Here is a 103,108-nt window from a genome sequence, read left to right on the forward strand (position 1 = left end):
TATAATTGAGCTCACCAGCAGAGGGCACTTCAGTTGAGGTGCGAAACTTTTGTAAACAGGCACCACTTAAATCAACAAACATAATATGATGATAGCTTGGTGGCTGAGTTATTTGGTGAATATAAATACGCTCGTTATTTTTTAGCGTAACCATATCGTACTGTTGCCATTTTGAGGCTGGGCTTAAATCAGTTAGCTCACGAGTAAATAACTGCTCGCTAAGCTCTATTAATTTATCACTGTAAACTAAGCTACCTCCTTGTCTAAAATCTCCAAGATACACATCTGCGGTAATCGCGACTTCTTCGCCTCGCATTAAGCGTTGAATATTAAACGGCTTTGATTTTACTGTAACTAACTCAGCGTCACGTACTAAATCTAAAAATGGAATATCAGATACATCTACCTTGTACATAACATGTACATCATAAGGAAGCTCAAAGCTTGGAATGTTAATCGCGTATACACTTGAACCCTTATTAACTAATACCATGGCATGCTCTGCTTCATACTTGGGGTTTAATGGCGGAAGTTCTGGTGGCTCTTCGGCATTAGCAAGCGAGCTGGTACAAAATATAATGCTGATAAATAAATATACGAAGTAGGGTAGCCGCATAATAACCTCAATTAATTTATAGATATAAAGTGTAGTATACATTTATACATAATTATCTTTAGTTATATTTTAGTAAAGCTTAAACGTGATACACACTAAAGCTTTAGCGTGTATCAGTACATTTAGGGTTAGCTATTATCTAATTGCTTTTTTCACTTCGCGCCAGTCAATAATTTTAAAGTTTTGTGGTTGGAGAGGCATACGATTGTAGCCATCTTGTACTATAAGCATGCCTTCAGGATAACCAGGCACAGCCGTTGCTGTAACGGTTAAACCGTCAGTTTCACCTACGCCATCAATGCCTTTATCTAGGTTTGCAATTACATTAAACTTACCTGCAAAGCTTAGACTAGGCTCTGTGTCATCTGAGATTTTATAAAGCACATAGCTATTATCGCCTTGGCTTGATACTACTAAATAGCGAGCATCATTAGCATGATAAATTTCCATACCTTCAACATCTGCCACCAGTTGCTCATTAACACTTTGTAGCTTTACTGCTTTGTTACCAGCGGTAGGCTCTGCACCGATATACCAAATGCCTGCATCTTCTTCACCTGCAAATAGTTGGCCTAGATTATCATCAGCGCTACAGCCTTCAGGTTGGCTTGGTAGAGTAAACTCTCTAACCAGTTCACCACTTAAATTACTTTGCTCACCGATGAGTTTATATTGCTGAAATAAACCTGATTTATCATTAACAAACACGTAATGGCCAGACTCAGAGGAATACATACACATACCGTAAATCTCAGGTAGGTTAGTGGCTATTTCTGTCACATGGTTTACTTGGTTATCGCCATCTACAGTAAATACGCTAATGCTATTAAGAGTACGGTTACTGGCAGTGATCCACGTATGGGTCTGGTTGTTTATGTCTTGATGTTGGCGCACATCAACATTATTTAAACGCCCAACATTAAGCGATTGTACTTTGCTGCCAGCAAGGTCATAAACCATCAAGCCGCGACGTTTATCAGTGCCTAAAATTAAGCTTTTTTTAGCGTCTTGCTCATTAATCCAAATAGCCGGATCATCTGCTGCATCACCAAACGCAGCAACCGGTGTACTTTGTGCGCTGGCATGAAGGTGAGTCATCGCGACATTGTTTTGTGAAGTCGCTGTTTGCGCTGTGTAGTTAACGTTTGCTTGAATATAGGCGCCTGTTTCATCATCAATTAATATCAGCTGGGCTTGACTGTCATTGATAAAGCTCGCCGCAACAGACTCTATTGTGTGCTCACCTGCCAGTGACCATTGGCTTAGCTTGTCTGTTTGAGCTTGGTAAGCATAAACCACATTACCATCAGTGGCACTGAGCCATAAAGTACCGTCTTGTGATACCGATAGAGCCCCGATTTCACTGTTTAATTCGCCGTAGGGTTGTACCAAAGCCACAGGCTGCTTATTGGCATCAGATTCTGCATCCGCGTTAATGGCCCACACTCCGAGCTCTGCCTCACCCACATACAGGGTTTTTGTGTCGTCATTTACTGCACAACCTGAAGCCTCTGTGACTGCAGAGAACTCACGTACTGCGATATTTTTAGCTTGGTTAGTGGCTAAATCATAAATAACCGTTTCGCTGATCAAGCCGCGAACATCTGGCACAAATGCTGATACAGTTTTGTTATTGCTGTTTTTAAATAAACATACGGCATCGGGCTGGGCTTGAGGTGGACTAATGCGAGTGAGTTCATTTAGCTGCCAAGTTTGGCCATTTTTTATAAGCTTAAAAATAACCACATTATCTTGGTTGTTATCTAGAGTTGCCAATAAAAATTGCTGCGTTGCTATTTTTTTCAGTGAAATTGACTCAAAGTTACCGGCGAGCAGCACACTGTCTTTCTCGTTATCGGCAAGAAATAAGCCTTGGCTTTCGCTCGCTATTAGCCATTGATTATTACCTAGCGATGCAGCTTGTGAGCCTTGCATGTTTTGTTGTGGGCCGAATAATTTGGTTTCAATGTCTGTTTTTTCAATATATGGTTTTGTAACTGCTGCATTATTTTGCGTATCGTTATTACGTGTACAGCCGCTTATAGTAGTCAATAGAAGTGCACTGCCAAGCACAGCTGAAATTGTATTTAGTTTAAAGTTCATTATTTTATCCTTTACTTATCTAGGTGCTTTTCAGTGCTAAAACGTACTTCACCAAGGTGGTTAATCGCGCTCATTGTTAGCGTTTCACCATTGATTGAGATACTTAAAAAACCCGGTGTTGCTTCTGCGTAGCGGGTAAATTCACGTTGTTTTACAAACCGTGCTTCACTGCCACCACCAGAGACAAAGTGAGCCACCTTGCTATTTTTTGGTTGATTGTATTGCAAGTCGTGCTCGTGCCCTGCGATATAAACGTGCACGTTATGGCGTTCTAAAATAGGTTCTAAAATGTCGCGAAGACCTTGGTTGCGACCAAAGCGTTTACCGCTAGAGTAAAGCGGGTGATGGCCAACAACAATTTTCCATTTTGCGTTACTGCCGGCAAGTTGAGTTTCAAGCCATGCCAATTGTGTTTCATAGCTTTGACTTTGAGTTGAGCGGTATTTTTCACGGGTTTTATATTCAGGTTGAATCGGGTTGGTATCTAAAAAAACCATTAACACTTGCTCGTTGTTTTCAAGTGCAAATGTTTTACTGTAGTACCTTGCTGGTAATTGCCAGCGCTGACTTTTTGCTGTGTAGTCAATTTGTGCTTGAGCATTACCAAGGTAATCGTGATTACCCAAAACAACATACCAATCTTCAAATGTGTGAGGGCCGTGGTATATATTCTCAAAGGCTGATTGCCAAAGAGGATCGTTCACACTTGCCACACCATTTGGGTAAAAGTTATCGCCGGTCGAGACAACAAAATCGGCATCGGTTTGGTACATGGCGATTTCTAGCTGATGAGCCACCTCTTTTTGATAAAAGTGGCCGTTGTGTCCCCAATCACCAATAACCATAAAGTTAAGGCTATTAGGTAACGTAGTTAACTTGGCTATTTTTTGTTGTTGATATAGCGCATCTTTATAAATAACGGGTTCGCCAGCACTAAGCGCTGATGAGCACAGTAGCGCGGCCATTATGAAAGACAATTTAAACATGTTTTAACTCCAAAAAAGCACGCGATGGCTTGCCAATACGTGCTTAAAATGACAATACGTGTGATTAGAATGCGTAACGTAGCATTACTTGAATCACTGGACCTGCTTCTTCAGACTCAAGCTCGTACTCATCAAAGTTACGATTATTTTGATCATCAAGAGAGTCAAACTTGTTGAAAACTTCATCTTTACTGGCATCAAGTAGGTTTGAACCAACTAGGCGAAGCGTTACATTTTCCCAGCGTTTTTCTACGAATAACTCTAAATCAGCACCATAAGAGGTTGTCACTTCTTCACCCACAAAGCGTCCGTATGCATCACCTTGATTACGGTACGTTGCACCAAATGATGCGCCAAGTGTTGGTAAATCTTGGATAAAGCCTACGTTATAAACATAATCAGATTGGTCATTAAATTTACGCTTACCAAAGCTGTCTTCAACTTCACTGTCGAGCCAAGAGTAATTTAAGAAGATACCAGTGTTAGGCATGTTCAAGGCGCTTAGTGGGGTTGATAAATCAAACTCAATACCTTGAACCGTGCCATCGCCGGTATTTTGTGGTTGCAGCACAAATGTGCCTTCGCCTTCTGAGCCTTCAACACCGATACTGGCAATTTCAATAAGGTCGCTAACGTCACGGTAAAATACGTTTACACCAACAACACCACTTTTACCTAAACGGTATTCGTAACCCAAATCGATACCCCAAGATGATTCTGGCTTAAGGTTTGAGTTACCTAAAAAGTCATTATCGGCGAGCTCTTTTTCAAGTAAGGCGGGTGTCATGTAGTCAAAGTCAGGGCGGCGTAAGCTGCGAGCAACAGAGGCACTGACTCGGCCGTTATCGCTGATGCTATAACGAAAGTGAGCCGACGGTAAGAAAAAGTCATAATCATTCTCGGCAGTAACGCCTTCATTGGTATCAGTAATACTTGAATCAGTTGACTCCCAGCGCACACCCATCTCCCACGAGAACACATCGGCTTCGTGTTTGATTAGCGCAAATAAATCAAAACGGTCTTCTTCTAGGGTATTAACGCCACCAGCCACTGATTCAAAGGCGTTGTCAAAACCGGCAAGGGTCAGTGGATTCTCTGTAAATTGATCCCAATTGGTAAAGTCTTTTTCAAGCTCATCTTCAGCGACAAAAATAGCGGTATCGCGCTCTTTGCCTTGTATAAAAGCACCAAATTGAATTTCTTTTGAATCACCTACTAGTAAGCTGTGCTGCCATTGTAATGACCATTCTTTATCATCGATATCAACGGTTTCTTCTGCTTCTTCAAATACCATAGGAAGTTCTGAGGTATCAAGCTCAACTTCTTGTTCGTAAACAGACTCTTCAAAGCTGGCGTAACCCACTTTAAATTTACTGGTGCCGCCGAGCAGAGGTAATTCATAGCCAGAGTTAATGTTGTAGTTGGTTTGATTAATAAACGAAACGTTTGCGTTATCTGAGAGTAAATTACCCCCTTCAACAACAGAGCCTGACGTTGCCGTTGGGTTGTCGTATTCAAAAGAGCGTTCGTCTTCAGTACGGTCGGTATCAACCCACATAGCACTAATGTCAAACTTACCGCCATTATCAAATACCTTCTCAAAGCTGGCATTTAAAGAGGTATCATCGCCATCACGGGTATCAGATTGATCTTCACGGTTATCAAAATCGTCTGTTGCGTAATTCGGGTTATTTTCAGGGCTATCGCCATAACGTCTGCTTGATTTTTGTTTTGGGTTATAACGACCTTGTAAATTAGCGCCTAACAGTAAACGCCCACCTGCAAACTCAGTGCCGTAAACGCCCGCAAGGCTCTCTTTTATTTCGCCATCATCATAACGTAAGCCACCAGCGCGAATATAACCGCCGTCTAAGCTATAGCCATCGCGTAGTACAATATTAAGCGTACCTGCTATGGCATCGGCAGAGCGGTTGGCACTAGATGAGCGAATAATTTCTACACGCTCAATTAATTCTGCAGGAATACGGTCAACAAAGAATGAACGGTCAGCACCTGCGCCCGGAACTTCCTCGCCATTAATAAGTACTTTTGTGTAAGCAGGGCTTAAACCGCGCATACGTGCGCCGTCTGATTCCAGTACATCAGATAAAAAAGTAACACTAGGAACACGCTTTAATGCATCACCTGCGGTGAGTGGTTCAAAACGCTGAAAGTATTCTTGTGAGTATTCAAGCGTGGGCGCTAGTTCTTGCGAGCGGTTGCGATAACCAATCTCGCCATATACCACAAGTTCTTCAGAAACCTTTACTTTAGGTTCTCTTGGTGATGTTTGTTCTTGTGCATTCACGCTAACACTAAATTGGCTTAGTGCTAACGCCGCCACAACAGCATTTAACTTAAATTGTTTCATTGATTTGCTCCGGTTGTCCTTGGTTTGGTGAGCAAACTAAAAAAAGTTAATGACGCTAATGTGACAGTTTTACCGTTAATTCCTGACAAAACGCCAACTTAGTGCTTTTTAAACAGACATTTGAGCTGTTTAAACACGGCTCCAGCGCACTAAAGATAGTTATTACTAGGTTAAATACCTATAAATTTTAATCTCAATGTCATATCAATGAGCCAATATGACCCTGACGAACACAGCATGACTAAGCTAGCATGCAGACCAACATAGACTAAAGAAGCCACCCTAATGCGATATAACCCATTTACCAACCATGCAAAATTAACCAACACCATCATTTTATTGTTAGTTATGGCTGTAGCAATATGTACTTATTTTGGCGAACTTAAGCAATGGCAAGACATTGCGTGGCTCGATATTGTCGGTGAGGGCGGGATTGTGTTGATGACTCTCAGCTGGATAGTTGCATTACTTATTTCACGTCCGCCAGGCAAAGTAACCACCTTATTGGTGCTAGGTTTGGGTTTGTTTATGTTCTCCGCCACGCTCGATTTACTCGATGAGTGGTTAAAACAACCACCACAATTATGGCTCACTTGGTTTGAATCACTGCCAGCGCCGTTTGGTATGTCGCTTACCAGTGTTGGGCTTTATTATTGGCATCAAGAACAATTTGTTTTAAATCGTCAATTGCGTCGTCGAGAAGCGCATCTACGAGAGCATGAAAAAGTCTGTCCTGTAACAGGGTTATACCGAGTTAACTACTTACATTCACTGATGCAGCAACGCCAAACAGAGCAGCAATCCGCCACTTTAGGTGTTATTGATATTCGTGATTTTGCAAAGTTTAATGCGCAGTTTGGTTTTAGTGAAGGCGATAGGTTACTACGAGAAATTAGTGATTTATTAGTAATGAATTGCCGATTAAACGATGTGCTATGTCGCTATGCCGGTGATTGCTTTATTGTACTTATGCCGAATACCAGCCAAAGCCAAGCCAAAGAGCTATTAGCGCAAATGAAAGCGGCGCTTAATCACTGTGCGTTTAAAGTCGCAAAAAGCAAAGGTGCACAGTTTCAGCATATTTTAACCGCCACCATGGCAATGGATTTAGAGCAAGATCCAGTGCAGCAAACCAGCCAGCTACATCAACAATTACAACAACAGAAGGCGCTTGTAGGTGCAGCAGTATATTAGCTTAGACGATAAATACCTCAGCGCCGAGGGGATTATCACTGCGCTGGTGGAGCTTGCTCAAGGACGAGGGATCCCGCTGCATAAATTGCTGCGTGGTACGGGTATTTTTGAGCAAGATTTATATGACCTATCACAGCGTTTTAGTTTATCGCAGTTATTGGCTTTAATTAGCCAGTTTAAAACCTTAATGAAGAGTAACGACAGTGGTTTTTTACTGGGTCATCAATTGGTTAATGATGTTAGCCCTGCGGTGCAAAGTGTGCGTTTAAGCCCAAGTTTAGGTATGGCTTTGAAGCAATTACAACAAATTCGCACTGTTATTGCGCCTTTATTTTTTACCCGTAAGCATATTTTTCAAGATGATTTTTATCTGTACTTGCAACCGAGTATCGGTATGGACGAGTCATTAAAAAATTATTGTTTTGAAATATATAGTGCCGCGTTAATTAGCTTACTTAAAAGAGTGAGTGTTCACTACCCACAGTGTTATTTTGATTTTACCTGTAAGCGCCCGCGGCATATTCAAGAGTATGAGCAGCACTTAGGCTTACGGGTTCGGTTTGAACAACCCTACACCCGTTGGCACTTTAATAAACAATTACTTAAGTGCTCAAACCCAGAGTCAAGCCCATTGCGGTGGCAGCAGTGCATAGCGCAAAGTCAATTGCCTAAAAATGTATCTTTGTCTTTTGTTGAGGCGGTTTGCCTATCCATTTACCACAATACAAACAATAATCTCGTTAGTACTGCAGAGCAATTTGCTATGAGCTCGGCGACTTTTAAGCGCAAACTGAAACAGCATGGTTTTAGTTATTCACAATTACAAGATGAACAAAACAAACTTAAAGCGCTTTATTTACTGGGGGTGTGTCAGCAAGGCAATGAAGAAGTCGCGATGCGTTTAGCATTTTATGATATTCCTAATTTTCGCCGTGCATTTAAGCGTTGGACAGGTATTACGCCGAGTCAGTTAAAAGTATAATTAAAAACTGGCAGCTTGCTCTATAACAATGCCATGACGTTTTGCTAGGCGCTGATGATCTCTGTCATAGCCTCCACCAATCACAGTGGCCACTGGGGTGTTATTTGCAAGGCAACGCTTAAGCACTATGTGGTCGCGCTTTTCTATTCCTTGCCAACTAATATCCAGTTTACCTAAGCCATCCTCTTGCCAAATATCAACCCCAGCATCATATAAAACCAGATCTGGGTTAAGCTCGTGTAATAAAAATTGCAGCGTATCGTCAACAATACCTAAGTATTCAGCGTCTTGCATATTATTGGCTAAACCAATATCTAAATCGCTAGGGGACTTTCTAAATGGGAAGTTTTTCTCACAATGTATTGAACAGGTAAACGCATAAGGTTGATGAGCCAGCATGGCTGCGGTGCCATCACCTTGGTGAACATCTAAATCAAAAATCAGTACGTTGGTCACTTCACGATTTTGAATTAACGTTTGTGCGGTAAAAGCTAAATCGTTCACCATGCAAAAACCCGAACCAAAATCACTATGGGCATGGTGAGTGCCGCCCGCTAAATGGCACGCAAGCCCATTTTTAAGTGCTAAACGCGCGGTTTGCAGTGTCCCTAATGGTGCGGTAAATGTGCGGTTCATTAGTGCTTGTGACCAGGGTAAGCCTATACGGCGCATGGCTTTTTCATCTAGGCGGTTATGCCATAAATCGTGAATATAGTTTTCACAGTGCACTATTTCTAACTCTTCAACACTACCATGTGGTGGCTCTATGATATTGCTGCCAGCAAGCCCAAGGGTTTTAACATGCTGGTGTAGCTGTGCAAATTTACTCATTACAAAGCGGTGTTTGGGATCAAAACTAAACGAGTAATTAGGATGATAAACTAAAGGTAGACTGGGATTTAAACTCATATCTGCGTCGTTTAATTATTTTTGGTTATGGTAATCAACTTCACGCAGTGCGTCTATTTATGTTTGGTAAATAAGCGTTTCAAGCTCACGGTGTAATAATGTTTCATCAGCAAGGTTTAGTTCAACCAAGCGCTTTAAATGCGTAATGCTGTCTATATCAATGTTATGACATTTAAGACCAATATGATTTTCTTCTATATGACGAATAACCACCGGCATTTTTATTTCAATATCGCTTTGTGGCAAGGTAAAACGTAATATTGCTTCGTCATTTTTGTTGCCTGTAAAGGCATCGCTTTTAGTAATAAGTGCACCATGTAAAGAAATATCTAATAGGGTACATGCATACTGGGAGCTAGCCGTTTCCAATTGCGCTGCTGTAGAGAACATAATACGAGAAAATTGCCGACGGTTTTGCATAATAATCTTATAAAGTTGTTATTTATAATAAGCATAGCTGGTAATGCTCAACACGCCAATTTGCTCAAAGATAAAAATAGCTCGCATAAAAAAGCCCCGCATAAAATGCAGGGCTTTTAACTTATTCACTGTGGCTGTTAGCCAATTTTTTTGTACTTAATACGCTTGGGCTGTGCAGCTTCTGCGCCAAGGGTCTTTTTAAGCCACTCTTCGTACTCAGTGTAGTTACCATCAAAGAAGTTAATTTGGCCTTCGTCACGGTAATCTAAAATGTGTGTAGCAATACGGTCAAGGAACCAACGGTCATGCGAGATACACATGACACAACCAGGGAATTCTAAAATAGCATTCTCAAGGGCACGTAATGTTTCAACGTCCAAGTCATTGGTTGGCTCATCCAGTAGTACTACGTTGCCGCCTGCTTTTAACAGCTTAGCTAGGTGTAAACGGTTGCGCTCACCACCTGAAAGGTCTTTAACAAACTTTTGTTGATCGTTACCTTTAAAGTTAAAACGGCTAACATAAGCACGGCTTGGGAACTCAAAGTTACCAATTTTTAGTACATCTTGGCCATCAGAGATTTCTTGGAATACCGTTTTGCTTTCGTCCATGTTGCCACGGAACTGATCAACAGTTGCCAGTTCTACTGTTTCACCAATGCTGATATTACCGCTATCTGGCTGCTCTTCACCGCTTAGCATTTTAAATAGCGTTGATTTACCTGCACCATTGGCACCAATAATACCCACAATAGCGCCTTTAGGCATGCTGAAGCTTAAATCATCAATTAAAACACGGTCGCCAAAGCTTTTACGTAAGTTATTTACTTCTAATACTTGGTCACCTAAACGTGGGCCAGGTGGAATAAACAATTCGTTGGTTTCGTTACGTTTTTGGTAATCAGACTGTTGTAGCTCGCTAAACTGTGCCATACGCGCTTTTGATTTAGCTTGACGACCTTTAGGATTTGAACGCACCCATTCAAGTTCTTGAGCAATTGATTTTTGACGTGCTTTTTCAGATTTTTGCTCTTGCTGTAAGCGGGCATCTTTTTGCTCAAGCCAAGACGAGTAGTTACCTTCCCACGGAATACCTTCACCACGGTCAAGCTCTAAAATCCAGCCAGCAACATTATCAAGGAAGTAACGGTCATGCGTTACTGCCACAACGGTGCCTTCGTAGTCATGTAAGAAGCGCTCTAACCAGGCAACCGACTCAGCATCTAAGTGGTTAGTTGGCTCATCGAGAATAAGCATGTCTGGCTTTTCAAGTAACAAACGACAAATAGCAACACGACGACGCTCACCACCCGATAGGTGCTCAATTTTAGCATCCCACTCAGGTAAACGCAGTGCATCGGCAGCACGCTCTAATACGTTATCGATATTATGACCATCATGCGCTTGAATAATCGCTTCTAATTCACCTTGCTCTTTTGCCAGTGCGTCAAAGTCAGCGCCTTCCATTGCGTATTCGTTATACACTTCGTCAAGGCGGTTAAGGGCATGTTTTACTTCACCTACAGCTTCTTCAACAATTTCACGAACTGTTTTGCTTTCGTCCAAAACAGGCTCTTGCGGTAAGTAACCAATTTTAGTGCCTGGTTGAGGGCGAGCTTCACCTTCAAAATCTTCATCAACACCTGCCATAATGCGTAGTAATGATGATTTACCAGAACCATTTAGACCTAGCACACCAATTTTTGCGCCTGGGAAAAAATGCAACGAAATATCTTTTAAGATAGTGCGTTTTGGTGGCACAACCTTAGATACTCGACTCATCGAGAATATAAACTTATCAGGTAAAACCATAGAAGAAGCCTTCAATAATAATAAAAATTTCAATGCTGTATTGTAGTGGCTCACAGGTGAAACAGTCAACGAATGGGGCTGTTTTAAAGTACATATTCAATTTGTACAAACCGCGTGAATAAATTTCATTTAGACATCTATACATCTAGAGGTTGATATTTTTCACATTCTGTTCATAATGAGAGCGTATTAATTCTCGGTTTTTATGAGCAGGAGCTTTAAGAATGCCAATTACAGTAGAAGACGAATTGCCAGCTATTGCACGTTTACGTCATGAAAACGTGTTTGTAATGCCAAAAACACGTGCAAAAACGCAAGAAATACGCCCTATGCGTTTGGCTATTCTTAATCTTATGCCTAATAAAGTAGAAACCGAAGTACAGTTTATTCGCTTGTTGGCTAATTCTCCGCTGCAAGTAAATGTAGAGCTACTGCGCCTAGACACGCACCGTAGCAGTAGTAACTCAGAGCAACACTTAGATACCTTTTATCGTTATTTCTCAGAAGTGAAAGACAACAACTATGATGCACTATTAATTACCGGTGCGCCGCTCGCACATTTAGAGTATGAAGAGGTGGCGTATTGGGAAGAATTCAAAGTGATTATTGATTGGGCCGAGCAGCATGTAACCTCTACCTTGTTTTCTTGCTGGGCTGCCCACGCGGCTTTATATCACCGTTATAATTTAAAGCGCGATTTAAAAGAAAATAAACTGTGTGGGGTGTTTACCCATCAATGCTACTTTGCCCATGGTGCACTTACCCGCGGCTTTGACGATACCTTTTTAGTGCCGCACTCACGCTATGGCCACATAGATATAAATAAAATAAACGCCTGTGAAGAGCTGGTGGTATTAGCGGGCTCTGAACGAGTCGGGGCTTATTTACTTAAAAATAAATCGGGCAGCCAAGTGTTTATTACCGGCCACCCAGAATACGATGCCGACAGTTTAAAAGCCGAATATGAGCGCGATTTACAAAAAAGCCCTGATGCGCCAAAGCCCGAAAACTATTTTCCTGATGACGATGCCAGCAAGCAACCATCTAAAACATGGCAAAGCCACGCGTTTTTGCTGTTTTCAAACTGGTTAAATTATTACGTTTACCAAACCACACCCTATGATATTAACTTAGTTAGCCAAGACGTAAGGACTAACAACTATGCCGAATAATCCTCAAAACAATAAGCATCAAGAGCTGAGCGCTGCGCTCAAACAGCGCATTTTAATTTTAGATGGTGCAATGGGAACCATGATCCAAGCGCATAAGCTTGAAGAGCAAGACTACCGTGGTGAACGTTTTAAAGATTGGCACGTGCTTATTAAAGGCAACAACGATTTATTAAGCCTAACCAAGCCAGAAATTATTACTGATATACACCGCAGCTTTTTAGCCGCTGGTGCCGATATTATCGAAACTAACACCTTTAACTCTACCACCATTTCGATGGAAGATTACGACATGGCGAGCATAAGCCGTGAAGTCAATTTAGAGTCGGCTAAGTTAGCCCGCGCTTCATGTGATGAATTTAGCGCCAAAACCCCAGAAAAACCGCGCTATGTAGCCGGTGTGTTAGGGCCAACGTCTAAAACCTGTTCGTTATCGCCGGATGTAAACGACCCCGGCTATCGTAATATCACCTTTGATAAGTTAGTGACTGCGTATGTTGAGTCAACCCTTGCGCTTATGGAGGGCGGTGTAGATATTATTTTAATCGAAACCATATTCGACACGCTTAATGCAAAAGCCGCCTCGTTCGCAGTAGAAGAAGCGTTTGAACAAGCAGGGCGCACATTGCCAGTGATGATTTCAGGTACTATTACCGATGCCTCAGGCCGTACGCTTTCAGGGCAAACAACCGAAGCATTTTATAACTCTATTCGCCATATTAAGCCGCTTTCAATCGGCTTAAATTGCGCCCTTGGGCCAGATTTACTGCGCCAATACGTTGAAGAGCTATCGCGTGTGTGCGAAACCTTTGTCTCTGTTCACCCTAACGCGGGCTTACCTAATGAGTTTGGAGAATACGACTTAGAAGCAGACGACATGGCAAAAGAGATCATAGATTGGGGTAAATCGGGCTTTATTAATATTGTTGGCGGTTGCTGCGGCACTACGCCTGCGCACATTCGTGCCTTTGCCAAAGGGCTTGAAGGCACAGCACCACGAAAATTACCTGAGCTTGAAGTGCGTATGCGTTTATCAGGCCTAGAAGCCTGTAACTTAAATTAAGGAGCCGCCAATGACCCAACAAATTGCAGTATTTACCAATGTCGGCGAGCGTACTAACGTAACTGGCTCGGCGATGTTTAAACGTTTGATCATGGAAGAAGACTACGAGACCGCCCTTAATGTGGCCCGCGAACAAGTAGAAAATGGCGCACAGGTTATTGATATCAACATGGACGAAGCCATGCTGGACTCAAAAGCGGCCATGGTTAAGTTTTTAAACTTAATTGCCTCAGAGCCTGATATTTCTAAAGTACCTATAATGGTCGACTCCTCTAAATGGGAAGTAATAGAAGAAGGCCTAAAGTGTATTCAAGGCAAGGCCATTGTTAATTCCATTTCACTAAAAGAGGGTGAAGAGCCGTTTATTCGCCAAGCTAAAATTATAAAACGCTTTGGCGCCGCCGCTGTTGTGATGGCATTTGATACCGACGGCCAAGCCGATACTGCAGATAGAAAATACGAAATATGCGAACGTAGTTACAGAATATTAGTCGACGAAATTGGCTTTCCGCCAGAAGACATTATATTCGATCCCAATATATTTGCCGTTGCCACCGGCATAGAAGAGCACGACAACTACGCCGTAGAATTTATTGAAGGCACCCGCCGTATTAAGCAAAACTTACCGCACTGTAAAGTGTCGGGTGGGGTATCAAACGTATCGTTTTCGTTTAGAGGTAATAACCCAGTACGTGAAGCGATTCACTCGGTGTTTTTATACCATGCTATAAAAGCGGGTATGGATATGGGCATAGTAAACGCAGGGCAGCTTGCGGTTTACGACGACATCCCCGAGGAACTTCGTAAAGCCGTAGAAGATGTAATTCTTAACACCGACTCAGGTGCGGGCGAGCGCCTTGTTGAACTTGCGCCTAAATATTCAGGCATGGCACAAGCTGAGCGGGTAGAAGATTTAGAATGGCGCACTTGGCCTGTAGAGAAGCGCTTGGAGCATGCCCTTGTAAAAGGCATAACCACCTTTATAGATGAAGATACAGAAGAGTGCCGTGCTGGCGCCGATAAACCTATTCACGTCATTGAAGGGCCACTCATGGATGGCATGAACGTGGTTGGGGATTTATTTGGTGCCGGTAAAATGTTTTTACCCCAAGTGGTTAAATCGGCTCGTGTGATGAAGCGAGCCGTAGCCTACCTTGACCCATTCATTGAAGCCGAAAAAGAAGAAGGCGCCACCAACGGTAAAATTGTTATGGCTACCGTAAAAGGTGACGTGCATGACATAGGTAAAAACATCGTAGGCGTAGTACTACAATGTAATAACTACGAAGTAATCGACCTTGGGGTAATGGTACCAGCAGATAAAATACTGCAAACCGCCATTGACGAAAAAGCCGATATTATAGGCCTTTCAGGTTTAATTACCCCATCGCTTGATGAAATGGTACACGTAGCCAAAGAAATGAAACGCCGAGGCTTTGAGCTACCGCTCATGATTGGTGGGGCAACCACCTCAAAAGCGCATACCGCAGTAAAAATAGAGCCGCAGTACGACAAAGGCGTGGTGTATGTAAATAACGCCAGCCGCGCTGTGGGTGTAGTGTCTAACTTACTTTCTAAAGAGCATAAAGCAGAATTTTTAGCTAAAACCACCGCCGAGTACGACAAAGTACGCGAACAACAAGCACGCAAAAAGCCGCGCTCAAAACCAGTTACCATACAGCGCGCCCGCGATAATGCTGCAAAGCTCGATTGGGATAACTACACACCACCCGTGCCGAAAAAGCTGGGCGTGACCGAGTTTAAAAATGTATCAATCGCGACTCTACGCAAATACATAGACTGGACGCCGTACTTTATGACCTGGTCAATCGCCGGTAAATATCCGCGCATAATGACCGACGAAGTAGTGGGTGAACAAGCACAAAGCTTGTTTAAAGACGCCAACGACATGCTCGATGAGCTTGAAAAGTCAGGCACTTTGCAGCCATTGGGTGTAATTGGTTTATTCCCTGCAAACCGTGTGGGCGATGATATAGAAATTTACACCGACGAAACGCGAAAAGAGCTATTAACTACCTCATGCCATTTACGTCAGCAAACCGAAAAAACCGACTTTGCTAACTACTGCCTAGCCGATTACATTGCGCCAAAAGGCACACCCGATTACTTTGGTGCGTTTGCGGTAACAGGCGGTTTAGAAGAGGACGACCTCGCCAATGCGTTCGATGCCAAGCAAGACGACTATAATAAAATAATGGTAAAAGCCGTAGCCGACAGACTCGCTGAGGCGTTTGCCGAATACTTGCACGAACAAGTGCGTAAAGAGTATTGGGGTTATGCACCGGATGAAAACCTGGGTAACGATGAGCTAATCCGCGAAAACTACCAAGGTATTCGCCCAGCACCGGGTTACCCAGCGTGCCCAGAGCACACTGAGAAAAAGAAAATTTGGCAGTTACTCGATACTGAAAAACGCATTGGTATGCAGCTCACCAGCTCGTACGCCATGTGGCCAGGTGCTGCGGTGTCGGGTTGGTACTTTTCACACCCACAAGCAAAATACTACGCCGTAGCGGCAGTACAACGTGACCAAGTGGAAGACTACGCCAAGCGAACAAATATGACGCTCGCAGAAGCCGAAAGGTGGTTATCGCCTAACTTGGGGTATGAGCCGGAGTAAAGCGAAGTGGTTAAATAGCGAAGCGGTCAGCTATCAGTTAAAACAAAAACGAGCCAAGTTAGGCTCGTTTTTTATTTTTGTATCTTTTTATCGCAATAAATATCGATAACTCAATTGTTTACATAATAGGCATTAGATGTGACTATTGAATGAATTGAACGTGTAGTCTAGGTATTAATTTTTTGGACTAAGCATAAAGAATACTAAGTTTTAGTTACTCTAATTAAGGAATTATAATGCAGACAATTACGGAAGATCAGCTATCTCTTGAATATTACGGTGCAGCAGTTGAAAAAGGGCAGCTAAAAGCGAAAGATGTTGCTCGCTATATTTTAGCACTAGATGAATTTATGAACGTGATTACAACAGAAGCTTATGGTAAAGATGCATCGCTATGTATGGATGTCTCAGGTTTTAGAGGGCAATCATTTGATATTGATTTTTTACTACAGGTGGTAGGTTTATCCTCTGGAGCATTATTTTGTACTAGCTCCCCCAAAGACCTTATTACTCTGGCTACTGACTCAATTAAATTATGTATTCATTTAGCTGGCAATCAACCGAAGCAGTGCACACCAGATAGTAATGCGAATACAGTTAATATCGAAAACTCTAATGGTCATACTCAGGTATTTCATATTCAAACGCTAAACGTTCTTTCTGATCCAAAAGCTGCTAATTCGTTAGATACATTTATTAGGGAGCCTTTGGTTAAAGGATTAAGCGAAGTAAAGTTAAAATCTTCAAAGTTTGATATCCAAACTAAAGCTTCGGCTAATGATGCTGAATTTTTTAAACCTCTTGATTTCGATTTACCAATTTCAAAAAATACAATTACTACAGGTTTAACGATTGAATCTCCATCCTTTAAAGATGGAAATAAGTGGAAATTATTTGATGGACAGTCCAGTTTTTATGCAGAAATTACTGATAGAGAGTTTATTGATACTGTTGATAAGGGAGAGAGGTTTGGAAAAGGGGATCTATTAATAGTTGAAATGGAAATAATTCAGACTAAAACACCGCAAGGTTTGAAGATCGAAAAACTTATTACGAAAGTTACCGATCATAAAGAAGCGCCTCAACAGAAAGGTATGTTTTAAGATTTTAGGTCAAAGTATTAGCACATAACGAAAGTCAAAATTGAAGGTTTTTTAATGAAGTATCTAAATTACATATTGCTTTGCCTATCCCTATTTTTCACATCGAACACATTTGCGCTTGAGCAAAAGTATCACGAGAGTGTTTTACCTGTTATTACTGCTTTTAAAATGCATGATAAAACTGCGATTGCTGCGCATATTCGCTACCCTCTAAAAAGGCAATATCCATTGCCCGACATTAAAAATGAAGTTGAGTTTATTACCCGCTTTGATGAAGTGTTTGACGAAGAACTTGTTGGCGTTATTGCCAGTTCAAATATTGATACTGATTGGGATAAAGTGGGTTGGCGCGGCATTATGCTCAATAACGGCATAGTGTGGGTAGACAAAGACGGCAAAATTATTTCTGTGAATACACAAAATGCCACTGAGCAAGTGCGTGTTGAAAAGCTAATTTCTCAAGATAAACAATCACTCCATTCAAGTATTAAAACCTTTCAAAAACCAATACTCGATTGGGACACAGCAAAATACCGAGTTCGTGTTGATGATTTAGGCGATGGAAACTTCCGTTATGCGTCGTGGAGCATTGATAAAAGCCCAAGCGATAAGCCTGATATCGTTTTAATTAATGGTGATATTACCTTTGAAGGTAGTGGCGGCAATCATCACTATACGTTTAAAAACGGACGTTACAGTTACGTATTGCAAGTAACTGTAATTGGTTGTGATACCTCACCACCAGGTTGGCTTGAAGTATATAAAGACGATAAGTTGTTATTGTCTGACGCTGTGATAAGTGCAGTTAATAAAGCTAATTAAGTTTCTAGTGAAGAGCGGCTATTTTTAACTTACTGTGAAACGTAAACTGCGATCGAGAGAGGGAACTAGCTATGAAAACAATCGGCATGCTCGGAGGTATGAGTTGGGAGTCAACAGCCAGCTATTACAAAGTTTTAAACGAAGGCGTTAAAAACTCATTGGGTGGACTACATAGTGCCAAAATTTGTATGGTGAGCGTCGATTTTGCAAAAATTGAAGCGCTACAGCATCAAGGTGATTGGCAACAAACAGCTAAGTTACTCACCAAGGCAGCTAAATCTGTAGAGGCTGGTGGTGCCGAGTTTTTACTTATTTGTACCAACACTATGCATAAAGTGGCCGATGAGATTGCCAGTAATATTACTATTCCTATTTTGCATATTGCCGATGCCACCGCTGAGCAACTAAAGCACGATAACATTACGCGAGTAGGGTTGTTGGGAACGCAATTTACAATGGAGCAAAACTTTTACAAAGAGCGTTTAACTAATAAGCATAACATTGAGGTATTAATACCTGAGCCTAATGAGCGAAAGCGAGTGCACGAGGTTATTTATTCGCAGTTATGCCAAGGGATTATTGATGACGATTCGCGAGCTGATTATATACGCATTATAGAGCGATTATTTGCACAAGGCGCGCAGGCCATCATTTTAGGCTGTACTGAAATCGCCTTGTTGGTAAAGTCACAACATACGCAGGTTCCGCTTTACGACACCACCAAAATACATGCCGAGGCAGCAGTGAAGTTAGCACTGGCAAAATAGTTAAGCTTGAGATAACAAAAAAACCGCCAATTGGCGGTTTTTTATTAGCAAGTAAAGCTGTTAACACGCTTATATTAATGACCTTTCTCAAAGTCATTTACTTCGCGCTCGGCTTAACTTCCTTTAACCTATACATCTGAAGCTTTAATTATTGTATTTTATATAGGCTTGTTTATCATATGAGGTCTATTTACAAAGGCATGTGAATATTTAAGCTTATAGGGAATCATGTAGCAACCCTCCACAAAATGTTCACGGCCTATTTTTAAGGCTTCTTGTTTATGTCATTTTTAACGACACTTAAAAAGTTTGGTAATCATATTGGTGCTTACAAAGTGCACTTGTGCCCTGAGGTGAAAGGCCAAGTTAGTGAAAAGGGCAAGCCTTTATCTAATGTGAGAATAGACAGAGTATTAAATTTTTCTGATGGCAAATGTGCTGAAGATTTCACTTACACCGATAAGAACGGAAGTTTCTTACTACCTGAAATTAATATCCGTTCTAATCAACCAGCAGTCCCACTTGCTGAGATTTTTACTTCTCAAGCTATTTATTTATCCTACAATCATGAAGAATATTGCCTTTGGGGTTCCAGATTGTCAGGCGCTAAATACCGAGAGGAATATGCAAAAAAATTAAGGCAATTAATAGCCGATACCACTGATGAAAAGGTTCTTTTTAAATTTGAGAATAAAAAAACTGAAGGCTATAAATTTGAAGCTTTAAGTATCTGTCGTTGGTCTGATGATTTTGAAGTAGTGGAAAAAAATGCTTATTTTGACCTTTCAGAAATTGAAACGGATGAAAATTAATAAAACAAAACCTAAATTATAAGGAAATATTGATGAATGTTTTAAGCCCTGCAATAGCTGCTAACTTTGCTGCTATCTCATACGAAAGCCTTGATAAAAGAGGCTTAAGAGCTAATCCATATTTTGAAAGGATTAGCTCTTTATTTTCATTCGAATCAGAATCTATAAAAGGTGTAAGTGGTTCTATTCTTGAGCGAGTTTTTAATCACTCGACCAATTTTGGCTGTATTGCAAAAGGTAAGAAGGGTGCATATGAAGATGATTATGTTTTAGCTTTACGTGGCACGGCAAAAATACGTGATGTTGTTACTGACTTACATTGTGGTTTAAGTACTTGTAGTAATAATCAACCTGTACATGCAGGCTTCAACCATACATTTAACTCTTTCAAAAATCAGTTAGAGCTGTATTTTAAACAAAGCACTAAGAAAAAATTAAACATTCATGTTGTAGGTCATAGTTTAGGTGGTGCTTTAGCAAACTTAGCTGCTAACTGGTTAAAGCAACGTTTTGGAGCGAATGTAAAATTATATACTTTTGGTGCGCCGCGAGTTGGTTATAATAGTTTTGCAGTAAAAACTGAGTCCGCAACAGATAATAGCATTTATCGTTGTGTACATGCAGCCGACCCAGTTCCTTTAGTGCCTGTGTGGCCATTTATGCATACGGAGCAAGAATATATTTTACACGGTGCTGCCACTATTACTCCAAAAGCACATAGTATGACTAAGGATACGCCAGGATATTTGCATACAGCTAGCAACTTCAAAAGTTATTCTGCTATTAACAAGGGAATGGAAAAACGAATTCAAGAAGAGGTAAGGCTTGATTATGATAGACGACTCGAATGTAGCCGCACCTCTAAATGGGCTCGGAAAATTGGTGCAGCTTTAATTACTCATTTACGTGAGACTGGTAAATTATATGCGATACAAAATCATTTTTCGAACGCTCTCACAGTATACGATCAGATAGCTAAAGCATTAGCTGATAGCATTGATTTTTCTAAAAATTGTACTAAAGATGTAAAAGGGATTTTAGGGCATATGCTGACATTTTGTGGCTATCCATTTCAGGTGATTTCTTTTACTTACGCTTCTATTAGGCATATTTTGCAATTAATGCTTAAAAATATTTTTGCACTTGCTGGCGAAGCGCTAGCATTAGCAAAACCTTCCTAGAATTAAGGTATACAAAAAACCGCCAATTGGCGGTTTTTTATTAGCAAGTAAAGCTGTTAACACGCTTTATTTTAATGGCCTTTCTCAAAGTCATTTACTTCGCGCTCGGCTTCCTCTTTCGATTTACCGTATTTTTGCTGAATTTTACCAACAAGCTCGGTACGGCTACCTTCAATTTTATCTAAATCATCGTTGGTAAGATCGCCCCATTTTTGCTGCGCTTTACCTTTAAGTTCTTTCCAGTTTCCTTCGATACGATCGCTATTCATAATTAGCTCCTTATTAAGAGTGATGATTTTTCATTTTAAAAGCGTTACTAATAAAATGATTTTTAACGTTCACTTATAAAGTTGCAAAGGCTATACCAGAAAATAAAACTTTTAATTTCATTTATATATCAACTGCTTATGGTTTTTTGATGCGTAAAGTCTTTTAGCTGGTGGCGAGCTTTATAAAAATTCTGCAGGGTGGCTTGTAATTATTGCAGGGACTGTGACTTCAGGGGCTGTTACTTCAAGGGGGATTATTGCAAGTACACTGTGCTGGTTTTTATAAGTACAAAAAAAGCGAGCTATTAAAGCTCGCTTTGGTGTTTAATAAAGGAATTAATGTCTAAAGCTTGGCATTAGCGCAGGAATGCCTGGCAGCATACCTACCAGTGCCATTACACCGGTTAATAACACAAACATAATAAGTGGGATGATCCAGCGGCTCATTCGTGATAAATCAGCACTTCTTTCTTTACAGCCAATAAGGCCCAAGTTATCCAAAAGCATAGTCAGTGACCAACCAAATGCAGGGTTTACTAAGCTTGAGGCAAACACCACAATAGCTGCCGACTGCGTGGTTTTACCTTCACGGGTCATTTCCATACCCGCTTCAAGTAGTGGAATAAACACCCCTACAATTAAGGCAACACATAATACTGGCTGCCAAATAGCTAAGTCCATTGGATAGCCCCAAACACCCGCGATAATACAAAATAACGCAGTTAAAATAGCGCCTGCAGGAATAGGGCGTTTTGCAATAGCAGCAGGAACAATGTAAGTGCCCCAAGATGATGCAAAGTTAGCACCGCCTAATAGCGAGCCAAAGGTTTGTCTTGTTGATGCGCTAAGCATGGTATCGTCAATATTCATTTGTACTTTTTCAGTACGCTCTGGGTAACTAATTTTTTGAAATACTTGATGGCCTAAAAAGTCAGGCGACCACATAGCAACCGCTAAAACTGCAAAAGGAAGTACAACTACAAAGCTTTCAGCGGTTGGTAAACCAAGCATCCAACCAGTGTTTTCCCCCCACCAGTACATAGGGTTCATGTTTGGTAAGCCTGGAGCTGTATGAAACTCAAACGGTGCGCCCAATGCAAAAGCAGTAAAACCACCAATTAAACAGCTCAGTGGCACGGCTAACCAGCGTTTTTTGTAATGCTCCAATAAAGCATAAAGTAAAATTGTGGCTAAGATTACGATAAAAGCAATATGGGTCATTTGAATTTCTTCAGCCCATGCAAACAGCTTTTTAACTTGTGAAATGGTACCCACAAAGCCTAAATAGAGGAGTAGGCCACCACACACCCCTTTACTGGTGAGCTTGGCCATGAGGCTGCCGCCTTTACTAAATGCTAATATCAATCCAAAGGCACCTATGAGTAAACCAAAGGCCATAGGGTGTCCGCCTGCGGCAACTACAATAGGAATTAATGGAATGAGTGGGCCATGAGTACCCGCTAAGTTAGCGGTCGGTAAAATAAAGCCCGAAAATAGTAAAATAAATAGCGAAACAATTAAAAGTTCGTAGCGTACGTTTTCAAGTACAAAGCCATCACTTAAACCCAAAGGGCCTGCAAACGTGGCAGCAATGGCTGCAACCATGACTACTTTCCCTATAGTAGCGGCCATCGCAGGAATGGTGTCTTCAAATTCAAAGCGATAATCTCTAAATGGTAAATTTGGACGCCAGCGTTTTGGCTGCATAATTTGCAGTTCGTGCTCTAGGTAAGCGTCGCGGCTTTCAAACTCAGAGCTGGGCTTATGAAGATTTTCATAGCTATCGGACACGGTTTGAGTATCCGCTCCTGGTATAGCATCAGATGAATTATCATCTAGCGGCTTGGTGGTCATGACTTCTCCTGCAACTTAGTTGCTAACTCAAAATAAAAATACAGCTTTTACAAAGCAAATGAACATTGAGTGCGCAGGGTAAAACAGCTTGCTACAGATTGTAATTAGGCAAAAGGTCGTGCATAGCCCAGTTTAACGCTTTGTAAGTGTTAACAAAAATGGCAAAGGGATGTGTTGTAACTGGCTTGTTAAATCTAAAAGATATTTAAATTCAATGTCTTATGTTTTTGTTTTTACAGTGTGATCTTGCCATGCAGAATAGCAAAAAGGTCATAAAATCAGCAGGTTCAGCAGCAATCATTCTTTAGTCTAATAAAGGTGGCGTTAGCCGCTATTTGCTTATTATAAATACAATTAGCCGCAAAGTTGCACAAAAGCTAACAATACTAAGCTTTAACGGAACGACTATTTTTGGACTCAAGATAGGATTTTGAAAGGTAATAATAGGAGTAAAGTAAAAATATGGCGTAAAGTGACTAAACAAGAAAAAGCCTTTATGTAACGTATTTATAAAGGCATTTCTGGGTACGCTTGTTTGTTTTCACCGCCAGTTAAACGCTGTAACAACCGACGTTGGCTTGACAGTAATTGCCCTGAGCGTTCATTCATTATTTTGCAGGTTTTGGTTTTTAGCTCAAGTTGGTGTAATAATTTTGTGGTGAGCGAGTTTATATCAGCAGGCAGCAACGCGGTTAATTGTGCTAAGCCTTCTTTGCCACCTTGCAGGCCTAAACTCACCAAAAAGCCATCGCGCTGGTTATGCGATTCATTTAAGCTTTCTAAAAAGCCAAGCATTTTTTTATTGTGTGTTTCTAGCTGCACATTACGTTGGCTTAGCAATTCGTATTGCGTTTCAAGTAATTCAATTAATGCGTCTAGCTTAGTAATGTCTTGTTGCAGACTTACAATATACTCTTTTACAGTTTTCATTTTTTATGAAGTTCAACCATAGCGTTAACGGTTTCATCAATATTAATTTTAAATTCACCACTGGCAATTGCCGCTTTCATTTGGGCTACTTTATCCATATCAACGTCTGGCTTTGCAGCTAAATCTTGAAATGTTGAGTCTATTGATTTACTTAATGCACTCACTGAATTTACTTGCTCTTGTTTAGCCGCTACAGTTTGTTGCTCTGGTTTTGCATCCAGTGATGAACGCTGGTTTGTTTTTTGACTTTGCTCAACCGCAGTGGTCGTTATTGCGCTTATATTCATTGTTTGTTACCTAATTCGTTTATCGAATTTATATTGCTTAGTTTATATCAGCGACCAAGTACAAGCATTACTTAACTTTTATTTCGACATTTTTTAAAACGCCGCCTCTGCCACACCTTGCGCAATTACTCTGCCTTGAACAACTTTTTTTGATGATAAATTTTTTACATTAATAACCTCACCAAGTTGACCATCTTCAAGGGCAATAGCTTTAACATTAGCTGAGAAAGTTGCGGTCGTTATTTGCAGTGAAATATGCTCATTTTTATTGATTAAATACTGCTTTTCTAGGTACCGGTTGGAGATCACCGTGCCTTTATCAATCTCGCGTTTAACGGTGAATCCAACGAGCTGGTCAATACCTGTTTCGCCTTGATGGCGGTGCTTGCCTAAATCCACGCTTTTATATTCTAAGTCTTGCTTATTAAGCACTTTACCTCGGTTTAAAGTGTGCTTAGCAGCTACTAGGTTTATCCACACACTTACTTTGGCGCTGGCTCTAAAGCGCCAAGCAGGCGATGGGCAAGATACAGAAACACTTACTCTGCCTGCGGGTGGCGTGTGACTTTGTGAGCGAGTGATTTGCAATTCATCACAGCTTAAATTTTCGCTGCCTTTAGGAATAAATAATTCTATATCTTGTCGCTGACTTTGCGAATTAACCGAGCGCAAATAGCTCTTAATTTCACTGTGCAAAAACTGCTGAATTTCTTTATCAAAATTAATGGGGGTGGCCATAGCATGAGCTGGCAGTAGTCCAATAGTTAAAAGCAAGCGGAAAAACCAACGCTTCCCTTGGGGAAGTTTAGCTTCCGTATGTTGGGCTGTTTTTTGCTCTTTTTTTATATAAGTCATTGAAAAAATATACTTTTAAAAGTTGGCATAAAGGTTGTTATACACAAGGTAGAAAGTGTATGCGAAGCGCGAAAGCATACAAGAAACAAAAATTAGAGGCAACAATGGAACTATTTGATAAAGCGTTAGGTGTTCACCCTTTTTCAATGAAATTAAGGTTAGACAGAGCAGAAATCATTGCCAGTAACTTGGCTAATGTTGACACGCCAGGGTTTAAATCTCGAGATGTAGATTACCGTCAAATTATGCAAAGTGTTTCATCCAGTTTTTCGCAAAACAGAGATGTTGATTTTGCTGGCGTACAAACAGATGAACTTAAATATCGCGTTCCTTATCAACCATCAAGTGATGGTAATACTGTTGAGTTAAATATTGAGCAAGCAAAATTTGCTAGCAACAGTATGGATTTTCAAACCAGTTTGACCTTTTTAAATATGAAAATAAATGGCTTACATAAAGTTATTTCAGGGAAATCATAATGTCTTTTAATTCAATTTATGACGCTAGCGGCAGCGCCATGCGCGCTCAAGTTATTCGCCTCGATACCATTGCATCTAACTTAGCGAATGCCGATACCGCAGCCGGTTCAGAAGCCGACGCTTACAAGGCACTTAAACCGGTATTTTCTGCTTTGTACAAACAAACTCAAGACAGCCAATCAATTTCAGCCTCGGTTGATGTACTAGGGATCACTGAGTCAAACCGAGCGGTAGAGCAGCGCTACGAGCCAAACAACCCAATAGCTAACAACGATGGTTATGTATTTTACTCCAACGTAAATGCACTCGAAGAAATGGCAGACATGATGTCTGCAAGTCGCAGCTATCAAACATCTGTTGAAGTAATGGGGCGTGTAAATAGCATGCAGCAAAGCATTCTTAAGTTAGGGCAATAATATTATGCAAGTTAATTCAGCCGTTCCAAGCGCTGCAGACGCCACAAAAAACACCACGAATATTGCCGGTAATAGTTCTGCAGATGAAATGTCGACCATGTTTTTAGAGTTACTCGTTGCGCAAATTAGTAATCAAAATCCATTACAACCTATGGACGGCACTCAGTATGTAAGCCAGCTTGCAGAGTTTTCGAATGTTGAGTCGTTACAAAGCATTCGCCAAAACACCGCCGATGGCTTGGATTATGTCAGCAGCTTAGCGGTGCTTGAAGCCACTAATATGGTTGGTCAAACGGTTGATGTGCAAGCAAGCAGTATTGCCCTTGAGCAAGATGGCAGTGTCTCAGGCATGGTTAATTTAGGTGAAGCCGCAGACTCTGTCACTGTACAACTTTATAACCAAGATGGTGAGTTAGTTGAAGAAAAACAACTGCCTTATTCAGGAGTCGGTTCGCTGCGTTTTGAATTTGAAAACCAAGAAGCCGGTGCGTATGCAGTCAGAGCGTATGCCACTACAGCCGAGGTGCCAAAGCAGCTTGATACTTGGTTAAGCGGTGAGGTTGAGCGTGTTTCTGTAGGTAAGTCGTTAGAAGATATTTTATTGCAAGTCGATGGTTTGGGTAATTTTGGTATCACTGAAATTAATCAAGTGGCATAAATAAGAGGAATAAATAATATGTCTATGTTCAATATAGGATTAAGTGGTCTTAAAAGTACCCAAGCAGGATTAGAAGTAACCAGTAATAATATTGCTAACTCGGGTACTGCTGGTTATAAAAATAACACTGCAGAATTTGCCGCGGTTTATAACGGTAGCCAACGCGGTGGTGTAAAAGTTGCCAATGTTAAAGAAGATTTTGTTACCGGTGGTGAAATTGTGCGCACTGGTAATGCGCTGGATATTGCTATTGATGGCCAAGGGTTTTTTGCCATATCAGAAAACGGCCGAACGGCTTACACCCAAGCTGGCCAGTTTCAGTTAGATAACGACTTAAATGTTGTTAATGCCAACGGCGGCAAACTGCAAGGCTTTGGCGTGTCTCAAGTTGATGGTGGTGATCCGACAATTGTACCGGGTGTATTAACCGATTTAAAAATTGAAGCCTCAAACATAGAAGCGCAAGCTAGTACAAACATTAATTTTAACGGTAACTTAAGTTCTTCTAGCGACGTGATTGCTTATCCAACAGCTCCTGCGGTATTTGATCCTAAAGATGGTAGCCAATATAACTTTTCTCAATCTACCGAAGTGTTCGACTCATTAGGTAATAGCCATGTGATGACCCAGTACTTTAACCATACGGGTAGTAACGAATGGCAAGCGATGTTTTTCTTAGATGGTAAACCCCTTACTCAAGGTCAGCTCTCAGCGCTTGGTGCTACGACAGGTACTCAAGCTATTGATGATGGTGCGGGTGGTTCAATTAACGCCGGTACCATTACACTTAACTTTGATACCGATGGCCAAATGGTGCCGTTTTCAGGCGATTTAACGGCGGTTGATTTAGAAGTGCCTATTACTTCAACACCAGGTAATGCAGAAATAACCAGTGGTGCTGCAGCATTAAATATCGCACTTAAATTCGATGGCACTACGCAGTTTGGTTCAAGTTTCAGTGTTAACGAAAATGATGCCAACGGCTATACCTCAGGAGCGTTCTCTGGTGTGAAAGTTGAAGACGATGGCCGTGTATTTGCGACATTTACTAACGGTGAATCTAAATTACAAGGCCAAGTTGTACTTGCCTCGTTTGCGAACGTTGATGGTTTAGAGCAAGGCAGCAATACCGTGTGGTATCAAACTGAAGAGTCTGGCTCTGCACTCTACGGCGAGCCAGAAAGTGGCTCTTTGGGTAAATTGCTATCGGGTTCATTTATGGGCTCAAATGTTGATATTAGTGAGCAGCTGGTTGGCTTAATGTCATTTCAACAAAATTACCAAGCCAATGCTAAAACCATCAGCAGCGCTGATGAAATGATGCAAATTTTATTTAGTAACACCTAAGGAAGCTGAGCGTGGAAAAGTTAATTTATACCGCCGTCTCGGGTGCTGAACTTAATAATACCGCCTTACGTGTTGCTGCAAATAACCTAGCAAATGTTAGTACGGTGGGCTTTAAAGCCGACTTAGAGCAAGCGCAATCAATGATGGTACAAGGCGAGGGGTTTCGTACTCGTTACCACGCGCAACTAACGCCAGTAACTACTGATTTATCGTCAGGGCCAATCATGGACACTGGCCGTAACCTTGATATAGCGCTGAGCAATGGCGGTTATTTAGAAGTGATGGATGACAATGGCGAACCGGCTTATACCCGCGCGGGTAATTTAGTGGTTGATGCCGATGGCTTTGTTACTGTTAATGGCCGACGTGTGCAAGGTGACGGTGGCGATATTCAACTTCCTGAGTTTGGTGATATTGAAATTGGCTCAAACGGCATGATTAACCTAACCCCCATTGGTGGCGGTGTAATTGCAGAAGATGCGCAAATTAAATTAGCCAGCACCGATGCAAATTTAATTAAAGGTGCTGATGGCTTACTCAGAGCTAACGATTTACAGCCTCTTGAGGCCGACGAAACAATCACAGTAAGAACTGGTGCTTTAGAAGGCTCTAATGTGAATGCCGTGGCTGAAATGATCAAAACCATGAATATCAGTCGCCAATTTGAAATGAACGTAAAAATGATGAAGTCTGCTGACGAATTAGCGACCAGCGGTAATAAGCTCATCAGTGGACGTGGATAAACAGGAAGCCAAACATGAATTCAGCATTATGGGTGAGTAAAACTGGTCTTGCAGCGCAAGATTTAAGAATGACAACAATATCTAATAACCTCGCGAACGTGAGCACTGCCGGTTTTAAAAAAGACAGAGCGGTATTTGAAGACTTATTTTACCAAGTACAAAAACAACCTGGCGCGCAGGTAGATGAGCTTAATCAGCTGCCATCTGGGATTCAGGTGGGAACCGGTGTGCGTATTAACGGCACGCAAAAGCAATTTACTGAAGGCAGTTTTGAAACAACCAGTAATCAGTTAGATGTGGCCATTGCTGGGCAAGGTTTCTTTCAAATTGAAAGCCCTGACGGCGAGTTATTATTTACCCGTAACGGTCAGTTTCAGCTTAACTCTGAGTCATTACTGGTAAACAGCAACGGCTTACCATTGGCACAAAATATTGCGCTGCCAGAGGGCACCACTAAAGTGAGTATTGGCACCGATGGCACCGTTACTGCGGTAGTGGGTAAAGATGCGCAAGCGGTAGAGTTAGGTCAAATGTTAACGGTTAACTTTGCAAACCCTGCAGGCTTACAAAGTTTAGGTGGCAACTTGTACCGCGAAACAGCGGCATCCGGTGAACCTGTTGAGGGTATCCCTGGCGAAGATGCTTTTGGGGGCTTACAACAATTTACTATTGAAGGCTCAAACGTGAGCGTCGTTGATGAAATGGTGAGCATGATTGCCGTACAGCGCGCTTACGAGATGAACGCTAAAGTAGTCTCTGCGGCAGATGAAATGCTGCGCTTTATAAACCAAAACGTATGATTATGATGAATAAGTTAACATTATTTTTGCTGCTTTTAGGTGTTGCTGGTTGCAGCAACACTCCATCAAAAACCCAAATGGTGGAATGTGAAGTGGTGTATGGGGAAGTGAAATGCCCACAAAATACCACTCAAAAATCAGTTCAAGACTATGAAATAAGCCAAGATGCCTATGCACAGGGTTTGAATCAGCAAGATGGTAGCTTATTTCAAGATAACTATATGTTTTCTTTGTATGCAGATAAACGTGCTTACCGGGTTGGCGATATTTTAACTGTGGTGCTTAACGAGCGTACGCAATCGAGTAAAAGTGCCGATTCGAGTTTAGATAAAAGTACCGACTTGGATGTTTCGGTGCCAGTAGCTGGTGCACTCAATGTAGCTGATTTTAATTTGGGTATAGGCTCGAGTGCTAAGTTTGACGGTGAAAGCAGTGCCAGCCAGCAAAACTTCCTCAGTGGCGCTATTACTGTACGGGTTAATCATGTTTTATCTAATGGGTCGCTGGTTATTAAAGGGCGTAAGCAAATTAAGCTCAACCAAGGTGATGAATACATTGAAATTGAAGGGTTGGTTCGCCCAGGCGATATTGATGTAAGTAACCGTGTTTCGTCGCTTCGTATTGCAGAGGCACAAATAAGTTATACCGGCAAAGGCACTTTGGCAGATGCGAATCGCCCAGGTTGGTTTACCACTTTATTTACCCGATTCTTAAATCCGTTTTAAGGGATTACTGAGGTTTTAATGAAATATTTACTATTAATGCTAGTGTGCTTTTTTAGCCTATTAGCGCCTGCAACTGTAGCCGCCAAAGCACGTCCATTACTAGATATTGTTGATGTGCTAGGTGTGCGAGAAAACCAACTGGTAGGTTACGGACTAGTGGTAGGTTTACCGGGGTCGGGTGATAAAGCCCAAGTGAAATTTGCCGGCCAATCATTAAGTAATATGCTAAAGCAATTTGGTGTCTCTGTAGATGAAGAACGATTACCAAAATCAAAAAATATAGCGGCTGTTGCGGTACATGCTACGTTGCCGCCAATGGGAAGCCCAGGCCAAGCCATTGATGTAACTGTGAACTCATTAGGCGATGCAAAAAGCTTACATGGTGGTAGCTTAATGTTGACCCCGTTAAAAGGGGTTGATGGCAAAGTGTATGCGCTAGCACAAGGTAACTTAGTGGTAGGGGGTATTAATGCCAGTGGTAAAAGTGGCTCCTCGGTGACTGTCAATGTGCCTACTTCGGGGCTTATTCCCAATGGCGCCATCATTGAGCGCAGTGTTACGGCTATGTATGAAAGCCAAAGCGATGTGATTCTTAATTTAAAAGATCCAAATTATCAAACTGCTCGCAATGTCGTGCGCGCAATAAACAAAGTATTTGGACCCGATGTGGCCACTGCTGAAAATTGGGCGCGTTTAGTGGTCAGTGCGCCAAGCGATGCCAATAGTCGCAACACGTTTATGTCGATGCTACAAGACATTAGTGTAGAGCAAGGCTCTGAGCGTCCTAAAATCGTATTTAATAGTCGCACCGGTACTGTCGTAATGAACGATACTGTACGGGTGAATCAGGCGGCTGTTAATCATGGCAATTTAACCATTACCATTAGCGAACAAGAGCAAGTGTCGCAACCTGGGCCGTTTTCAAATGGCCAAACCACAGCTACACAATCAAGTGATATCACGGTAGATCAACAACAAAGAAATATGCTGCTGTGGCCTGAAGGCACCTCATTAGATGAGATAGTAAAAGCGGTAAATGCACTTGGCGCAACGCCAGCCGAGTTAATGTCGATACTAATTGCACTAGATAATGCTGGGGCTCTAGAAGCCGAGCTATTAGTTATTTAAAGGAAATAGCCATGAAAATAGAGTCATCAACCCAATTATCTCAGTCATTAGCGATAGACCCCACTCACCTAGAAAATATTACCGGCAACAGTGAAGCAGGCGTAAAGCAAGCGGCAGAGCAGTTTGAAGCGATTTTTTTACAACTCGTGTTAAAAAGCATGGACAGCACCACCAAAACTATGGCCGGTGACAATGGTTTTTTTAATAGTAACGAGCAAGCCCAATTTAGAGACATGCATAACGCCCAAACTGCGCAGCACTTGGCCTCAACTCATCAATTGGGTTTAGCCGAAGCGATTATTAAGCAGTTTGATGAGAAAATTACCCCGATAGAAAATACATTTAAGAATAGCCAAACCTTGGTCGCTAATGATCATCATAAAGATGCTGAAAATGTTGAACCCACCAAAAGCTATGATATTTATGCAGGGTCGGCGTTTGTTCAGCCATTGAATGCTAATACGATTAGGTAGTTAATTATGTCTATGTTAAATAACGCGTTAAGCGGCCTCAATGCTGCAAATATTGCGCTGACTGTGTCAGGGCAAAATGTCGCGAATGCAGCCGTTGAGGGTTATTCGCGTCAGCAAGCTCAATTTAAAACCTCTAATGTATATTTAGGCGGGGTTGAGGTGGCGTCTGTTGATCGGGTTGTTGACGCCTTTTTAAATGACGATATTTGGCGCACTAATTCTGATACCACTTATTATGAAAACAAACAGTCATATCTAGGTTTTATTGAGCAAATCATTGGTACCGACTCGTTAAACTTAAATAACTCCCTTGCAAGCCTAACAGATGCACTCAATGCTGCAGCAACCAAGCCTGATTCACAGGCTTTCAGGCAACAATTTTTATCCTCTGCAGAGGGCTTTATGCAAGATATTGCGCAAATTAATGGCGCTTTGGCAGGACAAGCAACAAAGTTAAATGCACAAATGAGTAATGTGGCGCTTAATGTGTCTTCTATTACTAAGCAAATAGCCGAAATTAACAGTAGCATTGGATTAGCAACAGCAAACAAGCAATCAACCGCAGAGTTAAAAGATAATCGAGAACGCCTAGTAAACCAGTTATCAGGGCATATTGGCGTATCTATTGTTGAGCGAGATAATGGCTTTATTGATATTAGTACCTTAAGTGGTGCCCCGCTGGTGGTAGGGAGTAAAGCGGCATCAATCTCAGTAAATGGAACAACAGTAACGAGTAACTTTATTGGTCAAGAATTCACCCTTGATAAAAACGTTGGTGGTCAATTTGGTGGCTTAATAAGCGTTGATAACGATGTAATAAAACCAACCCTTGCAACCTTAAATAGCTTAGTTGCCGACCTTGCCGATGATATGAATGGCGCATTACAAAGTGGTTTTGATTTAAATAACGACCCCGGTGAAGCACTGTTTACATACAATCCATTAAACCCATTAGGGACGATTGAGATTAACCCTGCGATCACCACTGATAAACTTGGCTTTAAAGACAGTAGTACCTCAGGACCTGGTGATAACTCTAATATTGCTAATATTGTTGCTTCAATGGCAGGAAAAGGCGATAAGTTTACGTTATTAGTAGGAGATCTTGCTATTACTAGTAAGCAAAACTTAAATAGCATTACCACCGCTACTAATTTAAGTGAAAACGCCATTGCTGCGCGCGATAGCTACAGCGGGGTGAACCTTGATGAAGAGGCGGCAAACTTAATGCATTTTCAACAAATGTACAGTGCCAATGCCAAAGTAATTAGCACGGCAGATCAAATGTTTAAATCTTTACTGCAAATGTTTTAAAAGGGCAATGTTATGCGAGTTAGTAGTCATCAGTTTCATTTAAATTCAATCAAAAACATTCAAAGTAATACTGAAAACTTTAACGAAAAATCAATTCAGTTAGCAACCAATAAGCGTATTCTTAAGCCCTCAGATGATCCGCTTGGCACTGTAATGATCATGAACCTAGGTTCAGAAATAAAATCGTTAGAGCAATACAAAACCAATATGGATGCAGTTAACTTTTCATTAGGTCAACAAGAAGTACAGCTAACCGGTATTGTTAACCAAATATATTCACTGCAAAGTTTAATTACCACCGCAGCTGATGGTTCAATGGGCGAGGCAGAAATTAAAGCACTCGGCCAAGAAATGAGTGTGGCTTTTCCGGCAATTGTTGATTTACTAAATGCAACCGACAGCGATGGACAATATTATTTTTCGGGTAGTAAAACCGATGAAAAACCGTTTCAAATTGATGCGACGGGTAATTATGTTTATGCCGGTGACGATATTGTCAGAGAAGTCGCTGTATCTGACGACTCAAGTGTAAAAAACAATATCGTAGGTAATGATTTAGACCCCGGTGCAGGTTTTTTAAATGCCATGCAAGACTATCTTGTTGATGTAAATAATCCGCCAGCAGGTGGTGTTGGCAATCAATCACGGGTGATGATAGATAAATTAGCTGACTTTTTAGGTACTATTAGTAGCCAAGTGACCACCATAGGCTCTACTATGGCTTCGCTTGATTCGATTACTACCAGTAATCTAGATATCACCACATTTACGGTTAACTTGCAGGACGATTTGAGTGCTGTAGATTATCCAGAAGCGTTTATTTCGATGAATGAATCTATGGCGGCGTATGAATCATCGATGCAGGTTTACTCGACAGTAAGTAAACTTTCATTGTTTTCATACATTTAAAATTATAATACTTTCAGGAACTAACTATGCTGGTTAAAAGTAGCGAAAAAGCGCAAGCAATTGACTTGGTTAATACCAATAAATCGGATGCACTCGTTACATCAACAAAGGATTCTGCTAACAATTTGTGGAAAAACAAAATTGTTGCCAGAGAGGAGCAAGTTAAAGTACTGACTGGCTGGGCGCAGCGCGGGGCACTGAGTCAAGCGCTAGCAAAAGCCGAGCAAAGCGAAAGCACTATTCGTAATTTGTATATGGGACTTGAAAAATTAGCACAACAATTAAATACCCAAGCTGCTAATACTCAGCCACAACCTATGCAACAACAGCAAATTAAAGTGCAAATAGGGTCATTACAAAACATAGCAAATAAAAAAGGCTCAGGACTTGATACCCAGCTAAAAATAACAGATCCAAATCGCGCTATTAGCAAACAGCTTAATGCAAATATAGACCTGCTTAGCGCACGTCCACATGAAGAAAATATCCAGTTAGTGATGGGTCGTTCGGGCAAATCATTAAGCTTAAAGATACCAGCCTATCAAGATGAAAAAACCAATTTAACTGCCATTCAAAATGCGTTTGCACCACATCATATAAATGTTGAGCTTAATCGTGAAAACCGTCTGCTTTTTAGTGCGCAAAAAGATAATGCGGCTCCACTTTTAGAGCCTTGGGTGATGAGTGGTCAAGGTGTACGAGTTGCTGCAGGAAACCCGATTTCGTTGCAGCTCAATGATTTAGATAACCCTCTGAATGAACTTGCTAAAATAGCCGATAAAAATGCCACTATTGCTCAGCACCGTGAGCAAATTCAAACTGCGCAGCGCCATTTAAAAGCGAATTTAATAAAAATTCAGGCACAAAAACAACAATTACAAAGCCAACTAGAGCAGCTTGACTCTGCTAGTTCATTAGCTAACACTGATGAACTACTTGCTTTAAGTCTAGGGGTTAAACAGCACATGCAAAACCCAAGTGTAAATAGTGTGGCTGCGATTATGTCGCAAGCAAACATTACTCGTAATATGGTGCAATACTCACTCACCTAATTTTTTAATGCAGCAATTTAGTATTGCTGCATCGTTTTTTATTTCTGCTATTCCTCTTATCTGCTTTTAGCCAACGAAAATGCCTATTTTACTCGCTTTGAACACATAGCTTAAAAAAATATAAAAATAATTAGAAAAAAGTTTAGGTAATTAAAAATATGGTCGCTCTTAGTTATTAGAAGGTGATTTAGGTTCACTAATTACTTTAGCTATTCATTTAAAGAGGAAATAAACATGGCTTTATCAATTCAATCAAACATGGCTTCAATGTCAATCCAAAACCAACTTGGTCGTAGCAACAACGATTTATCTACAGCGCTTGAGCGTTTAGGTTCTGGTTTTAAAATTAACTCTGCAAAAGATGATGCGGCTGGTCTACAAATCGCTTCACGCTTAAATGCACAAGTACGTGGTCAAGACGCTGGTTTATACAACGGTAACAACGCTATGTCTATGATGCAAACTGCTGAAGGTGCGTTTGATGAAATGACTAACATTGCTTACCGCATGAAAGAACTTGCTACCCAAGGTTCAAGTGATACAAACGGTGCAAAAGAATGGGCTGCACAAAGTGCAGAATACACAGCACTAGCTACTGAGCTTACAAACATCATGGACAACACATCGTTTGGTGATGGAACTAAACTTTTAGCAGCTACTGGTAAGTTTGGTGCAGGTGCGGTTAACTTCCAAGTAGGTTCAAGTGCAGCAGAAACCCTTAATGTTGATATTTCTACTCAGTTAGGTGCTGTAACAACAGCCATTGGTTCTGCTGCTGCATTTACTGACGTTGCAACAGCACAAGCGCAGATTGCGTTTGTTGATACTTTAGTTGGCGAAATTGGTACTGCACGTTCAACGCTTGGTGCATCAATGAACCGTCTTGACCATACAATGACTAACGTATCTAACATGAAGCAAAACACTCAAGCTGCTGTAGGTACGTTAATGGACGCTGATTTTGCTGCTGAAACATCAAACATGACTAAGCAACAATTGCTAATGAACTCTGGTATCTCGGTACTGAGCACAGCTAATAGCACAACACAAATGATTGGTTCACTACTTCGTTAATAGTGATTAATCAATTAAGTATGCATAGCTACACCTAAGGTGTAGCTATTATTGTTTATAGTCATAAGTAAAAATATTTACTTTAGATTTTTTTGCTTATAACTAAAATGCTTGGAGATTAAAATGAGCTCTGCAATAGGAATCAATCCTGGGCAATTAGCCTCACAATATACACAAATTGAGCGTAGCGCTAAAGATCAGCAATTAAGTACTAAAAGTAGCCTTTTTAGCAATCAAATTAAGGCGTTTGATAGCCTGAAAAGTAATTTATCAAACTTTTTTGATGACTTACAAACCAATCTTAAAGATACCAGTAGCTTGTTTGCTAACACAGCTACGGTGAGCAATTCATCCGCATTAGCAGTAACAGCAAGCGGCACAGCAGCCAGCGGTGAGTACGATGTATTTGTCGAGCAATTAGCACAAGCACACCAAGTGGCATTGAGTTTTGATCCGGCTAAAGCTTTAACCACGGATGGTGAGTTGAGTATTGATTTGGCAGGCAGTGCGTTTAGTGTTGACTTTGCAAGCCTTGGCGCCGATGCATCATTAACTGATGTTGCTAATGCCATCAACTCACATGTTGATAATAGCGGTGTTAAAGCCTCTGTTGTGCGCTCTGGCACAGAAACCTTTTTAACTTTAACTAGTGCTGAGTCGGGTGCTGCTAATCAGGTGGGGGTGAGCTTTACTGAAGGTACGGATGCCAATGGCAGTGATATCACCAATGCTATAACAAACAAACAAGATTTAACCTTAGCGCAAGATACGATTGTCAAACTAGGGGCTAACTCAGCACTTACAATCACTTCAAGCAGTAATAAACTCGATACGGTTATTGATGGGGTAACGATTGATTTAACGCAGGCGCAGTCGCTGGGCGATCAGCCAATTCATATATCAATTAGCCAAGATCAAGACAGCTCTAAAGAAAACATTCAAAGTTTTGTGGATAAGTTTAATTCGCTCACCAATGGCATTACCAGTAACCAGTACTTAAAACGAGATAATATGGCTGCCGGCCTTGCTCGCTCTTTACGCAACGATTTTCAGGGTACGTTTGAAGGTAAAACCTTGTTCTCTGTGGGTATTGAGTTTGATCGTAGCGGTAACTTAAAAATAGATAATAAAAAACTTGAAGAAGCTATGGCTACTAATCCTGAGCAGTTAACCAGCATGCTGACAGGTGAAAACGGGTTGTTATCTAAGCTGGAAACCCGCGTTGAGCCTTTCACTAAAAGCTATGGTTTGATGACGGATAAAAAGCAGTCATTGCAAGCGAGCTTAAATATAGTCAATAGGCAACAAAAAGATCATGAAGTGTCTATGGAGCAAGTGTACCAACGCTACTTGTCGCAGTTTACACAAATGCAACAGACTATTGCACAATTAGAATCTACAATGGGTCAATTTGGGAGCTAAACATAGATGTTAGATTTAAATGATGGCTTTTCAGCCTATAAAAGTACATCAGTAGATGCAAAAGCGGCCAGTGCCGATATTCATAAATTAGTATTGATGTTATTTGATGGTTTTTCAGATGAGCTTGAAAAAGTCACAGGCCACATAAAACAAAAAAGATACGATAAAAAAGCCGAAAGCATCGAAAAACTAATGCGCATTTTAGGCGGGCTTGAGGCCTCATTAGATCTTGAAAAAGGCGGTGAAGTAGCGCAAAACATGCAAAACCTTTATCAGCATTGTGGGCAAGCATTATTGCAAGCCAGTATAAAAAATGACTTGAGCTATATTGACTCCACCCGTGTAGTGATGACCAACTTGCAAGAAGGGTGGCAAGGCTTAGGTACACAATAAACAAATCTAAACCAGCTACCAATAGCTGGTTTTTTCATTTTTAACACGGCTTTTTTATATCTCCCCCCACTGCCTAAATAATTATTCAATTCATTATTAATAACATATCACTTCCTTCCGATGTGGAAGTTCCGCTTCCGCTTTTTGGGTTTTTATTTTATTTTTTGTTATAAAACAGCGGCTTAAAGTTGGCTTGTTTATTGCTAAATGAAACATGAACTTATAATGAATTTAGTATTGCTAATGGAACACTCTCAAAAATACGCAGCGCAAAAAATGGAACAATTACTTAGCACCATGGAAGATGCTATCCATGAGAGTAATTGGTATGAGGTTAAATCAGCCGATAAGCAGCTGCTTGCATTTTATAATGAGCTGCAAAATATGCCTTGCTTTAGTTCAATGAAGGCTGAACAAAATAACTTAAAAGCACGTTACGTTGACTTAATCGACCTAGTGAGCCAAAAACAAGCGGCCATTAAAGTGCAAATGCAGCGCCACCAGGAAGATAAAGAAGGTTTAATTGCGTATAAAAAAGTACAACAAGGACAGTCATTATGAGTATCCAAGCAAATACTATGGCGACAAAGACTGACTTTGGCAGTGCCACTAATAAACCAACCATATTAAAAAGTAGTACGCCTGCAGATGCGCAAGAACAACAGAGCGAGCTTGAGCCGTTTACGCTTTCTTCAAAGCAACAGCAAACAAAACAGCAAAATGTGCAAGGTGAACAACCTCAAGAAAGTTCAGAACAACTAGTGCAAGAAGATGCCATTACAGAAACACAAGAAATAATAAATCCGTACTTTTTAAACACTGCAAATTATAATCTTGATAGCAGTAAAATAAACGCGCCTGTCACAAATTTACTCAACTCAAATAGTAACCTTGCTCTTGATAACGGCACTGCAGCAGTGGAAACACCACCAGCACAACTTGTTATTGATGAGCAGTTAAAGAGTAAGCCTTTAGAGACTCTGCATGAAGAAGGCATTATAACTCAAGAGTCAGCTAAAACTGCGTCTGTACAAAATATGACAGTGCATAGTGATGTTTTAACTGTGCCTGCTGCAGCTATAAATGTAACGCCAGCGAATACACCCGTTAATAAAGAATTAAATACACTCGATTTAGCCAAAGCACCACAAACATTGTATTCGCAAGCGCTTTTGAATCGATTAAATCAACCTTCGGTAGTGTTGAATACTTATGGACACGCGCAATCAAGTAGCCCAACCAATGAGCAACTAGCTGCACAACCGAGTATTGGGCTCAGTAAGCTCGAGCTTGCTGCACTGACACAAAACACGCAATCGAAACTTCTCAACGTTGAATCTCGTGAAGGCAGCAGTCAAAAATCAGCATTAGTGAATGCTTTTTCATCTGCCGCCACCGCGCCAGAAACATTTGAGTGGCAAAAAGAGAAATTAAAAGAGGCTCCCAGTGAATGGGGGCAGCGCTTATTGCATGTACTTGGCGACAAGGTAAAACTGCAAATAGGCCAACAACTACAACGCGCGCAAATTAGATTAGATCCTCCTAATTTAGGCAGTATTGAAATATCGATAAATATTGAAGGTGATAAAACCTCAGTTAGTTTAACTACGAGTAATGCGCAGGTTAGAGATGCCATAGCGCAAACTTTAGAGCAGTTACGTCAGTCTTTGTCGCAAAACTCAAATACCACAGTGGATGTTAATTTGAGTGATAAACAGCAGCAACCTCAACAGCAAAGCGACAATAGCGACATTGCAAATAATCATACCGAGATGCCTTCAATGGATGATGACAACAACACTCGCACGCCTAAATCGCCATTAGATTGGTTGGATTTATTAGTATAACTACCTTGGATTAAGAGAGATAAAAGTGAAAAAAATAATAATAGCCCTAACTGTAATTGCACTTATTGCGGCTGCCTTTTTTGCGGGACAGTTTTTTAACGACAGTGACTCATCAAAAGAAGGTCCGCAAGCAGATATAACAAAAGTCGAATACCACGAAATGGAGCGCTTTATTATAAGCGTATCAGAGGACTCAATTGCCCGTTATTTAGTGCTCGACTTGGTACTTGTGACTTCACCATCTGTATACAACACAGGCACAGAGGCGATGGAGCCGCTTGTAAGAAATGTACTGGTAAAACAGTTTGCCAATATGAGTCATAGCCAAGCAAAAGCCGCTTTTAAAGATATAGATGCGGTTCAAAAAAACTTACTCGAGCAGTTTAATTTAGTGTTAGCGAATACGGTATCTGTTCGATTGGATAACGTACTTATTACGAACGTCTTCATTCAATAGGCCATCGCCATGATGTTGCAAGAAGAGTGGGGCGAGTTAATAACAGAACCACCAGTCACCTTAACGCCACAAAAAGAGACGCAACTATTATCGCAGTACGCTTTTTTGGTGAATAGAGCGGCTGCGCACATGCGTACTCAAGTGGGTGTTATTGTCGATAATGATGATATTTATCAAATAGGCATTATTGCGCTGTTGTCGTCTATTCGTCGCTATGGTCGGGATTTAGATGAGAAGTTTGCTGCATTTGCGTTTAAGCGTATTCGTGGTGCTATGTTAGATGAGTTTAGGCGTGTCGATTGGCGCCCACGACAGTTAAGGCAGCAGTCTCATCAGCTTCGTGATATGAGCCGTTCACTGCAAAAAAAGCTCGGTCGTGATGCAACAGACACCGAAATGTGTGAGGCGTTAGGAATTAACCATAAAGAGCTTATTCAACTGCATTACAGTGAGCAAGCCGAAGCATTTGATAGCCTCGAAGCGCTTCTGGAAGCTAACCCTAATTTAGCGCTTACCTGTGCCCATACACACGAAAAAGAAGAGACAGCAGCCACGCTAAAAGTGGCCATGAGCAAACTGAATACCCGAGAAAAGCTGCTCTTACAATTATATTACATGCACGAAATGAATATGAAAGAAATAGCGTTAACGCTCGATTTAACCGAGGCACGTGTTTGCCAACTTCATAAACAAGCACTTGAAGCGCTTACACAAACGCTTCAAAAAATCTAATACCTAAGGAATAAAGAATGCAAAGAGTTATAGGGTTAATAGTAGTACTTGCAACAGTATTAGGTGGTTTTGCGTTTGCGGGCGGCAACATTGCCACTATGTGGCAGCCATACGAGTTTTTAATTATTTTTGGCGCAGGCTTAGGGGCGCTAATTGTGGGTAATTCAAAGTATGTACTGACAGAAATGCTATCGCAATTAAAGTATCAATTTATTAGTGGTAAAGGAACCGATACGTCTGAGCTGTACCATGACTTACTACTCGTTATTTACTCTTTATTAGACTTAGCCAGAGTGAAAGGCATTAAAGGATTAGATGAGCATGTTGAAAACCCAGAAACCAGTTCTATTTTTCTTGCCTACCCTAAAGTGTATGAGTTCCCACAGCTAGTTACTTTTATTTGCGATAACTTACGTTTATTTAGTATGGGAAAAATAAACTCTCATGACTTTGATGCCATGTTAGAGCAAGAGATTTATACCATTGAAGAGCAACGTCTTAAACCTTCTCATTCACTGGCCAATATAGCTGAAGCTATGCCAGGTTTTGGTATTTTAGCAGCGGTTGGCGGCATTATTATTACCATGCAGCATCTTGATGGGCCTTTAAGTGAAATTGGCTACCATGTAGCAGCGGCGTTGGTGGGTACTTTTATTGGTATTTTTGCTTGTTACTGTTTAATTGCACCACTTGCCTCAGCAATGGAGCAGTATGTAAAAAAACAAGTGGCAATGTTTGAATGTGTGCGTGCCATGTTAGTGGCGCATGCTAAAGGGCATGTGCCTATTGTGGCGACTGATTCAGGCCGAAAATTAATTAATGAAGAAATTAAACCGACCTTTACCACCATGGAAGAGTGGATCACTAACAAGGCGGCTTAATGATGGAAAACAAAAATCAAGAAATCGTCATCAAACGCTCTCGTAGAAGAGCAACCGAAAAGCCTCATGGTGGTGCTTGGAAGGTTGCCTTTGCCGATTTTACTTTGGCGATGATGGCGTTTTTTATGGTGATGTGGATCATGGCGATCACCAATGAATCTGAGCGTGAAGAAATAGCACACTATATGCGAACTCACTCAATTTTTGATGGTGGCCCCGCTATTTTTGATCCTCAAAACAGCCCATTCCCCGTTGATTTAGGGGGATCTCCTTCTGTAATTAAGCACTTAGAGTCGGGAATTACGCCTCCGGACTCTCCAAAACCTGGAATGAGTGAAGTATTACAAGTGCCCGATGGCACCGTTGAGCCTAAAGCTGGGCAAGGCGAGAAGTTAAATTCAGCCATTGATAGCCAATTTGAAGCTTCATCTGAGCTGAGCTTATTACTGGAAAGTATTGATGAACTCAGTAAAGAAGAGTTACTAAAAAATAACTTACTAGTTGAAGAAGTGCCCTTGGGGCTCAGAGTGATCATTAGAGACGACAAGCACCACCAAATGTTTGAACGCTCAAAGTCGCAAATGACTCCGTTTTTTGAAGATCTGTTTTTATACCTTGGCGGCTTAGTAAAAGACATTAATAACAAAATTATTATTTCTGGGCACAGCGACGCCAGCCTATTTATTGATGGTAGCTCTCGTAATTGGGATATTTCTGGCGATAGGGCGCAACAGGCCAGAAAAGTGATGACCATGGGCGGAATGCCATCAAGCCAAGTGTTGCAAGTAAATGCATTCTCCTCTAATCGACCACTGAACAAAGAAAACCAAAAAGCCAGTGAAAACAGACGGGTTGAACTACTTATTTTAACTAAAGATGCAGAGGGAAAATTTAATCAGTTGTTTGATGATAGCAATATTAATAACCCAGTAAAAAAATCTGCCAGTGCGGCAACTGCTAATAAACCTGTGCTACGCCTTGAAGAGAATTATGAGTAACCAATCAGAAACTAAACGAAGTTACAAAAGATGGAATTTAAACCTCAAAGATAATTACGAGCCAGAGTCAGTTCAGCTTGGCGGGGTGGGCGTACAGTTACTTCGCCGCTGCTTTATTGATATTCCACTTTGTCATGGCGTTGCAAAAGACATTAGCGTGGGTGGTGTGGGTTTATTAGTGCCTGCTGAAAAGGCTATTCCTGACAAATTTATTGTGGTTTTTGATAAAGCCAATCGATTGACTGGCAAGGTAACGTACCGCCGCGAAGTAAGTGACAAGTTAGTGTTTTTAGGGGTTGAGTGGATAAGTAAAAATGAGCGCCTACGCAGCGATATAGTTAACCATTTACAGTTACAAGCCCAATTAAAAAAAGCAAAAAAAACCAATGCATAGGCAACATAGAAATGAATCAGGAAATACAGTGATATGAGTAAAACGTTAAGCGCTAAAGCAAAGTTAATTAAAGCGAAAGATTCTGAGCATATTACTCCATTTGCACTAACGCTAGAGCAAAGAGCCTACGAACACGCGCAGCAAAAAGCAGCGCAAATAAACGTCAATATTCGTAAAGCATTGGAGTTAGAACTTGCCCAATTATTTAACGACAGCCGCTTTGATGTAGAAATTTCGCCTTGTTCGCATTCAACCATTAATAGTTGGTTTAAAGAATCGCCTAGAATATTTCTTGCCTGTCCTTTATTTGCACCCACTCAAGGCGAAGCTTTCTTAGCGCTTGATTTTCAAAGTGCTCATAAAACAGCTGATTTATGTTTAGGCGGGCAATTCAATAATTCAGATAATTCAAGCCACGATTACTCGCCTACCACGAATGAATTGAGTGCAACAGAGAGCCGTATTTGTGGCCGTTTATTACAACGCCAAGTGCAAGGTATTCAGGGCTTATTATTTAGAGAACGCTCTGCGCTATTAGGTGAAATACAAAAATCACATGCTTTACCAGAAGCATTACAATATTTGGCTTTTAAAGTGCGGTTTATATTAGAAAGCCAAGTAATAAGTTGGTTTTTATGGCTACCAATTAGCTTTTTTTGCGCAGCCGATAGCGAGCAAGACCCAGCAAGTAGCGACACACTCAATACCGATATGTGGGCACAGTTTGCAGTGCAAGGCCAAATTGAAATGGCGAAGAAAAAAGTCACATTAAAACAACTAAAAGCCTGTGTTGCTGGCGGTGTCTTACCGATTGAGCTTAATGAAGCGGCGCTATTTAATCTAGGGCATAAACAAATATTTAAAGGCCAAGTCGTTGAGCAAGAGGCTGGCTTAGCATTTCAAATCACACAATTATCAAACAATACAACGAGTAATTAAATTATGAACGAAAACCTTGATAGTGCCTTAGCGGGCTTAGAGCTGGATGCTTTTGATGGATTTGATGATAAATCTGCTAATAAAACGAACGAAGGCAGTATGTCATTTTTTCAAGACGTTCCTTTGTTAGTGACTCTTGAAGTTGCAAGTACTGAAATTACCTTAGGCGAGCTTAGCCAAGCCAAAGAAGGCGACGTGCTTAAACTAGATAAAGTAGCCGGCGAAGCGCTTGATGTAAAAGTGAATGGGGTGTTTTTTGCTAAAGCAGAAGTCGTGATGGTTGAAGGGCAGTATGGTTTGAAATTTGCTCAAACAGATACCGCAAAGGATCAGTAAAAAAATGAATAAACGCGTAATTTTTAAAGTTAGCCTACTGTTGATCATGTTGTTTATACCAAGCTGGCTAAATGCAGAAGAACTTACGCTGTTTTCGCTAAAAGATACGGCCGACGGACAAGACTATAGCGTTAAACTGCAAATACTTTTGTTAATGACGGTATTGAGCTTATTACCTGCGCTATTAATGGTTTTAACGTCTTTTACGAGGATTATCATTGTATTGGCGATTTTACGCCAAGCAATGGGGTTACAACAAAGCCCGCCGAATAAAATTTTAATTGGCATCTCACTGATGCTCACCATGTTGATTATGCGACCGGTTTGGCAAGATATTTATCAAAACGCGTATACGCCTTTTCAGCAGCAAACCATAGGATTAGAAGACGCTTTACTCACCGCTGAAAAGCCTTTACGTGCTTTTATGCTCAGACAAACCCGTGAAAGTGAGTTGCGCCAAGTGCTACTAATTGCCAATGAGCCAACGACACTCACCGCCGAAGAAATTCCGTTTGAAGTGTTAATGCCTGCGTTTGTATTAAGTGAGCTTACTACCGCTTTTCAAATTGGCTTTATGTTGTTTATTCCTTTTTTAATTATTGACTTAGTGGTCAGTAGTGTATTGATGTCTATGGGTATGATGATGCTATCGCCGCTGATCATTAGTTTACCGTTTAAGCTCATGGTGTTTGTACTTGCCGATGGCTGGTCAATGATAGCGGGTACACTGGCGGCTACATTTGGAATGTCACCATGACCCCAGAAATGTCGGTAGAGCTTATTTCAAGCGCAGTTTACACCATCATCAAGCTCATTTTAGTGCTTATTGTACCCGGATTATTGTTGGGTATTGTGGTCGCCATTATTCAAGGTGCTACTTCTATCCAAGAGCAAACTCTGACGTTTTTACCCCGTATGTTATTAACCTTGTTAATGGTGGTATTTGCAGGCCATTGGATGCTACAAATTTTGATTGATTGGTTTGATAAGCTCAAATTTATGTTACCTGGGGTATTTGGTTGAGCTCATTACTCTCTTTAACGTCTACTGATTTAGTCAGCTGGATGGGCACGCTTTGGTGGCCATTTGTGCGTTTTTCTGCACTTTTATGGTCTATGCCGGTATTTGATAATCCGGCGGTAACGCCGCGCTCTCGTATTTTAGTGTCTATGATGTTGGCTTTTTTAGTCGCCCCGCAGTTACCGCTAGCCCCTGCTATCGACTTGTTTTCTTTAGATGCCGCCATTTTAACCTTCGAACAAATCATTTTTGGGGTGATGATGGGGCTATCACTGCGCATCTTGTTTGAAGTGATGGCGATGATAGGGCTGATTTTATCCATGCAAATGGGTTTGTCGATGGCGCTTGTTATGGACCCAGGCAGTGGTAATCAAGTTGCCTTGTTAGGGCAATTATTTTGGATTATGTGTGCCTTATTATTTTTTGCTGTTGATGGCCACCTGATAACTCTACAAGTTATGGTGGAGAGTTTTCATAGTTTTCCGATTGGGCGCAGTATTTATGAGTTTGATATTCAATCGATCATTATGCTATTTGCGTGGATGTTCTCCTCTGCTTTACTGCTTTCGCTACCAGGAATAGTCGCCATGTTATTGGTTAACTTAACCTTTGGTGTGGCAAGTAGAGCAGCGCCGTCATTGAATATTTTTGTATTGGGTTTTCCTATGTCGCTGTTGATGGGCTTTTTCTGTGTATTTATGACCTTAGAGTACACTGGAAGTGCGTTTTCAAGGCTAACGTATTATGTGCTAACAACCTTTGCACAGGCGATGAGGTAGCGATATGTCTGAAAATAGCTCGCAAGAAAAAACAGAACAACCCACAGAAAAACGGCTAAAAAAAGCCAAAGAAGACGGCCAAGTTGCGCGCTCAAAAGAGCTTAACACCGCTATTTTATTAATGGTTAGTATTGCTGGGCTATTGTGGTTTGCCAATTTATTTTACAGCTTATTTGTTAACTTAATGAACAGTACCATGGTGCTGGATCACACAATTATAAATAACAAAAAAATGATGCCCATCGCATTGAGTGACGCCATTATGAATATGCTGTCGACCCTTACGCCGTTTTTATTATTAAGCTTTTGCGCAATGTGGATCACTGGGTGTTTACCGGGTGGGTTTGTGTTTTCAAAAAAACTGGTCGCACTAAAAATGAGCAAGCTCAACCCATTAACCGGGTTAGGCAAAATGTTTGGTAAACAGTCGTTAGTTGAGCTGCTTAAATCGATATTAAAAATAACCTTACTGGCGATTTGCTTATATACCTTTTTAACCAAGCTGTGGATGCAGCTGATGATGTTACAAAACTTAGATATCAAAGTGGCGATAGGCCAAGGTATTGAGCTGTTATTTTTATCATTAATGATCACGGTAACTTTGCTGCTTTTTATTGCGGTTATTGATGTGCCTTTTCAGCAAAAACAGATTGCTGATAAAATAAAAATGACCCACCAAGAAGTAAAAGAAGAGCGTAAATCTTCAGACGGTAGCCCTGAGATAAAAAATAAAATTCGGCAAATACAATATCAGCAATCAAACCGAAAAATTGAAGAGCGTGTTCCCACTGCCGATGTCATTGTCACCAATCCAACTCATTATGCTGTGGCAATAAAGTACAGTGAAGAGGCAGCTAAAGCCCCTTATGTTGTCGCCAAAGGCGTGGATGAAATGGCGCTGAGAATACGCGAAGTGGCCCGTATGAATAACAAAGAAATTATAGAAATCCCTGCATTAGCACGGGCTATTTATTTTTCGACCCGGGTCGACCAAGAAGTGCCTAACGGCTTATACAGTGCGGTTGCCTATGTACTGACCTACGTATTGCAACTAAAAGCATACAAGCAAGGGCGTGGGCAAGCACCCGCAGCCTTACCTGAATTAACAATCCCTAAAAACTTACAGAAACCTTAGATGTTGGAGTTATAATTTGAACTGGCGCAGTTTTACTCAACCTTACACCGCTATTCCTATTTTGCTGTTAGCTGTTTTGTCGATGGTTATTTTGCCATTACCAGGATGGCTATTAGATGCATTATTCACTTTTAACATTGTATTGTCGGTGATTGTATTGTTAGTGGCGGTATCTACTAAAAAGCCGCTCGATTTTTCTGTATTTCCGACTATTTTGTTAGTCGCCACCTTGATGCGTTTAACACTAAACATTGCCTCAACACGGGTAGTATTACTGCATGGCCATGAAGGCTCCGATGTGGCAGGTCGCGTTATTCAAGCGTTTGGTGAAGTGGTTATAGGTGGTAACTACGTCGTTGGTATTGTGGTGTTTGTCATTTTAATGGTGATTAACTTTGTGGTTATTACCAAAGGTGGCGAGCGTATTTCTGAGGTGGCAGCTCGCTTTACCTTAGATGCTATGCCTGGTAAGCAAATGGCAATTGATGCGGATTTAAATGCCGGATTAATTGGACCTGAGCAAGCAAAAGAGCGACGTAGCACCATAGCCCAAGAGGCCGATTTTTATGGCTCTATGGATGGTGCCTCAAAGTTTGTGCGCGGTGATGCCATTGCCGGTTTAATTATTTTAGTGATTAACCTACTCGGTGGTGTATCAATAGGTGCTTTTCAACATGGTTTAAGTTTAGCCGAAGCGTTTCAACGTTTTGCCCTATTAACTATAGGTGATGGCTTAGTTGCACAAATCCCCTCGTTGCTGTTAGCCGTTGCTGCTGCAATTATTGTTACGCGAATGAACGATGAAGGTGATGTGAGTGAAGCGGTCGGTAAGCAGTTACTTGCCTCTCCGCGTGTTATTTTTACCGCCGCTTTAATCATGGTCACGCTTGGTATTGTGCCTGGGATGCCAACTGTCGCCTTTTTAGCATTTGCTGCGCCATTGTTTTATGTTGCTTGGCGATTGCAGCGCTCTCTCCCCGATAACTCTTTAATTGAAGCAGAGCAGATGACCGACACCATTTTAAGTGAGCAACAAGCTCACTTAGAGTGGGGAGATATTTCTCATGTTGATAAGTTGTCGGTTGAGCTTGGCTTTCGTTTGGTTTACTTGGCCGATAAAGACAAAGGGGAAGAGCTGGTAAAAACCTTGCGAGGTGTGCGTAAAAATCTCTCTGAACAACTTGGGTTTTTATTACCGGAGATCAGAATAAAAGATAACCTAAAATTAAATCCACAAGAGTACAAAGTAAACTTAGCCGGTGTCCCCGTTGCCAGTGCCAATGTGAATGCCAAAGAGTTACTGGCGTTAAATACCGGGGATGTATATGGCTCGCTAGATGGTGAAATAACCACCGACCCTGCTTATGGGCTTGAAGCTGTATGGATAAAAGATGACAGCAAAACCCAAGCGTTGAATATGGGCTACTCAGTGGTAGATTTAGGCACCATTATTGCCACACACACTGGTAAGGTGATCAAAGAGCATTTAGATGAGCTATTTAGTTATGAGGATGTACAAAAACTCAATGAGCGTTTAAAAGAGATTTCACCTAGCTTAGCGGAAACCTTCGAAAAAGCCTTACCCACTAACTTGCAGCTTAAAGTCATTCGTTTATTGCTTAAAGAGCACATTAGCATTAAAGATATTGTCACCATTGCAGGCACTTTAATAGACAGTGTTGAGGTAACTAAAGATCCTATTCTACTGGTTTCAGATGTGCGCTGTGCTTTGCAAAAAGTATTAGTAAAACAGGTAATGGGTAATCGTGATGAACTCAGTGCTTATAGCTTAGATGAAAAACTAGAAAGTACCTTACAAAGCTCACTCGACCAAGCGATGCAAGCAGGCAAAGTTGTACTGGATAGTTTTGCGGTTGACCCTAATTTACTAGGCCAATTTCAACGCACTATGCCACTGATTGTCGAAGATATGAAATCAAGAGGGGTAACACCTACATTAATTGTGGTGCCACAGTTACGACCCTTGCTGGCACGTTACGCCAAAACCTTTACTAAAGGCAGCTTAGTAGTTCTTTCTTATAATGAAATTCCAGATACCATTCGTGTTGATATACTCGGATCGTTGGGATAATTAGTTAGATTTCATCTATAAAATGAACTTAGCATGAATTTTGTAAGTAATATTTGCAATTAATTCTATTTAACTATAGTCTATTGTTTTTATTATACATAGTTACTAGTTTTTATGTTGGTAAAAAACAATGCATAAGTAAATTAAATGGCAAACTATGCGAAAGCATAGGACGCAAAGCTTCCAGTCTAAGGCAATCGCTACGATCGTGGGGTTACATTAACTTAGTGATATTAATTAATACCTTGTTTGTATTTGTTGTATTTCGCTATTCATTTAAAAAACTTAATTGTTCTCTAAACTTATACGGAATACTCATGAACGGATTTCCTAACATTATTAAATTTGCACTTCCTTGTGCATTATTTTTGACGCAATCAGGGCAGGCTGCAGAACAAAATCTGGTCCAAAGTTATGAAAACTCGACTTGGACTGTTAAGGGCGATTCTTTCGCTTGTTCGCTACAACAGCGCTTTGAAAATTATGCGTTGCTTGAAGTTAAAACCGTGCCAGCACAGCAGCAACAACTTGTGTTTACTTGGCTTTTAAAAGATAAGCCAATAACCCGCTTGCACGTTTCATCACGCAAAGCCGATTGGCAATCAGCAAATACAGTACTCACCCCACTTAACTTCACATCAACAGATATCGAAGACAATAAAGTGCAATTTTCAGCGGATGTAAGTGCTTTACTTCGTTTAATTAAGCAAGGTGGTTGGTTAGACACTCTAGTCAGCTTTAAAGATGAGCAGTTGCGCCTAACGTTTACCAATACCCATAGCGATGAAATAGTTGCAGATTATCAACAATGTTTAAATAACCTTTCTCCGCTTTCTTGGGAGCAAGCACGTGATCATCAGTTACAGTTTGCCAGCGGGCAGCGCACGGTAACAGCTGAAAAAGACTTAAAATTTCTAAAGGATTTAGTGCATTATATTTCTTTAGACAATCGCGTTAGTAAAGTACTTGTGGATGGCCACACCGATAATACAGGCTCGCCGCTATCTAATCGGCTGCTTTCAAAAGAAAGAGCGGATGACGTAGCTTCAAGACTCATTGAATTTGGTTTACCCAAAGACATGTTAGAAGTGAGAGCGCATGGTCAACGCTACCCCATTATTAAAAATTCAAAGCAGGGCGCATCGTCTAATCGCCGTGTTTTAGTTCGTCTTTTCAGACACTCAAGTTAATTGCATCGTAAGGGAATTATATGAGTCAAAGATACCTCTTATGGATCAGTGAACAACAGCCAACGCCTGAAATTCAGCAAGTTGTATTTGCCGAAAATTTTAAGTTTTTGCATACAAACTCCATCAGCGATGCGGTTAGTCACTGTCTTATTAGTAAACCGGAACTCGTGTTTGTTGATGCTGATACTCAACAACTCGAGCTGGTTGAATTAGTAAAATTACTGCGCAAAACATGCCCAACCTCACAAATTGTTACTTTAGTGGATTCATCGCAAAGTGAAATTGCTTCAAAAACAATTAATACCGGTGGCGCTGTTGATTATCTCTTAAAACCTTTCTTTGCTGAACAGCTTAAAAAAACAATCAGAAACACTGATTCAATGAAGCATGGGTTTGAAGATTTAATCGCTGTTTCTACTAAATCACAGCAAGTATTACGTTTAGCCAACCGCGCTGCACATACCTCAGCAGGCGTGTTAATCACCGGCGAGTCTGGAACAGGTAAAGAGAAGCTCGCGCACTTTATTCATAAAGCTTCAGATCGCAAAGATAAGCCATTTATTGCAGTTAACTGTGCTGCTATCCCAGAAAATATGCTCGAAGCTATGTTATTTGGATTTAATAAAGGTGCGTTTACCGGCGCTGTAAATACCCAGCCAGGCAAATTTGAATTAGCCAATGGCGGTACTATTTTACTCGATGAAATTACTGAACTACCGCTCGATTTACAAGCTAAGTTACTGCGCGTATTGCAAGAGCGCGAAGTTGAAAGACTGGGTAGTCATCAAAAAATCAATTTAGATATACGCATTATTGCCGCCTCCAACCGCGTACTGCGTGAACAGGTTGAGCAAGGCGCTTTTCGTGAAGACTTATTTTATCGTTTAGATGTATTACCACTTAGTTGGCCTGCACTTCGGGATCGTGTTGATGACATCATCCCATTGGCACGTCACTTTATAAAAAAATACGGCAGCTCTGAATTTCACATTAGTAAACAAGCAGAAGATGTGATGCTTTGTTACAACTGGCCAGGGAATGTGCGTGAAATTGAAAACGTAATCCAACGCGCCTTAGTGATGGCAAGAGGGGCAGAGATTCAGGTTGAAGACTTAAATTTACCGCAATGCTCACCGGCGGCGGCAGCTTATTGTGCCACCCAGTTAAAAGAAAATAAAAAGCAGGCAGAATTTGATTACATATACAGTTTGTTGAGTCGATTTAAAGGGCATCGCACCCAAACAGCACAGGCGCTTGGGGTAACTACCCGAGCATTAAGATACAAAATTGCCGCAATGCGTGAATGCGGTATTGATATTGATGCAATTGCATAATTTGAAGGAAAAATAAAATGTCGCCAATTGAAAGTCAACAAATGATGCTGGGCAAAATGATGGACATGCAAAAAATTGCAGGTCCAGAAAGTATAGAGCCGGCTGCTATCAGTAATCAAAATGTAAATATTAGCGAAGATTTTAAGCATGTTATTCGCTCTATCAACGCCCAACAAAATATAGCTGGTGAGATGGTAAAAGCCGTTGATACCGGTGAAAGTGAAGACGTAGTAGGGGCGATGATTGCCAGTCAAAAAGCAGGGCTTAGTTTTTCTATGCTAATGGAAATGCGCAATAAAGTGCTCAATGGCATTGATGATGTCATGCGCATGTCACTGTAGAGGCTGATATGAAAGGAGAATTAGCAAAAGTACCTGAGCAAAATGAGAATAACCTAAAAGAAAGAGTGGTTAATCTCTCAAATAAATTAAATTTTGGTAGCTCAGGTGACAGAAGTGTCGCGACCATTGCTCTACTAGCGACATTAGTAGCGGCAACCATAGTCCTTATTTTATGGACATCGGCTAAAAACTACGTGCCGCTCTACGGTAACCAAGAAAGCTACGATAAAGCCAATATTTTAGAGATTTTAGATAAAGAGCAAATCACGTTTCGCATTGATACCGATAGCGGTAATATTTTGGTTCCTCAAGAAAAGCTGGCGGATGCACGTATTACGCTTGCAGCCAGAGGAATAAAAGCCTCTATGCCTGAGGGAATTGAAAATATTAGCGATAAAGTGTCTATGGGCACCAGTCAATTTATCGAATCTATGCAATACCAACATGCCTTAGAAGGTGAGCTGGCGCGCACCATTATTAACATGCAAGGTATTCGTAACGCGCGCGTACATTTAGCGGTACCTAAACGCAGCTTGTTTGTTGGTCGTACTGAGCAAAAAACCGCAGCGTCTGTGATGGTTGATTTAGCGCCAGGCCATGAGCTTAAACCAGAGCAAGTGGAAGCCATTATTGCACTGATTATTGGCAGTGTGCCAGGGCTTGATTCTCGTTCTGTGTCGGTGGTGGATCAGCGCGGTAAACTACTCAGCGGCGACTTATTTGATACCACCCCAGTAGGCAAAGAAACCGATAAAAAACTCGCCTTTATCGAAAAAGTTGAGCGCAACATAGAGCAACGTGCCTCTATTATGTTGTTGCCAATTTTAGGCGAAGGCAATTTTAGAATTCAGGTTTCAAGTGATGTTGACTTTAGCGTGGTAGAAGAAACCCGTGAAATGGTTGACCCACAAAATGTATTAACACAAGAGTTTATTAAATCTGATAGCACCCTAGATCAGCTGGCGGCGGGCATTCCGGGTTCTTTAGCTAATGAGCCACCAGTGCCTAATGAACAAGCTGAAGATGAAAACAACGAGCGTACTTCACAACGAAGTGAGAGCAAGCGACAGTTTGAAAATGGCCGCTCAGTCACTCACACCCAATTTGAAGTAGGCCGAATTAAAAACATGAGCTTATCGGTACTTATTAATGAGCAAGTAGCAGGTACTGCTGATGGCTGGAGCGAAGAAAAGCTCGCTTCATTAGGTGAAATGGTAAAAAAAGCCACGGGGTTTAACGACGCACGCGGCGATCAATTCAACATAACTAGCTTTGCCTTTGTAGAACAAAAAATACTTGCCCCAGGTGAAGGCCTTGAGTGGTGGCAAATGCCAGAGCTTAAAGAGTATGCCCGTTATATTGTTGGCACTTTAATTAGTTTATTGCTGATTTTATTTGGCGTGCGTCCATTAGTTAATCACTTAATTAAAGGCAAAAGTAACGACGCAAACAACGCCATGGCAACCACAGATAATGAGGTTAAGTCAGTCTCTGCAACAGAAAGACAAAGTAGTCCGCTTGATGAAGCCATTAATGCGAAATCGCAAATAGAAAACTTAACTGCCAAAGAGGGCGCAAGCGAACATCAAAATATGTCGTTACCGCAAATAGGCAATGACTTTGAAGAACAGATAGCGCACATGCAGTTACTTGCTAATAAAGAAACCGAGCGTGTCACATCGGTAATAAAATATTGGGTAGAACAAGGAGTTGAAATTGAATCAAGAAAAGCTTGATAAAGGCTCACAATTACCGGCGTTAGATCGCGCCGCTATTTTATTGCTAAGTATGGGCGAGGAAAACGCCGCCAGTGTTATTCGTAAATTAGGCCGCCGTGAAGTGCAGGCTATTTCTGAGCGTATGGCTAAAATTTCAAACGTTACTCAACATGATGTTGCAGGCACCTTGAGTGAATTTTTTGATTGCTACCGCAATGAAAGTGGCGTCAATGGTGCATCGCGTGTGTATTTAGAGCGAGCACTCGATAAAGCCGTCGGTAGAAAGCTTGCCAAAACTATGCTTGATGATATTTATGGTGGTGCCATGAATGACGATTTACGTCGTTTAGAGTGGATCCCGCCTGAACTTATCGTGCGCTTTTTAGAGCAAGAACACGTGCAAATGCAGGCGCTGTTTTTGGCTTTTTTACCGCCAGAGCAAGCCTCTGCCATTATTGTGCTGTTTCCAGAATCTAAACACGATGACTTACTTTATCGTATTGCGAGTCTTCGTGAAGTGAGTGAACACGTTATTGATGATGTGCGCTTAACGCTTGAATCGTGTATTGAATTTGTTGGCCGCCAAGTTGGCGCGCAGGTCAATGGCGTCGATAAAGCAGTTGAAATTATGAATCGTTATAACGGTAATAAGAGCCAAATTATCGAACTAATGAAAAAACATAACACTAACGTGGCTGATGAAATACAAGAAAAAATGTACGATTTTGACAGCTTAATTAAGCAAACAGACGAGACATTAACCTTGTTGCTTAATGACATTCCTGATGAGTTATGGACGATGTCATTAAAGGGTGTGAACAGTGATTTTTTAGCGCGTGTTTTAGGTGCACTACCTAAACGTTTAGCGCAAGTGTACCAACAGCAAATAGACGGCTTAAGTGCACAACCACTGAGCAAAGTGATTGCCGCCAGAAAAGAAATTATGTCGATAGTTAGAGACATGAGCAAACAAGGTGATATTGAATATCGCTTATTTGAAGAAGAGACTGCAGGCTAGCTATGAGTCAAGCATTTAGGTTTCCCACTTTAAATAAAAATGAGCAACATCAAACGCTGCAAGAGCGTTTAGATGCTGCTCAGCGTGTTGGTTTACAGCAGGGCTATGAAGAAGGGCTCGCGCAAGGGGCTGCCAATAAGCAAAGCGAATTAGAGCAACAAATGGAGCAACAAATAGAGTTGCGTGTTGCTGAGCGTCTTGAAGCGCAAAAAACACAGCTTATTGAACGTTTTAACACTTTATTCGACAAAGCGAATAACGAACTACTTAACTTTAATGATGAGTTTAAACAAGACATTGCCTTGATGATAAACAAGTTAGCAGAGCACGTTATTGACTGCGAGCTAAAAGTACGCCCCGAAATACGCGCGCAGCTTATTGAAAAAGCCATTACCTTGCTTAGCAATCGCGATGTAGTAACAAAAGTTATGATCTCAGGGGCTGATCGCCACTGCTTTAATGATGCGCGTTTAGCTGAATTTTCGGTGCCGATTTACTTTGATGAGGCTCTGATCAGTGGAGACGTTGAATTGGTGGCAGAGCAACAAACACATCGGTTTTCTTTTTCAGAGCGCCTACAAAGCTTACTGGGTGAAGTGATACCTGAAATACTCAAAGCGCAGCCACATGACTAACCCCCTACACACTAGTTTAAAATCTGCGCTGACAGCGCTAACCCCGCCTGAATTAGTTAAAAGCTATGGTCGTTTAACACGAGTCAATGGTTTAACACTTACCGCGACGGGTGGGCAATTCGCTATGGGCGAAAAGTACCAAGTTGAGAGTGTTGACGGTCACTGGTATGACGCTGAAGTTGTGGGTTTTAATCAAGATGAAGCCTATTTAATGCCCTTGAAAAAAATACAAAATTTATATTCTGGTGGGCGAGTCAGACCAGTTATAAAAAACAGCCATGTGGCTATTTCAGAAAAGCTATTAGGGCGAGTAATTGATGCGCAAATGCAACCCATTGATAACTTAGGCCCACTTGAACAAGACAGCACAATGAGTGCTTGTAAATTGGGTAACGATTATTCTTTAACGCCACTGGAGCGCAAAGGCGTTACCGAGCCGTTAGATGTGGGTATTCGCGCTATTAATAGCCTATTTAGTGTGGGTAAAGGCCAGCGGTTAGGGTTATTTGCAGGTTCGGGTGTGGGTAAAAGTAAATTACTTGGCATGATGACCCGTTTTACCTCGGCCGATGTAGTTATTGTAAGCCTAGTCGGTGAGCGTGGTTGGGAAGTAAAAGATTTTATTGAGCAAAGCCTAGGTAAAGAAGGGCTAAAAAAGGCCATTGTAATAGCATCACCGGCGGACGATTCTCCCTTATTGCGTATTAAAGCCGCCGAGCTTAGTCATAAACTGGCGGCCTATTTTAGAGATAAAAACTCAAATGTATTGCTATTAATGGACTCATTAACCCGCTATGCGCAAGCACAGCGTGAAATTGGCCTATCGGTAGGCGAGCTGCCCGCATCTAAAGGGTACCCGCCATCGGTATTTAGTAAATTAACCCAGTTGGTTGAAAGCTCCGGTAATAGTGAAAAAAGTAAAGGCAGCATGACCGCCATTTATACGGTATTGGCTGAAGGCGACGATCAACAAGACCCAATAGCCGATAACGCCCGAGCAATTCTTGATGGCCATATAGTATTGGATCGCACCTTAGCAGAAAAGGGCCACTATCCGGCCATTAATATTAGTTCATCGATTAGTCGAGTGATGCCAAATATAGTGAGCGATGAGCAATTGAGCTTTTGTTATAAATTGAAAAAACTTTATAGCCGCTATATGCAAGTACATGAGCTTATACCTTTAGGGGCGTATCAGGCAGGTAAAGATCCGGAACTCGACAGTGCGGTAAATTTGTATCCAAAAATCGAATCATTTTTATGCCAAGGATTGAACGAACAAGTGGATTTCTCACAGTCAGTGAATCAGTTAAATGCAGTGATGGGTGAACTGAATGCTTAATAAATTTTTAGGATTACAACAACAAAAATTAGATAAAATGCTGGCCGAGCAAACTCAATTACAACAAAGAAGTAACTTAGAGCAGCAGCGACTATTGCAGCTACAGCAGCACATAAACAGTATGGATAAAAACCAGCAAATGAGCTCAGCGATAAGCTTACAAAATTTATCAGGGATGAAACGCATTTTGTCTGGTTTGTCAGCGCAGCAACAAGCGCGGATTAATGATTCACAGCAAGATGAATTACGTCAACAGCAAGCTTGTTTTAAGCAAATGAGCTTCACCAAAGGCATAGAAGGAATAGTGAGTAATAGGCATCGTGCTGATCAAAATAAAGCGCAGCAACAAGAAGCTAAAGTTTTAGATGAAATGATCAGCCAAGCACATAGTCGTACCCTACATAAATAACTGCTAATTTTTGCTACAATGGCGGCAAAGTAATTTAGGGTAAATAGCGTGCTGCCGGTTCAAGAAATATATAACTCACTCATTGATGCATTAAAAGCCAACCCAATCACCTTACTGCAAGCGCCGCCTGGTGCAGGTAAATCAACGTGGTTGCCATTACAGCTTATGCGCGATGGGCATTATAAACACATAGTGATGTTGGAGCCTCGGCGCTTAGCTGCACGTAATATTGCCAATTATTTAGCGCATTGCCAAAACGAATCCCTTGGACAAAGTGTTGGTTTACGGGTGCGAGGTGAGAGTAAAGTAAGTGCGAACACGCGCCTTGAAATAGTCACCGAAGGCATGCTGACACGCATGTTACAAAATGACCCTGAGCTCAGTGATGTTGATTTACTGATTTTTGATGAGTTTCATGAGCGCTCTATCGCAGCAGATACCGCGCTGGCTTTTGCTTTAGAATCGCAAGCGGCGCTACGTGAAGACTTAACCATTATGCTGATGTCGGCCACCCTCGATAGCGATCGTTATACCGCATTTTTTAATTGCCCAGTTATTCAGTCAAGCGGGCGAAGTTACCCGATTGACGAAATATATTGCCCAATAAAAGATGAAAGCCGCTGGCTTGATGCCATCCCCGCTATTATAAAACAAGCACTCAATGAGCAAACCGGCAGTGCGCTGGTATTTTTACCCGGCCAACGAGAAATACTGCGCGTGCAACAAGCATTGAGCGACTTACCTAGTAACTGCCTAGTCGCCACTTTATTTGGTGAGCAAGATAAAGCCAATCAACAAGCTGCAATAGCACCTGCGCCTCAAGGGATGCGAAAAGTAGTACTGACCACCAATGTTGCCGAAACCAGCTTAACCATTGAAGGCATTCGAATTGTGATTGATAGCGGCAAGCGCCGTGCAGCCAGCTTTAATTTAAAAACCGGTGTCACTGAGCTGACGACTCAAAGTATATCGCGTTCATCGGCAGTACAACGCGCAGGGCGTGCAGGACGAATAGAACCAGGGGTTGTGTATCGGTTAGGTTCCAAACAAACTTTTGAGCGACGAAACAGCCACGATAACCCTGATATTCTTACCTCAGATATTAGCCAACTGATGCTAGAGGCGAAGCAGTGGGGTGCAAGTATTAGTGAACTCACCTTACTTGACCCGCCGAGTGAGCAACAATGCAGCCAAGCTACTAATTTATTATCTATGCTTGAAGCTATAGATAGCCACGGTAAGCTCACCGCACTGGGGAGTAAAATGTTGGGCTTTGGTGCCGATATTCGCCTAGCGCACATGTTATTAAAAGCGCAAATGCTAGAACCACAGTTAAGTGGGATTTATCGCTTAGCTATTTATTTAGTCGCCTTACTAGAAAGCCGAGTTAGTACTGCCAATGAGCTCAACCTAGCACTGCATAGTCAACAGCAGCGTCCGCATCCTGTGTTTAAGCAACAATTAAATTATTGGTTAAAACGCTTAAAATTTACCGACAGCAAAACAGATTTAAACACCGATCATTTAAGCTTATTAGTGTCGCTTGCCTACCCAGATCGCATCGCTAAAAAACGCGGTAATGGCTACTTACTTGCTAATGGCGCAGGGGCCGAGCTAAACCCTGACTACTGGCATAATGACGAATATATAGCTATTGCCAGTATGGGCGGACACAAAGGCGGGCGAGTTTTTGCGGCCACGGCGCTAAATCCAGTAGCGCTTAAAGAGTATTTACCGCATTTATTCACTGAGTTGACCCGCTGCGAGTTTGATGAAAAAGCTGCTAGGTTTATTCATCAAGATGAAGTAAAACTTGGAGAAATTACCCTTAGCAGCCAACCAAGTAAACATAAGCTTGATAAAACAGAGCGTGCCAAGGCATGGCTTAGTGTGTTTGCCAAGCAGGGCTTTTCACTGTTTTACGAGCAAAAAGAAAGTGAGCAGTTACTTATTAGAATGTGCCTAGCCAGCAAATTGATGCCAGAACAGTTTCCTGTTATTAATCAGCAGCAGCTCATTGAAACAGCAGGTGATTGGTTAGGGGTATACCTTGAAGATATTAAAACTCTTGAGCAACTTAAAAAGTTTAATTATTTTGAGGCACTACAAAACTGTTTTAATTGGCAACAGCAAAGCGAGCTAAAATCTTTACTCCCACTGCGACTAACAGTACCAAGTGGCTCTAACATAAAAATTGAATACCAACTTGATGGCCCCGCCAAGCTTAGTGTGCGCATGCAAGAGGTATATGGTTTAACCAGTACACCCATGTTAGCTAACGGTAAATTAGCATTGCTAATGGAGTTGTTATCGCCAGGCAAGCGTTCACTACAGTTAACCCAAGACTTAGCACATTTTTGGAATAGTAGTTACCGCGAGGTACAAAAAGAGATGAAAGGGCGCTACCCCAAGCACTTTTGGCCAGACGACCCTGCCAATAGCGTTGCCACCAATAGAGTAAAAAGCAGAATGTGATCACGCTTCCTTAATGTCACTTAATGTTAAACGTTGACCATGCAAATAACGAACATTTTTGGGCGTTTTACAAGCGACTAAACTACTATTACTTTAATGCTGACATTTTACAGAGTAAGGCTTACTACGCTAGTGTACATATGAGCAGTAAGGTAGCGAGCGTTTGTAACTAATTGAAGATGCAGCTAACAATCTAAAAGTGATAATAGAGGGAACATGCATGAAAGGCGTTATCTTTAGAGGGCTTGAGGCACTGGTTATTGAAAAATGTGGCATGGCAGCATGGGACGACTTACTTGAAAAAAATGCACCGGAGGGTCGTGTTTATATTTCTGCAGAAAGTTACCCGGATGAAGAAATAGTTGGTTTAGCCCAAGATGTAGCAACTGCACTTTCTATGTCTATGCCAGAGGTATTAAAAGCCTTTGGAGAGTATTTATTTTCTCACTTAAAGGCACGTCATCCAAGCATTGTTGCTAACTTTAATTGTTTTGCTGATCTCATTATTGGTATTGATAAAGTAATTCATGTTGAAGTAGCTAAGCTTTATCATGAGCCTAATTTACCTGAAATTGACGCCCAAATTATTGAAGACGGGTTTATTTTAATGCGTTACAACTCTAAGCGACAGCTTTGTATGTGCGCCGAAGGGCTTATTTTTGGTGCTGCGGCTCATTATGGGGTTGATGCTAAACTTAATCATGCCCAGTGTATGCATGATGGGTTTGATTCGTGTTTAATTGAAATAAAATATGAGACTCCCCATGGCTGAAGACGACTACAATTATAAAAAAGCGTATTTGCGCGAAAAATCAGCCAGAGATCAATTAGAAACCCTACTAGAAGACAAAACACGGGCATTGTTTATTGTTAATCAAGAGCTGGAAGAAAAGCTCGAAACGGTTAAAAACCAACAAATAACCTTAATGCAAAGTGAAAAAATGGCCACGCTAGGGACACTCTCTGCTGGGATGGCCCACGAAATAAATAACCCGCTTGCTTACATAACCAGCAATGTAGAAAGTATAAAATTTATAAAGCCCGTGTTGGTTTCGTTAATGACGGCGGCTCAACAATTTGTAGATAAATCGATTTCAGTATCGCAGTTAGAGTCTATTTTAGTTCAGCTCAATCAAGAGAACGATTTAAGCTTTATTGTGGACGATATTGATGACTTAGTTGATGATACCCAAGAGGGATTAGAACGTATCGCTCATATTGTTAATAACCTTGTTGACTTTGCAAGCCTAAAAGACAACGTAACTGCAATGGCAGATATTACAGAATCACTCAATAGCACACTAAAACTACTCGACAACCAGCTAGGGACATGTGCTATAGAGTTACACATTGAAAAGTTACCTCTAACACGGTGTAATATATCATCGATGAAACAAGTGTTTGTAAACTTATTAATTAATGCCAAACACGCCTGCGACGATTTGCGCGATCAGCAAGGAAAAATAAGAGTTAAGCTGTTTGCCAATGAAAACAATATTTACATAGAGGTAGCAGATAACGGCTGTGGAATGGACGCTGATACACTTAAACAAATGTTCGATCCCTTCTTTACCACTAAACCCGTAGGCCAAGGCACTGGTATGGGAATGGCTATAGTTTACAATGTACTTAAAGAGCACAATGGCACTATAGAGGTTGAAAGTGAAGTGGGTATGGGGTCTTTAATACGTTGTGTAATACCTATTACTACATAACATTGTAAGCTTAAAGTTTACAATGCAGGCATGGCTACAAAGTGTGTTGTGGTTATTGAGCGTAGGTATAAGTATCTTAACTCGATACTTCTTGTCCGCCGTGTTGCTCGGCTAAATCATCAAGTTCGGCAACGGTATAATCAAATCCGCTTTCATCATATTCGTAGCTTACTTTAACGCTGTCGCCGCCATTAAAAAGACGTGTTTTTACGTCATTGACTGGCCAATCTTTTAATTCGTGTAAAAAGCGGTTGGCTACTTGTGATGACTCAAACCGGTAACTAATCTCTGTTTTCATAAATAATAATACCCTGATAATTTTACCCTCGTAGTTTGTTGATTTTTACCAAGGAGTCAAGTTATCTACTTTAAAAGGGCAATAAATTATGAGTTTATAGATACTTATCGGTCATAGTAATCTAAATTGGAGTGTTAACAGTATAAAGCTTGTTTAAAAAACAATAACCATATAACAATAACGGAGTAGGCAATGAAACATTTAGTGACCTTAGTTGGGCTTATCGCTTTTTTAATGGTGGTACTACCGGGACCTCTTTATAAATTTAATATTGTTGAACTAGGTACTGCCTTTGCTGGTTTTAGATTAGGCGTTTATGTTGGTGGGGCAGCATTAGCCTTATTATTAGTTCAAGTGCTATTCATGCGTAAAACAGTGAGCCTAACCAGTGCAGTGGTCACGGTTATTTTTGCAGCTGTTGCGATTGCAATGCCGATTAACATGATGAATACAGCAAAAAGTGTTCCGCCAATTCATGATATTTCTACCGATTTAATTAACCCACCTAAGTTTGTTGCGGTTGTGCCTTTACGTGCTGATGCACCTAACCCTGTTGCTTACGCGGGTGAAGAAACGGCAGCGCAGCAACGTGAAGCGTACCCAGAACTAAAACCGCTCGAGTACAACCAAACCCAAACAGAGCTGGTGGCAGCAATTACTAAAGCCATGGAAAACTTAGGCTGGGAACTGGTTAATAGTGATGTTAATAATGGCATTGTTGAAGCAACAGACACCACGACCTGGTTTGGCTTTAAAGACGATGTTGTGGTTCGTATTAACGATAAAGGCAGTAAGCGTGTGGTCGACATACGTAGTAAATCACGCATTGGTAAAAGTGATTTAGGTAAAAATGCACAGCGTATTAAAACACTGATTGACGAGTTAAATGCCGTTGTTGTGGAATAATTGAATACTAATAAACAGCCCTGCACTTTATGGGGCTATTTGCAGTTGCACATGATCAGCTTATGTTCATAGCTGACAATGCATACTGTGGATGATTTTTAATAAACTATGGAGTTATTATGAAAACAGTCGGATATGCAGCAAAAAGCCAAGGTTCTGAGCTTACAGAGTTTTCTTTTGAGCGCCGCGATTTACGAAATAACGATGTAGCAATAGAAATTTTATATTGTGGTGTGTGCCATTCAGACTTACACGCAGTGCGTAACGACTGGGGGGGTAGTAATTACCCATTAGTTCCTGGGCACGAAATTGTAGGTAAAGTAATATCAGTCGGTAGTGATGTAAAAAAATACAAACAAGGCGATACCGTTGCCGTAGGGTGTATGGTTGACTCCTGCCAAAGCTGTGACCAATGTGATAATCACGAAGAGCAATTTTGTCGTGAAGGCATGGTCGGTACTTACAGCGGAACCGATAGAGTTAACGGCGAAATGACTCAAGGTGGTTACTCTAAACACGTTGTAGTACGCGAAGAGTTTGTATTATCAGTGCCTGAAAACTTAGAATTATCGCGCGTGGCGCCGTTACTTTGCGCCGGTATTACTACTTATTCACCGTTACATAAATGGGGTGTAAAAACAGGTAGCCGTGTTGCTGTGGTAGGCCTTGGTGGATTAGGTCATATGGCGGTTAAAAATGCAGTAGCAATGGGTGCAACCGTTACTGTTATTGGTCGTACAGAGTCTAAAAAAGAAGATGCAATTAAGCTCGGCGCACAGCATTATTTAGTATCAAACAATGATGATGAAATGAAAAATGCGCAGTCAGCGTTTGATGTCATTATTGATACCGTGCCTGTAAAGCATGACTTATCAATTTACACACCACTACTTGATATCGATGGTACCTTGGTTATTGTTGGCCAAGTAGGCCCAGTAGATGAGCTAAACACAGTTCCTCTTTTAATGGGTCGTCGTCGTGTGGCTGGTTCGTTAATTGGCGGCATTGCAGAAACACAGCAAATGCTTGATTTTTGTGGTGAGCACAACGTACTGCCAGAGTGCGAAATGATCAACATAGACGAAATTAACACCGCTTATGAGCGTATGGAACGCTCTGATGTGAGATACCGTTTTGTTATTGATATGTCATCTATTAGCGTTTAATACGCTAAAGAGTAAAATGTAAAAAAGAGCCGCTTAGCGGCTCTTTTTGTTTTTATTAACAAGGCTGTGCCTGTTTAGTTTTGTTGCCGCTAATTTGTATATAACTAAGCAGCCACATTAACAGCCCACCTAAAAATAAAGCCGCAGCAACATAGCCTGTTTGATTTGGCGCTGCCCCTTTTGCAATAGCAATGCCGCCAACCCAAGGGCCAATAGCATTTGCAATATTAAACGCACACTGCACTAATGCCCCAATCATGGCGTGGCCGTCAGGTGATACATCCATTAATAGCGTTTGCACTAAGGTTGATAGCCCTAAGCTGCAGCCAATAAAAAATATAACCGCATACAGCAGATAAATATTATAGCTGGCACTGACATATGCAAATGCAAAAACAATGGTAGAGGCAAGCGTAAATCCGGTGGTTTTTATCGCTGATTTATCGGCAGCTTTACCTAGTACGTAATTACCGAGCGTAGAGCCAATACCAAACATCACCATAGCAATTGAAATTGTATAGGGCGCGCTCTGAGTGACCTCTAAGATCGTATCGGCCACATAGGTATAAATACAAAATACGCCACCAAAGCCAATAATAACAATCCCTAATATTGACCAAACCAGTTTGTTTTTTAGCACCCCTAATTCGTTGAGTAAGTTCGAAGTATGGGTGTTTTTAACATTAGGCACCACGTTATACACAAAAATAAAGGCAATAAACGCCAACACCCCAGCCGCAGCGAGGCAATAACGCCAACTAAGATTTTGCCCAACCAATGTCACCACCGGCACACCAACGATAGTGGCTATGGTTAAGCCCATAAACACTTTTGACATAAAGCTAGCGCGTTTTCCTTGCGGTGCTATATCAGAGGCCAGTAATAACGCGGCACCAAAATAAGCGCCATGGGGAAGGCCACTTAAAAACCTAAACAGCACCAGTTGTTCTAACGAGGTCGCTAATGCACTTAAACTGTTTGAAATACACATTAAGCTTAAAAATAATAATAGCGCTCGTCGTTTTCGCATATTTGCCGTTGCCAACATTAAAATGGGTGCGCCAACCACCACCCCAAGAGCATAAGCACTAATAGCATAACCACTTTGTGACGGGGTACTGCCAAAAGCCTCACTAATTAATGGCAACATAGGCATCATAGAAAATTCAGATAACCCCAAAATAAAAGTACCCAACGCCAGCACAATTAAAATAGCGGTTCTATTGGGCTGACCCGACGGCGATGTAGTATCAACGGCCATATAAAATCCTTGAAGATAATAAATAAAATTTAATAACAAACTAAACGCCAGTGCGTTTAAAAATAAAGCACACACGCTTATTTAGTTGAATGTGGAAATGAGGAGTAAAGAGGCGTGCATTTTAAATTAAAAGCTCTCTTTCGTCATGGACTAAACCATAATTTAAGATGAATAAAATTTAACTTAAGCCAACCAAAGGATGGTTAAGTAAGTTCAGCAAAGTATTAACGCAATCAAAAATAAGCAGTGTTAAATTTAAAATGTAATGTTAACTTGACTTTTTGTAAGGCATGAATGATATTTGTAAAGTAAACATTACTTTTAAAAACAGGATAAAGGCAATGAAAGCAGAATTAAATTTAAAACAACGCCAAATTAAAAATACCAGTTACCTAGCTAAATGGACCTTAATATGGCTTTTTACTTTAGCTATTTGCAGCTTTGGCCCCACTTTAATCTGGGATCGTTCAGCGCTAATTAGTGGCTTTTTTATTATTATAAATTTGGCTGCTGGCGTAGGGATGATTTTAGCCAACAAGCGCTATTTGCAAGGCATGGATGAATTAATGCAAAAAATACATCTCAGTGCCATGGGGTTTACCTTAGGTGCAGTGTTAGTAGGCGGGCTGGCATACACCAATTTACAATTGAGTGGTTTAATTGATTTTAAAGCGCAAATACCCGACTTAATGTTTTTAATGGGGGCGGTGTATTTAATTAGTGTGTATGTGCTTAATAAACACTATTGCGCAGGTGATGAATGAAAAATAGATTAAAAGTGTTAAGAGCCGAGCATAATTTCACTCAAGCAAAGTTGGCCGAGCTGTTGGATGTATCGCGCCAAACGATTAATGCCATTGAAAAGGGCAAGTTCGATCCCAGCTTGCCACTGGCTTTTAAGGCCGCAAGGTTGTTTAAACTTAAAATAGAAGACATTTTTGATGACGAACAGGGTTAAAAATTAACAAAGTGCGACAATATGTCGCGCTTTTTAACTTGCCGCAGTACGTATAATTTACCTACAAAATTTTTGTGGTAAATCAATAATGACTGATAAAAAAAATCCCCTAACCTCCTATTTAGTATCGCCTTTGGCACTTGTTATAAGTGGCGTACTATCGCCTGTTGCCTTTGCAGATGACGCCTCAATTGAAGTGATTGAAGTACACGGTCAAGCACAAAACAAACACCTATCGTTAGGTTCATCTGAATCGTTATTAACTGATTTAGGTGTGGACTTTTCAGCCGCCGGTGGCATGGCTAACTTACCTGTTTTAAATGGTTTAATGGGCGATAGAGTGGCGGTACTGGTCGATGGAGCGCAAATCACCGCCGCCTGTGCCAATCAAATGAACCCGCCACTGTCGTATATTTCAGCCAATCAAATTAGTAGCTACAAAGTAATTGCAGGTATTTCTCCGGTAAGCGCGGGAGGCGATAATATTGCAGGGGTGATCGCGGTTAATTCTATTTCACCTCAGTACAGTGAAAGCAAGCAACTTGGCTGGCACTCTGGCTACGTATCAGCCCAATACAATACGCTAGATAACGCCAAAAAGGTCGGCGCAGGTATGCGCATTGCCAGCGACGTATTCAGTTTTAATTATCAAGGTGCGTTTAGCGATGCTAACAGTTATGAAGATGGTAATGGCGATTTAGTGCTCGATACCCTGTACCGCGCGCAAAACCATAGTTTAAGTGCTGCCATGCGCGATGATAAGCAACAATTAGTTGTTAAGCTAAGCCATCAAAAAATACCCTATCAAGGCTTTGCTAACCAATATATGGATATGACAGATAACACCAGCTATGGCGCTGTTGCCCAGTATAAGCGTGCTTTTACAAACAGTGAGCTTGAAGCGCAGTTAAATTGGCATAGCGTAAAGCATGAAATGGGCTTTTTCAGCGCAGAAAAAACCGGAAAAATGCCAATGAAAACCGACGCCGAAGATATAAGCACTCAGTTAAAATGGCGATTAGCGCTTGAAAACAACAGCCAGTTATTACTCGCCCAAGAGTACCATTATATGAATATTGATGATTGGTGGCCTGCGGTTGAAGGCTCAATGATGATGGGGCCAAATGACTACAACAATATTAATAACGGCCGGCGTCAGCGTATTGCCCTGCTTGCTGAATATGAAAGCCAACTAAATACTCGCTGGTGGTTAAATGCAGGCGTTCGATTTGAAAATGTAATAACCAATACCGACGATGTACAAGCATACAACGCAGGTATGGCCGCTATGAGTGCGATGGCCATGGCGATGCCAAGCGATGCAATGGCCGCTAAAGAGTTTAATGGTCAGAACAAAAAACAAACAGACAACCTAGTCGATGCAAACGTGCTGATTAACTATCAACTAAGCAATAATGACGAGTTACAAATTGGTTTAGCTCGTAAAAATCGCGCACCTAATTTATACGAACGTTACAGTTGGGGGGTGGGAAATATGGCCACCACCATGATAGGTTGGTACGGCGATGGTAATGGCTATATTGGTAACATTGCCCTTAAACCTGAAACCGCACATACGCTTAGCACTACGTATACCCGTATGGCTAAAGACGACAGCTGGCGTATCAGTGCTAATGCGTGGGTGAGCGATGTAAATGATTATATTGACGTCAACAGAGTAAGAAGCTTTAACCGCACAGCGCTTGCTGCCAATACTCGTAATGTACTTATGTTTAATAACGTAGATGCCACGCTTTATGGAGTAAAGCTAGATGCGGTTGCTACTCTGCACGAGTCTAAGCAGTATGGTAGTTGGTCGTTAAAAGCTAACATTACCAATACCCGTGGTAAGCGCGACGATACCAATCAGCCGCTTTATCAAATTAAGCCACTGCAAACCTACTTTGCGATTAACCAGCAAATAGGCCGCTTTGAAAACGCACTCACGTGGCAGTGGGTCGATAGTAAAACCCGCGTAGATAGCAACCGCCTAGAAAACCAAACCGAGCAGTATCATTTACTTAATTTAAGCTCAAAAGCCAGTTGGGATGCATTGACTGTGAGTGTTGATATTACCAACCTGCTTGATGAGTATTATGAATTACCACTGGGCGGCGTAAGTATTGCTGAGTTTAAACATGATTCAACGCAGGGATTTAACCAATTAGCAGGGCAGGGTCGTTCTATTAATTTGGCTATGAGTTACGCGTTTTAAGATGAGAGAGTAAGTTAGTGTGAGCTGTCAGATTCGATTTTTGGTTAATCGAATCTGACAGTTAATTACTATTAATTTTTTAATTCTGCTTGTGACAAAAATCTATAAACTGCGTTAGCAGCGGATTTTTGTATTTGTCTTTATGCATCACTAACCAAAACTGTCTTTGCATGGAATGGTTTAAGTTAAGCTGCGTAACGCGGCCATCGTTTGCAGCGTACTGTGCCGCGAGTGACGATAAACACCCCAGCCCTAACCCTTCTGCAACGCTGTTGATCAATGCCTCTGTGGTATTGAGCTCAAAGCTTTGACTCCAATTATCGATATGCGTAGCAAGGTTTTGTAAAAAGAATGAGCGTGAGCCAGAGCCGGTCTCTCTTAATACCCATTGACTGTTTGCTAAGTCATTAAAATTAAGCTGTGGTTTTTTAGCTAAAGGGTGGGATGGCGGCGCAATAATACACATAGAGTCTTGACTAAACACGGTTGAGACTAAGTCACTTTGCTGGGCATGGCCTTCTATTAATGCAATGTCGAGTTCAAAGTCGCGCAGTTTTTGACAAATAAGCTCAGAATTTGAAATAAAAACCTGCTGAGAATAATGCTGCTGTTGTTGGCGAAATCCACTGAGTATAGAGGGTAACACATGATTACCAATGGTATCGCTGGCACCTATTTTTAACGTGCCACTGGCTGTTGCGTGGGGCGAAAAAAGCGTATTAATATCATTTGCTCTGTGCAGTAATTCATCGGCCAGGGGCAGTAATTTTTGCCCTTCTTGATTTAAAATTAAGCGATGATTTACCCGGTCAAACAGTGGGTGGCCTAATTGTTTTTCAAGCTCGCTAAGAGACATACTGAGTGCCGCTTTAGACAAGTAAAGCCGCTCAGAGGCTGCGCTAAGCGTTGTATGCTGGGTAATACCTACAAACACTTTAAGTTGTTTAAGAGAAATATTCATGAGCTTGGTGTTTAGTTTTTCTGAACGTGTGTTCTATATAATTAGATTTAACTAAACAAAATGCAAGGTTAAACTTCTTTATAAGATAAACAGTGAGTGTGGAGTATAAACATGTTTAATTATATAAAAACCAAAGTAATAACCGCACCCACCCCAATGGGCGGATTAGCATTAGGCATAGCCAGCCTTGGTTGGGCTTGGGAAAATATGTTCAATGTAAATGGCGCAGCGCAATACACTGGGGCGGCAATTGCAAGCGTATTATTATTAATACTTGGCTTAAAATTTTTACTGCACCCGCAATTACTAAAAGCCGACTTAGCGCACCCTGTTGTAGGCAGTGTGGTGCCTACTTTTGCTATGGCAACGTTGGTGGTATCTAATTCGTTAGGGAACGTTAATCCATTAGCAGGGGATGTGCTTTGGGTAGGCGCATTTTTATTGCATTTGGGATTTTTACTGAGCTTTATTATTCATCGTGTTCGTGAATTTAAAATTGAACACATGGTGCCAAGTTGGTTTGTACCACCGGTGGGGATTATTGTTGCCGATGTCGCGTTCTCGGGTAACCCAGCACTGCTATTTTTAGCACAAGGGGCACTTTATTTTGGCATGTTAATGTACGCAGTTATGTTGCCGATAATGATTTACCGGATAATATTTGCTGAACAAATTCCTGATGCTGCACAGCCTACACTGGCTATTTTAGCGGCGCCAGCAAGTTTATCGTTAGCGGGGTATTTCACTGTGGTGACCCAACCGTCACCAGTGATTATTGGGGGGTTATTTGGTATTGCCATACTAATGACACTCATTATTTATACGGCATTTTTTAAATTACTACGCCGCAGGTTTTGCCCAGGGTTTGCTGCATTTACCTTTCCCATGGTCATTGGTGCTACGGCGTTATTTAAACTCGCGGATTGGATGCTAACGATGAACGTGGATATGCAGTTTATAAATCAAATACATTACTTAGCGGTATTTGAGCTGCTAGTAGCAAGCGCTGTGGTTGGCTATGTAGCGATCCGTTATACGCATTATTTTAACCCTTTGGCTTCAAAGTGGCTTGAATATAAAACGAATAGGTAATTATCAGGTTTTTGTTTATTTAGTTATTATTTTTGCGACAGTTAAAAAAGAGCCCAAAGGGCTCTTAACTGGGGGGATTAATAAGGATTGATAGGGGAGTAGAAGTTGTTGTTATTACCATTAATGCTCACGTCTAGTTGCATACCATTATGAGCGTGGCTAACCACATTGTAATTATCACCAGGTAGTAGCTTTACTCTATTAATATTTTGATAGTTAACAGCACTGCCACATTGCAATGTCACTCTTTGCGTATTAGCCGTTTCTTTAAAGATGTAAATTTCATTACTGCCGTCAACAACCCCTGTACCAGAGGCATCGATGAACAGTGAGGTTGCCTCACTGGCTGCAATAGAAAAATACTGATTGCTGTGATGGCCTAAAGACACGATGGCGCGCCCCATTCTGTTACGTTCTTGGAAGTGCGTATCGGTTAAGCTGTTGTTTAATACAGGCACATCAATAAATCGACTGCTGAAGTTAAGTGTTTCGTGGCAAAAGTCAGTGACTACTTCATCTGATACTGCGCCAGCAAAGCCATCTGGGTCGTAAACGCTATTTGCCATTAATGCCATGCCTGCAGACGTTCCGCCAACGACACCGCCTTTATCAAAAACGTGTTGCACAGCGGTTTGTACTTTTGTACCTTGCCATTGATTAAGATAATCTGATTGGTCACCGCCTGCAATCCATACAAATTCGGCACTGCGGATAGCCCAGTCAACATAGTCATCATTCGCTTTGTTGCGAGTATCAATGATCAGTGTTTCTACTGAGTCGGCATTTATTAAGTTCAGTAAATAATCGTTGTAGGCGTCAGTACCTGAGGTTCTAAGCACAACAACATCGGCACCGCTGCCAACATGGTTGGCAACGCGATTACTAAATGCTTGATCAACATCGCTGCCACCACCCATCAGTAATACAGCACCTTGATCAGCTGTTAATGTGCTGCATGAATCAGCACTGCCACCTTGTAAATATGCTTGTAATGAACCTGGTTTTGCAGGGCGAGAACTATAGCCACAATCACCGTTACCACTTCCGCCACCGGTGTTACTACCTTCACCAAAATTGACTGTTAGATCGTACCAACCTGTACCCGAGTAACGCGTTACTTTTACATAATAAGTACCTGTTGATTGCGCGTTATAACTGCCTGTTTCTGGCACATTACTGGTCGCCCCTTCGGCTAGGGCCGACCCCGTTTCTTGATATAATGCCCAGTCAAAGTCATCACGAGTATGATGGTCAAGATTAACTTCAATAGGTCCGGTTTGCGTTAGTTCGAATCTAAACCAATCAGTATCATTTCGACTCAACGAGCCTGCAATGGTGGTATTACTACAAAGTGGGGAATTTGCATTGCTTTCAGTGTCGTTTGATTCAACCTCGTTTGTTAAACAAGCATTACTTGCAAACGAAAAAAACATGCACGCGGCTAGTGATCCATTAAGAATTGAGAGTTTTCTTTTCATTATTGTTACCTGAATTTTAATTACATAGAAGCCTTCCTACTGCGAGGCATTATTGCTTTTAAATTATTCAGGTTTTTTTATTCGTCGAACCATTCACTTAAATGATAGTCGACAGAACATTCTTGAGGAGCACTAGGAGTGATAATAAATAGTTTGTTCATTTATGCCTCCTAAGTGATTATTGGTGTGTTTCAGCATTGTTGCTGAATGTTCAATATTACAGTTAGGTGTTTAGTTTGCAACTATTTATTAACTTTTATTTTACTTTTGTTCCAGGCTTTTGTTTTTATTGATTTATAAACATGTTTCATCGTTTATAGACTCTATTTGCTGTTCTTGAGCCAGTAATGCTAATTTTTCACGTTCAGCTTTAGACACATAAGCAGGTTTATTACTTTTATGTAATTTTGCATTTGCGCGCTTATCTTTGTTATTAAACTTTGTAATGATCTTTTTTCTGCGATTCATGATTAACCCCGTAATTTTAAGGTGCGCATTATACAGGCATCTTTAGTAAAGCTGTTAGATAAATATAGTGGCGGTTTTACGCTCTGTCGCAAAGCGTTGTTTGTTATTACACAAGGGCGTTATAATTATGGTTCTTGGTTGTTAATTAAATGGGATTTGTTTTGAAAAAGTTAGCTTTAGCTAGTATCGCTTTATTGGCCTTTAATACTCATGCACAATTAAATAAAATTAATGACAGCGTGGCTGATTACGCTGTAAATACCTACCAAAGTGCGCAAGTACATACACTCACAAATTTGGTGTCTTTTCCAACGGTTAATAAAAGTGATGTTAGCGCACCACAAAATCCCGACTTTATTGGCTTTAAAGCGTTACTAAAAATGAAAGCGGCTGAGCTTGGTTTTGATTATCAAGATTTAGGTTACACCGTACTTATTGGTATGGGGCAACAAACTGAAAAGGTAACCATAGTAACTCATGGCGATGTACAACCTGCTAATGCCAGCAAATGGAAGCAAAGCCCATTTGTTATTGACACCTCAGAGGTGGGTAAGTTGGTTGGCCGTGGTACCGAAGACGACAAAGGCGCTATTGCGACTGCAATGTACGCCATGAAGGCGATAAAAGATAAAGGCATAGCGCTTGATAACCGTATTGAATTAATGATTTACCTAGCGGAGGAGTCTGACTGGGGGCCGTTAACTGAGTTTATGAAAACTTATCAGCAACCAAAGTATGCGGTAACCATTGATGCCTCTTACCCTGTAGTGGTTGCTGAAAAAGGCTGGAGCTTAATTGCGCCAACATTTGATGCAACATCACCACAAACAGGTGTGTATGTCAGTGATGTAACCGGCGGCGCATTTGCCAGTCAAATCCCTGAAGATGCCAGCCTATTACTACATAACGCCAACGAAACATTAATTAATCAATTAAAAGCAAAAGCTAACACACTTAAGCAAGTTGAATTTAATTTTACAGAGCAAAATAACGCGCTGGCCATAAGTGTTAAAGGCATGTCGGCCCACTCATCTGAACCGGAATCAGGCGTTAACGCCATTGCTTATTTAGCTGAAATATTTAAAAACGTTGAGCTTGAAAACAACAGTGATGGCCAGCTCATTAATTTTGTTAATCAGCTTATTGGTTTAGATATTCACGGTAAACAGTTTGGCGAAATTGCTTATGAACATGACTTTATGGGGCCAATGACCGTAGCGCCTACGGTTATTGAACGTGAGGGTAATGCGCTTACTTTAGCGGTCAATGCTCGCCGTCCGGTTGGTAAAGATGAGACGTTACTTAAACAACAAATTGATACTGCGCTTGCTAATTGGCAAACGGCTAATCAGGTTACGTTAGCTAACATTAAAACCACCATTGGTACGCCCATGCTTTTAGATAGCGCACCCCATGCGCAAAAGCTACTTGATATTTTTAAGCATTATACGGGTGATAAAAACGCTGATTTTGTTTCAATAGGGGGCGGTACAAATGCCAAGCTATTTGATAATGCCGTGTCGTTTGGCCCATCTATGCCGGGCAAACGCTACACCGGGCACTCAGAACATGAGTTTATTACCCTTGAGCAATTAGCACTTAATTTACGTATGTACACCGCAATGATGATAGAGCTGGGGAATATGTAATTTTGGATATATAACCTATATCTAATACGAAAAAACCGCCGTAACGGCGGTTTTTTTATAGCAACGGTGTGCTATTGAAAATCAACTTCTGGCAAGCATTCAAATCCAGGTTTTGCAAATAAATAACCTTGCATTAGCTCAATACCTGCGTGTTTTAACCACTGATATTCTTCAACGGTTTCAATGCCTTCAGCCAGAGCTGTAACATTTAGCGCGCTAAACATGTTTAAACAGTGAGTTACGATTGCCTGGCGATTTTTATCTTTGTCGATATCTCTGATCAGCGCCATATCAAGCTTGATAATATCAGTTTGAAAATCGGCTAATAGGTTTAATCCAGAATAGCCTGAACCAAAGTCATCGGTGGCTGTTTTAAAGCCTAATTCTTGGTAATAGCTCACAACACGTTTTACATGTGCGCTGTCTTCTATTTTTTCGACTTCTGTAAATTCAAACATAATATTTGTTGTAGGGAAGTTATACTTTTTAGCGGCTTCTAGGGTGGTACGAATACAACGCTCTGGCTTGTAGATAGCGTTTGGTAAAAAGTTAATACTAAGCATCGAATCTACACCCAGCTTTGATGCAAGTGCAATCGCTTTAATTCTGCATAACTGATCAAACGTATAGCGGTTAGTATCGTTAACGCGAGAAATAATAGAGTAGGCAGATTCATTATTTAAACCACGGACAAGTGCTTCATATCCAAAAATAGTATTATTTTGACAATTTACAATAGGCTGAAATGCCATGGTAAAGTCAAAATCTAGTTCATTCGAATCAACGCAATTGCTACAAGATACTTTTTCGCAATTTAGTGATTTATCATTCATTCATCGTACCCTTTGTTTTAACCTACAAAATAAGGTGTGGTTAAGCCTGCCCTTAATCCTAACAAAGTATTGATATTTTACATAATCTATTTAACTGTTTTTGTTTAACCTTTTTGTAACTCACCGCGATTAAACAGTGCCTTTATTTCTATGATTAATGAAAAAGTAGCAATAAGGTTATGGCTTTTTTACATGCGCATAACCTTATTTTTTATGGGCTTTAAGCGCTTTGCGCCTAGCTTAATACACTCGGTATTTACTTAAGTATGGCGTTAAGCGAAATCTCAGTATTTAATAATTTTGAAATAGGACAGCCTTTTTTGGTTTGTTCGCACAATGCTTGAAATTGCTCATTTGAAATATCAGCAATGGTTGCATTTACTTCAAGGGCAATGTGCGTCACGGCAAAGCCATCATCCACTTCGTCTAAACTAACCACTGCTTCGGTGTTTATGTTCTCAGCGGTAAAGCCCGCTTCACCAAGTGCCAGCGATAAAGCCATACCAAAACAGGCACTATGTGCTGCACCCACTAATTCCTCAGGGTTTGAGCCTGGCTTATCTTCAAAGCGGGTATTAAACCCATACGGCTGGTTATCTAATGCGCCACTTTGCGTTGAGATATAACCTTTCCCTTTTTTAATATCACCAGACCATGTTGAACTTGCAGATTTTTTAATCGTCATTATGTTCTCCTTGTTGAGGGTGTAGGCTTTTTAGGTTAATTAGTCATACCGTGTAGTGTTTGCAATACGTTGTAAACACTACACGGTAAAACAGCTAAAAAGCGTTATTTACATAGATAGTTGCAAAATAGAAGCCAAATAATTTAATAAACAAGGTTCACGTTATGTTTGGGATTATTTATTATCCCGAATTTAGGTTATATCAGCTATTTGCAGGTGATAAGGCGGGGCGCTTTCACGGTTTTGAAACGCTAAAATAGCGTTGTTTTTAATTATTCCGTGTTCAATATTGATAGCGCGGCGAATGGTTTCGTCTTTTTGCCATTGCTCTGGACCGGCTAAAACAGTTGGCAAGTATACAATGAGCGCGGCAGAAATAGAGCGCGTTGCACTTTCCCATAAGTAGCTAGGGGTATGATCAACCGCGTAATAATCAGTGGTTTTATAGCTAAACATTGGGTGTTTAAATGTTGTTGGCTTTGCAAAAAAGAATCCCATTCCTTCATCACAGCTTACATCTATTATAAGGCTATTGGGTTTTAAGCAATCGGCTTCAGATTCAATCACAAAATTGACGGGGTTTGCGGTTTCTTGGTAGGTGCCATTAACAATAATGTCAGCTTCGCTAATAAGCTCAGTAAGCGGACGCTGCGAACCATCGTGCTCAACCACTATCATACGAGCTTCGCCTTCAATGCCTGGGCGTACTTTAACATAATGACAATCAAGTACTTCTTCACGCACTTCATGATCGGGGCGCTGTATACAAATTGTAATATCTCTAAAACCATGAGCTTTTAATGCATAAATAGCGCCTCGGCTAACAGCGCCAAAACTAAAAATAATGGTTTTACGTTGATTACCGTAATGGCCATCAATGCCTTTTAGTTGCAGAGCATGTAACACCGCACAATAACCAGCCATTTCATTGTTTTTATAAAAAGTATGACGGCCCACATTCCCCTGTGGTGACCATACAAACATGTCTTCAAAGGCAATAAGAGTGAGTTTTCTATCAAGGGCAGCTTGGGTAATTGCTTGTTGTTGTACGCAATGTACATAGCCCCAAATTGTGCCGCCTTCTTTAAGCTCTTGTAAATCAGCAAGCACTGGTTTGGCAATAATGACGGTGCCTAATTGGGTTAAAATATCACTGCGGGTGGCAATGCCGCCTGTCAGTGCTGCAATTTCTTCGTCGCTCATATTAAATGCCGCGCCATAACCTTGCTCAAAAATCATATTTTTTCTGAGTTTTTCAGGTATACGCATTAAATGCGCAGGATGAATAGGGTAGCGTCTTTCATCTGTTTTACGTGATGTTCCAATTACGCCAATAGTTAATTCACTCATGCTATATCCTTGATTAAAGTATGCTGAGTTTATAAACGAATAATGCTACATCGCTAACAAACAAAGAGGGGTTTTACAGGCAAGCTCACGCCATGGCTGTAAAATAAGGCTTGGTAAAGGGTGTTCTTTTAATTAGCTGTGCTAGGTGTAATGAATGTTGAGCAGGCAGAGGGTAGAGTGTTAACTTGCATTGAATAACAAGTTGAAACGTTAACCACTATAACAGCTATGTAAGATATAAAGTGAGATTAAAGCGAATATGCGTGTATTGGTTTTTATAAGCGGCTATTTGCTGCGTTTGCACCGCTCTGAGCAATAAATAACGTTATCCCAATCTCGTTGCCACTTTTTACGCCACGCAAACGGCTTATTGCATACTGGGCAAATTTTTTGCGGTAAGTTAAGTTTTTTGTGCGCCATAATTAGGTGTTCTCTTTATTGCTGTTACTGCGAGTTTTGCGTTTTACACGGGTGATTTTTTGAGTCGGAGCTACGTGTTTTTTAAGAATTTTACCTATGGCGCGTTTTACATCGGGCCGCTCTCGGTATTGCCATAGCCGTTCGCGGGCTTCTTTTGAGGCGGTGGTTAAATCAAGCATCGGCTCAGGGTAGTCTTCACCTAGTTTAAAGTCGTTAAATAGCGCTTCCATGGGCGTTTGCTCCCAAGGTTGATGTAAATATTCAATGGGGAGCTTTTCAAGTTCAGGGCACCATTTTTTTATAAACGCACCGGTTGGGTCTTGATCCTCCGATTGCTTTATTGGGTTGTAATGACGAATGGTATTAATACCGGTGACAGAGGCTTGCATTTGAATTTGTGGGTAATGAATTCCCGGTTCAAAGTCTAAAAAGTAATTAGCCAGCGGAAAACTTGCCTGTTGCCAGCTGATGTTTAAATGATGCGTTACAAAGCTAACTAGCATAGCGCGCATTCTAAAATTAATATAACCGGTGGCTTTTAAACAGCGCATGCAGGCATCAATAATAGGAATACCAGTTTGCCCCTGTGCCCAGCGTTCAATATCGCTAGTAACCTTGGCGTCATCACGATACGGAAATGCATGGTAACCCGGATTTAGCGCTTTAAATTCCATGGTGCATTCGCTTTCAAACTTTTGCATAAAATGGCAATGCCAATGCAAGCGTGATACAAACGCGGCAAGTGGGCGCTTCCACCCTTTTTTATCAGCAGAAGTGCTATGGTATGCGTCAATCGCCATTTGATACACTTGCCTCAGGCTGATATTCCCCCACGCTAAATAGGGCGATAACCTAGAGCAATGTGTACGGCTTAAGCTTGGGCTGGATATTCCTTTTTGATAACTCTTACCGCGTTCAGCAAAAAAGCTTTGCATTACTTCACGGGCAAGTCGAGGGCCCCCGTGCTGAAAATGTTCATTATCTTGCGTGTAGGCGCTCGGCAGTATAGGTGTTTGATAATCAGTAAGAGCAAGTGGTTTTATTTGTTTCCAATTAGGTATAGCAATAGGTGCTTGCATGGTTTGTTGCCAGCGCTCGTTCCAATTACTGCGATTTCTTTTGCCACGTATCACAGCCCCGGTTGGCGACTCTAACCAGTTAATGTGATGGTGTTGGCACCAGACTTTAATTGCTATGTCACGCTCAAAGGTATTGTTTAGCCCTATTTCTTGGTGGCTAAAGAGGTTTGTGATTTCAAACTGCGAGTGAAGCGATTCAAGCAAGGTTTGCATATCTTCATTAAATATATATACGCGGCTGTTAAAGCGAGCCAACTGAGTGTTTAAGTCGCAAATAGATTGATATACAAAGCGCCAATGCCGCTCGTTGTAATGCACATCGTCAAGTAGTAAAGGTTCGAAATTATAAATTAAGAGGGTAGGCAGGCCGTTACTAAACGCATTTTTTAAAGGCTGATGATCGCTTAGGCGTAAGTCACGTTTAAACCAGACTATGTTTATTTTTATGCGCATGGATTCAATGTATTATTTAAAAATGCTATGAAGTAATTATTTAACTTGTACGCAGCGTAGCGATTTTCCGATTTAGTTTTTTAAGATTAAAAGTGAGAAACCATGTTTTTAGATTTAACCGATAATAGCAATCACTCTGTTTATAGCTACTTAGTGGGCGGTATAAGCCCAAGACCGATTGCGTGGGTAAGCACGTTAAGTGAGGAGGGGGTTGCTAATATTGCGCCTTATTCGTTTTTTACTGTTGCTAGTTGTAACCCGCCGGTTTTAAGCGTCACGCAGGTAAACCCTCGGGATAATGCAAATAAAGATACGTTAAATAATTTACTCGCTACCAAAGAGTGCGTAGTTAATATTGTTAGCCATTCGCTTGTTGAACAAATGAACCAAAGCTGCGCTGACTATCCACGTGACGTGAGTGAATTTGATGCTGCAAATATACAGCGTACCCCCAGCCAATTAGTCAGTGTACCAAGTGTTGCTGCGTCAAAAGTGCGCTACGAATGTAAGTTGCGAGAGGTGATTACTATTTCAGATGAGCCAAGCGGTGGGCAAATGATGCTGTTAGATGTGGTGGGTATTTTCCTCGACGACACCGTTTTAGTGAACGGATATATTGATCCAACGCGTTTAGATGCGGTGGGTAAAATGGGCGGCGATTATTTTAGTACCACGAAAGACAAATTTGCATTAAAGCGCCCACAGTTATAAAGCAATGTTGGTAACCTATTATTCGGTTTGTGGTAAAAAGAATGCACTTATAGCACCTAAAAAACCAAGAGTACTGTAAAGTAAAATTAGCTCAGCGGTTGATAAAAAAGCCTCGAGTAAACCTATACTACCCAGAAGTAGTAATAACACCCCAATTACCGTGTTACTTACCGATACATAATCGGTGCGTTTATTGCCCTCAGCCATATCAACAAGGTAAGTTTTTCGCCCTAAACGCACGCCTTGGTGTGCAACTGAGAGTAAAAAATACAATATAGGCATAACCCACCAATTTAGCAGTAGTGTGCTATACCAAGTGGCAATAACAAATACGGCTAAGCCATTAAATGTGACTAATATAGCGCTAAGCACTAAAACACGCTGGCTGGATAAGTCACTGAGCCTGCCCCAAATAGGCGCCGAGACTAAACTAGCAAAGCCAGAAACGGCAATGAAAGTGGCAAGCAGAGAAAATTCAAAAGACTGTTTACTGGCTAAAACTATATAAAAAGGGGCACTCAGAGCTGAGCATAAAAGTAGCGCACGCGTAATAACAAAATGGGCAAATTGTTTATCTTTATAAAGCAGCTTAAGTTTAGAAAGTGCATGCAGCAAGCCATTTTCACCGCCATCGGTTGCCCCCTTATATTCATTTATTTGGCTGTAAAAAAAAGCCGCGATCACCCACATTATTGCACCGAGTGCTAAGGCTATAATGACGGTGTTTTGATCTTTTTGTTGTGAAAAAAACCACATGAGCAAGCCAAACGTTAAGGTGGCAAAACCGGCAATACTGGCAGCTAAGCCACTAATATTACCGCGCTGTTGCTTAGGAATAACTTTTCCAAGCACATCTTTTGCGGCCACCGAGTTAAACCCTCTAGCTAAGCTAAATAAAATTAATAAACCAATAATGGCGTAACCCGCAAGCTTGCCCTCAAGTGTAAACGCGACACCAACCATAGCCAAAATACATAAAGACTGCACAATAGCGCCAATAACCCACACCCATTTACGAATAGGCAATTGGCGGATAAAGCCAGCAATAGCTAACTGTGGCAGCAGTGAACCCGACTCTCTAATAGGTACTAGCCAAGCAATAAAACTCGCTGGCACGTTTAAGCTTTGCATTAACCACGGCAGCGTTATTTTGGGATTGAGTAGCGCATCAGCAAACTTACTAAACAGTTGGCTTAGCAGTAAAGTAATAAAATTACCGGGGACTTCTTGGCATGCGTTATCGTCAATGGCCTTACACGCGCGAGCATCTTCTTCGTTATTTAAGCGTTTATAAATTTGCTCTTTTGTTAGTTTTTTCACTCTATTTTACCGCTGTATAAGTACAAATATTTATATATATTAAGATGATATGGTTAACATATCTACTTTACTCATTGTTTTTAAGCTCATATGGCAACCACTTTAGAAGTTTTTTAAATAATATGTCTTGCGCAATGGGCTTAGAAATATAGTCGTTCATTCCAACCTGTAAGCACTTAGCTTTATCGCCCACCATAGCGTTTGCTGTCATAGCAATAATAGTAATTGGGGGATTTTTACTTCCAGCTTCATTTACTCTTATATGGGTTGTGGCTTGGTAACCATCCATCACTGGCATTTGGCAATCCATTAAAATGAGTGAGTACGGGTTATGGGAAGTTGTTTGTTTTAAATATTCGAGCGCGTGCTGGCCATTTTCTGCAATATCAATGCTATTAATTCCTATTTTTTTAAGCGTGGTAGAGGCGACGATTTGATTAATGTTGTTATCTTCAACCAGTAAAATACGAATGTTTTTGTCCCACACAATATCATCGCTCGACAAAGGCTGAGTGTCAGATAAATCCTCAGTAATGAGGCTGCTATTACTATGCTGTTTATCGCTAAAGCAGGTCGATAGCATCTTAAAAAGATTTTGTGTGATTATGGGCTTTGTAACAATGGCTGAAAACCGAGACGCTTGATATAAATCGCGCTGTTTATTTAGCTCACCCGTGGTCATTAAAACAACATGCGCAGCCATAAGATCTACTTCTTTATCAAGGGTTTTACTTAAGGTTAAAGCATCGCCGTCACTTAGCTGCATATCAATCATAATTAAATCAAAACAAAGGTTTTGTTTTTCGATATATTGCTGACATATTTGCACAGCCTGCTTTGCGGATGGGCTGATTACGGCTGTTGCTCCCCATTTAGTAAACTGCTTGTGTAAGATAGAAGATTGAGTTTGATTGCTGCACACAATTAAAATATTTAACGATGACATATCTACAGGGGGTAATACTTTTTGTGGGTTTTTACTGCGTTTTAGAACAACATTAAAGCTAAAGTTACTGCCCTTATTTTCTTTAGATTGTACCTGTATATCACCTTCCATTAGGTGGCATAACTTTTTAACAATCGCTAAGCCCAAGCCCGTGCCTCCATATTTTCGTGTTGTTGAAGAGTCAACTTGAGAGAATGATTTAAATAGCTTGGCTTGTTGGGCTGCAGAAATACCAATCCCAGAGTCTATTACTTGGCAGTTAAAACGCATTTGATTATTGTTAATCGGTGTGAGTTTAGCAATAACTTGCACTTCACCTTTATGAGTAAATTTAAGCGCATTATTTACTAAGTTTGTTAAAATTTGTTTGAGGCGTCCGGCGTCACCAATGACAAAAGCGTATTCAAGGTGCTCTATATCTAGCATTAACGGAATATTTTTACTGTGGGCATGAATTGCTATTGTTTCGATAAAATCGTCGAGCATGTTACAAAGGTTAAACTCTAACTCCTCAAGCTCAAGCTTACCGGCATCCACTTTTGAAAAGTCTAAAATATCGTTAATAATATTTAATAAGGAGTTTGCACTATTGAGTGCAATGCTTACCTGATGGTGTTGTTTTTCATTTAATGAGCTATCTAAAATCAAATTAAGCATGCCTAATACGCCATTCATAGGCGTGCGAATTTCATGACTCATTGCTGCTAAAAACTCGCTTTTGGCAATGTTAGCCTGTTCAGCCGCCGCTTTTGCTTCAATTAATAATTGATTCGCTGCTTTTTGCTCAGTGATATCTTGCTGAATTCCCACGTAAGCTGTGAGTTGTTGCTGCTCGTTAAAAACAGGCGAGATTTGTAGGCTATTCCAAAATTCCGTGCCATCTTTTTTATAATTTAGTATTTCTATACGTTGAGTTTTTAATGTTTTTATTGCATTAGTAATAATATCTATTGCGTTCTTATCGGTGTTTGGCCCTTGAAGTAAGCTGCAATTTATTCCTAGCATTTCCTCTTTACTATAGCCTGTTATTTTTTCAAATTCAGAGTTTAAAAAGACTAAAGGAAAGCCTTGCACACTCGCATCGGCTATAGAAATACCCACATTACACGATTCGATTGCCTGCGCTAATAAATCATTTTGCTCTTTTGCTTGTTTTAATGCTTTTTGAGAACGTTTTTGCTCAGTAATGTCAGTTACAGAGCCTGCCATTCTAATTGCTTTATTATGCTCATTGCGCAGTGCCATCCCTTTTACTGTAAAATAACGATAAGCGCCTGATTTAGTCTTTAATCTATAATCGTAATTAAAGGGAATGTTGCTAATTAAGTGATTTGCTATTTGCTTTTTATGCTTGGTTATATCATCAGGGTGAAGTAACTTATAAAGTGCATCAGCACAGTGAGGCAAAGCGTTTTTATCGTTTTCGTCGTAGCCAAGCAATACGCTAATACGGGGAGAAAAATATACTTCATTTGTAACAATATCCCAATCCCAAATACCATCATTACTGCCCTTAACCGCCAGTTCGTAACGCGCTTCACTTTGCTTTATCGCTTCTCTTGAGGATTCTAAAAGCTTAAACGGGTTTAGTAGTAAGTGCCGACCAAATACAAACAGGAATAACGACGATAAAGCCATACTTACAATAATTGATATAGCAATATCGATTATGAAGCGAGTAGTTTTAGCAGCAATTAAATTGGCAGTAATGTAGTAGTTTAATGTTATATCTGTATTGCCAATGAGGTTTTGGTTAATACTGACATACTCGTCATCTTGATTTAAATTAGAATAATAAACCCATGGGCCTGCTAAAGTCAGTCCATGGCTTTCACGGTCAAAGTCGGTCGGTAGTAACTGGGTCATTGGCGTATTAAATTGCACCATAAGCACGCCCTCAGTAAAGTTATTATATTTTATAGGCACCGCAATGGTGAATAGGTCGGTATTGGTTGGCTTATTTAATATCACCGCCTTTTCTGTTTGCTCTTCAAGTAAGCTATTTATCCATGGTTGCTCAATTATACTCAGCTCGTTAATCGAAGGGTCGTTACTAAAAACCACCTCTTTTAATACGTTTATAATCGTTATTTTTTCGGTGCTACCCATTATTTTATATTGAAAAAGGTAATCTTGGAGTAGCGCTTTTGAGGTGTCTGACCCCATTATGGCGTTAGATAAAATAGGTTGACGAGCAAGGTCATTAAGAATTTGTGTTCTTGTTTCTAAAAATAGTGTGAGGTAGCTGGTGGTGAGTTTAGATTCAATCTCAAGACTTTTACTTTGCAAATCATAAATAGCTGTATTTGCGCGATGACCAACAAACAGTAAAGAAATAGTCACTGATAATATTAAGCTCAATGCTAAAAAAGTATAAAAAGCATTATTTGTTGAGAGCTTAAGTTTTTTATTTATTAATGCTCGCATTACTCAACATTGCCTATTGGGTTTTCGATAATGTGTATTTTTCCATCTGGCTGATAATTTGCCATGCATAAATCGTCAAAACCAAGTGCTTCGTGGGCATCAATATTATTAGCTGACCAAACAGCAAAAGGACGTTGGTATTGTTTTATTAAGCCATTAACTGGCATGGTTAAGTTTTCAAGTGCATGTTTGATTTTTGCTCTGTTGTGCTCTGTATTATCGGTTAAAGTTATTTGTGATATGCCCTGTAACAATAGTTTTGTTAAGTCGTAGGCATGAATAAATCCAGCCGGAGAAATTAACTCAGTGGGTGCTACAGGGGTAGGCTTGAGGGATAAGCTTTGTGCTATAACATTTTTAGTTAAAGCGGTTTGCGGCGTTTTTAAAAATGAAAAACAGCTTTGTATAAAATGTAAGCTCAAGTTTGATTTTATGGCTTGCTCAACGTTGGCAAAAAAATCCCCACCCGTTATTCCCCAATGACTAACAATAGGAAGGCGCTCATTTTTGGTAAAACTTGCCATCGCATTTATAAATACAGCCCCCTCAATGGCATTTCCAACAAATAAAATACACTCTGCAGGTGTATTTTTTATTTGATGCAGCATTAATTTGGCGTTATTTATTTTTGTGTTCCAGTTAAACCATTCTACTTGTGGTTTTATATCACCAAAGGCCTCAAGCATGGTGTTGTTGTTTGATTTTCCCCATGGCGTGTCTTCTAAAAGTAAGAGCGGATTTTTGCAATTTAGAGTTTGCGTTGCAAATTGGGCCATTCTATAACCGGCTTTTGTATCATCTACCGAGAGCCTAAATACCCAGTTATCATCACTAGGGTAGCGCGTAATAGACCCTCCGGCAGCCCAAGGCAGTAATAGTAATAGTTTGTTTTTATTGATGAACTCTCTGTTTTTTATATATGGCGGGGAGTGCAATCCACCAATAAAAACCAGTGCATTGGGGTCTTTTAGAAACTGCTGCATGTGCAATAAGCTGCGATTCGCATTACCTCGGTTGTCTTTTTCAATCAGTGTGAGCTGATAATCTTGTACGTTATTATTAATCTCTGCTAAAGCAGTCAGCACCCCCATCTTCATTGCATAGGCCGATTCGTAATGGTTTGAATAGTCTGAGTCATGGTAGAGCGTTAATGTTTTTACATCTTCGCTGCGTGCACTTAAAGGAAATGCTGCAATATAAAGTACACTTAAGAGGAGTACACAAACCAAAGATTGCATAATAAACTTTATATTAGTAATTTTTATTAAAGTTAGTCCATTTTGGCGTGTTTTCCTGTTTTAAAAGGAAATTATTTAATTTTTTATAAAATATAAAACTGAAATATGATTCATATTTTTTATTAATGGACATAAAAAAGCCAGCTAAGCAGCTGGCTTATTGAACTGTTTTGACTTTTATTTAAAGTCTTGAGCCGTGTGGCGCTCTGCCATTTGCTCTTCTTCCGGGCCCCACGTACGATTAACGCGACGACCTCGTTTTACGCCTGGGCGTGCAGCCACTTGTTTAGCCCAACGAACCACATGGGTATAAGATGCAACATCTAAAAACTCTGCCGCGTCGTATAGGTCACCTAAAACCAGTGAGCCATACCACGGCCAAATAGCAATGTCGGCAATTGAATATTCACTGCCTGCCATGTATTCATTGTCACTTAAATGGCGGTTTAGTACATCAAGCTGGCGCTTAGTTTCCATGGTAAAGCGGTCAATCGGGTATTGCATTTTACTCGGTGCATAACTGTAAAAGTGGCCAAACCCACCGCCTAAGTAAGGTGCTGAGCCCATTTGCCAAAATAGCCAGTTACGACACTCTGTTTTGGCTTTGAGATCATTAGGAATAAAGGCATCAAATTTTTCGCCTAAGTATTGTAAAATAGCACCTGACTCAAATATGCGTGTTGGCGGTGTGGTTGAATGATCCATCAGCGCGGGTATTTTTGAGTTCGGGTTTATATCAACAAAGTCAGAGCCAAACTGATCGCCTTCACCAATATTAATTAAATACGCATCGTATTCGGCATCGGTTAAGCCAAGCTCTAAAAGCTCTTCAAACATAATACTAACTTTTTGGCCATTGGGTGTTGCCAGCGAATAAAGCTGAAATAGATGTTCGCCAATCGGTAATGTTTTGTCATGAGTAGCGCCTGCAATGGGGCGATTTATACTAGCAAATTTACCACCACTTTCACTGTCCCATGTCCATACTTTAGGCGGGATGTATTCGTTGTTTTCACTCATAAATAACCTCTATCTATATTAAACGCGTGTTTTAGTTGTTGCTTGCTGATTTTTTAATTTATCTGCTTTTGCTAGTTTATAACCTAAAAACAATCCACTTAATGCACCAAAAAAATGGCTCTCAAACGAGATATGAAAACGCTGCGGTAATACGCCCCAGATAAAGCCACTGTATAAAAATGCTACGATAACAGCGATGGAAATCGATTTAAATGAACGCCTTACAATGCCATAGCATAAAATAAATCCCCACAAACCATAGATGACACCGCTTAGACCCACATGAATATTACTGCGGGCAAACATCCAAACGAATAAGCCACCTACTAAAGCGGTGAATATAAATACACTATAAAAGCGCTGTACGCTGTACTGGCAAATTAACCAGCTTAATACAGCAAATGGCAACATATTACTGGCAAAATGCCACCAGCTACCGTGTAAAAAGGGAGCACAAAGAATACCAACCAACCCTTGAATACTTCTTGGATAAATACCTAAACCGTTTAAATTAATGCCAGGTAGGCTATTAATAAGCTGCAATACAAAACAAATAATAATAATGCTAAAAATAGCAAAACGGGTACTGGTAATAAGTGAAAGCGTGTTTGGTTTAGTGGCCATAGTGTGATCCTAATTTACCGAAAGTGTTGCCAGTATAGGAATTGTATAAGGTAATGAAAAGCAATTAAAAAAGCACAGCATAAAATGCTGTGCTGATTTGAGTTGTTGGCTGCTATTAACCTAGTTTAGTTAATAGCTTTTTAGCTGCAAGTTCTGAGCTTGCCGGGTTTTGACCGGTGATCAATAAACCATCTTCAAGAGCAAGCACGCCCCAATCGTCGGTTTTTTGGTAATCGCCACCTTTTTTGATAAGTTCGTCTTCAACTAAAAATGGAACAATGTCAGTAAGTTGTACAGCAGCTTCTTCGCTGTTAGTAAAGCCCGTTACTTTTTTACCGGCGACTAATGCATTGCCATCAGCGTCTTTAACATTTAAAAATACCGCACTTGCATGACACACGCCAGCGACTGGTTTTTGCTCTTTAATAAAGCTTTCAATGAGCGATACTGAATCGGTGTTATCGACTAAATCCCATAAAGGGCCGTGACCACCAGGGTAAAATACGGCGTCGTAATCAGAAGAGTTTACTTCGCTTAAAACTTTGGTATTTGCCATCAGTGTTTGTGCACCACTGTCTGCATCGTAACGTTTGGTTGCCTCAGTTTGAAAATCAGCAAGTGTACTAGTTGGGTCAATCGGTGGCTGACCGCCGTTTGGAGAAGCCAATGTTACTTTAATACCTGCATCAACAAATGCGTAATAAGGGGCTGCAAATTCTTCTACCCAAAAACCAGTTTTTTCGCCTGTGTTACCAAGCTCTGCATGTGATGTAAGAACCATTAGTATTTTTTTAGCCATGTAAGGTATTCCTTATGATGATTTAAATTAATTAATCTTGCTTGATAAATACTATATGCACTAAGAGAGCTTTAAACAACGATGATAAATTTAACTTAATTGATTCAATAATTGATACAATAAGAGGGTTGAAGTTAAAACCGCATTGGAGCACCTATGAAAGTCTCGTTTGAACAGTTAAAAAGCATGGTGGTATTTGCACAAATTGTAGAGCAGGGCAGCTTAACTGCAGCGGCAAAACAATTAGGGCTGACCCGTGCTGTAGCGAGTTATCACTTAAAAAAATTAGAAACACAGCTCGAAGTGACGCTACTTAACCGTTCTACCCGCACCATGGCGCTAACCGAAGCCGGAATGGCCTATTATGAGCGTTGCCGTGTTATTACAGAGCAAGCTAATGCCGCTAATCAGCAAATAGAAAATATAAAAAGCGAACCCCAAGGGCTATTAAAAATAAGCTGCCCCGTAAATGTGGGGATGCAGTTGATTGTACCGGCAATAAATACCTTTAAGCGCCAGTACCCTAAAATTGATATAGATTTACAGCTCACGGATGACGTTGTGGATATTATTAAGCACGGGTTTGATTTTGCGATTAGAGGGGTTGCACTGCGCGATTCGAACTTACAAGCCACTAAGCTCACTACTATGAGCACGTGTATTTGTGGTGCGCCCGATTATTTTGCGCATTTTGGCAAACCCACTACACCCGATGAGTTGGTAAAGCATCAGTGGGTGGTTTATCAATTAGGTAGTAAAACGCTGACCTTACAAAAAGAAGGCAAAAAGGTCGATATTACAATGCAAGGTAGTTTAAGCACCAATAACGCTGCTGCACGCACTGCGTTTGTAGAGGCGGGGCATGGTCTTGGCCGTATTCCACTTTACGATGCATGGCCAAAAGTACAAGCGGGTTTGCTGCAAATTATACTTGATGATTATAAAAGCAAAGACATTGAGCTTTATGGGGTGTTCCCGCCTGGGGCGGCGGGCTCTAAAAAACTGCGTTTGTTTATTGATTATTTAAAAGCGTATTTTGTAAAGCAACATACCGCATTAGGTATGCTTAAATAATAGCGCTTAAAGCACTCGGTTAAACAAAGCAACGGCTTGTTGATACATGGTGATAGCAAGTGCTGCGTCGTACCGCTCGCCTTCATCACGCATAAAGGCATGTTGCGCGTTCACTTCTTGCCATTGGTAATTAATACCCGTACTAACCGCTTGTTGATAAATTTTGTCGCGACCTTGTTGTGGCACATGAGGGTCTTGTTTTCCCCAAATAAAGTGGATTTCACCTTGTATATCGGCCATACGTTCAAATGAATTATTCCCTTTATGTGCGGGAAGAGTATCGCTATGAATATCAGTGGCATATAAGCAAAAAGCGGCTTTTATTGCGGGGTTTAATGCGGCCCTATAAGCTAAATGCCCACCAATACAAACACCCATTGCACCCACAGAGCCAGTACAATAATCGTGTGTTTGCACAAAGTCGATTAACGCTTGGGTATCGCTGTCGTGAGATTCAAGCGGTTTTGCCCATTTATCTTTATTGCCTTTATCTTTACCCGCATCGTCATAAGCAAGCACTGTCCCGATAGGGTTAAGCTCATGAAAAACTTCTGGCACAAGTACCACAAAACCATGGCTTGCTAAAATAGCGGCGCTGCGAGCAATAGGCGCGGTTTGCTGAAAAATCTCAGAGTAAAAAATAATGGCTGGGAATTGCCCGTGAGCGTGTGGGCGATAAACTGTAGTGCGCATTAACCCCGTTGGGGTAGGCAAGTCAGCATGGTGGTGTTGGATGATCATAAAAGCGCTCAATTAAATAATATATAAAATATATGGTAACTGAGCGCGATAAAATAAACACGCCTTAAAGTCTAAATACTTGCAGGCATGTTATTACAGCTAGCATAGTAACTTACGGTTGCTGGCCAATCGGAAAAGATACCCATTACACCTACGTCTTGCGCTAACACATCAACCACAGTGAACATATCGCCATCGTTATCTATAACATCACTAATTGACTGATAATAATAACCGCCACCTTGATTTAGAGGGCCTGAGCGCTCAAGACTCCACGCAATAATATTAAGCCCCGCGGCTTTAGCATCAATAGCATACTGTGAGGGGACAATATTACTGTTGTTATCTATGCTTAATAGCATCCATATGGGTGGCGCAATAATTTTAACGCCGTCGTTTACGAGCTCTGCCATAGATGGCTGCCATGTTGCAGCGTTGTTTGGATCAAACCCTGCATTGCTGTCGCGCCCATCTAAATAGACACTCTGCGCTGCAAATTCAGGATTAGTATTAATCCAATATTTTACGTCAGCTAAATTAAATGATTGCGGATACACTCGCGAAGCGGGTACTTCCATTTGCGTGTATTCATTCAGCATTTTTTGTGCGTATTGCGTTTGGGTCATACCGTTAAAGGGCATACTCACTTGAGGGGATTTAAGCTCTGGGGTCATTTTTACTCCCAGCTCTTTAAAGAGTGCAATACTTTGTTTGTGGGTCATGAGTGTGCCAGAGGTGGCGTATAAGTCAGTGCGCCAACTGGGTGTACCTTTCATGTAATCGCTAACATTGGTGGCACTGGTGTTTGCGCCATCCATCTTGCCCTCAAGAGTTAAAAATTCTGCCAAACTAATATCACTGGTACAACATTTAGCTGAAGCAGGCGTGCCACTGTTAGAGTTTGCAGGGGTAAATGGCTCACTACATTTAGCAGCCAATGTTGGAATGGCTAAAATATTGGTGGTGGTGTGCAAGTCGCACTGAGAATGACGACATACTAGCTCTTTATCATTGGTAAAGGTGACATCGCATTCGACAACACCTGCTCCCATGCGAGCGGCTGCAATATAAGATTCTTTAGTGTGTTCTGGGTATTGCATTGGAGCACCGCGGTGACCAATTGAAAAATCAGTACGATAAAAAGGACCTTCTTTGCACGATTCTAATTTTGTTTTTAGTGCGCTGTCAGCCATATCGTCAATTAAGTAGTCGGGGCGAGTACCTAGTTGCGTATTGGTGCCTTGAGCTACTTCAACAATAACCGGGGTAGGTACTTCAACAATTTCAACGTTAGTGTTGGTAACAACCACTTCTTTTTCGACTATTTTTACATCGTCATCACAGCCAGTAAGTGAGCTTAATAATAAAAAAGTTGTCAGAAAAGGTATGCGCTTCATTATTTGTCCTTAAAAATAAAAGTGGACGCTACCTTACTAATTATTAATGACAATTTCACTACAGAGTGATTAATTTGCTGATTTAGTTATTATTTGGTTTACCACTAAGGCAACTAGCATCACTCCCCCGCCAATGCTTAATCTAAGTAGGTCAGCGTCTCGATTCCAAATAAGCACATTAACAATTATACCGGCAGGAATAAGTAAGTTGTTCATCACCGCCAGCGCACCAACATTGACAAGCGTCGCGCCTTTATTCCACATAAAGTAGCCTAAACCAGAGGCCACAATACCTAAATAAATAAGTATGCCCCATTGAGTTGAGGTACTTGGTAATTTGTTAAGATCACCAAATAAGGCGTAACAGGCGCTTGCAACAATTAGTGCGCCAATAAAAAACCAACCAAATACGGTTTTATCATCGAGTTGTTTATTAAGCATTAATCGTTTGTAGGTTACTTGGCCGATGGCAAAACTAATATTAGCGCCTTGAACCAGTAATAATCCGACTAAAAAGTTACTGTCTAAGTTTTCATAACGAATGGTAATAGCACCTAGTACGGCAATAAACGCAACGATAAAAAACTGCGGATTAAACTGTTTATTTAGCGCATCGTTTAAAAGCGTAATGTAAAGCGGGGTCATTACAGTAAATAACAGCACCTCAGGCACACTTAAAAACAAAAATGAGTGGTAATAAAAGCCATACATAACCCCCAGTTGCAGTGCGCCTATCAGCATGAGTTTACATGCAAGCGGGGTGGGGGTTTTCTTTAAAAAAGGCAAAAATACTAACGCTGCTAAAGCCACACGAATTAACACACTAAACCATGCGTCAACTTGGCCTGCTAAATACACACCAATTAAACTAAACGAAAACGCCCAAAGAAGGGTAACTGCAAATAAATAGCCCATAACACTCATCTTGTCTTAAATAATGGTGTCAGTTTATCTGTTATGTATTGTTCTATAAACAATAAAAGCCCGCAAGCGGGCTTTTATATCAGTTGATTAAAAATATTAATTAATCAACTAAACCACGGCGCTTAAGCAGGGCGTCAGTGGTTGGTTTTTGGCCTCTAAACTCAATGTAGCTTTGCATTAAGTCACGGCTATTACCTTTTGATAGGATCTCTTTACGGAACTTATCGCCATTTTCGCGCGTTAAGCCACCGTTGTTTTCCATGTGAGCAAACGCATCGGCTGCAAATACTTCAGTCCACAGGTAAGCGTAGTAACCCGCTGAGTAACCACCTGCAAACGTATGGCTAAAGTAGTTTGATTTATAACGCGGTGGAACAGGGTAGTAATCAATACCATGTGCCTTTAATGCGTCACTTTCAAACTGCTGTACGTCAGTTACTTTCTTATCAGAACCAAATGAGTGCCATTCCATATCCAGTAGTGCTGCTGCTAAATATTCAGTGGTACCAAAACCTTGGTTGAACTTTTGCGACTCAAGTACTTTATCAAGTAGTGCTTGAGGAATTGGCTCTCCAGTTTTGTAATGTTTAGCGTAGTTAGCAAGTACCGTTGGTTCAATCATCCAATCTTCGTGTGCTTGTGATGGAAATTCAACAAAGTCACGTGCTGTTGCAGTACCTGCCAGGCTTGGGTATTTAACGTCAGAGAATAAACCGTGTGCCGCATGACCAAACTCGTGGAACATAGTTGATACTTCATCAAACGTCATGAGTGTTGGCTCGCCTTCAGCCGGCTTTGGAATGTTTTGTGCGTTGTAAATAACAGGTTTAGTGCCTTTTAAGCCGCTTTGGCTTACGTATGCACTCATCCATGCACCGCCACGCTTACCTTCACGTGCATATGGGTCCATGTAAAATAAACCAATGGCGCTGCCATCGGCGTTAAATACTTCAAATGCCATTACATCGTCGTGGTAAACCGGCAGGTCTTTACGCTCTTTAAAGGTAATACCGTAAAGTTTTTCCATAGCGAAGAACAGGCCGTTATGGATAACCGACTGCATTTCAAAATAAGGCTTAACTAAGGCTGGATCTAGGTCGTATTTTTCAGCGCGTACTTTTTCTGCGTAGAAAGACCAATCCCATGGTTTAAGTTCAAAGTTTTCACCCGAATCATTAATTACTTTTTGAATTGCTTGTGCTTCTGCTTTCGCTTTTTCAACGGCTTTTGGCGCTAAGTCATCTAAAATGCCGTACACGTTATCAGTAGTTTGCGCCATGCGTGAAGTCATTACATAAGAAGCCCAATCTTTAAAGCCTAACAGTTCTGCTTTTTGTGCGCGCAGGTTAGTTTCTTTAATAATGATAGGGCCATTTGTTTTAGCAGCACGATTGGTTGATGCTTTAAAAATTTGCTCACGTAGTTCGCGATTTTCAAGGCTTGCTAAAATAGGTTGTTGCGTGGTGTTCACTAAGGTGATCATGTAGCCATCTTTGCCTGCTTTTTCAGCAGCGGCTGCAAGACCGGCAATTTCACCTTCAGATAAACCCGCTAATTTGCTTTTATCTGTTACTAAAATGACATCTTCTTTAAACGATTTTAATACGTTTTGAGAAAACTCAGTTGATAGTTTTGCAAGCTCTGCGTTGATTTCACGCATTTTTGCTTTTTCAGCATCGTTTAATTTTGCACCGGCTTTTACAAACTGTTTGTAGTAAAAATCGACTAGGCGTTGATCTTCAGCGCTTAACTTATCTTTATTGTCGTATACCGTTTGTACACGTTTAAACAATGCACCATTTAAATAAATGTCATCAGAGTGAGCCGAGAAAACTGGCGCCATTTTTTTATCAATACGTTGGTATTCATCGTTTGAGATAAGGCCAGATAAGTTATAAAACGCAGCTGATGCGCGGTTTAGTAGCTCGCCTGCCAGTTCCATTTCAACTAAAGTGTTTTCAAAAGTGGCTGGCGCTGGGTTGTTGGCAATTGCCAATATTTCTGCATTGTGCTGTGCAATCCCTGCATCAAATGCGGCTTCGTATTCAGTCGTACCAAACTTATCAAACTCAGGTGCCATGTATTGAAGTGGACTTGGTTTGAACAACACATTGCTTGCGTTAATGTCTTGAACTTGTGCTGTGCTTTGTTGTTTTGTTTCTTGGGTGCTTTCAGAAGAACAGGCAGATAATAAAAGTGCACTAGCAATCGTAGTGGCAATCAGTGTTTTACGCATAATAACTCCATAAAAAATAGTAGCCGAAATAGGCTTTTCGAGTCGAAAACCCAGTTAACTTACCAAATTTTGACTTATATACAACAAAGTTTATCGATTTAAAGCGGGATTTAAACGCAAATTAGGTGATAAAAACTCGGTATGTAAATAAAAAAGTAGAAAAATACAGCAATTATGCAATTAGCTTTAAATTTGTTGCTGCGTATTTAAGCTAACCGCATGCTAAACTTGGGGTATTATTAGCGCATAAAAATAATCGCTTGTGTGCGACCTTACACATGGAAAATCAATGAACTTAGAACAAATTAATCACATTCTCGCCTTCGTATTGTTTAGCTACAACGACATTCACATTACCGTGGCAAAAGTAATTCAAGTGCCGCTAATTTTGTTTACTATGTGGGTTGTGGTGACTCAGATTGGCAAGTTAATTAAAAAGTCATTACTTGCACGAAAAATGAGCCCAGATGCAGTACATTTATTCACGCGTTTTTATTTTATTTTAAGTATTGCGATTTTACTTTTTACCTCCCTTGAGGTGCTCAACATTCCACTAACCGCATTTGCCTTTGTATCGGGTGCTATTGCCATTGGTGTAGGGTTCGGTGCACAAAATATTATTAATAACTTTATTAGTGGCTGGATATTAATGTGGGAGCGGCCAATCCGTATTGGTGACTTTTTAGAGGTTGGCACTGCAAAAGGGGTGGTTGAAACCATTAATACTCGCTCTACTCGTATTCGCAGGAACGACGGTGTTCATATGCTAATACCCAATAGCCAGTTATTAGAAAACACTGTAACCAACTGGACGCTTATTGACGGTAATGCGCGCTCATCTGTGAGCGTAGGCGTAGCTTATGGCTCTGATGTATTACTGGTTAAAAAGTTAATTCAGCAAGTATTAGATGAACATGAGGCAATATTGGCAACGCCTCAATCAACCGTATTGTTTGATGACTTTGCCGACAGCTCGCTGGTCTTTAATGCTATTTTTTGGGTGTGCGCTGAATCTGAAACTCGCTTAAGACAAGTGCGCAGTGATATTCGCTTTAGTATTTATGAAGTGTTTGAACAACACGATGTGGTGATTGCATTCCCGCAGCGAGATATTCATATTGATGGTGAAATTGCACTGACGCGTTCTTTAGTGAAAAAGTAGTATCTAGAAAGTACCGCTTTATTTAGCTATATTTTTTAACAATTCATTGTAAGGACATATGTCCGCTTTTTGGCTGTTTAGTTGCTAAAAGTACACTAAAAGTCGGGATAGTGCGCTTAAGTGTTAAAAATAAGTTTATATTTTTAACGCTCAGTATGCGGTAAATTAATTACAGCATGGTATAATCTCGCGCATTCAGTCAGCCTTATTTATGCCGTTTTTGTACTCTCGGTAATAAGGTCCGCGCCGCATAGAGCAAGTCGCGAAAAATTGACTGAATCCGTAATTATTTAATTGCGCAACACATCAACCGTTGAACAAGAGTGCACTAAAAAGGTTAACCCCGACATGAAAGCAATGAAAAGATCTACGTTAGCAACCCTTATCAATGCAACGTTGTTCTCTGCCGTAGCAGGTACTTCAATTTCAGCTGTAGCTGCTGAGCAAGAAACTACTGCTAAGAAGAACCAACTAGAAGTTATTCAAGTAACTGCTCGTAAACGAGTAGAAAACGCTCAAGAAGTACCTGTTGCTGTTTCAGCCCTGCAAGGCGACAGTTTAGATGCTTACAGCTCAGCTGGTATGGATATTCGTTTTATGAATGCGAAAATCCCAAGTTTATCTATTGAATCTTCATTTGGCCGTTCATTCCCACGCTTTTATGTACGTGGTTTAGGTAATACTGATTTCGATTTGAATGCTTCGCAACCAGTGTCGCTTGTGGTTGATGAAATTGTACAAGAAAACGCAATCTTAAAAGGTTTTCCTGTATTTGACGTAGCACGTGTTGAAGTGCTTCGTGGTCCTCAAGGTACATTATTTGGTCGTAATACACCGGCTGGTCTAGTTAAATTTGATACCGTAAAACCAAGTCAAGAATTTGAAGGCTATGGCTCTGTATCTTACGGTAGTCGTGGTGCTGTTGATTTTGAAGGTGCTGTTGGTGGTTCATTAACAGACCGTTTATCAACGCGTGTTTCAGTACTTTGGCAAGATAAAGACGATTACATTGATAATCGTGCACCAGGTTTTGAGCAAAAAGATGCCTTAGGTGGTTACACTGAACAAGCAGCCCGTATTCAATTTTTATATGAAGGTGATGATTTCACTGGATTATTAAACTACCATGTTCGTGATTTAGATGGCTCTCCAATTGCCTTTCGTGCCAATACTATCAAGCCTGGTACTAACGATTTAGTTGATGGTTTTGAAAATGACGTGGTGTATCACGATGCCGCATCTCGTGCGACGCAGCAAGTGGAATCGCAAGGTGCAAGCCTTAAGCTTGAGTGGGACTTAGCTAACCATACATTAACGTCAATCTCTGGTTGGGAAAGTGCAGAAATTTACTCTCGTGCTGACATCGATGGTGGTTTTGATTCATCTGGTATTCCTGGTTATATGGGTCCAGGTTCTACTCCTTTTTCTTCAGAAAGTGCTGATGGTATTCCAGACCAAGACCAATATACACAAGAACTTCGCTTATCAAGTAACTTTGCCGGTGATGTTAACTATCAAGTGGGTGTTTTTTACTTCGACGAAGCATTAACAATTGAAAACTTTAGCTATGATACAGCCAATAATGGCGTATTGAATGGGTTTGTTAGTCAGCAGCAAGACACTAAAGCGTGGGCAGTATTCGGCTCAGTTGATTACACCATTACTGATGATTTGAAAGTAACCGCGGGCCTTCGTTATTCAGATGATGAGAAAGAGTTCTCAGCAAATCGTACATTTGGTCCATTACCAGGTGAGGCAGGTGCTCCATTATTTATTGAGCGTGATGTAAGTGATGATCACGTAAGCTGGGACTTATCAGCTAACTATAAAATCAATGATGATGTAAATTGGTATGGCCGCATTGCTAACAGTTTCCGCGCACCGAGTCTTCAAGGTCGTATCTTATTTGGTAGTGAAGTAACCGTTGCTGATTCAGAGACTGTTACGTCATACGAGACAGGTATTAAATCTGATGTGTTAGATGGTCAAGGCCGTGTTAACGCAACGATATTTTATTACACCATGGACGACCAACAGCTAACAGCTGTAGGTGGTGGTGCTAACTTTAACCGTTTATTAAATGCTGATAAAACAACTGGCTACGGTTTTGAGCTTGATTCTGAGTGGGTGTTAAGTGATGAACTAAATGCTACGTTTAATTTAAGCTACAACAAAACTGAGCTTAAAGACGATACTCTTAGTATTGCTGCACCAAGTCGATTGGAGCTTTTAGATCCAATCATCAATGGTCAAGCTATGCTTGATGGTAACAGCTTACCGCATGCTCCAGAGTGGATCTCTAACATCACACTTCGTTACACTAAAGAACTCGCTGAAGGTGAATTCTTCACTTACGCTGATGTGTCGTACCGCAGTGAAATTGACTTTTTCTTATATGAATCAGTTGAGTTTGAAGGTAAGCCACTAACAGAAGTAGGTCTACGTGCTGGTTATGCATGGGCACAAGGCGACTACGAATATGAAGTATCAGCATTCGTGCGTAACCTATTTGACGAGCAACAAGCAATTGGTGGTGTTGATTTCAACAACAACACAGCAATGGTTAACGAAGAGCGTTACATTGGTGCTGAATTTAAAGTTAACTTTTTCTAATCGATAAATTTAACGTTAAATTGTAATTATTGATAAAAGCCTGCCTAGTGCAGGCTTTTTTATTTTTGTAGAGCTGCTAAAGTAGCGCTCATATGTTTATTAAAGAGAAAAAGTAATGGCTGGATTTTGGAATTACCGTGTAATTTTTTGTGAAGCAACCAAAGATGAAGCGGCGCAATATCAAATACATGAAGTGGAATATAACCTAAATGGTAAAGTAACTAACTGGTCAGAAACGGGGGCAGCGCCGTTTGGTACTTCGTTAGATGAACTAAAAGATGATGCTGAGCGCTTAAAAACCGCATTTGAAAAACCCGTACTTAAAGTGATGCGCAAAGCCCGTGGTTACGAGTTAGTTGATGTAAACACCGGTGAAGACGCTTATGCTGAGCCGCCAGCAGGCTTGACTGAGTAACACACATTAATGAAAGGTGCTTAGGCACCTTTTTTAATATTCAGGGCATAGGCTAAACAGCTAAATTACAAGGAGAAGGTATGTCTATTGAAGCGGTATTATTTGATATGGATGGCACGTTAGTTGATTCTGAAAGTGTGCATTATATCTGTTGGAGCCAATTACTTGCGCCTTTTGGTGTGCGTTATGACGAAGATGATTTTTGTCAGCGCTTTTCTGGGCGCCCCACAATTGACGCTGCAAAGGAAATAAAACAAACCCATAACTTGTCTGTGAGTAGTCGCTATTTAGCGGATGAAAAATACCGTTTGTTTAGCAAATTCGTTCAAACCAATTTACCGCCTTTAATGCCTTATGCTGCAGATATTTTATTCGCGGTTAAAGAGCAAGGCTTAAAAATGGCGTTAGTAACAGGCAGCGCACGCCATGAAGCTGAGCCAATACTAAAAGGATTAGGGTTTTATGATTTATTTGATACGGTGGTTACAAAAGACGATGTAACCAATCCAAAGCCTGCCGGTGATCCCTATTTATTAGCACTTAAAAATATGCAGGTCGCTGCAAAAAATGCGATTGCCGTTGAAGATACCTTCACTGGCGTAACAGCAGCAAACAATGCAGCCTTAGCCGTTGTAGCTATTGCTAATAAGCACACTGAGCAGCACGACTTCAGTAAAGCAACACAGCAAATGCATAACCTTGAAGAATTTTGGCAATGGCTTCAATCTCAACTATAGTTTAAGCCATATTTAAATTTGCAAGGATGCAGTTATGGTTACTATTCAAAGATACCTATTTATTTTTTTTACGCTTTTTAGTGCGAGTTTATTAGCGCAATTGCCGCAGGTGCAACTCGCTGATGTTTATGATGAAACTAAGCATAACGATATTCGCCAATATTTGGTGAGTGAAAAGTTTGACGGCGTTAGAGCAATATGGACGGGGAAACAATTTGTTACCCGCCAAGGTAATCCAATTAATCCTCCTAAGTGGTTTACCGCCCCTTTGCCTGATGTTTGGTTAGACGGTGAGTTATGGACCAAGCGGGGTCAATTTTCTGTTCTCAGTGGTATTGTTAGAACAAAAATACCCAACGACTTACTCTGGCAAACAGTGACTTATCAAGTATTTGATATGCCAGATACAAACACGCCTTTTCATCGTCGCTATCAAAATTACCTGTCACTCATTACTAAGTTAAATAGCTCACATATTAAGGCGGTTAAGCAATATCAATTTAGCGACAATCAGCAACTAAGTGATTACTTTAATGAGGTCACCAAACAAGGCGGGGAGGGCGTTATGCTTCATTTAGCAGAGGCTAAGCATACGAGTGGTCGCTCTAGTGCATTGTTAAAACTCAAACCTTATTTGGATGCTGAAGCGCTAGTTATTGAATATTTACCAGGTAAAGGTAAATACACAGGTATGCTCGGGGCATTGCGAGTGCAAACCAAGCAAGGCGTAACCTTTTCTATTGGCACGGGCTTTAGTGATGAAGAACGCAAGCGTCCGCCAGCCATTGGTTCAACAATCACTTATCGATACCACGGATACACTAAAAATGGTTTACCGCGTTTTGCTAGCTTTTTGCGAGAAAGACCCGAAAAATAAAGAGTGTAGGCCAATTCAGTATATATTTTTTAGCAATTATGCTAAATTGCGCGGCCTTTTTGGTAATGTTTGGTGATCTATGTTTGTTGGTTTTGATTATGGTAGTTCTAATTGTGCTATGGGTGTTTTAAACGAAGAGCGTGTACAGCTCATCCCTTTAGAGCAAGGCAAACATTATCTTCCATCAACTTTATACACACATCATAGCGCCTTAGTCGTTGATTTTGTTGCGCAGCATTTGCAGGGCTCAGAGCATGAGCATGCCTATAAAACCGCGCGCCAACCCTTACTTAATACACTCCCGCGAATTAAATCAGACCTAGACTTACAAGCCGGCGACGACACTCTATTTATTGGCCGTGAGGCAATTAATGAATATGTGCAATTTCCTGAAGAGGGTTATTTTGTAAAATCCCCTAAATCATTTTTTGGCGCAACGGGCTTAAAGCAAGGGCAAATCAATTTTTTTGAAGATATTGCCACAGCAATGATTTTAAAAATAAAACAACGTGCTGAATTATCTTTAGGGTATACGCTGAGCCAAACTGTTATTGGACGCCCAGTGAATTTTCAAGCGGTCGGTGGTGAGCAGTCAAACCAACAAGCCGTGGGTATTTTAACACGCGCAGCAAACCGAGCAGGCTTTAAAGATGTTGAGTTTTTATATGAGCCACTCGCGGCTGGGATTGATTATGAAAGTGACTTAACGCAAGACCAAAAAGTATTGGTGATTGATATTGGTGGTGGTACCAGTGACTGCTCATTTGTACAAATGGGGCCAAGTTTTAGGAATAAGCAACAACGAGATGCAGACTTTTTAGCGCATAGCGGAAAGCGAGTAGGCGGAAACGATTTAGATATTGCTTTGAGCTACCATGGTTTAATGCCGTTACTCGGGCTTGGCAGTACGTTTAAGTCAGGTTTACCACTACCTAATCAACCATTTTGGCAAGCTTGTAAAATTAACGATGTGAATTTACAGAGCCAGTTTTATAGTGCCCAGCATTATCGTGAACTCAGTGCGCAGTTACGCGATGTCAGCGCTCCTGAACTTTATAAACGACTTATTCACTTACAGCAAAATAAGCAAGGTCACCAATTAGTTCAACAAGCTGAAGCGGCTAAAATTGCATTAACATCCGCAAATAGTTTTAATTGTGATTTAGCCTTTTTAGATAACTCATTAAGCAAAGATATTTCAGTCGCTGATTTAGCGCTTGCTGTTGACGATAGCATTAGTCAGATTGTTACCTTGGCTAAACAGGCAATTACTGATGCGAATACCACTCCCGATGTGATTTACTTAACGGGAGGAAGTGCACAGTCTCCATTAATTAAAGCGGCGTTGAGTGAGCATTTAGGCAACATAAAAATGGTGAACGGTGATCACTTTGGTAGTGTAACTGCTGGCCTTACTAAATGGGCCAGCATGCTTTATAAGTAAGCTGCTATAGAGATATTTGTCGGGTTGCGAGGTATTTTTCGTAATCTGGCAATGTTCGCTCAAGCTCTATATCCATTAATGGTGAGCTAAGTAGCATATCGGCACTCACTTCATTACACGCCACAGGAATATTCCACACAGCAGCTAAACGTAGCAGAGCTTTAACATCGGGATCATGAGGTTGCGAGGCTAAAGGGTCCCAAAAAAAGACTAATACATGTATTTCATGCTCCGCTATTTTCGCCCCGAGTTGTTGATCGCCGCCCATAGGGCCACTTAATAATTGAATAACATCAAGCCCTGTTGTTTTCTCAATTAAATGCCCAGTAGTCCCTGTGCCATATAAAGTGTGTTTACTTAGAGTGGCCTTATGTTTTTCACACCATAACTTAAGCGCGGCTTTTTTGCCGTCATGTGCTACTAAGGCTATATTTTTTTGCGCAGGTAGAGATTGTATTTTTTGATCCATGCTGGTTCTTATTAGTTAGAGTAATAAATTGATAGCCAAGGCAATAAATACAATGCCTGTGAACCTATCAATCCAGAGCTGGCTATTTGGGTGATTTCTAAAAAATTGAGCTATTTTATCGCCGAAATAAATATACGTGCAGTCAATCGGAAAAGCAAAGATTGGATAAAGTAGCCCAAAAAATGCCAGCTGAAAGGTTGCAGATGACAAGCTAGGGTCAACAAATTGTGGGATAAAAGCAATAAAAAACAAAGCCACCTTAGGATTAAGCACTTCAGTCATCATGGCTTGAAACATGACATTTTTGTTTTTATTGGTTGTAACATGCGGTTTATCGCTTTGCTCACAAGATGGTGGCATAAACGTGCCTTTAAGCATCATAAAACCTAAGTAACATAAATAGGCTGCACCTGCATATTGTACGCTGGCATAGGCTGTTTCAGAGGCTTTTAAAATAGCACTTAAACCAACAACCGCAAAAAATGTATGTACTACGCCACCTAAGGCAAAGCCAAAAGCACTTTGCATACCTGCTTTTCGCCCGTTAGCAAATGTTTGTGCCATTAAAAACGCGTTTGATGGCCCAGGCGCAACGGCCATGAGAAAACTGGCGAGTAAAAATGAAAGTAAAAAGTCAGGGTTGATCATTAAACAGTACGAAAAAGAAGTGATAAGTGATTTTATCAAGCAAATACAAAAATAAAAAGCGGGCATATTGCCTAATGCCAGTCAGTTAAGAACTGACTGGCATTTTCTTTTATAGGGGTACTTATTCGGCTTCTTTCTTATCACCCTTG

At 40.9% G+C, this 103,108-nt stretch carries 99 protein-coding genes and 1 riboswitch (1 of these 100 running past the window's edge); of the genes, 65 read left to right on the forward strand and 34 right to left on the reverse strand.

Annotated features, from left to right (window positions below; genetic code table 11):
- The 4 genes from QL984_RS01830 to QL984_RS01845 form a co-directional block, all read right to left on the reverse strand.
- On the reverse strand, positions 1 to 616 hold the 5' portion of the coding sequence (locus tag QL984_RS01830; RefSeq protein ID WP_138764146.1) for a hypothetical protein. Its footprint begins 62 nt before the window's first position; 616 of the gene's 678 nt are visible here — the first part of the coding sequence; it begins with the start codon at positions 614 to 616; its stop codon lies off the left edge, out of view.
- A gap of 135 nt (positions 617 to 751) precedes the next feature.
- Positions 752 to 2,719, reverse strand: coding sequence for a phytase (locus QL984_RS01835; protein ID WP_138764145.1), 1,968 nt, complete (start codon positions 2,717 to 2,719; stop codon positions 752 to 754).
- Positions 2,720 to 2,730: 11 nt separating this feature from the next.
- Entirely contained in the window at positions 2,731 to 3,705 is a 975-nt protein-coding gene (locus tag QL984_RS01840) for a metallophosphoesterase (RefSeq protein ID WP_138764144.1), read from the reverse strand.
- A 64-nt stretch (positions 3,706 to 3,769) separates the two neighbouring features.
- Positions 3,770 to 6,076, reverse strand: a complete 2,307-nt coding sequence (locus QL984_RS01845; RefSeq protein ID WP_138764143.1) for a TonB-dependent receptor — start codon at positions 6,074 to 6,076, stop codon at positions 3,770 to 3,772.
- 285 nt (positions 6,077 to 6,361) lie between these two features.
- Here QL984_RS01845 and QL984_RS01850 point away from each other — a divergent pair, with 285 nt between their 5' ends.
- Both QL984_RS01850 and QL984_RS01855 read left to right on the forward strand, forming a co-directional pair.
- Positions 6,362 to 7,270 carry a GGDEF domain-containing protein gene (locus QL984_RS01850; RefSeq protein ID WP_013464361.1) on the forward strand — a complete coding sequence of 303 codons (909 nt, stop codon included), beginning with the start codon at positions 6,362 to 6,364 and terminating at the stop codon, positions 7,268 to 7,270.
- A complete protein-coding gene (locus QL984_RS01855; protein ID WP_138764142.1) occupies positions 7,254 to 8,252 on the forward strand; it encodes an AraC family transcriptional regulator in 999 nt (332 codons plus the stop codon). Before QL984_RS01850 ends, QL984_RS01855 begins: the two co-directional genes overlap by 17 nt.
- Here QL984_RS01855 and QL984_RS01860 read toward each other — a convergent pair whose 3' ends face one another.
- The 3 genes from QL984_RS01860 to ettA all read right to left on the reverse strand — a co-directional run bounded on the left by QL984_RS01860 (position 8,253) and on the right by ettA (position 11,392).
- Positions 8,253 to 9,161, reverse strand: a complete 909-nt coding sequence (locus QL984_RS01860; RefSeq protein ID WP_290171946.1) for a histone deacetylase — start codon at positions 9,159 to 9,161, stop codon at positions 8,253 to 8,255.
- 57 nt (positions 9,162 to 9,218) lie between these two features.
- A complete protein-coding gene (locus QL984_RS01865; protein WP_013464365.1) occupies positions 9,219 to 9,581 on the reverse strand; it encodes a PilZ domain-containing protein in 363 nt (120 codons plus the stop codon).
- A gap of 137 nt (positions 9,582 to 9,718) precedes the next feature.
- Positions 9,719 to 11,392, reverse strand: coding sequence for an energy-dependent translational throttle protein EttA (gene ettA / locus QL984_RS01870; protein ID WP_024601901.1), 1,674 nt, complete (start codon positions 11,390 to 11,392; stop codon positions 9,719 to 9,721).
- Positions 11,393 to 11,616: 224 nt separating this feature from the next.
- Between ettA and metA the strand changes: the two genes are divergently transcribed.
- From metA to QL984_RS01910, 8 genes are all read left to right on the forward strand, one after another.
- Positions 11,617 to 12,564 carry a homoserine O-succinyltransferase gene (gene metA, locus QL984_RS01875; protein WP_016899385.1) on the forward strand — a complete coding sequence of 316 codons (948 nt, stop codon included), beginning with the start codon at positions 11,617 to 11,619 and terminating at the stop codon, positions 12,562 to 12,564.
- Positions 12,554 to 13,624: a homocysteine S-methyltransferase family protein gene (locus QL984_RS01880; RefSeq protein ID WP_016899386.1), complete on the forward strand. Its 1,071-nt coding sequence runs from the start codon at positions 12,554 to 12,556 to the stop codon at positions 13,622 to 13,624. The genes metA and QL984_RS01880 overlap by 11 nt, the downstream gene beginning before the upstream one ends.
- A 10-nt stretch (positions 13,625 to 13,634) precedes the next feature.
- Entirely contained in the window at positions 13,635 to 16,265 is a 2,631-nt protein-coding gene (gene metH, locus QL984_RS01885; protein WP_096038279.1) for a methionine synthase, read from the forward strand.
- A 236-nt stretch (positions 16,266 to 16,501) separates the two neighbouring features.
- Positions 16,502 to 17,368, forward strand: a complete 867-nt coding sequence (locus QL984_RS01890) for a hypothetical protein (protein ID WP_013464370.1) — start codon at positions 16,502 to 16,504, stop codon at positions 17,366 to 17,368.
- Positions 17,369 to 17,422: 54 nt separating this feature from the next.
- Positions 17,423 to 18,190: a hypothetical protein gene (locus QL984_RS01895; RefSeq protein ID WP_096038280.1), complete on the forward strand. Its 768-nt coding sequence runs from the start codon at positions 17,423 to 17,425 to the stop codon at positions 18,188 to 18,190.
- Positions 18,191 to 18,261: 71 nt separating this feature from the next.
- Entirely contained in the window at positions 18,262 to 18,957 is a 696-nt protein-coding gene (locus tag QL984_RS01900) for an aspartate/glutamate racemase family protein (RefSeq protein ID WP_013464372.1), read from the forward strand.
- A gap of 281 nt (positions 18,958 to 19,238) precedes the next feature.
- A complete protein-coding gene (locus tag QL984_RS01905) occupies positions 19,239 to 19,769 on the forward strand; it encodes a DUF6795 domain-containing protein (RefSeq protein ID WP_013464373.1) in 531 nt (176 codons plus the stop codon).
- Between the two features lie 32 nt (positions 19,770 to 19,801).
- Positions 19,802 to 20,950 (forward strand): lipase family protein, encoded by a 1,149-nt coding sequence (locus QL984_RS01910; RefSeq protein ID WP_013464374.1) that lies wholly within the window; start codon positions 19,802 to 19,804, stop codon positions 20,948 to 20,950.
- Between the two features lie 71 nt (positions 20,951 to 21,021).
- On the opposite strand, the gene QL984_RS01915 is transcribed toward QL984_RS01910, so the two are convergent.
- From QL984_RS01915 to flgA, 5 genes are all read right to left on the reverse strand, one after another.
- The gene (locus tag QL984_RS01915; RefSeq protein ID WP_010391132.1) at positions 21,022 to 21,219 is read right to left on the reverse strand and encodes a CsbD family protein; all 198 of its coding nucleotides are present in this window, start codon (positions 21,217 to 21,219) and stop codon (positions 21,022 to 21,024) included.
- A gap of 336 nt (positions 21,220 to 21,555) precedes the next feature.
- The gene (locus QL984_RS01920) at positions 21,556 to 23,073 is read right to left on the reverse strand and encodes a DUF3360 family protein (protein ID WP_013464375.1); all 1,518 of its coding nucleotides are present in this window, start codon (positions 23,071 to 23,073) and stop codon (positions 21,556 to 21,558) included.
- A gap of 507 nt (positions 23,074 to 23,580) precedes the next feature.
- Positions 23,581 to 24,003, reverse strand: a complete 423-nt coding sequence (gene flgN, locus QL984_RS01925; RefSeq protein ID WP_013464376.1) for a flagellar export chaperone FlgN — start codon at positions 24,001 to 24,003, stop codon at positions 23,581 to 23,583.
- Positions 24,000 to 24,290, reverse strand: coding sequence for a flagellar biosynthesis anti-sigma factor FlgM (gene flgM, locus QL984_RS01930; protein WP_096038281.1), 291 nt, complete (start codon positions 24,288 to 24,290; stop codon positions 24,000 to 24,002). The genes flgN and flgM overlap by 4 nt, the downstream gene beginning before the upstream one ends.
- A gap of 93 nt (positions 24,291 to 24,383) precedes the next feature.
- Positions 24,384 to 25,145 (reverse strand): flagellar basal body P-ring formation chaperone FlgA, encoded by a 762-nt coding sequence (gene flgA, locus QL984_RS01935; protein WP_013464378.1) that lies wholly within the window; start codon positions 25,143 to 25,145, stop codon positions 24,384 to 24,386.
- A 59-nt stretch (positions 25,146 to 25,204) separates the two neighbouring features.
- Here flgA and flgB point away from each other — a divergent pair, with 59 nt between their 5' ends.
- From flgB to QL984_RS02135, 40 genes are all read left to right on the forward strand, one after another.
- The gene (flgB, locus tag QL984_RS01940; protein ID WP_081745136.1) at positions 25,205 to 25,624 is read left to right on the forward strand and encodes a flagellar basal body rod protein FlgB; all 420 of its coding nucleotides are present in this window, start codon (positions 25,205 to 25,207) and stop codon (positions 25,622 to 25,624) included.
- A complete protein-coding gene (gene flgC / locus QL984_RS01945; protein WP_010391144.1) occupies positions 25,624 to 26,040 on the forward strand; it encodes a flagellar basal body rod protein FlgC in 417 nt (138 codons plus the stop codon). The genes flgB and flgC overlap by 1 nt, the downstream gene beginning before the upstream one ends.
- Positions 26,041 to 26,044: 4 nt before the next feature.
- Positions 26,045 to 26,698: a flagellar hook capping FlgD N-terminal domain-containing protein gene (locus QL984_RS01950; protein ID WP_013464380.1), complete on the forward strand. Its 654-nt coding sequence runs from the start codon at positions 26,045 to 26,047 to the stop codon at positions 26,696 to 26,698.
- Between the two features lie 18 nt (positions 26,699 to 26,716).
- A complete protein-coding gene (locus QL984_RS01955; protein ID WP_013464381.1) occupies positions 26,717 to 28,045 on the forward strand; it encodes a flagellar hook-basal body complex protein in 1,329 nt (442 codons plus the stop codon).
- A gap of 11 nt (positions 28,046 to 28,056) precedes the next feature.
- On the forward strand, positions 28,057 to 28,788 hold the full coding sequence (gene flgF / locus QL984_RS01960) for a flagellar basal body rod protein FlgF (RefSeq protein WP_013464382.1): 732 nt from the start codon (positions 28,057 to 28,059) through the stop codon (positions 28,786 to 28,788).
- A gap of 14 nt (positions 28,789 to 28,802) precedes the next feature.
- Positions 28,803 to 29,588 carry a flagellar basal-body rod protein FlgG gene (flgG, locus tag QL984_RS01965; protein ID WP_010391154.1) on the forward strand — a complete coding sequence of 262 codons (786 nt, stop codon included), beginning with the start codon at positions 28,803 to 28,805 and terminating at the stop codon, positions 29,586 to 29,588.
- Positions 29,589 to 29,590: 2 nt separating this feature from the next.
- Positions 29,591 to 30,313, forward strand: coding sequence for a flagellar basal body L-ring protein FlgH (locus tag QL984_RS01970; protein ID WP_013464383.1), 723 nt, complete (start codon positions 29,591 to 29,593; stop codon positions 30,311 to 30,313).
- 18 nt (positions 30,314 to 30,331) lie between these two features.
- Positions 30,332 to 31,441, forward strand: coding sequence for a flagellar basal body P-ring protein FlgI (locus QL984_RS01975; protein ID WP_013464384.1), 1,110 nt, complete (start codon positions 30,332 to 30,334; stop codon positions 31,439 to 31,441).
- 11 nt (positions 31,442 to 31,452) lie between these two features.
- The gene (locus tag QL984_RS01980; RefSeq protein WP_013464385.1) at positions 31,453 to 31,914 is read left to right on the forward strand and encodes a rod-binding protein; all 462 of its coding nucleotides are present in this window, start codon (positions 31,453 to 31,455) and stop codon (positions 31,912 to 31,914) included.
- Positions 31,915 to 31,920: 6 nt separating this feature from the next.
- Positions 31,921 to 33,228: a flagellar hook-associated protein FlgK gene (flgK, locus tag QL984_RS01985; protein WP_010391163.1), complete on the forward strand. Its 1,308-nt coding sequence runs from the start codon at positions 31,921 to 31,923 to the stop codon at positions 33,226 to 33,228.
- Positions 33,229 to 33,240: 12 nt separating this feature from the next.
- A complete protein-coding gene (gene flgL / locus QL984_RS01990; RefSeq protein ID WP_013464386.1) occupies positions 33,241 to 34,137 on the forward strand; it encodes a flagellar hook-associated protein FlgL in 897 nt (298 codons plus the stop codon).
- A gap of 26 nt (positions 34,138 to 34,163) precedes the next feature.
- Complete coding sequence (locus QL984_RS01995; protein WP_013464387.1) at positions 34,164 to 35,189, forward strand: hypothetical protein; 1,026 nt, start codon at positions 34,164 to 34,166, stop codon at positions 35,187 to 35,189.
- Between the two features lie 234 nt (positions 35,190 to 35,423).
- Positions 35,424 to 36,263, forward strand: a complete 840-nt coding sequence (locus tag QL984_RS02000; protein WP_010391170.1) for a flagellin — start codon at positions 35,424 to 35,426, stop codon at positions 36,261 to 36,263.
- 123 nt (positions 36,264 to 36,386) lie between these two features.
- A complete protein-coding gene (fliD, locus tag QL984_RS02005) occupies positions 36,387 to 37,685 on the forward strand; it encodes a flagellar filament capping protein FliD (RefSeq protein WP_290171948.1) in 1,299 nt (432 codons plus the stop codon).
- A 6-nt stretch (positions 37,686 to 37,691) separates the two neighbouring features.
- A complete protein-coding gene (gene fliS, locus QL984_RS02010) occupies positions 37,692 to 38,078 on the forward strand; it encodes a flagellar export chaperone FliS (RefSeq protein WP_010391173.1) in 387 nt (128 codons plus the stop codon).
- 243 nt (positions 38,079 to 38,321) lie between these two features.
- Entirely contained in the window at positions 38,322 to 38,639 is a 318-nt protein-coding gene (locus tag QL984_RS02015; RefSeq protein ID WP_235575561.1) for a hypothetical protein, read from the forward strand.
- Positions 38,636 to 39,925 carry a flagellar hook-length control protein FliK gene (locus tag QL984_RS02020; protein ID WP_013464389.1) on the forward strand — a complete coding sequence of 430 codons (1,290 nt, stop codon included), beginning with the start codon at positions 38,636 to 38,638 and terminating at the stop codon, positions 39,923 to 39,925. Before QL984_RS02015 ends, QL984_RS02020 begins: the two co-directional genes overlap by 4 nt.
- A 25-nt stretch (positions 39,926 to 39,950) precedes the next feature.
- Positions 39,951 to 40,382 (forward strand): flagellar basal body-associated FliL family protein, encoded by a 432-nt coding sequence (locus QL984_RS02025; protein WP_013464390.1) that lies wholly within the window; start codon positions 39,951 to 39,953, stop codon positions 40,380 to 40,382.
- 9 nt (positions 40,383 to 40,391) lie between these two features.
- Positions 40,392 to 41,114, forward strand: coding sequence for a FliA/WhiG family RNA polymerase sigma factor (locus QL984_RS02030; protein ID WP_049775586.1), 723 nt, complete (start codon positions 40,392 to 40,394; stop codon positions 41,112 to 41,114).
- 17 nt (positions 41,115 to 41,131) lie between these two features.
- Positions 41,132 to 41,995: a flagellar motor stator protein MotA gene (motA, locus tag QL984_RS02035; RefSeq protein WP_010391179.1), complete on the forward strand. Its 864-nt coding sequence runs from the start codon at positions 41,132 to 41,134 to the stop codon at positions 41,993 to 41,995.
- On the forward strand, positions 41,995 to 42,993 hold the full coding sequence (locus tag QL984_RS02040) for a flagellar motor protein MotB (protein ID WP_049775587.1): 999 nt from the start codon (positions 41,995 to 41,997) through the stop codon (positions 42,991 to 42,993). The genes motA and QL984_RS02040 overlap by 1 nt, the downstream gene beginning before the upstream one ends.
- On the forward strand, positions 42,986 to 43,387 hold the full coding sequence (locus QL984_RS02045) for a PilZ domain-containing protein (protein ID WP_013464393.1): 402 nt from the start codon (positions 42,986 to 42,988) through the stop codon (positions 43,385 to 43,387). Before QL984_RS02040 ends, QL984_RS02045 begins: the two co-directional genes overlap by 8 nt.
- Positions 43,388 to 43,420: 33 nt before the next feature.
- Positions 43,421 to 44,326, forward strand: a complete 906-nt coding sequence (locus QL984_RS02050; RefSeq protein WP_013464394.1) for a FliM/FliN family flagellar motor switch protein — start codon at positions 43,421 to 43,423, stop codon at positions 44,324 to 44,326.
- Between the two features lie 3 nt (positions 44,327 to 44,329).
- Entirely contained in the window at positions 44,330 to 44,662 is a 333-nt protein-coding gene (locus QL984_RS02055) for a FliM/FliN family flagellar motor switch protein (RefSeq protein WP_013464395.1), read from the forward strand.
- Between the two features lie 4 nt (positions 44,663 to 44,666).
- Positions 44,667 to 45,419 (forward strand): flagellar type III secretion system pore protein FliP, encoded by a 753-nt coding sequence (fliP, locus tag QL984_RS02060; RefSeq protein ID WP_013464396.1) that lies wholly within the window; start codon positions 44,667 to 44,669, stop codon positions 45,417 to 45,419.
- On the forward strand, positions 45,416 to 45,685 hold the full coding sequence (locus tag QL984_RS02065) for a flagellar biosynthetic protein FliQ (protein WP_013464397.1): 270 nt from the start codon (positions 45,416 to 45,418) through the stop codon (positions 45,683 to 45,685). The genes fliP and QL984_RS02065 overlap by 4 nt, the downstream gene beginning before the upstream one ends.
- The gene (fliR, locus tag QL984_RS02070; RefSeq protein WP_013464398.1) at positions 45,682 to 46,461 is read left to right on the forward strand and encodes a flagellar biosynthetic protein FliR; all 780 of its coding nucleotides are present in this window, start codon (positions 45,682 to 45,684) and stop codon (positions 46,459 to 46,461) included. Before QL984_RS02065 ends, fliR begins: the two co-directional genes overlap by 4 nt.
- 4 nt (positions 46,462 to 46,465) lie before the next feature.
- The gene (flhB, locus tag QL984_RS02075; protein ID WP_013464399.1) at positions 46,466 to 47,596 is read left to right on the forward strand and encodes a flagellar biosynthesis protein FlhB; all 1,131 of its coding nucleotides are present in this window, start codon (positions 46,466 to 46,468) and stop codon (positions 47,594 to 47,596) included.
- Positions 47,597 to 47,612: 16 nt separating this feature from the next.
- The gene (gene flhA / locus QL984_RS02080; RefSeq protein ID WP_138764138.1) at positions 47,613 to 49,688 is read left to right on the forward strand and encodes a flagellar biosynthesis protein FlhA; all 2,076 of its coding nucleotides are present in this window, start codon (positions 47,613 to 47,615) and stop codon (positions 49,686 to 49,688) included.
- 139 nt (positions 49,689 to 49,827) lie between these two features.
- A riboswitch (cyclic di-GMP riboswitch) is annotated at positions 49,828 to 49,910 on the forward strand.
- A 95-nt stretch (positions 49,911 to 50,005) separates the two neighbouring features.
- Positions 50,006 to 50,878, forward strand: a complete 873-nt coding sequence (locus QL984_RS02085) for an OmpA family protein (RefSeq protein ID WP_138764137.1) — start codon at positions 50,006 to 50,008, stop codon at positions 50,876 to 50,878.
- Between the two features lie 20 nt (positions 50,879 to 50,898).
- Complete coding sequence (locus tag QL984_RS02090; protein WP_016899412.1) at positions 50,899 to 52,212, forward strand: sigma-54 dependent transcriptional regulator; 1,314 nt, start codon at positions 50,899 to 50,901, stop codon at positions 52,210 to 52,212.
- 17 nt (positions 52,213 to 52,229) lie between these two features.
- Positions 52,230 to 52,553, forward strand: a complete 324-nt coding sequence (locus tag QL984_RS02095; RefSeq protein ID WP_010391195.1) for a flagellar hook-basal body complex protein FliE — start codon at positions 52,230 to 52,232, stop codon at positions 52,551 to 52,553.
- 8 nt (positions 52,554 to 52,561) lie between these two features.
- On the forward strand, positions 52,562 to 54,289 hold the full coding sequence (fliF, locus tag QL984_RS02100; protein ID WP_013464403.1) for a flagellar basal-body MS-ring/collar protein FliF: 1,728 nt from the start codon (positions 52,562 to 52,564) through the stop codon (positions 54,287 to 54,289).
- Entirely contained in the window at positions 54,270 to 55,289 is a 1,020-nt protein-coding gene (locus QL984_RS02105; protein ID WP_013464404.1) for a FliG C-terminal domain-containing protein, read from the forward strand. Before fliF ends, QL984_RS02105 begins: the two co-directional genes overlap by 20 nt.
- A 2-nt stretch (positions 55,290 to 55,291) precedes the next feature.
- Positions 55,292 to 55,924 carry a FliH/SctL family protein gene (locus QL984_RS02110; RefSeq protein WP_013464405.1) on the forward strand — a complete coding sequence of 211 codons (633 nt, stop codon included), beginning with the start codon at positions 55,292 to 55,294 and terminating at the stop codon, positions 55,922 to 55,924.
- Positions 55,917 to 57,266, forward strand: a complete 1,350-nt coding sequence (locus QL984_RS02115; protein ID WP_013464406.1) for a FliI/YscN family ATPase — start codon at positions 55,917 to 55,919, stop codon at positions 57,264 to 57,266. Before QL984_RS02110 ends, QL984_RS02115 begins: the two co-directional genes overlap by 8 nt.
- Entirely contained in the window at positions 57,259 to 57,675 is a 417-nt protein-coding gene (locus QL984_RS02120) for a hypothetical protein (RefSeq protein ID WP_013464407.1), read from the forward strand. The genes QL984_RS02115 and QL984_RS02120 overlap by 8 nt, the downstream gene beginning before the upstream one ends.
- 48 nt (positions 57,676 to 57,723) lie before the next feature.
- A complete protein-coding gene (gene hrpB, locus QL984_RS02125; RefSeq protein WP_138764135.1) occupies positions 57,724 to 60,150 on the forward strand; it encodes an ATP-dependent helicase HrpB in 2,427 nt (808 codons plus the stop codon).
- Between the two features lie 220 nt (positions 60,151 to 60,370).
- Complete coding sequence (locus QL984_RS02130) at positions 60,371 to 60,922, forward strand: heme NO-binding domain-containing protein (protein ID WP_013464409.1); 552 nt, start codon at positions 60,371 to 60,373, stop codon at positions 60,920 to 60,922.
- Entirely contained in the window at positions 60,915 to 61,865 is a 951-nt protein-coding gene (locus QL984_RS02135) for an ATP-binding protein (protein ID WP_013464410.1), read from the forward strand. Before QL984_RS02130 ends, QL984_RS02135 begins: the two co-directional genes overlap by 8 nt.
- A 76-nt stretch (positions 61,866 to 61,941) precedes the next feature.
- Here the strand turns inward: QL984_RS02135 and QL984_RS02140 are convergent, their stop codons facing one another.
- Complete coding sequence (locus QL984_RS02140; protein WP_008108632.1) at positions 61,942 to 62,163, reverse strand: hypothetical protein; 222 nt, start codon at positions 62,161 to 62,163, stop codon at positions 61,942 to 61,944.
- Between the two features lie 192 nt (positions 62,164 to 62,355).
- Here QL984_RS02140 and QL984_RS02145 point away from each other — a divergent pair, with 192 nt between their 5' ends.
- Together QL984_RS02145 and QL984_RS02150 are read left to right on the forward strand one after the other, a co-directional pair.
- The gene (locus tag QL984_RS02145; RefSeq protein ID WP_013464411.1) at positions 62,356 to 63,069 is read left to right on the forward strand and encodes a DUF1499 domain-containing protein; all 714 of its coding nucleotides are present in this window, start codon (positions 62,356 to 62,358) and stop codon (positions 63,067 to 63,069) included.
- A gap of 119 nt (positions 63,070 to 63,188) precedes the next feature.
- Complete coding sequence (locus QL984_RS02150) at positions 63,189 to 64,235, forward strand: NAD(P)-dependent alcohol dehydrogenase (protein WP_013464412.1); 1,047 nt, start codon at positions 63,189 to 63,191, stop codon at positions 64,233 to 64,235.
- A 55-nt stretch (positions 64,236 to 64,290) separates the two neighbouring features.
- On the opposite strand, the gene QL984_RS02155 is transcribed toward QL984_RS02150, so the two are convergent.
- Positions 64,291 to 65,496 (reverse strand): MFS transporter, encoded by a 1,206-nt coding sequence (locus QL984_RS02155; protein ID WP_013464413.1) that lies wholly within the window; start codon positions 65,494 to 65,496, stop codon positions 64,291 to 64,293.
- 341 nt (positions 65,497 to 65,837) lie between these two features.
- Between QL984_RS02155 and QL984_RS02160 the strand changes: the two genes are divergently transcribed.
- The 3 genes from QL984_RS02160 to QL984_RS02170 all read left to right on the forward strand — a co-directional run bounded on the left by QL984_RS02160 (position 65,838) and on the right by QL984_RS02170 (position 68,669).
- Complete coding sequence (locus QL984_RS02160) at positions 65,838 to 66,260, forward strand: hypothetical protein (protein WP_028835426.1); 423 nt, start codon at positions 65,838 to 65,840, stop codon at positions 66,258 to 66,260.
- Positions 66,257 to 66,454: a helix-turn-helix transcriptional regulator gene (locus tag QL984_RS02165; RefSeq protein WP_013464415.1), complete on the forward strand. Its 198-nt coding sequence runs from the start codon at positions 66,257 to 66,259 to the stop codon at positions 66,452 to 66,454. Before QL984_RS02160 ends, QL984_RS02165 begins: the two co-directional genes overlap by 4 nt.
- Before the next feature lie 88 nt (positions 66,455 to 66,542).
- The gene (locus QL984_RS02170; RefSeq protein WP_290171949.1) at positions 66,543 to 68,669 is read left to right on the forward strand and encodes a TonB-dependent receptor; all 2,127 of its coding nucleotides are present in this window, start codon (positions 66,543 to 66,545) and stop codon (positions 68,667 to 68,669) included.
- Between the two features lie 79 nt (positions 68,670 to 68,748).
- On the opposite strand, the gene QL984_RS02175 is transcribed toward QL984_RS02170, so the two are convergent.
- Positions 68,749 to 69,630, reverse strand: coding sequence for a LysR family transcriptional regulator (locus tag QL984_RS02175; RefSeq protein WP_138764133.1), 882 nt, complete (start codon positions 69,628 to 69,630; stop codon positions 68,749 to 68,751).
- 111 nt (positions 69,631 to 69,741) lie between these two features.
- Between QL984_RS02175 and QL984_RS02180 the strand changes: the two genes are divergently transcribed.
- Positions 69,742 to 70,722 carry a TDT family transporter gene (locus QL984_RS02180; protein WP_138764132.1) on the forward strand — a complete coding sequence of 327 codons (981 nt, stop codon included), beginning with the start codon at positions 69,742 to 69,744 and terminating at the stop codon, positions 70,720 to 70,722.
- Between the two features lie 77 nt (positions 70,723 to 70,799).
- On the opposite strand, the gene QL984_RS02185 is transcribed toward QL984_RS02180, so the two are convergent.
- Positions 70,800 to 72,200 carry a pre-peptidase C-terminal domain-containing protein gene (locus QL984_RS02185; RefSeq protein ID WP_138764131.1) on the reverse strand — a complete coding sequence of 467 codons (1,401 nt, stop codon included), beginning with the start codon at positions 72,198 to 72,200 and terminating at the stop codon, positions 70,800 to 70,802.
- Between the two features lie 294 nt (positions 72,201 to 72,494).
- Positions 72,495 to 72,668, reverse strand: a complete 174-nt coding sequence (locus tag QL984_RS02190; RefSeq protein WP_013464421.1) for a DUF2986 domain-containing protein — start codon at positions 72,666 to 72,668, stop codon at positions 72,495 to 72,497.
- Positions 72,669 to 72,829: 161 nt separating this feature from the next.
- Between QL984_RS02190 and QL984_RS02195 the strand changes: the two genes are divergently transcribed.
- Entirely contained in the window at positions 72,830 to 74,317 is a 1,488-nt protein-coding gene (locus QL984_RS02195) for a dipeptidase (protein ID WP_138764130.1), read from the forward strand.
- Positions 74,318 to 74,388: 71 nt separating this feature from the next.
- Here the strand turns inward: QL984_RS02195 and QL984_RS02200 are convergent, their stop codons facing one another.
- From QL984_RS02200 to QL984_RS02220, 5 genes are all read right to left on the reverse strand, one after another.
- A complete protein-coding gene (locus tag QL984_RS02200) occupies positions 74,389 to 75,150 on the reverse strand; it encodes an EAL domain-containing protein (RefSeq protein WP_058154340.1) in 762 nt (253 codons plus the stop codon).
- Between the two features lie 256 nt (positions 75,151 to 75,406).
- On the reverse strand, positions 75,407 to 75,835 hold the full coding sequence (locus QL984_RS02205; protein ID WP_058154341.1) for an OsmC family protein: 429 nt from the start codon (positions 75,833 to 75,835) through the stop codon (positions 75,407 to 75,409).
- Positions 75,836 to 76,027: 192 nt separating this feature from the next.
- Positions 76,028 to 77,185 carry a N(5)-(carboxyethyl)ornithine synthase gene (locus QL984_RS02210; RefSeq protein WP_064663139.1) on the reverse strand — a complete coding sequence of 386 codons (1,158 nt, stop codon included), beginning with the start codon at positions 77,183 to 77,185 and terminating at the stop codon, positions 76,028 to 76,030.
- Between the two features lie 285 nt (positions 77,186 to 77,470).
- On the reverse strand, positions 77,471 to 77,605 hold the full coding sequence (locus QL984_RS02215; protein ID WP_010391223.1) for a DUF2256 domain-containing protein: 135 nt from the start codon (positions 77,603 to 77,605) through the stop codon (positions 77,471 to 77,473).
- Positions 77,606 to 77,607: 2 nt separating this feature from the next.
- A complete protein-coding gene (locus tag QL984_RS02220) occupies positions 77,608 to 79,137 on the reverse strand; it encodes a deoxyribodipyrimidine photo-lyase (RefSeq protein ID WP_138764129.1) in 1,530 nt (509 codons plus the stop codon).
- A 102-nt stretch (positions 79,138 to 79,239) separates the two neighbouring features.
- Between QL984_RS02220 and QL984_RS02225 the strand changes: the two genes are divergently transcribed.
- The gene (locus QL984_RS02225) at positions 79,240 to 79,848 is read left to right on the forward strand and encodes a flavin reductase family protein (RefSeq protein ID WP_064663137.1); all 609 of its coding nucleotides are present in this window, start codon (positions 79,240 to 79,242) and stop codon (positions 79,846 to 79,848) included.
- 18 nt (positions 79,849 to 79,866) lie between these two features.
- Here the strand turns inward: QL984_RS02225 and QL984_RS02230 are convergent, their stop codons facing one another.
- The 6 genes from QL984_RS02230 to QL984_RS02255 form a co-directional block, all read right to left on the reverse strand.
- On the reverse strand, positions 79,867 to 81,168 hold the full coding sequence (locus QL984_RS02230; protein WP_064663136.1) for an MFS transporter: 1,302 nt from the start codon (positions 81,166 to 81,168) through the stop codon (positions 79,867 to 79,869).
- 67 nt (positions 81,169 to 81,235) lie between these two features.
- Positions 81,236 to 84,541, reverse strand: coding sequence for a PAS domain S-box protein (locus tag QL984_RS02235; protein WP_013464429.1), 3,306 nt, complete (start codon positions 84,539 to 84,541; stop codon positions 81,236 to 81,238).
- Positions 84,541 to 85,779, reverse strand: coding sequence for an ABC transporter substrate-binding protein (locus QL984_RS02240; protein WP_013464430.1), 1,239 nt, complete (start codon positions 85,777 to 85,779; stop codon positions 84,541 to 84,543). The genes QL984_RS02235 and QL984_RS02240 overlap by 1 nt, the downstream gene beginning before the upstream one ends.
- 177 nt (positions 85,780 to 85,956) lie before the next feature.
- Positions 85,957 to 86,799 (reverse strand): glutathione-dependent disulfide-bond oxidoreductase, encoded by an 843-nt coding sequence (gene yghU, locus QL984_RS02245; RefSeq protein ID WP_013464431.1) that lies wholly within the window; start codon positions 86,797 to 86,799, stop codon positions 85,957 to 85,959.
- 18 nt (positions 86,800 to 86,817) lie between these two features.
- The gene (locus QL984_RS02250) at positions 86,818 to 87,423 is read right to left on the reverse strand and encodes a rhomboid family intramembrane serine protease (protein WP_013464432.1); all 606 of its coding nucleotides are present in this window, start codon (positions 87,421 to 87,423) and stop codon (positions 86,818 to 86,820) included.
- Positions 87,424 to 87,538: 115 nt separating this feature from the next.
- Entirely contained in the window at positions 87,539 to 88,222 is a 684-nt protein-coding gene (locus tag QL984_RS02255) for a type 1 glutamine amidotransferase domain-containing protein (protein ID WP_013464433.1), read from the reverse strand.
- 156 nt (positions 88,223 to 88,378) lie between these two features.
- On the opposite strand from QL984_RS02255, the gene QL984_RS02260 reads away from it, so the two are divergent.
- Positions 88,379 to 89,296 (forward strand): LysR family transcriptional regulator, encoded by a 918-nt coding sequence (locus tag QL984_RS02260; protein ID WP_013464434.1) that lies wholly within the window; start codon positions 88,379 to 88,381, stop codon positions 89,294 to 89,296.
- Between the two features lie 6 nt (positions 89,297 to 89,302).
- Here QL984_RS02260 and QL984_RS02265 read toward each other — a convergent pair whose 3' ends face one another.
- The 4 genes from QL984_RS02265 to QL984_RS02280 form a co-directional block, all read right to left on the reverse strand.
- On the reverse strand, positions 89,303 to 90,037 hold the full coding sequence (locus QL984_RS02265; protein WP_013464435.1) for a dienelactone hydrolase family protein: 735 nt from the start codon (positions 90,035 to 90,037) through the stop codon (positions 89,303 to 89,305).
- A 71-nt stretch (positions 90,038 to 90,108) separates the two neighbouring features.
- The gene (locus QL984_RS02270; protein WP_013464436.1) at positions 90,109 to 91,434 is read right to left on the reverse strand and encodes a glycerophosphodiester phosphodiesterase family protein; all 1,326 of its coding nucleotides are present in this window, start codon (positions 91,432 to 91,434) and stop codon (positions 90,109 to 90,111) included.
- A gap of 69 nt (positions 91,435 to 91,503) precedes the next feature.
- Positions 91,504 to 92,358: a carboxylate/amino acid/amine transporter gene (locus QL984_RS02275; protein WP_013464437.1), complete on the reverse strand. Its 855-nt coding sequence runs from the start codon at positions 92,356 to 92,358 to the stop codon at positions 91,504 to 91,506.
- Between the two features lie 100 nt (positions 92,359 to 92,458).
- On the reverse strand, positions 92,459 to 94,594 hold the full coding sequence (locus tag QL984_RS02280) for a M3 family metallopeptidase (RefSeq protein WP_016899417.1): 2,136 nt from the start codon (positions 94,592 to 94,594) through the stop codon (positions 92,459 to 92,461).
- A gap of 289 nt (positions 94,595 to 94,883) precedes the next feature.
- Between QL984_RS02280 and QL984_RS02285 the strand changes: the two genes are divergently transcribed.
- The 6 genes from QL984_RS02285 to yegD all read left to right on the forward strand — a co-directional run bounded on the left by QL984_RS02285 (position 94,884) and on the right by yegD (position 101,842).
- Positions 94,884 to 95,756, forward strand: coding sequence for a mechanosensitive ion channel domain-containing protein (locus QL984_RS02285; protein ID WP_016899418.1), 873 nt, complete (start codon positions 94,884 to 94,886; stop codon positions 95,754 to 95,756).
- Positions 95,757 to 96,104: 348 nt separating this feature from the next.
- Positions 96,105 to 98,369 carry a TonB-dependent receptor gene (locus tag QL984_RS02290; RefSeq protein ID WP_016899419.1) on the forward strand — a complete coding sequence of 755 codons (2,265 nt, stop codon included), beginning with the start codon at positions 96,105 to 96,107 and terminating at the stop codon, positions 98,367 to 98,369.
- A gap of 115 nt (positions 98,370 to 98,484) precedes the next feature.
- A complete protein-coding gene (locus QL984_RS02295; RefSeq protein WP_016899420.1) occupies positions 98,485 to 98,784 on the forward strand; it encodes a hypothetical protein in 300 nt (99 codons plus the stop codon).
- 80 nt (positions 98,785 to 98,864) lie between these two features.
- The gene (locus QL984_RS02300) at positions 98,865 to 99,521 is read left to right on the forward strand and encodes an HAD family phosphatase (RefSeq protein WP_016899421.1); all 657 of its coding nucleotides are present in this window, start codon (positions 98,865 to 98,867) and stop codon (positions 99,519 to 99,521) included.
- 34 nt (positions 99,522 to 99,555) lie between these two features.
- Entirely contained in the window at positions 99,556 to 100,398 is an 843-nt protein-coding gene (locus tag QL984_RS02305; RefSeq protein ID WP_016899422.1) for a DNA ligase, read from the forward strand.
- A gap of 79 nt (positions 100,399 to 100,477) precedes the next feature.
- Complete coding sequence (yegD, locus tag QL984_RS02310) at positions 100,478 to 101,842, forward strand: molecular chaperone (protein ID WP_016899423.1); 1,365 nt, start codon at positions 100,478 to 100,480, stop codon at positions 101,840 to 101,842.
- A 4-nt stretch (positions 101,843 to 101,846) separates the two neighbouring features.
- Here the strand turns inward: yegD and QL984_RS02315 are convergent, their stop codons facing one another.
- Positions 101,847 to 102,311, reverse strand: a complete 465-nt coding sequence (locus QL984_RS02315) for a methylglyoxal synthase (protein WP_013464445.1) — start codon at positions 102,309 to 102,311, stop codon at positions 101,847 to 101,849.
- A gap of 15 nt (positions 102,312 to 102,326) precedes the next feature.
- Positions 102,327 to 102,959, reverse strand: coding sequence for a LysE family translocator (locus QL984_RS02320; protein WP_024602846.1), 633 nt, complete (start codon positions 102,957 to 102,959; stop codon positions 102,327 to 102,329).
- Between the last annotated feature and the right edge of the window lie 149 nt (positions 102,960 to 103,108).

This window comes from Pseudoalteromonas sp. APC 3495, from assembly GCF_030407645.1.
GTDB classification, from domain to species: domain Bacteria; phylum Pseudomonadota; class Gammaproteobacteria; order Enterobacterales; family Alteromonadaceae; genus Pseudoalteromonas; species Pseudoalteromonas tetraodonis.

Excerpts from the sequence above, each read along its gene's own strand:
- QL984_RS01860 (WP_290171946.1), bottom strand. The coding sequence starts at position 9,161 with ATGAGTTTAAATCCCAGTCTACCTTTAGTTTATCATCCTAATTACTCG.
- QL984_RS01955 (WP_013464381.1), top strand. The coding sequence starts at position 26,717 with ATGTCTATGTTCAATATAGGATTAAGTGGTCTTAAAAGTACCCAAGCA.
- fliD (WP_290171948.1), top strand. The coding sequence starts at position 36,387 with ATGAGCTCTGCAATAGGAATCAATCCTGGGCAATTAGCCTCACAATAT.
- QL984_RS01840 (WP_138764144.1), bottom strand. The coding sequence starts at position 3,705 with ATGTTTAAATTGTCTTTCATAATGGCCGCGCTACTGTGCTCATCAGCG.
- QL984_RS02045 (WP_013464393.1), top strand. The coding sequence starts at position 42,986 with ATGAGTAACCAATCAGAAACTAAACGAAGTTACAAAAGATGGAATTTA.
- QL984_RS02205 (WP_058154341.1), bottom strand. The coding sequence starts at position 75,835 with ATGACGATTAAAAAATCTGCAAGTTCAACATGGTCTGGTGATATTAAA.
- QL984_RS02160 (WP_028835426.1), top strand. The coding sequence starts at position 65,838 with ATGAAAGCAGAATTAAATTTAAAACAACGCCAAATTAAAAATACCAGT.
- QL984_RS01910 (WP_013464374.1), top strand. The coding sequence starts at position 19,802 with ATGAATGTTTTAAGCCCTGCAATAGCTGCTAACTTTGCTGCTATCTCA.
- QL984_RS02155 (WP_013464413.1), bottom strand. The coding sequence starts at position 65,496 with ATGGCCGTTGATACTACATCGCCGTCGGGTCAGCCCAATAGAACCGCT.
- QL984_RS02190 (WP_013464421.1), bottom strand. The coding sequence starts at position 72,668 with ATGAATCGCAGAAAAAAGATCATTACAAAGTTTAATAACAAAGATAAG.
- fliS (WP_010391173.1), top strand. The coding sequence starts at position 37,692 with ATGTTAGATTTAAATGATGGCTTTTCAGCCTATAAAAGTACATCAGTA.
- QL984_RS01865 (WP_013464365.1), bottom strand. The coding sequence starts at position 9,581 with ATGCAAAACCGTCGGCAATTTTCTCGTATTATGTTCTCTACAGCAGCG.
- QL984_RS01970 (WP_013464383.1), top strand. The coding sequence starts at position 29,591 with ATGATGAATAAGTTAACATTATTTTTGCTGCTTTTAGGTGTTGCTGGT.
- QL984_RS02085 (WP_138764137.1), top strand. The coding sequence starts at position 50,006 with ATGAACGGATTTCCTAACATTATTAAATTTGCACTTCCTTGTGCATTA.
- QL984_RS02240 (WP_013464430.1), bottom strand. The coding sequence starts at position 85,779 with ATGCAATCTTTGGTTTGTGTACTCCTCTTAAGTGTACTTTATATTGCA.
- metA (WP_016899385.1), top strand. The coding sequence starts at position 11,617 with ATGCCAATTACAGTAGAAGACGAATTGCCAGCTATTGCACGTTTACGT.
- QL984_RS02250 (WP_013464432.1), bottom strand. The coding sequence starts at position 87,423 with ATGGCCACTAAACCAAACACGCTTTCACTTATTACCAGTACCCGTTTT.
- QL984_RS01835 (WP_138764145.1), bottom strand. The coding sequence starts at position 2,719 with ATGAACTTTAAACTAAATACAATTTCAGCTGTGCTTGGCAGTGCACTT.
- flgM (WP_096038281.1), bottom strand. The coding sequence starts at position 24,290 with ATGAATATAAGCGCAATAACGACCACTGCGGTTGAGCAAAGTCAAAAA.
- ettA (WP_024601901.1), bottom strand. The coding sequence starts at position 11,392 with ATGGTTTTACCTGATAAGTTTATATTCTCGATGAGTCGAGTATCTAAG.
- QL984_RS02055 (WP_013464395.1), top strand. The coding sequence starts at position 44,330 with ATGAACGAAAACCTTGATAGTGCCTTAGCGGGCTTAGAGCTGGATGCT.
- QL984_RS01995 (WP_013464387.1), top strand. The coding sequence starts at position 34,164 with ATGCTGGTTAAAAGTAGCGAAAAAGCGCAAGCAATTGACTTGGTTAAT.
- QL984_RS02315 (WP_013464445.1), bottom strand. The coding sequence starts at position 102,311 with ATGGATCAAAAAATACAATCTCTACCTGCGCAAAAAAATATAGCCTTA.
- flgL (WP_013464386.1), top strand. The coding sequence starts at position 33,241 with ATGCGAGTTAGTAGTCATCAGTTTCATTTAAATTCAATCAAAAACATT.
- QL984_RS02295 (WP_016899420.1), top strand. The coding sequence starts at position 98,485 with ATGGCTGGATTTTGGAATTACCGTGTAATTTTTTGTGAAGCAACCAAA.
- QL984_RS02065 (WP_013464397.1), top strand. The coding sequence starts at position 45,416 with ATGACCCCAGAAATGTCGGTAGAGCTTATTTCAAGCGCAGTTTACACC.
- flgK (WP_010391163.1), top strand. The coding sequence starts at position 31,921 with ATGTCTATGTTAAATAACGCGTTAAGCGGCCTCAATGCTGCAAATATT.
- fliP (WP_013464396.1), top strand. The coding sequence starts at position 44,667 with ATGAATAAACGCGTAATTTTTAAAGTTAGCCTACTGTTGATCATGTTG.
- QL984_RS02215 (WP_010391223.1), bottom strand. The coding sequence starts at position 77,605 with ATGGCGCACAAAAAACTTAACTTACCGCAAAAAATTTGCCCAGTATGC.
- QL984_RS02175 (WP_138764133.1), bottom strand. The coding sequence starts at position 69,630 with ATGAATATTTCTCTTAAACAACTTAAAGTGTTTGTAGGTATTACCCAG.
- QL984_RS02210 (WP_064663139.1), bottom strand. The coding sequence starts at position 77,185 with ATGAGTGAATTAACTATTGGCGTAATTGGAACATCACGTAAAACAGAT.
- QL984_RS02265 (WP_013464435.1), bottom strand. The coding sequence starts at position 90,037 with ATGATCATCCAACACCACCATGCTGACTTGCCTACCCCAACGGGGTTA.
- yegD (WP_016899423.1), top strand. The coding sequence starts at position 100,478 with ATGTTTGTTGGTTTTGATTATGGTAGTTCTAATTGTGCTATGGGTGTT.
- QL984_RS02040 (WP_049775587.1), top strand. The coding sequence starts at position 41,995 with ATGATGGAAAACAAAAATCAAGAAATCGTCATCAAACGCTCTCGTAGA.
- QL984_RS01980 (WP_013464385.1), top strand. The coding sequence starts at position 31,453 with ATGAAAATAGAGTCATCAACCCAATTATCTCAGTCATTAGCGATAGAC.
- QL984_RS02015 (WP_235575561.1), top strand. The coding sequence starts at position 38,322 with ATGGAACACTCTCAAAAATACGCAGCGCAAAAAATGGAACAATTACTT.
- QL984_RS02185 (WP_138764131.1), bottom strand. The coding sequence starts at position 72,200 with ATGAAAAGAAAACTCTCAATTCTTAATGGATCACTAGCCGCGTGCATG.
- QL984_RS01900 (WP_013464372.1), top strand. The coding sequence starts at position 18,262 with ATGAAAACAATCGGCATGCTCGGAGGTATGAGTTGGGAGTCAACAGCC.
- QL984_RS02030 (WP_049775586.1), top strand. The coding sequence starts at position 40,392 with ATGATGTTGCAAGAAGAGTGGGGCGAGTTAATAACAGAACCACCAGTC.
- QL984_RS02095 (WP_010391195.1), top strand. The coding sequence starts at position 52,230 with ATGTCGCCAATTGAAAGTCAACAAATGATGCTGGGCAAAATGATGGAC.
- QL984_RS02000 (WP_010391170.1), top strand. The coding sequence starts at position 35,424 with ATGGCTTTATCAATTCAATCAAACATGGCTTCAATGTCAATCCAAAAC.
- QL984_RS01890 (WP_013464370.1), top strand. The coding sequence starts at position 16,502 with ATGCAGACAATTACGGAAGATCAGCTATCTCTTGAATATTACGGTGCA.
- QL984_RS02305 (WP_016899422.1), top strand. The coding sequence starts at position 99,556 with ATGGTTACTATTCAAAGATACCTATTTATTTTTTTTACGCTTTTTAGT.
- QL984_RS02260 (WP_013464434.1), top strand. The coding sequence starts at position 88,379 with ATGAAAGTCTCGTTTGAACAGTTAAAAAGCATGGTGGTATTTGCACAA.
- QL984_RS02280 (WP_016899417.1), bottom strand. The coding sequence starts at position 94,594 with ATGCGTAAAACACTGATTGCCACTACGATTGCTAGTGCACTTTTATTA.
- QL984_RS02285 (WP_016899418.1), top strand. The coding sequence starts at position 94,884 with ATGAACTTAGAACAAATTAATCACATTCTCGCCTTCGTATTGTTTAGC.
- QL984_RS01880 (WP_016899386.1), top strand. The coding sequence starts at position 12,554 with ATGCCGAATAATCCTCAAAACAATAAGCATCAAGAGCTGAGCGCTGCG.
- fliF (WP_013464403.1), top strand. The coding sequence starts at position 52,562 with ATGAAAGGAGAATTAGCAAAAGTACCTGAGCAAAATGAGAATAACCTA.
- QL984_RS02135 (WP_013464410.1), top strand. The coding sequence starts at position 60,915 with ATGGCTGAAGACGACTACAATTATAAAAAAGCGTATTTGCGCGAAAAA.
- QL984_RS02220 (WP_138764129.1), bottom strand. The coding sequence starts at position 79,137 with ATGCGCATAAAAATAAACATAGTCTGGTTTAAACGTGACTTACGCCTA.
- QL984_RS02170 (WP_290171949.1), top strand. The coding sequence starts at position 66,543 with ATGACTGATAAAAAAAATCCCCTAACCTCCTATTTAGTATCGCCTTTG.
- QL984_RS02320 (WP_024602846.1), bottom strand. The coding sequence starts at position 102,959 with ATGATCAACCCTGACTTTTTACTTTCATTTTTACTCGCCAGTTTTCTC.
- QL984_RS01905 (WP_013464373.1), top strand. The coding sequence starts at position 19,239 with ATGTCATTTTTAACGACACTTAAAAAGTTTGGTAATCATATTGGTGCT.
- metH (WP_096038279.1), top strand. The coding sequence starts at position 13,635 with ATGACCCAACAAATTGCAGTATTTACCAATGTCGGCGAGCGTACTAAC.
- motA (WP_010391179.1), top strand. The coding sequence starts at position 41,132 with ATGCAAAGAGTTATAGGGTTAATAGTAGTACTTGCAACAGTATTAGGT.
- QL984_RS02275 (WP_013464437.1), bottom strand. The coding sequence starts at position 92,358 with ATGAGTGTTATGGGCTATTTATTTGCAGTTACCCTTCTTTGGGCGTTT.
- flgA (WP_013464378.1), bottom strand. The coding sequence starts at position 25,145 with ATGACTTATATAAAAAAAGAGCAAAAAACAGCCCAACATACGGAAGCT.
- QL984_RS02115 (WP_013464406.1), top strand. The coding sequence starts at position 55,917 with ATGACTAACCCCCTACACACTAGTTTAAAATCTGCGCTGACAGCGCTA.
- QL984_RS01895 (WP_096038280.1), top strand. The coding sequence starts at position 17,423 with ATGAAGTATCTAAATTACATATTGCTTTGCCTATCCCTATTTTTCACA.
- QL984_RS02255 (WP_013464433.1), bottom strand. The coding sequence starts at position 88,222 with ATGGCTAAAAAAATACTAATGGTTCTTACATCACATGCAGAGCTTGGT.
- QL984_RS02120 (WP_013464407.1), top strand. The coding sequence starts at position 57,259 with ATGCTTAATAAATTTTTAGGATTACAACAACAAAAATTAGATAAAATG.
- QL984_RS02180 (WP_138764132.1), top strand. The coding sequence starts at position 69,742 with ATGTTTAATTATATAAAAACCAAAGTAATAACCGCACCCACCCCAATG.
- QL984_RS02150 (WP_013464412.1), top strand. The coding sequence starts at position 63,189 with ATGAAAACAGTCGGATATGCAGCAAAAAGCCAAGGTTCTGAGCTTACA.
- QL984_RS02290 (WP_016899419.1), top strand. The coding sequence starts at position 96,105 with ATGAAAGCAATGAAAAGATCTACGTTAGCAACCCTTATCAATGCAACG.
- QL984_RS01915 (WP_010391132.1), bottom strand. The coding sequence starts at position 21,219 with ATGAATAGCGATCGTATCGAAGGAAACTGGAAAGAACTTAAAGGTAAA.
- QL984_RS02270 (WP_013464436.1), bottom strand. The coding sequence starts at position 91,434 with ATGAAGCGCATACCTTTTCTGACAACTTTTTTATTATTAAGCTCACTT.
- QL984_RS02090 (WP_016899412.1), top strand. The coding sequence starts at position 50,899 with ATGAGTCAAAGATACCTCTTATGGATCAGTGAACAACAGCCAACGCCT.
- flgB (WP_081745136.1), top strand. The coding sequence starts at position 25,205 with ATGCGAAGCGCGAAAGCATACAAGAAACAAAAATTAGAGGCAACAATG.
- QL984_RS02110 (WP_013464405.1), top strand. The coding sequence starts at position 55,292 with ATGAGTCAAGCATTTAGGTTTCCCACTTTAAATAAAAATGAGCAACAT.
- QL984_RS01975 (WP_013464384.1), top strand. The coding sequence starts at position 30,332 with ATGAAATATTTACTATTAATGCTAGTGTGCTTTTTTAGCCTATTAGCG.
- QL984_RS02140 (WP_008108632.1), bottom strand. The coding sequence starts at position 62,163 with ATGAAAACAGAGATTAGTTACCGGTTTGAGTCATCACAAGTAGCCAAC.
- QL984_RS02235 (WP_013464429.1), bottom strand. The coding sequence starts at position 84,541 with ATGCGAGCATTAATAAATAAAAAACTTAAGCTCTCAACAAATAATGCT.
- flgN (WP_013464376.1), bottom strand. The coding sequence starts at position 24,003 with ATGAAAACTGTAAAAGAGTATATTGTAAGTCTGCAACAAGACATTACT.
- flhB (WP_013464399.1), top strand. The coding sequence starts at position 46,466 with ATGTCTGAAAATAGCTCGCAAGAAAAAACAGAACAACCCACAGAAAAA.
- QL984_RS01950 (WP_013464380.1), top strand. The coding sequence starts at position 26,045 with ATGCAAGTTAATTCAGCCGTTCCAAGCGCTGCAGACGCCACAAAAAAC.
- flgG (WP_010391154.1), top strand. The coding sequence starts at position 28,803 with ATGAATTCAGCATTATGGGTGAGTAAAACTGGTCTTGCAGCGCAAGAT.
- QL984_RS02050 (WP_013464394.1), top strand. The coding sequence starts at position 43,421 with ATGAGTAAAACGTTAAGCGCTAAAGCAAAGTTAATTAAAGCGAAAGAT.
- QL984_RS02130 (WP_013464409.1), top strand. The coding sequence starts at position 60,371 with ATGAAAGGCGTTATCTTTAGAGGGCTTGAGGCACTGGTTATTGAAAAA.
- QL984_RS02165 (WP_013464415.1), top strand. The coding sequence starts at position 66,257 with ATGAAAAATAGATTAAAAGTGTTAAGAGCCGAGCATAATTTCACTCAA.
- QL984_RS02300 (WP_016899421.1), top strand. The coding sequence starts at position 98,865 with ATGTCTATTGAAGCGGTATTATTTGATATGGATGGCACGTTAGTTGAT.
- yghU (WP_013464431.1), bottom strand. The coding sequence starts at position 86,799 with ATGAGTGAAAACAACGAATACATCCCGCCTAAAGTATGGACATGGGAC.
- QL984_RS02200 (WP_058154340.1), bottom strand. The coding sequence starts at position 75,150 with ATGAATGATAAATCACTAAATTGCGAAAAAGTATCTTGTAGCAATTGC.
- QL984_RS02225 (WP_064663137.1), top strand. The coding sequence starts at position 79,240 with ATGTTTTTAGATTTAACCGATAATAGCAATCACTCTGTTTATAGCTAC.
- QL984_RS02020 (WP_013464389.1), top strand. The coding sequence starts at position 38,636 with ATGAGTATCCAAGCAAATACTATGGCGACAAAGACTGACTTTGGCAGT.
- QL984_RS02145 (WP_013464411.1), top strand. The coding sequence starts at position 62,356 with ATGAAACATTTAGTGACCTTAGTTGGGCTTATCGCTTTTTTAATGGTG.
- QL984_RS01845 (WP_138764143.1), bottom strand. The coding sequence starts at position 6,076 with ATGAAACAATTTAAGTTAAATGCTGTTGTGGCGGCGTTAGCACTAAGC.
- QL984_RS01850 (WP_013464361.1), top strand. The coding sequence starts at position 6,362 with ATGCGATATAACCCATTTACCAACCATGCAAAATTAACCAACACCATC.
- QL984_RS01920 (WP_013464375.1), bottom strand. The coding sequence starts at position 23,073 with ATGACCACCAAGCCGCTAGATGATAATTCATCTGATGCTATACCAGGA.
- flgC (WP_010391144.1), top strand. The coding sequence starts at position 25,624 with ATGTCTTTTAATTCAATTTATGACGCTAGCGGCAGCGCCATGCGCGCT.